A 115343-nucleotide genomic window follows, 5' to 3' on the forward strand; every position below is an offset into this window, starting at 1 on the left:
CTGCTCCAGGAGGTCACGCGACTGGCGCGCGAAGGACGCTTCGATCACCTGCTGATCGAGTCCACTGGCATCTCCGAGCCAATGCCGGTCGCTGCGACGTTCGCTGTGCGTGACGCAGAAGGTTTTTCCCTGGCCGACCTCACCCGCATCAATTCCATGGTGACGGTGGTTGATGCCGCCAACCTCTTGGGCGACTACTCGTCGACCGATTATTTGCGCGATCGGGGCCAATCGCTTGGTGATGGCGATGAACGCAACGTCGTCGATCTCCTTGTGGACCAGATCGAGTTTGCCGACACCATAGTCGTCAACAAGATCTCTGAGGTAGACAACGCCAAGCGCCAGGATGTGCTCGCGGTGGTCAAAGCTCTGAACCCCGGAGCGCATGTAGTCCTGTCGGATTTCGGGCGTGTTTCCGCGGTGGAACTGCTGGAAGGATTTCGCTTCGATCCGGGCCAAGCCGAGCGTAATCCAGGGTGGGCCAAGGAGCTGCGAGGCGAGCACACGCCGGAGTCCGAACAGTACGGCATCACCAGCTTCGTCTACCGCGAGCGTCGGCCGTTTCATCCTCAGCGCTTACACGAGCTTGTTCAATCGAGCTGGCCCGGTGTGATTCGCTCGAAGGGCTGGTTCTGGATCGCCAGCCGCCCGGACCTCGTGTGCCAGCTGTCGCAAGCCGGAAGCACCTTGTCGCTGGGCGCTGTGGGCCTGTGGTGGGCCAGTCCGCGCGCGAAGAAGGCGCCACCGGAAATGATGCAGCGCCTGCGCCCGGTCTGGGACACCACCTACGGCGATCGCCGTCAGGAGCTCGTCTTCATTGGAATCGAACTGGACGAGGCCGCCCTGCGCGCGCGTCTGGATGAGTGCCTGCTTTGCCCCTTGGAGATCGCGCGGGGCGTCGAGACGTGGCGTGACCTGCCGGATCCATTTCCGGCGTGGGCGTCGACTGGAGGTGTTGCGGTATGAGCGGAACCGCCGGTGGGGTGGGCGAACCGGTCGCCTTCGATGCGGAGCACGCGGCGCGCTACGACGAGCGCTTCGCAGCGCTTGCGCCGATCACACAGGCATTGCACCTCCTGATTCGCAGTTTGCTCGCGGACCTGCCGGCGCGAGCCCGGATCCTGTGCGTGGGGGCGGGCACCGGTGCGGAGATGATGGCGCTCGCGCCGCTGTTCCCCAGCTGGCACTTCACCGCGGTCGACCCCTCGGCGCCAATGCTGGCCGTATGCCGCCGCAAGGCAGAGGATGCTGGGTTCGCGTCCCGATGCACCTTCCACGAAGGCTATCTCGATAGCTTGTCCACCCCAGCGGATTTCGACGCCGCGACCTGTGTGCTGGTGTCGCAGTTTCTGCTGGAACGCAACGCGCGCGTCGGCCTGTTCCGCCAAATCGCGTCGCGTCTGCGGCCGGGTGGCTGGCTGATCAATGCCGACCTGTCTGCCGACCTCGATGCCGAGCGGGGGGTGGCTCTAATCGAGCAGTGGATCGGTCTGATGCGCGCGTCGGGCCTCGGTGACGCCGAACTTCAACGGCTGCGTACGGCATATCGACGTGATGTCGCGGTCGTCGCGCCGGCCCAGATCGAGTCGATGCTGGCTGAAGCCGGCTTTCGCCACACGATTCCGATCCACCAAGCGCTGCTGATCCACGCCTGGGCGAGCCGGACGCTCGTTTCCCCCTAGGAAAAATCTGATGTCGAACATTCACCCGCGGCACCACGGCGGCTCTGTTGCTGTCTTCGATGCGCAGCGAACTGTGCTGGGCCTGGCGCTCGCGCTGCCCTGGTGCGCGCAGGCGCAGACCCTACCCGTACCGCCAGAACCCGCAGTGACGCTCGAGGAGGTGGTGGTCGAGGCGCATCCGCTCGGCCGCACGGCCGAGGAACTGGTCCGGCCGGTGGACGTCCTCTCCGGCGAGGAACTCGAACGGAGCCGCAACGGCACCATCGGTGACGTGCTGGCACATCGTCCCGGCGTCTCGAACGCCAGCTTCGGACCCGGCGTGGGACGGCCGGTAATACGCGGGCAGGGCACGCCACGCGTGCAGGTGCTCGACAACGGCATTGCAACGATGGACGCCTCGTCGATCAGCGCGGACCACGCCGTGGGCGTGGACCCGCTGGGAGCCGACCGCGTGGAGATCATCAAGGGCCCGGCGACGCTTCTCTACGGAGGGGCCGCGTCCGCCGGTGTGGTCAACCTGGTCGACGATCGCCTGCCCGACAAGGTTACTCCGGGTCTCAACCTGCGCGGTCTGACCAGCTATGGCAGCAACGCCGACGAGAAGAACGCTGCGCTGCGAGCGCACTACGGCACCGGCCCGCTGCAACTGGGTGCGCAGTACGGTACGCGCCGGGCCGGCGACTTCTCGGTGCCGGGCTACGCTGCTCGCCAGTCCGAAGGCGGACATGTGCACGAGGGCGAGGAAGAAGAGACCCCACGCCGCAACGTACTCGACAACAGCCGTCTGCGCAGTGACAGCATCGGTGCCTCTACCGCCTATGTCGGCGCGCGCGGCATGTTCGGCGTCGCGATGAGCGATCTCGAATCCGAGTACGGCATTCCCTCGGGCGGTCACCATCATCACGACCACGAGGGCGAAGAGGATGAAGCGGGCCACAGTCACGACGGGGTGCGCATCGAACTCGAGCAGACGCGCTACGACCTGCGTGGACTTCTGCTGGCACCGATGGCCGGCATCGAAGATGTCGAGGCGCGCGTCGGCATCAACGACTACCAGCACCGTGAGGTCGAGCCAAGCGGCACGATTGGAACAGTCTTCGACGTCGAAGAGATCGAAGCACGCCTACAGGCCACACACTTGCCCGCGGGTCTGTGGCAGGGCGTGCTTGGTCTGCAGTATGGACATCGCGATTTCGTCGCCGTCGGCGCAGAGGCCTTCGTGCCACGCACCAAAACCGAGTCGCTAGGACTGTTCGTCGTCGAAGACCGCCCGTTTGGAGAGCACCGACTCGAGCTCGGTGCGCGCGTCGATCACTTGAAGCACGCGCCTGAAGCTGAGCGTGCGCGCAATATGGATTTCACCACTTGGAGCTTGTCGGCAGGGATCTCGTTCCTATTGGTCGAGCATCTCCACCTGCGCCTCAACGCGCAGCAAGCCGAGCGCGCACCCTCTGCCGAGGAGCTGTACGCGAACGGCCCTCACTTGGCGACGTCAAGCTTTGAACGCGGAAGTCAGGCTTTGGATCCGGAGGCGACAAGCAGCTTCGAGGTCGCATTCCTGCGCGACCATGGCCGACTTCAGTGGGAAGTCGGGGCCTTCTATAGCCATATTGCCGACTACGTTTACCTGAGCGAAGTCGACGTTGGCCTCGACGCCGACGGCGGAGGCACTGCCGACTCCGACGGCGAAGCTGATCGTGTGGACGAGGATGGCAGTTTCGACGCCGATGGCGAGCTGCTACTTGTCGACCAGCGCCAGGAAGATGCGCGCTTCTATGGTGGCGAGGTCAGCGTTTCCTATGCGGTGCTGGACAGAGGCCCAGCGCGTCTGAGCCTGCAGGCATTCGGCGATGTCGTACGCGGTGAGCGCGACGGCGGCCGCGATCTGCCGCGGATACCACCGTTGCGCGGCGGCGTGGGCTTCGAGGCCAGCTACTCGGCATTCAGCGGCGGAGTGCGCTACCTCCGTGCAGACAAACAAGACCGCAAGGCCACGCTGGAAACCAACACGCCGGGTTACGACTTGGTCACGGCCGACTTCGACTATCGCTTCCGGCTGGCTGGCGTGACGGCCACGCTGTTCGTTCAGGGTCGCAATTTGCTCGACGAGAAGGTGCGTCTATCCACGTCCTTCCTCAAGGACGTGGCGCCACTACCCGGCCGGTCGATCTTCACCGGTATCCGCTTCGATTTCAGGCCGCCCGCCTGAGGTTCCCTTTCCACCTTTGATAAACCCTAGGGCGTCTTTATGTCCATCTCCCTTCCCGCTTTCCGCTCCCTGCGCCCGTGCGCGTTCCTCGCCGTCGCGGCACTCGCTGCTTGTAGTGACAACGACAACCTGCCGGCCGACGCACACGATCACGATCATGTCGAAACGTCAGGTCGCTTAGTGATCGCCGAGGCCGGCGCGCCTACCGTCCATGTCTACGATCTGGACACTGAGGCGCTGCTCGATTCGTTCACCCTGGATTTCCCGTCCAGCGCCGTCCAGCCGAGCCCGAATCGCCGCTACGCGGTAGTGGCCCAGCGCGCGGACAACCGCACGCAGTTCATCGATGGCGGCATCTGGCAGGAGGATCACGGTGATCACTTGCACGACTACCTGGAGGATCCTCTCCTCATGGCTTTCAAGCTCGATGGTGTGCGCCCGACCCATTACGAGTTGCACGATGAGTTAGCAGCGCTGTTTTTCGATGGCAACGCGACCACCGGCGACAACGCCGGCGTCGCCCTGCTGACCGACGAGAGCATCACTAATGGAGAGACAGAGGCCACGCTCGATCTGCCGGCAGCAATGCACGGCACCGCGGAGCCGCGCGGCGACTACCTCCTGGCCACTTACCGCGACGGTGCCGCGGCGGGCACGCTGCCCTCTGCAGTGGAGCTCTACCAGCGCAACGCCAGCAGTTATAGCTTCGTGCAACGCTTCACCGAACCCTGCCCGGATCTGCACGGCAGCTACTCCAACGATTCTCACTCCGCCTTCGGGTGCAGCGACGGCGTGTTGGTCGTTACCCAGTCCGGCACTACGTTCACAGCTACCAAGGTGCCGAATCCAGCCGGCATGGCCGCAGGCGCGCGGGTCGGTACGGTGGTGGGGCACCATGGACTGCAGGGCTTCGGCGGCATCGCCGGCAGCGCGCTGTACGCGATTAACGCAGTGGCGGGCAGCATGACCGAGGTCGACTGGAACGGTGCCACTGCGGTGACGCGCGTAGCCCACGCCATGGATGCGCACGCCGAGACCTTCTTGATCCTGGACAGCGCCGGCATGCTGCATTTCCTCGATCCGGCCAGCGGCTGGAGCACGCGGGGCACGGTCAAGGTGCTCGACAGCATTGCGGCGAGCCCCGCACCGCAGCCGTCCATCTCGGTAAGCCACGCCGGCGACATCGCGTTCGTGTCGGATCCCGGCGATCAGAGCATTGCGGTGATCGATCTGGTGAAGCGCACCGTGGCTGAACGAATCGACCTTGGCTTCACGCCCGCGGGGTTCACCTGGCTGGGTCTGCCCGAGCACGCGCATTGAAGCGAATCAGGCTTGCGGGAAGCGGCGCCGATATCTCGGTCGCCGCTCCTGCGCCGAACGATCCGAATCCCAAAGCATGACCATGACGCACTCTCATCCTGATCGTCCCGCGGGCGACCGTGCCGCCATCCTGCTGGCAGGTCTCTGTGCCGTGCATTGCCTGCTGTTACCCCTGGTCGTTCCGATGTTGCCGTGGTTGGCACTGCTGACGGAGAACGACACGACGGTGCATCGCTGGCTGCTGCTGGCCATCGTGCCGGTCAGCGTTTTTGCCCTGGCGCGCGGATGTGCGAGACATCGCCGGTTATCGGTTTTCAGTATCGGCGTCTGTGCTGTCGCATTGTTGTTAGTAGCGCCTTTTGCGGAGTTTCTGCCGCCACGATGGGAGCAAGGCCTGACCTTGATCGGCAGCGCTGCACTTTCGATCAGTCATCTGCTCAATCTTCAGGCGATCCGGCGCGCGCAACCCCGCCTACTTGGGTTGACCTGAGTGGCACTCGAGATCAGACAGCTGGGGCCCGAGTCTCCCGATCATCGATTGCCGGTTTGCCTGCTCACCGGTTTTCTCGGCGCCGGGAAGAGCTCGTTGCTGAACTTCGTACTGCGCCATCCCTGGATGGAGGGCACAGCGGTGGTGATCAATGAGTACGGCGCGGTTGGCGTGGATCATCACTTGGTCGAGTCGGCACCGGAGGACACTGCGTTGGTCGCGGATGGCTGCATCTGTTGCACGGCCAGCGGGCAACTCGCCGACGCGCTGATGAGCTTGTTCCTGCGAGCGCAACGACGGCAGTTCACGTTGCGCCGCGTCATCCTGGAGACGACCGGCCTGGCCGAACCTGCGCCCATCCTGCGGCAGTTCGTTTCGCATCATCAACTGAAAGAACGTTTCGTGATCGACAGCGTGGTGACGCTGGTAGATGCGGCCAACGCCGCGTCGACGCTTGATGCGAGCGACATCGCCGTGCTGCAGGTCACAGGCGCCGACCGGTTGATGGTGACGAAGATCGATCTAGTAAACGAAGCTGACGCGTGCAGGCTGGAACGGCGCCTTGCCGAAATGAACCCCGACGCGGTGATCGAGCGCGTGCTCCAAGGCGTCGCGCCACCGCAAGCCTTGTTCAGCGGCGTGCATCGGCGTGCGGCTAGCGGCGCCGACCTGGGCGTGATGTTCGGCAACGTCGATCTTCTGCGCTTCACCCCTGACGTAGCATCGCGGGGCCCGCTGCTGGCGCCGCGCGATCGCACACCGGCCGATCATGCGATTCAGACCTTCAGCCTGATCTTGGATGAACCGATAGCGCCGTCCACTTTCTTCGGCTGGACGGATTTTCTGCGCAGCTTGTGCGGGCCGACGCTCTTGCGCATGAAGGGCCTGGTGAACCTGAAGGGGCAAACATTGCCGACGGTGGTGCACGGGGTCCAGAACGTCTTCCATCCCACACGGCAACTGCCGGCTTGGCCCAGCGAAGATCAGCGCACGAGGCTGGTCTTCATCACGCGCGGCTGGGGTCAGGACGTGGTGGGAAGCACGCTGGATTGGCTGCAGGCACGCCCTGTTCTTGCATCCGCTGGAGACCCCGAATGCACGGCGCCGCGTTGATGCGGGTGATTCCCGCCCTGTTGTATGCCGCTACTGCGCGTTCCGGATCGTCACAACGGGCCCTATCGCAGGAAACGGCTCCGCAGAAACCTCTGACGGCCCAGCGGCACCAGCCGCCGCGGTTTGACGAAATCGAAACAGGCTCGCTGCCCCCGTTGCATCGACCTCCGCTGGGCGGCAGAACATGGGGCGCTCGCGAGACGGGAGGTTGTTGTCACGAGACCCCAGACGGCGATATTTACTGCCACGGGGCTTTTCATTGAACGCTGCACTCGCGCTTCATGGCCTGTCTTTCAACTATGGTGACCGCACCGTGTTGCGCCTCGATGCGCTGACTCTGCAGCCGGCCGAGACTTGCGCGGTCATCGGCCCTTCCGGGTGCGGAAAGACCACATTGCTGCACTTGGTCGCCGGCCTGCTGCGTCCGACGCTAGGCACAGTCAGCGTGTGTGGTCAGCGGCTGGACGAACTCTCGGTCAGCGCCTGTGACCGGTTTCGCGGGCGAAACATGGGCATCGTCTTCCAACGCCTTCACCTGTTGCCGGCGTTGAGTGTGCTGGAGAACCTGCTGTTGGCCCAGCACCTGGCACGCGTGTCGCGCGACGGCGCCGCCGCGAATGCGCTGCTGGATGCGCTGGGGATCGGAGAGCTGGCGCGGGCACGGCCGGCACAGTTGAGCCAGGGGCAGTCACAGCGCGTGGCGATCGCGCGTGCGCTGGTTCACCGGCCTTCGTTGCTCCTGGCGGACGAGCCAACCTCCAGTCTGGACGATGGCAATGCCGTGCGCGCGATTGAACTGCTGCGCACGCAGGCGCAGTCGATCGGCGCCGCGTTGCTTGTGGTCACGCACGACCGGCGCATCCGCGGCCAGCTGGATCGCGAGGTCGTGCTCGGAGGCGCGGCATGAACTGGCCGCGCCTTGCCCTCGCCAACTTGCGCGCGTCGCCATTGACCTCGCTGGTCAACGTGGTGCTGCTGGGCCTGGGAACCGCGAGCATCGTGCTGCTGCTGTTGATCGGCGAGCAGCTGTCTTCGACGCTGACGCGCGATGCACGCGGTATCGACCTGGTGATCGGTGCCAAGGGCAGCCCCGTACAGCTGGTGCTCTCCAGCGTCTACCACGCTGACCTTCCGACCGGGAACATTCCCAAGGCCGAGGCCGACCGTTGGGCGTCCGATCCTCGCGTTGCGCGCGCTGTTCCGCTGTCACTGGGCGACAGCTACCGCGGCTTCCGTATCGTAGGCACCACGCCCGGCTACGCTGCACTGTATGACGGACAGCTGGCCGCTGGTCGTTTCTGGAAAGCGCCCATGGAAGCCGTGGCCGGTGCTGCCGCTGCGCGCGAGGCGCGACTGCAGGAAGGCAGCCACCTGGTCGGCGCGCATGGGCTCGTCGGTGGAGGGCACGCGCATGCCGGCCATCCCTATCGTGTGGTCGGCGTGCTGGCACCTACCGGGACAATCCTCGACCGCCTGATCCTTACCTCGCTCGACAGCGTCTGGGAACTGCATGAGGCCGGACATCCTGAAGACGACCACGACGCGGATCACGATCACGGACACGCTCACGGACACGCTCACAAGTCCGATCCCCTGCCTGAAGCCGAGGCGAGTCACGACCAGGAAGCGGATCACGCGCACGATGATGCGGCTACCGGCGATTCGGAGGGGCGCGAGATAACAGCGCTGCTGGTGCGATATCACTCGCCGCTGGCCGCCACCACGCTGCCGCGGCAGATCAATGCGGAATCCAGCTTGCAGGCGGCGGCACCCGCATCCGAAATCACTCGGTTGCTGCAGCTCGTCGGGCTGGGGCTGGATGGATTGCGTGCCTTTGCCGGCGTGCTGATCCTCACCGCTGCCTTCAGCGTGTTCGCTGCCTTGTACGGCGCTCTGAAGGCTCGCCGCTACGATCTTGCGATGCTGCGCTGCCTTGGAGCGACGCGCGCCGAAGTGTTGCTAAGTTTGTTGCTCGAAGGTCTGCTTCTCGTTGCCGCGGGCGCACTGCTCGGCTTCGCTCTCGGCCACGGCACGATGGAGGTGCTGGGGCGATGGATGGCGGCGAGCCGCGGTGTGTCGGCTACGGGGTGGACTTGGCTGCCAGCCGAAATGGTACTGATCATCGGACTGGTCACAATCGGGCTTCTCGCGACGTTGCTGCCGGCCTGGCAGGCGTACCGCACCGACGTTGCGCGAATTCTCGCAGGCTGAACCTATGCGATCTGGATGGCCGATTCTGTTCGCCGCATGCCTTGTCGTCGTTGCCTGCGGGTCCGGCGAGCCCGCCGCCGAAAAGACCCACAAGGAGCTGAGCGTGGACGAACTGAACGCGGAGCCTGCCGAGCCGTCGCTCGATGCCGGCGCCTTGCCGCCGGCCAGGTCCACGAACGACGGCGATTTTCCCGCCGTGGCGATGACCGGCTCTCCGGTCGACATCGCCCAGGCGAAGTCCCTGCGGCTGCGACTGGTAGCCGAGACCGCCTATCTCGACGAGCGTCAGCGCTACGTCGTGGACCTGTTGGAACGCGATCTGGCCTACCTGACGCTTGTCGTCGAAACCGCGGATGGGCGACCGGTTCGTGGTGCCATTCCGCAGTTCAGCGTCACCGGAAGTTCGCGCATGGTGCCGATGACCGAACACCCGACCACCGACGATTCGGGCTGGCTCGATTTCGGCGTGGTGGGTGGCAAGATGGGCAGCGATCGCGTGGACGTGACCGTGGCGGACCAGAAGATCGAAGTGCTGCTCAATGTCATCAGTCTGAAAGCGATGGGGTTCGCCAAGCTCGACGAGATCGAAGGCGGGCTGCGTTGGGAGACCCTGATGCAGGCGCGCCTTCGCTTCGAAGGAGAGAAGGTCAGCGCCGACTTTCCGGCCGAGATCGCGATGAAGCACGGCAAGACCGTCAAACTGATCGGCTTCATGATGCCGCTGGAAGCCGAGGAGAACCAGAAGCATTTCCTGCTGACTTCCAACCCTCCCAGTTGCTTCTTCCACATTCCGGGCGGACCAGCTGGTGCCGTCGAGGTGTTCGCCGACACGGGCGTCAAGGCGTCGTGGGACCCGATCGTCCTGGAAGGCCGGTTCGAGACGGTGCAGGGTGGGCAACTGGGGGTGATCTACCGGCTGCGGCAAGCCCGGGTGATGTCGAAGTGATTTGCACCGTGGTCTGTGCTGCCATACTCCACGAGTCTATGATTTGCCCATGAACTCGAAGAAGACGCCGGTCCGCGCGATCCGCTCCCGCGAGCTTCCAGCCGCGGCGCGACGGGTGGCTGAAGAGGCCTGCGCCAAGGCAGGTGAGCGCCTGACCGCCGCGCGCACTCAAGCGTACGCCGAGCTGCTGGCGCAGACTCGACCGATTTCCGCTTACGAACTGCTCGCACTCATGGAGCAGAAGGAAGGCCGTAAGCTCGCGCCGCTCACCGCCTACCGACAACTGGACTTCCTTGTGCGCGTAGGGTTGGTGCACAAGCTGCCGTCGGCTCAAGCGTACGTGGCGTGCAAGCATCTGGACCACCCGCACGACAGCCTTTACTTGGTCTGCTCGTCTTGTGGGAAGGCCGACGAGCTGGAATCCGATAGCTTGGCTGATCTCCTCAGCAAGGCAGCGCGGAGCCGAGGCTTCAAGCCGGAGAAGCCCATCGTTGAGATTCCGGGGCTTTGCCAGACCTGCAAGCACTAGTGACGAACTAGTCAGGCGCTCCCGATGGTCGCAGCCCTCGGCCGCGAAAAGAAAGTCCACAACGTGTCTCTTTCTTCATCGCAAACGCTGAGGAATGACCGCTTGGGGCACGGATCCAATCGGTCGTTGCTCGCACCGTGAACTAGGCGTTCAAAGCGCCTGCTGGCTTCGCGAGATCCTCGGTTCCGATCGTCATGGTTTCGGTGGCGACGTGACGCGCGCGGGACGGTAGCGGCTCAGCTTCCCGCTTGCGAGCCAAGGCGCACGATCCCGTCGATCGAACGGTTGTAGGTCGCGATCAGTACCTGGCGGGCCTGTTCGTCGGAGACGCCTCGCGCGATCCAGTTGGCTCCCCAGCGGATTCTGCAACCGTCCTGTGCATCGTCCAGGTAAACGACCGCGTGGTAATGATCGACCGGCAGTGGCGACTCATTGATGATCGAATAGGACACCAGTCGATTCTCGACGAGCGCTTCGAGGCGCTCCTCGATCGTGCCCGGCTTCCCGGCGAGCCGGATCGTTCGGACGCTGCCGATTCCCGAGCCGCGCATCTCGACGGATTCGATGACGTCGGGCAGTCGGCGTTTGATGCCCCCGAAGTCCGCGAGTAGCGCGTAGACGCGACTCGGTGAGAGGGCGACGATTCTCTCGACGAGGACGTCGTAGGCCATCTGATACTCCTTCATCGCGATGAGCTTTGGTGGAAAAGGCTAATGCGCGCGATTCTAGGATCGTGGACGCTGTGCCTTCCATACTTCAGTCCCAACGTTCAGTCACCTCGGGGCTGTCGGAGTGCAGTGAAAAGGCGCCTGCATATCTACTACCGCGCCTTGCCCCGAGGGTCCGTCACGCATCGACCGGACCGCCCGGCCACCCAGGCGCCGCGGATCCAAGTCAGATCCGGCATCGCCGACGCTCTTTACGACGTGTGGATCGCGATGAAGACCGTGCCGAGCTTCAGGTCGGCGAGGCCGTCCAGGCTGGGACCGTTCGGATCGGGAAGGTCGCAGTTGTTCTTGATGGTGCAGGTGCGGAGCGAGGGCGCATCCGTCTGGACCGGGGCGAAACCGTCGAGGCTCGGCCCATTCTGATCCGGAAAGTCGCAGTTGCCCTTGCTGGGGCAGGTCCTGATCGATGGCGCCTTGCTGTCGTGGCCGACGCTGGTGTCGGCGAAGCCATCGAGACTCGGACCGTTCATGTCGTGCTGGCCGTGCTGTTTGACGCCAGCCGGGACCGGGACCACGAAGCCATCAAGGCTCGGGCCGTTCGGATCAGGGGGCTCGCAGTTGCCCTTGACGGTGCAGGTCCTGAGCGACAGCGGGCCGTCCGCAGTCGCAGCGAACGACGAGGTCGACACGAACGACAGCGCGATGGCAGAGACGGCGACGGCTGCCTGGAGTGCTTTGGTGAGGTTCATCGTGAATCTCCGGTGAGGTGTTTGGCCGAAGAGATCGTCCCTTCGATGGACGCTACTTTGCTCGCCTGAGCGCCGGACATCCTTCCCACGGATAAACAAGATTCAAACTTCGTTTACACCTTGAGATCCGAAGCGTCCGGGTCAGCAGCGTCGATTCGATCGGCGCTGCCCCTTGAGCTTCGGCCTCCACTGTGCGGGCCCGAGAGTCGGGGCGACTTCCGCGAGACGGGTGAGCACGCGTTGCAGTCCCTCTTCGTCCTTCGCTACGTCGGACCTCGGACGAAAGGCAATGCCGGCCGAGCGAACCAAGCTGCGAAAGCTATTTCGAGACCGGCTACTTGCATTGCCTGAATCACTGGCGCAGAACGTCTGACCACTGAAGCGAACGTTTGGGGCGGGACGCGCTGGCGACTCAAAGCACCCAGCGGCGCATGCCGCTGGGTAAGTCTTTCAGGAGCAGCGCGAACACTGCTCTTCGATTGCAAAAATGATGACGTTCAACAGGCTATATCGAGCTACTTGTCATCATCATCATCATCATCATCGTCGGCTTTAGCGACTTCGTCATCATCATCGAAAGTCGCGTCAGTATTAATCTTCGCTTGGCTATGGAAGTCGAAGGTCCATTTGATGGTTCGGCCGGGAAGATCTTCAGCGGATCGAAGATTATTCGTTGCGGCAAAGACCATGGACATCGCTCGCGTATTGGTCCCTGATTTCGCTCCTGATCGCGCGAAGCTTCTGTTGCAAGTCCATGGTCACTTAAGTTCGGACGCCGATAATTTTCAGACACTGCAACGCGCTCGACATCCCGCTGACCTTCGCCTCAAGTCTGCAAGCCTAAGTCTGTGGGCCGGACATCGGGAGTCGCGGATGCTGCCGGGGCATGAAGCGCCTCACGCTGCCGCGGTGATATTGACTGACGAAATCCTGGTCAGCGCCGGAGCGGGGCAGGCATCTCCATTGGATAGGCCAGGCGTCATCAGTGTCGTTTTTTGAAGCCGGGAAACGTCCCCTCCACTCGGTGGATTCTCGGCTTCCTGAAGGCACGACAGTATAGGAAGTTGCGTCATATGCAGCTATCGCACATCGATGAGGGTTTTGATATCAGGATCGGTCGCCCAAGCTGAATGACCGGCCCGTCACATATCGTCGAACGACATCTGGTCTCGGGTGCTCTCGAGAAATCTCGTGTAGCGACAGCTGATACTCGCGCATCTCCTCGAGGTCTCTCCTTGCCTTTGTCAGGGGTGAGCGCCCCAGCGAGTCTGCCGCGCCGTTGACTTGGCAAACGTAGCCCTCCTGGAGACAAAATTCATCTTGCTGTTGAGAGGGCATGAAGGAGAAAGAAGTGCCGCAGATTGTGCTGCCAGATGATGCTCGGCAGTTGTGCCGCTTCATCCGTCCGGCTGAACTCTAAACTCCCCGGTTGGGCAATGCCTGGGGCAAAGCTACGAGGTAGCCGAAGCGAACCGACCGATCGACTAGTGGAGAGACATGCCGAAAAAGCAGGTGCTGTAACTCAGCGCCCAGGTGCGACGGTTCGGTTGAGCGCTTTAAAGCCGCTATTTTTTAGGCCTTTGCAGCGAGGGCACTGTGATCTGCACGCTGGCCTAGAAAAAGTGGCGGAGAGGGAGGGATTCGAACCCCCGGTACGTTTGCACGTACGCCTGATTTCGAGTCAGGTACATTCAACCACTCTGCCACCTCTCCGCGGCCCGAGGTCTGTCGACTCGGCGGCTGTGCTAGCGTCCGCCAGCCCATGAACCGGACCGCATTCTAGAGGATGAGGGAGCTTGTCGCGAGGATTCCGTGGTGGCGGGTGGCGGGGCTGACCCTGGCGGCCACCGTCCTGCTGCTACTGTCCACCTGCTCGCCGCGCGTCACCACCATCGAACAGGTGCAGCAGCTCGGTGCCCTGCGCGTGGCGACGATCAACAGTCCCACGACGTACTACGAAGGCCCGGCCGGCCCCACCGGTTTCGAATATGAACTGGCCCTCGGGCTGGCGCAGAACCTGGGCGTCGAATTGGAGCTGGTGATCGTCGACAGTCCCGCGGCGGCGCTTCAGGCGGTTCAGACCGGGCGGGCCCAGATCGCGGCCGCAGGCATCTCGGTGACGCCGCTGCGCAGCCAGGCCCTGCGCTTCTCGCGGCCGGTGCTCACCGTCGTGCCCCAGCTGATCTATCGAAGGGGCAGTCCCCGGCCCTCGAAGCCGGCGGACATCACGGAAGGCCTGGTCGTGGCGCAGCAGAGCGCGGCCGCGGAGCATCTGGCCAAGCTCAAGGAGACGGCTCCGGAACTCACGTGGACGGAGACCGCCGACGCCGAGACAGAAGAGCTGCTGCTCCAGGTGGCCAACGGCGAGATTTCGTACACCGTGGCGCCGTCGGACGTCGTGGCCATCAACCAGCGCTACTACCCGCAGCTGCGCGTCGCCTTCGACGTCGCCGAGCGCCAGGACGTCGCCTGGGCGTTTGCGAATGGCGCTGACAACAGCCTGTACAACCTCGCCCAGCATTACCTCAGCGGCAAGAGCGAGGCGGACCTGGCGCGCCTGCGGGATCGGTATTTCGGGCACGTCGAGCAGGTGGACTACCTGGGCGCGGTCGCGCTGGCCACCCACGTGACGACGCGACTGCCCAAGTACCGCGCGATGTTCGAGCGCGCGGGCGAGAAGTTCGGCATGGACTGGCGGCTGATCGCGGCCATCGGCTACCAGGAGTCGCACTGGGATCCTTCTGCGGTCAGCCCCACCGGCGTGCGCGGCATCATGCAGCTCACCAGCGAGACGGCAAGATTCCTCGACGTCGCCAATCGGGAAGATCCGGCCCAGAGCATCAACGGGGGTGCGCGCTACATCCGCCGTCTCATCGACCTGATCCCGCCCGACGTCACGGACCCCGATCGCACCTGGCTGGCGCTGGCGGCGTACAACATGGGCTATGGACACCTGATCGACGTGCGTGAACTCGCGCGACAGCGCGGTGGCGATCCGACGCGCTGGGTCGACGTGCGCAACAACCTTCCGCTGCTGACGCAGGCGCGCTGGTATCAGAAGACCAAGCACGGCTATGCGCGCGGGCACGAGGCCAGGACTTACGTCGGCAACGTGCGCACCTACTACGACATGCTGGTGTACCTGTTCGGGGATCCGCCGCAGGCGCCGGTGCCAATCGAAACGCCGCCCGAGCACGCGCCGCCGCGGGAAGATCCGCTGAACATCCGCACGCCGGTGTTGTAGGGCGGGTTACGGCGCCGCGCGCCTGACCCATCCTGCGACGGCTGCGAGACCCTTCTGCAGTGCTTCAGTCGTCCCGGTCCGGTACCCCGGGAAACAGCACGTCCTGGAAGCCGAAACGGCTGAAGTCGCGTATGCGCATCGGATACAGGATGCCGTCGAGATGATCGCACTCGTGCTGCACGACGCGTGCATGAAAGCCGTCGACGGTTCGATCGATCGGCTGTCCTTTCGCATCCACGCCGGTGTAGCGCAGCCTGCGAAAGCGCGGCACGACGCCGCGCAGGCCGGGCACCGACAGGCAACCTTCCCAACCGTCCTCCAGTTCGTCGGACAGCGGCGTGAGCACCGGATTGATCAGTACCGTCTCGGGCACCGACGGCGCATCCGGATAGCGGGGGCTGGATCCGAAGCCGAAGATCACGACGCGAAGATCCACGCCGATCTGCGGGGCCGCCAGGCCCGCGCCATCGAGCGAGCGCATCGTCTCGAACATGTCGGCGATCAGCGTGTGCAGCTCGCGCGTGTCGAAGCGGTCCACCTCGCGCGAACGGCGCAGCAGGCGCTCGTCGCCCATCCGCAGCACGTCGCGGATCATGGCTTGGGCGGCGGTGCGTCCGGCAGGCGCAAGCGCTCCACGATCTGTCCGCCGACGACATGGCGGTCGATGATCTCGTCGATGTCAGCCTTGTCGCGAAAGGTGTACCAGACACCCTGCGGATAGATCGCGAGGCAGGGGCCTTCCTCGCAGCGCTCCATGCAGCCGGCCTGGTTCACGCGAACCTTGCCCGGTGCGTTGAGCCGCAGCTGCGCGATGCGCGCCTTGGCATGGTCGCGCGCCTGCGTGGCGCCCTTGTCGTTGCAACAGGTCCGCGCGCCGGGAGGGCGCTGGTTGTTGCAGAAGAAGAGGTGGTGTTCGTAGTAGCTCATGCGCCTATTCTGGGGCGCTGTCGCCGGACCGCAAGTGACCGTAGCCCGGGCGAAGCCCGGGGTTGCGCTCCGTATGCGAGGGGAGTCCCGGGCTTCGCCCGGCTACGAGCTACTTCTGCCCGAACGCGTACGACAGGTTCACGGCCGTGAACGTGTCGGTCTTCTTGGTCTCCGGCGGCACGTTCGAATTGTTGCGTGCGGTGAACGAGATCGACGCGAACAGGTTGCCCACCACCGACATCTTCAGCTCGCTGACGGCCTCGGAGAAGGTATTGCTGTTGCCGTACTCGACCTTCAGCGACTGGGCGAAGGCACTGGTGTCCGAAATCTTCCAGAGGTATTTGCCGCCGGCGCGGCCGATGGCCTCGCGCTCCTTGTCGCCGGTTTCCTGCTCCTCGGTCTGGCGCCAGCCGGCGCCGATTTCGGCATCCAGCGTATGGATCGGGCCGGTGAGCAGATGGCGGCCATAGCCGACCGTCTCGGCCGTGCGTTCACGAAATCCGCCGAACAGATCCTTTTCCCAGTCCACCGCGCCGAACATGTAGTCGCGCTCGGTGAAGTGATAGTCGAGCTTGTCGCCCACGGTGTAGCGCTCGGCGGAGCGTCCGTCCTCGTCGCCGTTGTTGATGGCTGTTGCGCTGAAGCTGTTCTTCCACGTCTCGGACTTCCAGTCCAGACGGAATTTGCCGTTGAAGGACTCGGTTTCCGAATTGCCGCTCGTGGTCAGGAGTCCTGCGCCTGCCTCGCCTTTCCATTCGCTGTGAGCCATCGCGGGCACGCTCATCAGCGCGGCAAAAGCGGTACGTCGAAGCATCATCGGTCTCCTTGGGTGCCGCTCCGGGAGCGGAGAGGCGGTGGGCGTGGCCGGTCGAGCGTCATGGATATTCGACGTTGCTGTACGAAACCTGACCGACGCCGCCGCGAGCGGCACGCAGGCGCTGCCGGCGTGCGGCAGGGTGCCTCGCAATCGGCCGTCGATACGAGCGTCCCCCGCGAGGGAATCCGCGATGATAGGCGCCATGTCCGCGCCCGCATTCGCCTTGCATGACGCCCGGCTGCTCGCCGACGCCGACCTGTGCGTGAAGTGCGGGCTGTGCCTGCCGCACTGCCCGACGTATCGCGATTCGCAGCACGAGGGCGATTCGCCACGCGGGCGGATCATGCTGGTGCAAGGCCTCGTCACCGGCCTGATCGAGGCGAGTCCGCGCATGGAGTCGCATCTCGACGGCTGCCTTTCCTGCGGGCGATGCGAGGACGTCTGTCCGGCACGCGTGCCGTATTCGCACATCCTCGATGCGGGCCGGGCGCGGCTCGCCGAGCGTCGTCCGGCGCGAACGCGCCTCACGCGCCTGCTCGGTGCGATGCTGGTGTCGGGTGGCGGTCGCGCCGTGCTGCGCGTTGCGTGGGCGCTGTACCGCGTGTCGGGTCTGCAGGCGCTGATGCGTCGCGCCGGGGTGCTCGGTCGCGGCCGGCTCGCGCGCCTGGAATCGATGGTGCCGGCCTCGTCAGTCTTGGCCCGCCTGCCGACGAGTTCGCCGCCGTCGGTGCGGGTGGCGTCGGACCTGCGCGAATCGATCAGCGTGTTTCGTGGATGCGCGTCGGACCTGTTCGAACGCGACGCGATTGGAGCCGTCGAGCGCCTGCTGGCGGCCGCCGGCTACGCGGTGCAGCCGGCGGCCGGCCAGGGCTGCTGTGGCGCGCTGCATCAGCACGCGGGTCTGCCGGTGCAGGCCAGCACCTGCGCGCAAAAGAACATCGCTGCCTTCGCGTGCAGTGAGCGCGTCGCGAGCCTGACGACGGGGTGCGCTGCGACCCTGAAGGACTACGCGCATCTCGCACCGCAGGGCGGCGCCGCATTCGCCGCGCGCGTGAAGGAATATTCAGACTGGCTGCTGCCCCGCGCCGACCGCCTGCAGTTCGCGCCGCTGCACAAGCGCGCTGCGCTGCACACGCCGTGCACGGCCGCGAGTGCGATGAAATCCGATGCGGGACTGCGCGCGCTGCTCGCGCGCATTCCGGGTCTCGAAGTGGTGGAACTGGATCGGGGATTCGGTTGCTGCGGCGCCGCCGGTAGTCACTTCGTGACGCATCCGGACGAGTCGGATCGGCTGCTGACGCCCAAGCTGGCGTCGATCGCCCGGGTGGCGCCGGACTTCATCATCAGCGGCAACGTGGGTTGCTCGCTGCACATCGCCGGCGGACTTACTCGGCAGGCGTCGTCGGTGCCGCATCCGGAGCAGCGGTCGTCGAGTCCAGTGTCTGCGGAGCAGGCGTCGGCCCCTCCGGCGTCGATGACGTCGCGGGTGCCACCGGTGCTGCATCCGGCGCAACTGCTGGCGCAGCAGCTTCTGGTTCTTCCACCGCACGCGCCGTCGCCGCCTCGATCCTGAGCAGCAGCATCTCGGCCATCTCGTCTTCGAGGAATTCGCGCAGCCGCTCGGCTTCCTGTTCCTTGGGCAACACCTGCTGTGCGTTGAAGCTGTAGTCGCGCCGCGCCTCCATCTGCGACGGCGGAATCCAGACGTGCTGTCCGGTCCGGACCTCGTAGCGCACGCGCAGGATCAGCTCGTATTCCAGCGCCTTGCCGTCGGAGCCCACCGACAGCACTTCGCGCGACTCCCGCAGATCGGACAGGCGGATCACGGTGACGCTGTCGTCACCCTTGATCTTCTTGACTACCTGGGCGCCGCGCTGCGTCAGACGGTCACGCAGCGAGGTCTCGACCGGCGGTTCCGACACGCGATACGGCGCGACCAGGTCGATGCGCACGCGCTTGAGCGGGTCGGGCAGCGGCCGCGTGCCGGCCGCGTGGAAACCGCAGGCGGCCAGCAGCGCACCCAGGCCGAGCAGCGTGAACGCTCGCAGGGTCCGCTTCATACGACGATGTTCACGAGCTTGCCGGGAACGACGATCTTCTTCTTCGGAGCGGCATCGCCGATGAACTTGCGTACGTTCTCGTCGGCCAGCGCGATGGCGATGATCTCGTCCTGCGTCGCGATGCGCGCAACCTCGATGTGTCCGCGCAGTTTTCCGTTGACCTGCACGACCAGCGCGATCACGTCCTTCACGCGCGCCGTGTCGTCGGCCACCGGGAAGCGGGCATCGAGTGCATCGGACCGGCCGGTGAGCGCCTGCCACAGCGCATGCGTGGCATGCGGGACGATCGGGTTGAGCACCAGCACGATGCTCTCCCAGATTTCCTGGAGCACGGCGCGCCCCTGCGGCGAGCCATCCTCGAATTTCGCGACCGTGTTCATCAGTTCCATCACCGCGGCGATGGCGGTGTTGTACTGCTTGCGGCGGCCATAGTCGTCGCCGATCTTGGCCAGCGTGTCGTGCAGGGCCGCGCGCATCGTCTTCTGCGCGGGCGTCAGCACGCCGATATCGAGCGCAGTGGCAGGGCCCTGCGCAACGTGCGTGTGAACGCCGCGCCAGAGACGACGCATGAAGCGTGCGGCGCCCTCCACACCCGAATCGTTCCATTCGAGCGACGCGTCGGGCGGCGACGCGAACATCGCGAACAGTCGCACGGTGTCGGCGCCGTAGCGGTCGATCAGCACCTGCGGATCGATGCCGTTGTTCTTCGACTTCGACATCTTCTCGACGCCGCCGATCTGCACCGGCGAGCCGTCGGTGGCGAGTTTCGCGGACAGCGGATGACCCTTGGCATCGTGCTCGATGAGCACGTCGGCGGGATTGATCCAGGTCTTCTTGCCGTCTTTCTCGGTGAAGTAGGTCTCTTTCACGACCATGCCCTGCGTCAGCAGGTTGGTCGCGGGCTCGTCGCCCTTCACGAAGCCCTCGTCGCGCATCAGCTTGTGGAAGAAGCGGAAGTACAGCAGGTGCAGGATCGCGTGCTCGATGCCGCCGATGTACTGGTCCACCGGCAGCCAGTAGTTCGCGCGCTCGTCGACCAGTTCCTGCGCACCCGGCGACGTGAAGCGCGCCGAGTACCAGCTGGATTCGAAGAAGGTGTCGAAGGTGTCGGTCTCGCGCTCCGCCGGGCCGCCGCAGTTGGGGCACGTCGTCTTGCGCCAATTCGGGTCGGCCTTGATCGGCGACTTCACCCCGGTGAACTCGACGTCTTCGGGCAGCACCACCGGCAACTGATCCTCGGGCACCGGCTGCGCATCGCACTTGGCGCAGTAGATCACCGGGATCGGGCAGCCCCAGTAGCGCTGGCGCGAGACGCCCCAGTCGCGCAGGCGGAAATTCACGCGGCGCTTGCCGGTGCCGTCCTTCTCGAAGCGCTGCACGAGCGCATCGAACGCCTGCTTGTAGTTCAGGCCGTCGAGCGCGCCCGAATTCACGATCCGCATCTGCGGATGCAGCTTGTCGGCGTACCAGTCCTGCCAGCGCGTGAGGTCGTAGGTCTCGCCCTCGATGGCGACGACCTGCTGGATCGGCAGGCCGTACTTGAGCGCGAACGCGAAGTCGCGCTCGTCGTGACCGGGGACGGCCATGACCGCGCCGCTGCCGTAGCCCATCAGTACGAAGTTCGCCGCCCAGACCGGCACCTTGGCGCCGGTGATCGGATGGATCGCGTCGATGCCCAGCGGCATCCCGCGCTTCTCCATCGTCTCCATCTCGGCTTCGGCGACGCCGCTGCGTCCGGCGTCCTTGAGGAAGGCGGCGAGTTCGGGATTGTTCGCCGCCGCGGCCAGCGCGAGCGGATGCTCGGCCGCGACCGCCGCGTACGTGACGCCCATGATGGTGTCGGGACGCGTCGTGTAGACGATCAGCGGATCGTGTCCTTCGATGGCGAACTGGAACTCGAGGCCTTCCGAGCGGCCGATCCAGTTGCGCTGCATCGTCTTGACCGAATCCGGCCAGCCCGGAAGCTGGTCGAGTCCGTCGAGCAGTTCCTGTGCGTAGGCGGTGATCTTCAGGAACCACTGCGGGATCTCGCGGCGCTCGACGACGGCGCCGGAGCGCCAGCCGCGGCCTTCGACGACCTGCTCGTTGGCCAGCACGGTCTGATCGATCGGGTCCCAGTTCACGACCGCGTTCTTGCGGTAGACCAGGCCCTTCTTCATCAGCCGCGTGAACAGCAGCTGTTCCCAGCGGTAGTAGTCCGGGCGGCAGGTCTGCACCTCGCGCGTCCAGTCGTAACCGAAGCCCAGCGCATCGAGCTGCTGCTTCATGTACTCGATGTTGGCGTACGTCCACTTGGCCGGCGCCGTGTTGTTGGCGATGGCCGCGTTCTCGGCCGGCAGGCCGAAGGCGTCGAAGCCCATCGGCTGCAGCACGTTCTTGCCCAGCATGCGCTGGTAGCGGCTCATCACGTCGCCGATCGTGTAGTTGCGCACGTGCCCCATGTGCAGCTTGCCGCTGGGGTACGGGAACATCGACAGGCAGTAGTACTTCTCGCGCGACGGGTCTTCCGTGACCTCGAAGGCGCGGGCGGAATGCCAGAAATCCTGGGCGGCGCGCTCGACGGCGCGCGGTTCGTAGTCTTGGTTCACGGGTGCGGAAACGAGTGTCGAGGTGCGAACGCGGTGCGCACGCAGCGCGCAAGTCTACCCTGCGAGGGAGGGGCCTTCCCGTCGTACGGTCCACCCCGGGCGGCCGGGTGGTCCATCGGGACCGCGCCGAACTATGTCAGGCTCCTCCGGGAGCGGGTACCCGAAGGGACGTCTCGAATATCGGGCCGCGGGTTACCTTGCCTTCGTCCGTTGGATTGCCGGGACACACAGGGATGAAATTCGATCTCGCCGCCTGGGGCGCCGAGCTGACGCCGGATCGGCATGCCGTCTGGTTCAACGGGCGCTGGTACACCTATCGCGACCTCAACGAGCGTGCCACGCGGCTGGCCAATACGCTGGCGGCGACCGGCATCGGGTTCGGGGCCCGGGTGGGCATCCTGTCGGCCAACGATCTGGCCCATTTCGACCTGCTGTTCGCGGCGCCCAAGCTGGGTTTCATCTTCGTGCCGTTCAACGTGCACGAGACCGCCTCCGGGCTGCGCGAGCAGGCCCTGACGGTGCGCCCGGACCTCGTCTTCTGCGAGGCGCGCTATGCCGAACTGGCGGCGCAGGCCTTCGACTGCCCGCGGATCGCCCTGGCGCAGTACCGCGCCTGGCTCGGCAATTCGAGCCGCCAGCACATCCCGATGCCCGAGCTGTCGCCGGAAAGCATCCAGATGATCCTTTTCACGAGCGGCAATACCGGCCGTCCGAAGGCCGTGATGCTGCCCTACCGGCAGACGCTGGCGAACGCGCAGTGCACCGCGATGAGCTGGGGCCTGGGCCCCGAGGACTGCACGGTCCACGCCGTTCCCTGCTTCCACGCCGGGGTCAACGTGCTGGCGACGCCGCTGCTGACGCTGGGCGGCAGCGTCGTGCTGATGAGCGCCTTCGATCCGGGCGAGTTCCTGCGGCTGACGGAGCGGCTCGAGGCCACCGTGATGTCCCTGACGCCGACGATGTACCAGCGCCTGATCGAAAGCCCGGCGTTCGCCACGACCGACCTCGGGCGCGTGCGCTGGGCGATGTCGAGCGGCGGCCCCTGTCCGCCCCCGATCGCCCGCGCGATGCTCGAACGCGGCGTCGTGTTCATGCAGGGCTACGGCATGACCGAGGCAGGCCCGAACTGCTTCAGCATCCCGCCGGAAGACGCGGCGCGGCATCCCGATTCGATCGGCAGTCCGATGCCACACGTGGACGTCCGGATCCGTCGGCAGGACGGTGAGATCTGCGCGGCCAACGAAGTGGGCGAATTGACGATCACCGGCGAAGGCCTGTGTTCCGGGTACCTGGGGCGCGACGACGACTGGAGCGCAGTCTGCCGTGAGGGCTGGTTCTGGACCGGCGATCTCGCCGAGCAGGACGCCGAAGGCCTGTATTTCATCCGTGGACGTCGCCGTGACGCCTACGTATCCGGCGGGCAGAACGTCTATCCGGCCGAAGTGGAAGCCGCCCTCGTCCAGTGCGCGGGGGTGGCGGAGTGCGCGGTCCTGAGCATTCCGGACACGCGCTGGGGTGAGACGGGTCTGGCTGCGATCGTCATGGACGCGGGCGTGATCGGCAAACCGGATCAGCTACGCGCCGAACTGCGAAATCTGCTCGCCGCCCACAAGATCCCCTCGGTCATGCTGTTCGTGGACATGCTGCCGCGAACGGGCTCGGGCAAGGTCGATCGGGTCGCGTTGCGCAGCATGCTCGAGGAAGAGAGCACTTAGCGAGCGCTGCTGGCTCTGGTTTTTGGCGAGGTTTCCTCGCTCTCTGGAGATGTCTCACCACGAGAAGCCGTGGTGAGACATCTCACGGGGCCGGCATCCGCCCTCGTCGCGTACTACGCCGATCGGCTAGTCGCGACGCCCGTACCGGCGGTCGTGATCATCGCGCCATCGGCGGTCGTGGCCACGGGGGCCGTGATCATGGTGGTGGTCATGGTCGTGACCGCGGTAGTGCCGGTGACGGCCGTTGTCGCGGTAGTAGTAATAGTTGTTGTAGACCGGCCTGCGGTCGTAGTGCCGGTAGTCCGGCCGGCGATCGTAGTAGTGGTACACCGGTCGCGGCGCGCTGTAGTAGCGATCGCGATAGTACGGTCGCCCCGCGTCGTAATAGACGACGTCCGGAGCGCCCACGCCGACATACACGTCGACACCCGCCGCAGCCGAACCGGCGAAGCCGGCCAGTCCCAGCGCAACCGCGCCGGCCCACATGAATCTGTTGATCGTGTTCATCGCATCGTCCTCCTCCTGAGAGTGGATGCGATGCTGGAGTTCGGCCCATGAATCGGCCGTTAACTGAACTGAACGGATCGAAGGCGCTGCACGCCGTCCGCTACATCCGTAGCCCGGGTGAAACCCGGGGTTCCCCTCGAACATGGAGCGCAGGCCCGGGTTTCACCCGGGCTGCTCCAATGTCAGTCAGCGCGATCGGCGCGCTTGCGATCGCTTTCCTTCAGGAACTTCTTGCGCACGCGGATCGCGGCGGGCGTCAGCTCGACGAGCTCGTCGTCGTTGATGAATTCCAGCGCCTGCTCGAGCGAGAACTTCACCGGCGGGATCAGCAGCACGTTCTCGTCCGAACCCGAAGCACGCATGTTCGTCAGCTTCTTGCCACGCAGCGCGTTGACGACGAGGTCGTTGTCGCGCGAGTGGATGCCCACGATCTGGCCCTCGTAGATGGCCTGGCCGGGGTCGAGCATCATCTTGCCGCGTTCCTGCAGGTTGAAGATCGCGTACGCCGGGGCTTCGCCCTGGTCGTTCGAGATCATCACGCCGTTGTGGCGCTGGCCGATCTCGGTGTTCTCCGCCTTCGGACCGAAGTGGTCGAAGTTGTGGAACAGCAGGCCGGTGCCCGAGGTCATCGACATGAACTCGGTCTGGAAGCCGATCAGGCCGCGCGACGGGATCATGTAGGAGAGGCGCACGCGGCCACGGCCGTCGGGAACCATGTCGAGCATCTTGCCGCCACGACCGGCGAGGCCCTGGATCGTGCCGCCCTGGTGCTTGTCCTCGACGTCGGCGACCAGCGATTCGTACGGCTCGCAGACGACGCCGTCGATCTCCTTGAGGATGACCTGCGGACGCGCCACCGCGATCTCGTAACCCTCGCGGCGCATGTTCTCGAGCAGGATGCCCAGGTGCAGCAGGCCACGACCGGACACGCGCAGCTGGTCGGGCGCCTCGCCCGGTTCCACGCGCAGCGCCACGTTGGTCTTGAGCTCGCGCTGCAGGCGTTCGGCGATCTGGCGGCTGGTGACGAACTTGCCTTCCTTGCCGGCGAACGGTGACTTGTTGACCTCGAACATCATGCTCATGGTCGGCTCGTCGACCTGGAGCGTGGCCAGCTGTTCGGGATTCTTCGGATCGCAGATGGTCTCGGAGATGCCGAGCTCGTCGATACCGGTGACCGCGACGATATCGCCGGCCATCGCCTCGGTGACCTCGACCTTGTCCAGGCCCATGAAGCCCAGCACCTGCAGCACCTTGCCCATGCGGACCTTGCCGTCACGATTGACGACCGAGACCTGCGAGTTCGGCTTGATGCTGCCGCGCTTGATGCGGCCGGTGCCGATGACGCCCACATAGCTGGAGTAGGCCAGCGAGGTGACCTGCATCTGGAACGGACCGTCCACTTCGACGCCCGGCGCCGGCACCTTGTCGACGATGGCCCGGAACAGCGGGTCCATGTTGCCTTCGCGGATGTCGGGGCTATCGCCGGCGTAGCCCATCAGGCCGCTGGCGTAGATGAACGGGAAGTCGAGCTGCTTGTCGTTGGCGCCGAGCTTGTCGAACAGGTCGAACACCTGGTCCACGACCCAGTCGGCACGCGCTCCGTGACGGTCGATCTTGTTCAGCACGACGATGGGGTTCAGGCCCATCGCGAAGGCCTTCTGCGTCACGAAACGGGTCTGCGGCATCGGGCCGTCGACCGAGTCGACCAGCAGCAGCACCGAGTCGACCATCGAGAGCACGCGCTCGACTTCGCCACCGAAGTCGGCGTGGCCGGGGGTGTCGACGATGTTGATGCGGTAGGTGATGTCGGTGCGCTTGTCGAGCCAGCGCAGCGCGGTGTTCTTCGCGAGGATCGTAATGCCACGCTCACGTTCCAGGTCGTTGGAATCCATGATGCGTTCGCCCAGTTCCTCACGCTTGTCGAGCGTGCCGGATTGGCGGAGAAGCTTGTCGACGAGGGTCGTTTTGCCGTGGTCGACGTGGGCGATGATGGCGATATTGCGAAGGTTTTGGATCATAAAAAGTACGGGGCAGCCCGTGGGCTGCCCCGGTTGAAGGTATTCAAACGGTCGCGGAGTCTACGCGGCTTCGGGTGAAAATTCAGCGTCCGGCGCTGCAAATCGGCGGTTTAGCCCGTCCGCGACCTCCTTGGGGAAGCCTGCCACTGCTGTCGCTGGCCGGGCCCTTGTCGCCCATCGTGCCGCCGATATTCGCGTTGGCGTCCGCCTCGGCCGGCAGCTCGGTGCAGTCGAGAAAACCGTCCTTTCCACGCGCTCGGGGCGCTCCAGGGTTTAGGGATGCCCGCGGTGCCGTCGATGAAAGCCGAGGGGGGAGGGGCGCCTGTGACGCGCAGGTGATCGGGCCGTTTTCGCTGGAAATGTGGGACGAATCGTCCGATGCACCGGGTGGCGCGGCAGGCTACAGCCAGGTTCGCGATGCGCCATCCCCGCACCTGCCGATCCGGGCCGCGCTCGTTTAGGCTGATGGCCCCGCTGCCTCACAGGAACAGGGCGATGGACCAGGCGATGGACCAAGGGACGTTGAACGAGCGTGCACGCGTCCTGGTGGTGGACGACCAGCCGGTGAACCTGTTCCTCGCCAAGTCGATCCTCGAATCCGACTACGAGGTCGATACGGCGGTCAGCGGCGAGCGGGCGCTCGAACTCGCGATGGGGCCCACGCCGCCGGACCTGATCCTGCTCGACGTCACGATGCCCGGCATGCACGGTCACGAGGTATGCCGACGGCTCAAGGCCGCACCCCAGACCGAACGGATCCCGGTCATCTTCCTGACCGCGCGGCATGAGGTGGAGGACGAGATCCAGGGCTTCGAGCTGGGCTGCTCGGACTACATCATCAAGCCCTTCCACGAGACGCTGGTGCGCGCGCGGGTCGACATGCACGTGCGGCGCTACCGGCAGGAGAAGCTGCTGCTCGCGATGCTCGCGGAGCTGGCACCGGACGTGGAACAGCGTTTCGCCGAGCGGGTGCGAGGCCTGACGGGCCGCATGCCCTGAAGCTTTTGCGTCGCGGTGCCGTTCTTCAGTCCGCGACGGTCCGCTCGATCTGATCCTCGGTCAGCAAGATCGCGTGCACGCCGTAGGGCACGCGCGCAGGCGGCGGAATCAGAATTCGGGCGACCGGTCCCTCGGACAGGCGCCGCGCATCGAGGATGGCGAGTTCCGATTGCTGCGCGCGCTCGTCGTGCACGTAGCCCATGACCCAGCCGTCGTCTTCCGCCAGGGCGCCGGGCCTGGGGACGAACACCATCACGCCGCCGAAACGCTGCGGCCCATGCTCGACGATCTCGCGCCCTCCGCCTTCGAGGTCGTACTTGACCAGGGCGTCCGCGCAATAGCCGCGGCCTGCCAGCCGCACCGCGTAGCCGTACCGGTAGGGCAGGCCCACCCGCTCGAGGTTGTGGAACGGGAACTCGATGCCGGCGTCGTCGAGCTGCGCGTGCTGCACCTGTCCCGTGGCCATGTTGAAGCGCCACATCCACAGCACCGGCGGCTCGCCGCCGTAGAACGCGCCGCCGTCCATCTGCTCGGGGCCGATCGACACCGTGCCCACGCGCACGCCGACCAGGCAGATCTCGTCGCCCTCTTCATGCGCGTTGAGCGCGTGCGGCACGAAGCAGGACGGCACTTCGAACCAGCGCACGTCGGTGGCTGCGCCGTGGCGCGGGATCACGCCGAAGCGGCAGCCGGCATCGGTACGGAAACGGTACGGCGTGCCGCGCTCCGCCTGCGCCGAGATGTCGAACGCGAACGGCGTGTCGATCAGGATCGTGTAATGCGCGGTGATCGCGAAGTCGTGCGTGTACATCGGAAAGCGCACCGGCACCTCGGCCTTGTGCACCAGCTTTCCCTCCGGTGACACGACGCCATACGACAGCGCCGCGCCGGGCCGCACGCTGCCGCCGAAGATCATCATCTGCTGCGTCACCGGATCGATGCGCGGGTGCGAGGCCATCGGGAAATCCAGCGTGCCGCCGAGATCGTAGGGACCCAGCGTCTGCAGGTCGGTGGCCGAGATGCGGTAGGGCTCGCCGGTATCCCACACCGCCAGCAGGCGCCCGGCGTGCCAGACCAGCGCGGTGTTGGCGGCGTTCTTCTTGAAGCGGATGAAGCTGCTCTGTCGCGGCAGGTCGCGCTGCGGTGTTTCCAAGGCGCCGGTCCACAGGGCCTTGCCGGCTTCGTGTTCGAGTTGCCAGCCGCGCGTGCGAACGTAGCGGTTGAGATAGCGGGCGCGGCCGTTGCCGATGCGCACGCCGTGCAGCATGCCGTCGCCGTCGAACCAGTGGTACTTGCCCACCGGCTCGAACTGCGGGTTGGGTCCGTTGCGCACGAACATGCCGGACAGGCCTTCGGGGAGTTCCCCGATGATCGGCAGATCATCGATACTCGATTCGGTCCGCACGGGCCCCCAGTTGCCTTGCAGGTAAGCGTTGGCGCTGGACATCGAGACTGAAAACCCCTGGTCGCATGGCGCCTGAGGGAGGCGCTGAGGATCCGATGCTGCCGCAACCCCACGCGCCGGACAACGCGCACCGATGAATCAACCCGAACTCGAAGCGCTCGACCCCTGGATCGAGCAGGCGCTCAAGAACTGCGAACTCTTCCAGGGCCTGGCCGAAGCGGACCTGCGAGCCCTGGTCGGTCACGCGCCCGTCGCGAATTTCGCTGCCGGTGACGCGCTGCTGCATCCGGGCCAGCTGAATCTGCACGTCTACGTGATCCTCGATGGCGTCGTCGAGGCACGGCGTTCGACCGGGCCCGACACCAGCGAGACGGCGGCGCGACAGGGTGTCGGCAGCGTGCAGGGCGCCCTGTCCGCGCTGAGCGGTCGACCCGTCAATCTGCAGGTACGCGCGCTGGTTCCGGTGCGTGCGCTGGTGCTCGACAAGGAAACGGTCCTGGCGGCGCTGGACCGCGTTCCGCGTCTGGGCGCCAACCTCGCCACGATGATGATGGACCGCCTCAACGGCCTGCTCGGCAAGGGCGCCGCGCACGTGGTTCTGCTGGTGGCCGATCCCTCGGCCGAGGGCGACGTCGTGCTCGCACGCCAGCTGCTCGCGTGCGTGGGCCGCTACGCACGGCGCGTCGTCGTGGCGGACCTGACGGACCGGCTGATGATGAGCCGCGCCCGCGGTTTGCCCTCGCTGTCGGATCTGCTGGCCACGCCCGCGCGGTCCGGCGACATCCTGCGCGACATGGGCAGCGGCCACGGCTTCCTGTGGACCGTGCGGCCGGGCGGCTCACTTCCCGAGCCGCGCCAGCTCGCCGGCCTGCTCGGTTTCTTCGATCCGTATTGCGACGTGCTCGTCGTCGCCGCCGATCCCTACCTCGCCGCGCAGCTGGCCGAGGCGCTGCCGGATCGTTTCGAGGATGTGGTCGTCGTCAATTCGGCGGCACAGCGGCGCGACCTGGCGCGGTTCGCACGGGCCTTGCGCGAACCGGGCCAGCTTCCGCGAATGCTGGTGACCAGTCCGACGTGCCCGGCGAACGTCGGCGAGTCGCAGGCGCTGGACGCCCAGTTCGGTGCCCGCACGTTCACGACGGCGGGCAGCGCCACCGATCCATTCGGGCTCGATGGACTGGCGCGCGCGATGGCGCGGCAACGGCTGGGGCTCGCGCTGGGCGCCGGCGCCGCGAAGGGTTTTGCCCATATCGGCGTGCTGGAGCGCCTGTCCGAGCGCGGCGTGCCGATGGACGTCATCGTCGGCTGCAGCGCTGGCGCCGGCGTCGGCGCGATGTGGTCGGTCGGCTTCGATTCCAAGCGCATCCTCGACCTGTTCGCGCAGCTCGAGAAGCACGCGGTGCGCTGGACCTTCCCGTCGCGTTCGATCCTGAGCGGGCGCGCGCTGGCGACGTTCATGCGGCGCTCGACGGTGGGCGCGGCGTTCGACAAGTCGCGCCAGCCGATGGGCATCGTCGTGGTCGACCTGTACGGCGCCAAAGAGATGCTGATGACCGATGGCGACATGGTGAGCTGCGTGCTCGCCAGCAGCGCGATCCCGGGCGTCTATCCGCCGATCCAGATCGGCGACCAGTGGTTCCTCGACGGCGGCGTGCTGAATCCGGTGCCCACTGCCTTTGTCCGGCCCCTGGGCGGCGATCGCGTGATCTCGGTGGACCTGTCCGCGATTCCTGATCAGGTGACGGTGCCGCCGCCGGGAGGCCCGCGACTGCTCGGCGTGCTGCGCCACTCCGCCAACCTGATGCACGCGCGGATCACCGAGCACAGCCGCAGCGGCGCGCACCTGCTGCTGCGTCCGGATTCGGGCGACGAGGCGCCGCCGGGCTTCCGCGACTACAACAAGGCCAGCGCGTGGTATCGCTACGGTCGCGAGTCGGTGGATCGGCAGTGGCCGGCGATCGCCGAGCTGCTTCCCTGGCTCGAGCGGCGCGAGACGGCGTGAACACGAGGATGTGAATCGATGGGCGACGAACTGCGGGTCAGCGAACACGACGGCATCCTGGAATTGGTCATCGACAGGCCGCACAAGGCCAACGCGATGACCGATGCGATGTTCGACACGCTGCGCGATTCGCTGACGCGTTTCGAGGACGAGCCGTCGCTGCGCGTGATGCTGATCCGCTCGATCGGCAAACTGTTTTCGGCGGGCGCGGACATCGGACCGCACCTGGCGCCCGATGCCTATCGCGGCGGTCAGGACACGCGCCTGCGCTACAAGCGGCGCTTCCACGATCTGTTCGATCGCCTCGAGAACGTGGAGAAGCCGGTGGTCGTCGCGCACCAGGGCGCGTGCATCGGCGGCGCGCTGGAGATGTCGTTGTCCTGCGATTTCCGGCTCGCCGCCGCCAGCGCGCGTTACCTGTTGCCCGAGCACGAATTCGCGTTGCTGCCCGGCGCGGGCGGCATCAGTCGCCTGACACGCCTGTGCGGACCGCATTGGGCGCGCTGGATGATCATGGCCGGCGAACCGGTGGACACCGAGCAGGCGCTGCGCATCGGCCTCGTGCACACGGTGTATCCCGACGAGACCTTCGCCGTGCAGGTCGACGCCTTCTGCGAGAAGCTCGCGCGCGGGCCGATGGAGATGATGGCGATGGCCAAGCAGGTCATCGAGATGTCCGTGGATCTCGATCGCACGCAGGCGCGCAACGCCGAACGCATCGCGCAGAGCGTGCTGTTCACCGGGCCGGAGCATCCGCAGGCCGTCGAGGCCTGGCACCAGCGCAAGGCGTCGAAGAAGCGGCCAGCGGAGTGAGCGATCCGCGCCCCACCGTAGCCCGGACGAAGTCCGGGGATCTTTTCGCGCACCCGATGGCGATCCCGGACTTCGTCCGGGCTACGGGTTTCGGTCACACGTCGTCGATCGACTTCGGCCAGCTGTCGTGCAGCAGGCGCGACAGCGCGCGATCGGCGAGCAGCCGTCCGCCGGTCTGGCAGCGCGCGCAGTAGTTCGCCTCGTTGTCCGCGTAGACGATGCGTTGCACCGGTGAGCCGCAGACCGGGCAGGGGAGGCCGTAACGACCGTGGACGGCCATCCCGGCGTGGAACGCGGTGACCTTCTTCGGCCAGGCATCGGCCTGTGCTTCGTGCCGCAGATGCGTGGTCCACTCGGCCAGTACGCTGCGCACCGCGTCGAACAGCTTCGCGACGCTCGCGTCGTCGATCGACTGCGATTTGAGGAACGGTGACAGCCGGGCGCGATGCAGGATCTCGTCGGAGTACGCGTTGCCGATCGCCGCGAAGATCGTCGGATCCGTGAGCGCACGCTTGAGGGTGTGGTTCTCGCGTCGAAGGCGTTCCGCGAAACCGGCCGCGTCGATCTGCAGCGGCTCCAGCCCGCCGCGATCGAATGCAGCGAGCGCCTCCTCGCTTTCAACCAGGTGCAGCGACGCGCGACGCTTGCTGCCGGACTCCGTCAGCAGCAGCGTGCCGCTCTCGAAGTCCAAGGCGCACAAGCCCGAGCCCTTCGGAATCGCAGCGCCCGGCTTCTTCCAGTGCAGCCGCCCCAGGATCATCAGGTGCACGATCGCGCAGCGGTCGCCTTCGAATCGCAGCACCAGCCGTTTGCCGATGCGCGAGGTACCCACCAGTCGCCGGCCGGCGAATTCCGCGGGGCGCGGTGCAACGCTGCGCAACACGAAGGGATTGCCGATGCGCAGCCCTTTCAGTGTCTGGCCGAGCGCCTTGTTCTCGAGGCACTCGAGGTAGACCGTCAGGTCGGGCAGTTCCGGCATGCCGGGCCCGTGCCGTTCACATCACCGTGATCTTCGACGCGGCGCGTCGCGCCTTGGCGCGCGCCGTGTCGATGCTCTCGTCGAGCGCCAGTGCCACGCCCATGCGGCGCTTGCCGACGATCTCCGGCTTGCCGAACAGGCGCAGCATCGTGTCGGGTTCTTCCAGCGCTTCGGCCGCGCCGAGGAACGAGGGCCCGACGGTGTCGCCTTCGCACAGGATCGCGCAGGAGGCCGCGAAGCCGCGGGCGCGGATGTTCGGAATGGGCAGTCCGAGAATCGCGCGCGCGTGCAGCGCGAACTCGCTCAGGTCCTGCGAGATCAGCGTGACCAGCCCGGTGTCGTGCGGTCGCGGTGAGACTTCGCTGAAGATCACCTCGTCGCCCTTGACGAACAGTTCCACGCCGAACAGGCCGCGGCCGCCGAGCGCCTTGGTCACTTTCTCGGCGATCTGCTGCGACTTCTTCAGCGCGACCGCCGACATCGGATGCGGCTGCCAGGATTCGCGGTAGTCGCCGTCGATCTGCAGATGGCCGATCGGTGCGCAGAAACTGGTCTGGCCCTCGTCGCCTTCATCGAGCTTGGTGCCCGGAGGCCCCGGCCAATGCCGGATCGTCAGCATCGTGATCTCGTAATCGAAATCCACGAAGCCCTCGACGATGACCTTGCCCTGGCCGGCGCGGCCGCCGGCCTGCGCGTAATCCCAGGCCTTCTGCACGTCCGCCGCCGTCTTGACCGTGCTCTGGCCCTTGCCCGAACTCGACATGACCGGCTTGACCACGCAGGGCATGCCCACGGCCTGGATCGCGGCGCGGTACTCGGCCTCGGTTTCGGCGAAGCGATAGGGCGAGGTCGGCAGTCCGAGTTCCTCGGCGGCGAGCCGACGAATGCCTTCGCGATCCATCGTCAGGCGCGCCGCGCGCGCGGTCGGCACCACCGGATATCCCTCGGACTCGAGCTCCAGCAGCGTCGGGGTATGGATCGCCTCGATCTCGGGGACGATCAGGTGCGGCCCCTCCTCCTCGATCACGCGGCGCAGCGCGGCGCCGTCCAGCATCTTGATGACGTGGCTGCGGTGCGCCACCTGCATGGCCGGTGCGTTGGCGTAACGGTCCACGGCGACGCATTCGATGCCCAGGCGCTGCAGTTCGATCACGACCTCTTTCCCCAACTCGCCCGAACCGAGCATCAGGACGCAAATAGCCGAGGGAGTGAGCGGGGTGCCGATCGTGGTCATGACGTTTTTTTCTCGGGACCCGCTCGTGCGCGGGTCCTGGACGTGAATGCAGGGATGCGGAATGTCGCATCGCGGACGGAAGCATTCAACGCATCGGGCCCGGGAGAGGTTCGCGGCCGAGGTATTCCCGGCGATCGCGAACCCTCAGGCGTAGAAATTCTTCGGGATCCCGGTATCGCGCGTGGCCAGCGAAACATAGTTGGGCGGCGAAAGAGCATTAATCACTCGTTCGTTGGCCGTCTTGCAGAGGTCGTTGTAGAACGGGCCCACGGGCTTGTTCAGCAGACTGCTCAGCGTCGGGTCGGGAGGCGCGCCTTTGACGACGTTGGAGATGTCGAATCGGCCATTGGCCATTTTTCCGGTACAGATCGACCCCAGCCAGGAGAATTTGGCGTCGTAGATCAGGTGCCACGTGAAATGCGCGAGGGGATGAATCTTGTTATCGGGATCTCTGCCCACGAACACGGTCGTCAATCCGAGATCGAGACGCTGGTTGTAGAGGAAGTTCGGGGCGTTGGTTTTCGGATTCTGTACGACCAACGGCATCTGGGAATTGGGGTGATCGCCCATCGTGCGCGTCAACGTGCGCCGTACCCGGTTTCCTTCCTTGACCTCGCTCTGCGGAGAGCCGAGGAGATTCACGAATGGCGCGAGTTCCGAAGTGCTGTCCAGTGAAGGATTCTTTCCCATTGCCGGGGGAACCGCGTAATTGATGCGAACACTCCCCTCGTTTTCTACGCGTCCTCCATAGATGACCTCCCGCACCAGGAGATTGGCGAACTGGAGGAAGCTGAAAGACCACTCCTTCGTGTCGTTCGGATCCACCACCACATCGACCGATGCCGTGACGACAATCGCGGGATCGAACCGGGCCCCCGACAAGGACAAGCGCGCGCCTGACGTCAGATGACAGCGGGCCACACCTTTTCCTGCCTTGGTTTCGTCGGGGGCGACCGCTACGTCCGGGACGGCCCCGGCGGCATTCACCGTTAATTTGATGGAGGCGAGATCGATCTGGTCCTTGGTCATGGCGGATTCGCGAGTGCGTTTTCGAGTTGTCAGCGCAAGGTGCGGTGCATCGACGCCTGCTGCGGTGAGAAATTCTGGGTCGCGGCACCGGCGGCCGTCTGCGCAAGACTCAACGCGATCGTCCGCTCCTCGAGCTTTTGCAAGGTCTGTTTGCCGACATGGCCATCAACCCCGATCAGGGCTTGCGCCTGGAAGAGGCGCACCGCTTTTTCGGTCTCGGCCCCATAGATTCCGTCCGGCAACTTGCGGCCATTGTTGGTGGTGACGGGAAGCGGATACCCGAGGTCGAGCAACGCCAGTTGAATCGCGACCACCGCTTCTCCGGTGGCTCCGCGCTTCAGGGACGGGTTGTTCTCGGACGCCTTCTGCAAGCGCTGGTCACGAGAGAACCGCAATGACTTCAAGGCCATGAGAATTCCATCTCCGAGACGGTCATGCATTGGTCGGTACGACGGCCTGGCGGTGCCGCTGCAGGACGAGCCCGATCGGCACGCAACGAAGTTCTCCATGGTGTCGACCGTGGAATCACCATAACGGGCGGCCAATAAGGAACGAAAGCCGTTTCGCGTTCCGAACTGTCGACTGGCGCACAGAGCGATGCGGGTCGAACAGCTCGTCCTGCTCGTGGCAGGATCTCGTGGACGGAGTTGCCGCTCGCCTTCGGGGGCTAATCCGGGCGCGTCATCCCGCTGCGTCCATGGAGCGGGTACGCAGATCGAGGATGCATCGGCAGGGAATTCCCTAGCGGTGATACCCGCGCGCGAAACTCCAGATGGCGCCGGTGGCGCTCATGTCGCGGCTGGTGACACCGGCGTAGGACGTATCGCCGCCCGGCCAGGCGTGGCCGCCGTTCGCCACCGAGTAGAGGCGCAGTCCCTTGTCGTCGGTGCAGCCGGTGCGCTCGTCGAGCTGCACCGTGGTGCCGTCGTCCGCGATGTCGGGTAGTGCGGTGCTGGTGGCGCCGCCGCAGCCCTGCTTCTGGGCCCAGTAGTCCATCAGGCTCGCAGCGGAACCCAGGCCGCTGATGCCGTAGTACGGCGCGATCGGGTCGGCCGTCCCCAGCACGTAGACCTTGGGCCGCGACTGGGCCGGCGCGCACGACAGCCACAGGCTCAACGGCAAGGTCGCGGCGACGACGCCGACGGCCGCGATCCGGTCCGACATTTCGCAGGCCATCCGTTCGGCCATGACGCCACCGCTGGAATAGCCGGCGACGCTCACGCGCTCGGCGTCTGCGCCCTCCGCGACGATCGCGTCGATCAGCGCGGCCATGAAATCCTTGTCGGCGGTGCCGTCGAGCGGCTCCGCCTTCCAGACGCCGCCCAGCGCTTCGGGCATGACGGCCCAGAAGTTCTGCGTCGCGACGAAGTCGCTGACGTACGTGAAGTTCGCCGTCAGTTCCGGCGCCGTGTCGCGCGGGTGCAGCAGCAGCAGCACCGGGGCGTTCAGCGGCTTCGGATCGGGACGCGTGACGACGTAACGACGCGCCTGCCCATTCACCGTCAACGTGGCCTCGTAGGAGCGCGTGCCCGCCGGGGTGCGCACCGGAATCCCGTTGATCCGCGGATACGTGTAGCTCAGCGGAGCGCTCAGGCTGAGGATGCCGCTGAGCGGATCGATCGGATTGAGCGTTGGCGTTGGTGTTGGCGTTGGCGTTGGCGTTGGCGTGGGTGTCGGCGTAGGCGTAGGCGTAGGCGTAGGAGTCGGTGTGGGTGTGGGTGTAGGAGTCGGTGTCGGACTCGGTGTAGGCGTGGGGGTCGGACTGGGTGTAGGGGTGGGTGCCGGCGTCGGCGTCGGTGTCGCGCTATCGGAGTCGCCGCCTCCCGAGCCACCGCCTCCACAGGCGGCCACCGTGCAGCAGAGGCTGATCGTGATCAGGAGTCGCGACGTCGTCAGCTTGAGTTTCACGCCTGTCCTTGGGCTTTGCGTCCAGAACCCCGACGCACCGATGGCTCGTGGGTCATGACGCGTGAATCGTCTTGTGCGGTTTCCGCGGCTTTCGAATTGCGCGACGGGTACCGATGGAGCCGCGTCCGGTGAGCTCGCCGAATTTGGCGCTCGCCCGTGTCGCGACGGGGCCAGTCTGCGCGGATCCCCTTCGCGTCGATCGCATGACCCGTCCGACGGTAGGGGGCAGACGCCGGACGCCGCCCCGGGCTCGACGCGCCGCGCGCTGTTGCGCACGGCGACTCGCCCTGAACAGGAAGGGAGGGAGGCCGACGAATACGGAGGGCCGTCCAACCCGCCCGCCCGATGCCTACGCCCGTGCCCTGCGCGCCCGGTGCATGCGCGCCGCCGCGCGGTATTCGGTCAGCAGGTATCCGACCAGCGCCGACAGCGCGCCGCGCTGCAGATCCGGACCGCGGCTGTCGGCGAGCCGGAACAGGTTCAGGTAGTACCAGCCGATCTCGCCGAAGGCGTTGAGCTGGCGAAACAGCGCGAAGCGCGACGTCGGTGAGAACATGCCTTTGTCCGCGAGCACCAGGCCACGTTCGAACGCGGGCAGCTCGCGGGTCTCGCCGCGCAGCAGCGCGCCGGCCACGTCGGTGTGCGTGCACAGCGGACGCCCGAGTCCGATCATGTCGCAGGCGTTCTCGGACACCGCGGCTTCCATCGTCTCGCGCAGGCGGAATCCGCCGGTCACCATCAGCGGCATCTTCGCCACCGCGCGGATGCGCTCCGCGTAATCGAGGAAATAGGCTTCGCGCTTGCGTGTGCTCTCGCGCTGCGGCGCGGCGGTGGAGGCGTCGCCCAGGTGCCCGACCAGCGCGGGCTGCTCGTACGAGCCGCCGGAGATCTCCAGCAGATCCACGGGCTCGGCGTTGAGCCATTGCACGACCTGCAGGCACTCGTCGTTGGAGAAGCCGCCCTTGCGGAAGTCGTCCGAGTTCAGCTTGATGCTGATCGGAAAGTCGGCGCCCACGGCCCCGCGCGTGGCACGCAGGGTCTCGATCAGCATGCGCGCGCGATTCTCCAGCGCGCCGCCCCAGGCATCGATGCGCCGGTTGGTGACCGGCGACAGGAAGGAGCTGAGCAGGTAGCCGTGTGCCGCATGGATCTGCACGCCGGTGAAGCCGGTCTCGCGCGCAACCGTCGCGACCCTGGCGAAGCGCTGGATCAGGTCCAGGATTTCTTCTTCGGTCAGCGCCCGCGGCTTGCCGAAATTCCCGAGCATGCCGAGCTGCTGCGGCGAGGGCGCGAGCGGCTGCATCGTCACGTAGCGGGGCGACTGGCGGCCCGCATGATTGATCTGCATCCACAGGTGATTGCCGCCGACGGTGCCGGCCTTGGCCCAGCGCGCCAGCCGGCTTCGCGCCTCCGCGTCGTGCGTGATGGCATCGCTCATGTCGATGGTCACGTTCGCCGGCCTTTCGAGCACGCGGCGATCCACCTGCACGTTGCCGGTCAGCAGCAGCCCGGCGCCGCCTTCGCTCCAGCGGCGATACAAGGTGTCGTGCCGCGGCGTCGCGCGAAGATGCTCGTCGGCCAGGCCCTCGGTCATCGCCGCCTTGCACAGTCGGTTGGGCAGCACCGCGCCGCAGGGCAGGCGCAGCGGTTCGGACAGGATCGATGAAGTCGAAGTCACGGTTGATCTCTGGCGCGACGACAGGAAGGACGGTTTGCCACGGATTTCGCGGAATAGCACGGATGAGGGATCTGGTTCTCCGTGTTCATCCGTGAAATCCGTGGCAACAAGGCTTGTTCATGTCCACATCGGCGCGATGTCAGCGCTGGCAGCGCGTGCAGTAGAAGCTCGATCGCTGGCCGATGACCTTGCGGCGGATCCCGGTGCCGCAACGCCGGCAGGGCTCGCCCTCGCGTCCGTAGACGTAGAGCTCCTGCTGGAAGTAGCCCAGCTCGCCGGTCGCACCGGCGAAATCGCGCAAGGTCGTTCCGCCACGCACGATCGCCTCGTTCAGCACTTCGCGGATGCGCGACGCGAGCTCGACGTATTCGGCGCGCGTGACTTTTCCGGCCGCGCGGGTAGGCCGGATGGCGGCCCGGAACAGCGACTCGGCGGCATAGATGTTCCCGGCGCCGACCACGACGTTTCCGTCCATGACGAAATTCTTCACCGCTGCGCTGCGGCCGCGCGACAGCTCGAACAGGTAGTCGCCGTGGAATGCCGGATCGAAGGGTTCGGGTCCGAGATGGCGCAGCAATTCGTGGTGCGGTTCGCCGGCGCTCCACAGCAGCACGGCGCCGAAGCGTCGCGGATCGTGGAAGCGCAGCAGTTGCCCGCTGTCGAGTTCGATGTCGACGTGGTCGTGCTTGATCGGTGCCACCGTCGGGTCGAGCACCCAGATGCGGCCCGACATGCCCAGGTGGATCAGCAGGCGATCGCCGTTGTCCAGATGCAGCACGAGGTACTTCGCACGGCGCGCGGCCTGCTCGATGCGCCGCCCGGCGAGCCGCGCCGGCAGGTCGGGCTGCACCGGCCAGCGCAGCCGTGGATCCCGCACCACCACGCGGCCGATGCGCCGGCCGAGCACGTGCGGCTCGATACCGCGGCGGATCGTTTCGACTTCGGGAAGTTCGGGCATGGGAAGATGCTGGCGAAACCACGACGATAGCGCCACCCGTAGCCCGGACGAAGTCCGGGATGCGCCGCTTCGTCGGGCCTTGTGCGTCCCGGACTTCGTCCGGGCTACGGGATCGTCAGAACGCCCAGCGCGCCAGTTCCCACGCGATCGCCGCGATGAACGCCGACGCCGGGATCGTGAACACCCAGGCCCAGACGATGTTGCCCGCCACGCCCCAGCGCACCGCGGAGAAGCGCCGCGCCGCGCCGACGCCGACGATCGCGCCGGTGATGGTGTGGGTGGTGGAGACCGGGATGCCCAGGCTCGTGGCGACGAACAAGGCCGTCGCACCGCTGGCCGACGCGCAGAACCCGCTCACGGGCCGCAGCTTGGTGATGCGCATGCCCATCGTCTTGACGATGCGCCAGCCGCCGAACAGCGTGCCCAGGCCCATCGCGGTCTGGCAGGCCAGCACCACCCAGAACGGCAGGTCGGCGTCCTTGCCGATGGCGCCCGAGACGATCAGCAGCAGCCAGATGATGCCCATCGTCTTCTGCGCATCGTTGCTGCCGTGGCCCAGGCTGTAGAGGCCGGCCGAGATGAACTGCAGGCGGTTGAACGTACGCTCGGCCTTCTTGGCCGGCGAGCGGAAGGCCAGCCAGGCGCAGGCGACCATCAGCAGGGCGCCGAGCGCGAAGCCCACCAGCGGCGACAGCACGATGGCGACCGTCACCTTGGTGAAGCCGGCGGTCAGCAGGGTGTCGGTGCCGCCTTTGGCGATCGCCGCACCCGCCAGGCCGCCGATCAGCGCGTGCGAGGAGCTCGACGGAATGCCGAAGTACCAGGTGATGATGTTCCAGGAGATCGCGCCCACGAGCGCGCCGAACACCACGTAGGTGTCGATGACGTTGGGATCGACGATGCCTTTCCCGACCGTCGCGGCCACGTGCAGGCCGAAGAACAGGAACGCGATGAAGTTGAAGAACGCGGCCCAGACGATGGCCACCTGCGGCGACAACGCGCCGGTCGAGACGATCGTGGCGATCGAGTTGGCCGCGTCGTGGAAGCCGTTCATGAAGTCGAACAGCAGCGCCACGGCGATCAGCAGGACCAGGACCTCCATTCCGATCGTCACGGGCGCACCCGGAAGGCCGACAGCAGCCGAAACGATGCCGCGACCTTGCTCATCTCCCGCACTCCGTTGCGGCCGCTGTGGCGGCCGCTACCCCCGTGTCGATCGACCGTCATCAGGCGTTCTCGATGACGATGCCTTCGATGATGTTCGCCACGTCCTGGCAGCGATCGGTGACCGATTCGAGGAGCTGGTAGATCTCCTTCATCTTCAGCACCTGCATGGCATCGGTCTCCTCGCGGAACAGCTTGGCCATGGCGCTGCGCATCACCCGGTCCGAATCCCCTTCGAGCCGGTCGATCTCGCTGCACAGTTCGAGGATGTGCTTCGAATTCTTGAGATTGTTCAGCTCCGACACCGCGGCCTTCACCTTCTGCGCGCTGGTCAGGCACAGGTCCGCCAGTTCCACCGCGGCATCGGTGACCTCGCGGATGTCGTACAGGAACATGCACTGCGAGACGTCTTCCATCAGATCCAGGATGTCGTCCATCCGCGTGATCAGCTGATGAATGTCATCGCGGTCCATCGGCGTGATGAACGTGTGATGCAGCAGCTGCATCGTCTGCTGCGTCACCTTGTCCGCGCGGTGCTCGATGTTTTCGATGTTGCGCTTTCGCTCCTCGAGCTCGCCCACCGAGCGCATCAGCGCCGTCAGTTGCTCGGCGCCGAGCACGATCTGCTCGGCATGTTCGTCGAAGTAGCTAAAAAAGCGGCCCTCGCGGGGCATCAGCCGCTGGAACATGGCGTACCTGCCTTATCTTCTGAGGCGCTCTACGGCGCTGGTCAAACCTTCTGAGGCGCGCAGCTTAAGCCCCAGGGGTGCTCGCCGTGCAGACTTGAGGCGTCGGAGAAAGTGTGAGCGGGGCGCAACCGTGGCCGGGGCGAAGCCCGGGGTTCCGTTCGCAATGCGGGGAAAGCCCCGGACTTTGTCCGGGCTACGGGCGTGCTCCTCACCTCATGCAAAACGACGCAGGAGGCGAGGGAGCAGCACCACGCTCAATACGGCGTGGAGAGCCGCCGCATCCTCGTCGAATTCACTAGGAAATCCCCTCCGCGCTCGCCACACTGCCGGGCAGATCGCGCAGCCGTGCGGCCGGGGAGGAGGCCCGCAACGGACTTCGCGCGCACAAAAAAACGAGAGGAGAAGACGGCAATGAACCGATCTGGATGCGTGGCGGGCGTGTTCGCGTTTGCGCTGGTGCTGGCGGCCTGCGGAGGCACGAATTCGCCCTACAGCGGGAATGTGGGCGGCGTGGGGACTTCCGGAGGCGTGCCGCCCGCCGACGACCTGCTGGAAACCGGCCTGCAGGGCCAGGTGCCCCTCGCGGACCAGATGAGCGGCCGCGCGGCTCAGGGCTATCGCAAGGGCCTGCGGCTGGTGGGCCAGAACACGATCCTGGACCGCGGCGCGAACTTCTCGATGGCCTGGCTCGACGACTGCGCCTACGTCACGACGACCTCGCCCGGCCAGATCTTCGGGCCGCTGTCGTCGCCGTACCTCGATCCGCAGTTCAACCCGCTGAACGGCATGGCGGTGATCGACGCCTCCGACCCGCGCAATCCCGAACTCGTGCGCATCCTGCAGAGCCCGGCGATGCTGGCGCCGCACGAGTCGCTGCAGGCCAACCAGGCGCGCCACATCATCGTGGCCACGCGCGGCGGCGGCACCGCGTTCGACGTCTACGAGGCCACCGATTGCCGCAACCCGGTGCTGCGAGCCTCGATCAACATCGGCATCGGCGTGACCTTGCCGCCGCTGCCGCCGCTGCCCGGCGGCGTCGGCACGATCGACCAGGGCGTGGGCTTCGGCGGCCACGCGCTGTGCATCACCGACGACGGCCGCACCGCCTACGCGACCAGCTCGATCCAGACCAACGCCGTGCTGGATCTGGCGGACCTGTCCAATCCGCGCGTGCTGCAGATCTTCGCGCCCGCCGCGCACGACTGCGGGCTGAGTCCGGACGGCAATCGGCTCTACCTCGCCCAGTTCGGCTTCGTCTCGCTCGGGCTCGGGATTCCGAACGGCCCGGCGGTGGGGCAGAACGGAATGGGCATCTACGACGTGAGCACCATCCAGAACCGCACGGCCCCGGTGGCGCCGCTGCTGCTCGGGCCGGCCCCGCCGCTGGTGGGCTTCCTCGGATGGACCAACGTGCTCGACGGCGAGGCTCCGAGTGCCGGGTCGCACACGGCGCGCTGGTTTCGCAACAACGGACGGACCTACCTGTACTCCAGCGACGAGTGGCCCACCGCCGGCATCTGCCCCTGGTCGCACAGCCGCATCATCGACATCACCGACGACGCGCACCCGGTGCTGGTCTCCAACATCGTGCTCGAGGTCAACCAGCTCGCGAACTGCGGCACGACCGAGATCGACGTCGCCAACTACTCGGCGCACTACGTCGGGTTCGACGACGTCAACAACGCCACCACGCTGTTCACGACCAACTACACCGCCGGCATGCGCGTGCTCGACATCCGCGATCCGCGCAACCCGCGCGAGATCGCGTACTGGCACCCGGTGCCGAATCCGAACACGCCGGCGGTGGCGGCCGCCGAATTCTTCGGCAGCTCCGGGGATCGCTGGGACGCCGTGCCCACCTACGTGCGCTACCGGCCCGAGACCGGCCACATCTGGCTGGCGAGCTACAGCGCCGGATTCCAGATCCTGGAGTTCACGCAGTCGGCGGGGCCGACGGCGCCGCGACCGCGCTGACCTGCACTTGGGGTGATCCGTAACCGTAGCCCGGGTGAAACCCGGGGTTCCGTTCGCAATTCGAGGGAAAGCCCCGGGTTTCACCCGGGCTACGCAACGTGATGACCTTCCGATGATCCGGAACACGAGCGCGACCTTGTGCATGGTGCTGGCGACGCTGGCCTTCACCAGCGCCGCGCACGCACACCCCTTCGCGCCCTCCTACAACCTGCCGGTGCCGTTCTGGATGTACGCCGGCGGCAGCCTCGCGGCGCTGCTGCTGTCGTTCTTCGCCGTCGCCTGGTTCGCCCGGGCGCGCAACCCCGAACCCCGCGTCGTCGATCTGACGCACACCCGCTTCGCGCGCGTGCTCGTCGGCCGCACGACGATCGCGATGCTCGGCGTGATCAGCCTGCTCGGCCTGCTGCTGTGCATCGCCACCGGCCTGCTCGGCACGCGCAGCGCGGCCTTCAACTTCAACATGACGTTCTTCTGGATCGTCTTCGTGATCGGCTTCACGTACGTCTCGGCGCTGATCGGCCCTCTGTATGCGCAGATCAATCCCTGGAAGCTGATCGTCACGGCGCTGGCGAATACCGGGCTCTCGACGTTCGAAGGGCGATTCGCCTATCCCGCGCGACTCGGATGCTGGCCGGCGCTGGTGCTCTACGCGGCGTTCATCGCGATGGAACTGTTCGGCCGCGTCGACCCGCGCGCGCTGGGCGTGATGCTGCTCGGCTACACGGTGCTGAACATCGTCGGTGCGTGGCTGTTCGGAATGAGTGCCTGGTTCGAGCGCTGCGAATTCTTCGGCCTGTTCTTCTCGCTGGTGTCGCGGATGGCGCCGTTGCAGGTCGTCGCGCCGTCGCCGCAAGCCCCGCGGGGAGGGCTGAAACTGCAGATGCCCTTCGCCGGCCTGCTGCAGGCGCGCGCCGTCTCGCTGGGCGAAGTGCTGTTCGTGCTGTTCATGCTCTCGTCGACGGCCTTCGACGGCTTGCAGGCGACGCAGGTGTGGGCGCGACTGTTCTGGGAGGATTTCGCCGCGCTGCTGGCGCCGTGGATCGGCGACAACATCGTGCAGACCTATCCGCTGCTGAAGCCGATGTTCCTGGGCTACCAGGTCGCGAGCCTGCTGCTGTCGCCCTTCGTCTATCTGCTCGCGTACCTGGCCACGCTGGCGTGGATGAAGCGCATCGCGCGCAGCGAGTTCTCGGTGCGCGAACTGGCCTGTCGCTTTGCGTACTCGTTGCTGCCGATCGCGCTGGTCTACCACGCGACGCACTACTGGACGTTGATCCTCACGCAGGGACTGATGGTGCTGCGCCTGGCCTCGGATCCGTTCGGCATCGGCTGGAACCTGTTCGGCACCGCGCTGTGGCTGCACCGGCCGGTGATCCCCGGCATGGATTGGGTCTGGCACACGCAGGTGGGCCTGATCCTGATCGGACACGTGGCCAGCGTCGTGGTGGCGCATCGCGAGGCGCTGCGCGTGTTCGATACGCCGCGCACGGCGGCGCTCAGCCAGTTGCCGATGCTGGCGTTGATGCTGGCGTTCACGGTATTCGGGTTGTGGATCCTGGCGCAGCCGATCACCAGCAACGGACCGTAGCCCGGACGAAGTCCGGGGTTGCGCTCTTTATTCGAGGGGAATCCCGGGTTTCACCCGGGCTACGGAGGCGCGGGCTTCTAGAGACCTGCGCAGCGCAATCGCACCATGCGTTCATGGTGTTCGGGTTGTGGTTCCTGGCGCAGCCGATCTGGGCACCGAACCCGTAGCCCGGACGGAGTCCGGGATTCCCCTCGAATAAAGAGCGCAACCCCGGACTTCGTCCGGGCTACGCAAGCGCAGGACCCGCGCCGTCAGTCCAGCGTCACCACCGGCGTCGCACCGAGCACTTCCTCGATGTCCGTCTGCCCCGCGGCGATCTTCATCGCACCCGCGACGCGCAACGGCACCATGCCTTCGCGCAGCGCCTGGCGCCGCAGGTCGGCGATGTCGGTCTGGCGATCGATGAGGCGCTTGACGCCGGTGGACAGCGGCATGATCTCGTAGAGCCCGAGGCGTCCGAGGTGACCCGTCTCGCGGCATTCCAGGCATCCCACCGGCTGACGCACTTCGGCCGGGATCGGCACGCGCTTGTCGCTTCCGACCAGCTCGCTCCAGGCTTCCGGGTCGGGCACCGAGGGCAGCTTGCAGTGCGGGCACAGGCGGCGCACCAGACGCTGCGCGACGACGCCGAGCAGCGTCGCCTTGATCAGGTACGGCGGCACGCCCAGATCGAGCAGGCGCGTGATCGCGCTCGGCGCATCGTTGGTGTGCAAGGTCGACAGCACGAGGTGACCCGTGAGCGCGGCCTGGATCGCGATCTCCGCGGTCTCGAGGTCGCGGATCTCACCGATCATGATGATGTCGGGGTCCTGGCGCAGCAGCGCGCGCACGCCGCTGGCGAACGTCAGGTCGATGCCGGCCTGCACCTGCATCTGGTTGAACGAGGGCTCGACCAGTTCGATCGGGTCCTCGATCGTGCAGACGTTGACCTCCGAGGTCGCGAGCTGCTTGAGGCTGGTGTACAGCGTCGTCGTCTTGCCCGAGCCGGTCGGGCCGGTGACCAGGATGATCCCGTGCGGCGCACGGATCATGTCGTTCCAGTGGTCCGCATCGGCGTCCGAGAAGCCCAGCGCTGAGAAATCGCGCACCAGCACTTCGGGGTCGAAGATGCGCATGACCAGCTTCTCGCCGAAGGCCGTCGGCAGGCTGGACGCACGCAACTCCACTTCCTTGCCGTTGGGCGAGCGCGTCTTGATGCGGCCGTCCTGTGGCTTGCGCTTCTCGGCGACGTCCATGCGCGACAGGATCTTGAAGCGGCTGGTCACGGCGATCATGACCGGCGTCGGCATCTGATAGACCTCGTGCAGCACGCCGTCGATGCGAAAACGCACGTGACTGGAGTCGCGCCGCGGCTCGAGGTGGATGTCCGAGGCGCGCGAGTCGAAGGCGTAGCTCAGCAGCCAGTCCACGATCGCCACCACGTGCTGATCGTCGGCGGTGAGCTTGCCCTTGCGGCCCAGCTCCATGAGCTGCTCGAGATTCTGCGAGCCCGCGGGCAGCATGCGCCGCTCTTCGTTGCTCGCCTTGACCGAACGCGCGAGCGCGTAGAACTCCACGAGGTAGCGCTCGATGTCGCCCGGGTTGGCGACGACGCGCTTGATCGCCTGCGGGATGATCCGCGCGAGTTCGTTCTCCCACTCGCGCTCCAGCGGCTCGGCCGTGGCCACCGTGATCTCGGTGGGCGTGACCTTCACCGGCAGCACGCGCACGCGCGCGGCGTAGGCGTAGGGCATCACCGACGTGACCTTGGCCACGTCGATCGACAGGGGGTCGATGCGCATCCAGCCCATGTTGTGACGCGCGGCGAGCCACTGCGTCAGCACGTCCATCGTCAGCTTGCCGCCGGCCTTGCGGGGGTCGGGCCAGTCCGCGCCGGCGAGGATGTCGAGCGGGTGACGCTTGTCGCGCGTCACGTCGACCTTGATCGTGATCTCCTTGCGCTGCGCGCCTGAAATCAGGCCGTCGGCGAGCAGGGCATCGAGCAATTCCGGCACCGCCAGACGACGGTCGGGGCCTCGGGCTGCGGGTACGGTGGTCATGTTCCTAGGCTAGCGCAGGTGGGCCGGTTCGCGGTTGAGGTCCGTCGGCGGGTGGGCACCCGTCGTATGGCAGTGGATAATGGAACATGCCGCCCCTGCTGGCCCGGCGACCCCAGACCCCCAAGCAGACTCCGATGCGACCGCTCCTTCCGCTCCTCCTCGCCGTAATGCTGTCGGCCTGCGCCAAGCCGGCCTGGATGCGTTCCGCGCCGCCGGACTTCTCGGACTGGTTCGACAGCCAGAACTCGATCGTGGTCCAGGAAGCGGCCCGCGCCAACACCTGCGGCACGCCGGGCGGCGAATCGGTGGTGAGCCTGATGCGGGACCTGCCCTCGATGCAGGCGTGGTCGGCGAATCGCGGCATCGCGCTGGTCAGCCTCAACGGAAAGCCGTTCCCGGAGGGCCCTTACGCCATCGTCGAATTCGGGCAGCGCCCGAACAGCGGCTACGGCATTGCCGTCAGCCGGATGGCAGGCGCCAAGGACGGGGACCTGATGCTCAAGGCCACGTTCTTCGAGCCGATTCCGGGCCGCTGGTCGGAGGCCGAGGTGAGCAGCCCCTGCGTGATCGTGGCGCTGCCGGCGGCCGAGTACAGCCGCGTCCGGCTCATCGACCAGACCGGCCTGGTTCGGGCGGACACCGAGGGCGCCCCGTGATCCGGTTGCACTGAATCCGATGCGGCGCCTGTGAAGGCTCCGGCGGAGGGTCGGCGGAACAGCGCGAGCGAACAGAAGAAAAAGAAGCCTTGAGCGGGCCGCGGGTGCGGACCGGTCCAGGGCCTGAGGTTCCACTTTTAGAAGAAGCGATCGATCCCGAGGGAGATCACACCAGATGCTGCATGTACTGCCGGGCCCGATTCAGGGCGTCATCATGGGCTTGCTGCTCGCCATCAACACCGTGTTCTGGGCGACGCCGCTGTACGTGCTGGTGCTGATCAAGCTGATCACACCGTGGCGTGGCGGACGCGACGCGCTGTCGCACATGGCCGCCTCGCTGGCGCAGAACTGGGCGTCGTGCAACACGATCTTCTCCCGCAAGCTGCACCGCATCGAATGGGACGTGCGCATCGGCGTGCCGCTGAGCCCGGACAAGCAGTACCTGGTCTGCGCCAATCACCAGACCTGGAACGACATCTTCGTGCTGATGCACGCGTTCGGCCGTCGCGCGCCGTTCTTCAAGTTCTTCCTGAAGCAGGAACTGATCTGGGTGCCGGTGCTGGGCCTGGCGTGGTGGGGTCTCGACTATCCGTTCATGAAGCGCTCCACGCCCGACCAGATCAAGAAGAATCCTTCGCTCAAGGGCAAGGATCTTGAGACCACGCGCAAGGCCTGCGAGAAGTTCCGCAACCAGCCGGTGCTGATCCTGAATTTCCTCGAAGGCACGCGTTTCACGAAGACCAAGCAGGTCAACCAGAAGGCGCCGTACAAGCACCTGCTGCGCCCGAAGGCCGGCGGCTTCGCGTTCGCGATGGAAGCCATGGGCGACAAGCTGCACGACCTGATCGACGTGACGATCGCCTACCCGGGCGGCGCGATGGGCTTCTGGGATTTCCTGTGCGGCCGGGTGCGTCGCGTCATCGTCGACGTGCGTCCGCTCAAGCTCCCCGACGGCATGCTCGACGGCCTGATCCGCGGCGACTACGAAACCAGCAACGATTTCCGCAAGCAGTTCCAGTTCTGGATCGGGGATCTGTGGAAGGAGAAGGATCGCCGCATCGCGGAGATGCTCGGGTTGCCGCCGCCGGTGTATGCGAACAACAACGGAGGCGGTGCGTCGGGCTGAGCCCGCGTAGCCCGGACGAAGTCCGGGGTCTTGTTCGCAATTCGAGCGCATCCCCGGACTTCGTCCGGGCTACGGGTTCGGTGGAAGGAAAGGGATCGCCGCCACCAGGCCGTGCCAACACAACGCAGGCAGCGAGTGCGTCCGTCCGAATCCACGACGTCCGCGTAGCCCGGGTGAAACCCGGGATCCCCGCCCGCAATTCGAGACTGCCCCGGACTTCGCCCGGGCTACCGGTTCCGTGGAAGGAAAGGGATCGCCGCCGCCGGTCCGTGCCAACAACAACGCAGGCAGCGAGTGCGCCCGTCCGAATCCACGACGTCCGCGTAGCCCGGGTGAAGTCCGGGGGCCTGCTCGCAATTCGAGACCATCCCTGGGTTTCACCCGGGCTACGCCTCTCGCGTATTCATCACGGCGACGAGCGCATCGAGCAGCTCGCGCAACTGCGGCATCAATATCTGCGAAGCCTCCATCCATCCACGCCCCGCATCGACCAGCCCCTGCGGATCGCGCAGCCGCGTCGACGTGCGACGGATCGCGCGCTCGATGCCGTAGTCCGTGCCGTAGGACTGCAACAGCTCGGCGAATCCCGCCGCCGAAGGCCGCCGTCCGCCGCCCCGCTCGAACCACTCGCCATCGTCGGCCAGCGACACGCCACAGCGTGTCGCGAAATCCGACAGCGGCCGGTCGTGGAAATCGCCCCAGGCATTCGCCAGCGCATGATCCGCCGCAAGGTCGAGCACGATGCCCGCATACCGACGTTCGCCCTGCGCGAACCCACCGCGCGCCGCCTGCATGATCGGATGACGATCCGTCGCCGCGTCCACGCGCCGGTGCAAGCGGATGCCGAGCGCGACGTCGTCCGGATACGCCGACAGATCCGCACCGCGCACGACGTCGCCGAGCACGCTGCCGGATAGCGAAGTGCCCGTGCGATCGGCGAGCCAGAGGTGAGCGAGGAAATTCATCGTGATCGGGGCGGGGCGGCCGTGAAGGATAGTCCGGACCGGTGTCCCTTCCGTTCGCGGCAAGCGGCGGCGTTCGACAGCACGCCGCGTATCGATCCATCAAAGCCGGCGTCAGACGCGAGGACGCCCGTCACTTGAAGAAGTACGACCCGTACCAGTAATCCCGCATCACGTTGCGCAGATGCTCGACGACCCCCGCCAGCTCCACGCCTTCCGAGCTGACGACAGCGATCGCGTACGGAGAATCCGGCGCCGCCGCCAAGGCCGTGCAGATCAGCCAGCACGGCCGTCCGTACAGCGTCACCGGCGTGCACAGTTCCCGAGGCGTTTGCGCCGCGACGAGCTGCGTCGCGAGCGTTTCCACTGGCTCCCAGTACAAGGCGTTTCGCGCCGAGCGCTCGAAGCGCGCATCGCGGGAAGGTGCTGTCGCGCGCAGACGCAACAACGCCACCTTGATCTGCGGAAGGTCGCGGAGCCGCTCGAGATGCGTGGGTGATTCGCTATCCATGCTGGTACGCAGTCAGCGGATCCAGTCTCCACGGTAGCCCGCGTGCGGCGCCCGATCCACTTCCGCGGGTTGGCGCGACGCCTCGATGCGTCGCAGCCCCGTGAACGAATGCGCGCCACCGCACCGACGACCGGTTGCGGCTCGCCTACCTTGGATGTTCACAGGATTCACCTGCGCCCCCTGGAAGCGACGAGCGTTCATTCGCTCATCGGCACGCGGCGGCGCAACGAAGAGCGACGTGAAGTTTTCGCTGCCTTATCCGGCGACGAGCGCTGCGCGACGCACTTCGAGGGAACGGTCATCTGACTGCGCCCATCGGTGGTCCCGGTTCAGTGGAGAAGAACATGAAAACACGATCCAACCCGATGCTCCTGGTTTCCGCCCTCGTGCTGGGCTCGTTCATCGGCGGCAGCGCAATGGCGGCAACGGTGAACGCCCCGGTGACTGCCCCGATCACACCGTCGACCGCGACCTCGATTGCGCCCGCCGTCCCGATCGCCCCCAACGTTGCGCCGACCGTCGCACCGACGACGACGGTATCGCCGACCATTGCAGTGCCGGTCGCGCCGGTCGTGGTCGTCCCGGAAGTTCTGCCGAAGAAGGCCAAGTAAGGCCTGCGGATTCGAAGGCGTCGCCTCGCCGTTGAAGGCGAGCGTCGCGTGAAGATCCGTTGAATCGTCCTCCTCCTGCGGATCACGCGGGAGGAGGCGCGATGCTGACCGGACGCAGGACTTCGGTTTCGGGCCCTGTCCCGCCGTCCGCCGCGCAGGCGTGGCCCATCTTCGCGTGTTCCAGATAGCGCATGACGCTGCCCGACGTCAGCTTCAGCGAAGGATCGAGTCGAAGCCCGCGCTCTGCAGCGCCTTGGCCGTCCACTTGTTGCAGGTGTTGGCCGCCGAATAGCGGCCGGCCGCGTCGAAGAACTGGCTATCGCCGTAGATGCCTTTCGACAGCGGCACCAGATGCCCGCCGTCGTCGTGCGAAAAACTGCCCGACAGGAACTGGCCCAGCGCATCGATCTCTTCCTGCGAAACGCAGAACGAGGCGAGCTGGCTCTCGGGAAACGAATCCTGTGGCGCGACCGGCACCGCCGACACGTGCATCACCGTCCCCGGTGACCGGAACAGCGCGCGCAGCGCCAGGCCGGCCGTGATGTCCTGTGCCTGGTAGAAACCCTTGTCGCCCCAGCCGATCTCGTAGAACGCCGGCGCGCCGAAGCGCGTCCCCAGATCCGGAAGCACCGCGTTCAACGCGCGCGCGGGAATCACCAGCCCGGTGTGCCACCCGTGGTTGACGATGTGGACCGGAATCGTTCGCGGCGAAGCAACGCTCGCTTCGCCTGGACGCGGCTGCACGGCGCGAGGTTCGCCCGAGCAGGCCGACAGCAGCACGAAGGCAGCGGCGACGACAACGACGGCCGCATGCCGCGTCATCGAAGCCGTGAGACTTCGGTGCAAGGTCTCAGCCGTCCGACGAAGGCTGGACGACGGGCGCCGTGCGCCCCATCGCGGCAAGCCGGCGCGAAAGCCGGAACGCGTAGGTGTCGATGACGCGCCAGTCCCAATCCGCCACCGCCCCGAGTTCGGGATAGCGCTCCTCGCGGGCCTTCGCCCGGGCCTCGGAATTGACGACGATCCGGCACTGGAAGGTCTTGGGCGGCGTGAAATACAGATGCAGGTGGATCAGGCCCCAACCGCTCACCGAATGGCGAAACGAATGGCCGTCGCGCGGCGGGTCGAACTCGACGCGCCGTTCCAGCGGGCTGCCCTTCATCGACGGATACCAGAGCGCAAACGAATAGTGGGGAATGCCCTCCCGCCCGCACTGCGATGCCTTGGCCTGGATCTCCGCCGGCGTCGCGAAGCGCTCCAGCGGCTTGCCGAGGTCGGATTCGGAGGAGGACACGGTGGGCGTCTCCGCCTGGAACGCGCTTTCGACCAGGTCGCCGAAGTCGGAAATGCTGAGGAGAGTGGCAAGTGTCACGGAACGTCCTTTGCTCGAGAGGCCGCTGCGATCCAGCGCCCGGACGCCATGTTGCCACTCACGCGTCGGTGACCTCGCCGATTCGCCACAGGACCCCGCAGGATCGTTCGGCCTTGCGGGTCGGACAGGATCGCCGACGCCCGCGGCTCAGCGACCCTGACTCTGCTCGTCTTCTCTACGTCGCTTCTCGACGTCCGCAAACGAAACCCGCGCGTGTTCCAGGCATTCGTCGCGTTCGTTGCCGGTCAGCGTCCCGCAACTGTCCGTGCGCTGCGACTCGAAACTGCTGTACGACTCGCTGGCGGTGATGCAGCCGGTCAGCGCCGTCGCGCCGAGGAGCAGGGCTGCGGTCGTTCCGATCGTTCTGCGAATCACGTTCGTCTCCAGGGGGTCTCACGATAGGGGCTGCGCGGGTCAGCGGTTCTGTTCATGCGCATCGAAAATCACAGGCAACCCACATCGACTGCACGAGCCGGTTACGTGTCGACCGGCCTTGGAGCGACTGGTTACGCGCCTGGAGCACGATGTGTCTCGATGAGCTGGTGAATGTCTTCAACGTCACTAGCCCGGGAAAGTGCCGCGGACGAAATCAAGTGTTCCTTGCTCCCGGCCTTGATATGAAGAATCTTTTGGCTCCCGATATTTTGAATCCACGTCCGTGTAATGGTACTCACGGGTATACGAAGCATTACCTTGGACACGCCGTTTTTTGGCATGACAAGTAGTGTGTCCGTGATGATGATTTTCGTTGGTCCACCAAAGGATGCAACCAACATCCTGAGTCCAAGGGCGGCAAGCAAGAAGCAGAAGCCAGCCATGGAAAAGAACAATAGTGCCGAAGCGTCGGGGCCGAGATTCTCGATAAGACGGGTCACACGTACCCCGTGATGATTCCGATAGGGCATCCGAACAAAGCTGACGCCTGCCATGGATGGGAAGATCAGCAGTATCAGGGCCGGCAGCTTTCGAACTCTGCAAGTAAATTCGTCGTACGCTTTCATGATGTTCTTGCGGAACCGATAGCGCGATGGAGAATTCCAGCGCCAACTCCGAGGTAGGAAGACCCTACGCCCGACCTGCGTTCTGGGCCGGTACTGAGCTAGAGGGATAGTTCGGATTGAACCGTTGGTGGGAACTCATTGCTAGAGAGGCGAACTCAGCGTGAAAAGCGGGAAGTAGAGAACAGAAATCAAGCCGATAGCGATGCCGATATTGGCTATGACGCATAGCCATCCGAAAAAAACCAGCATTAGGGCGGCCAGGAGTAGCGCGACCGCCAGCAGAGTTTTCACGAGCACGCGCATTGGGCCTAACGCCTAAGTTAAGCCGCGTTCTTGCCCGGCGACGCTTGCCGGACAAACAAATGCCCGGAGGCAAGAACGTCGGCTTCAACGACCTGTTGGGCCTGTGCTGTCTCTACACGGCCACTGCTCGACGCAGGCACCACGAAATATTGAAGCCACGCGGCTGCCTCAACCCGCGAGACCGTTACCACGATTGGATTGAGACGGATGCTTTGCATGCAGAAGCCTCTCTCGATGCGATCTCAGACTGACGCAGCTCTGCTAGACGACTTCTACGCAGACCGAAGCCATTTGCAGATTAGCTCAGCTCGACGACTAAAACTCTACGCCGAAGAGATGTGCAATAGCCGCACCGCGCCGGCCACAAATAGCTTCTTTCCCCTCTCCGTGCCCAACGCCTTATTAGGTAACCAACTCTGCGCCCTAACGCGTCTGCGTGCGCGCTAATACGCCGCCGGCCGAGGCAAGTGCTTGAAGAGCCTGCCGGTGCCGTCCCCGCCTCCGGGTTATCACGCAATGAACGGATCATTTCAGCACCATCGTCGTTCAGTTGAAGAAGCAGACTCCTAGGTTATTCGGCTGTCCATGGCTCGCGTCGCGCTCGCGGGCGCCGGTCCAACCTCTACGTGTCCAGACCGTATCACCCGCCCCAGCCCCAATCCATCGCGCCCACGCTTTGCCCGGCAGCGGCTTTGAATTACCAAAGAACCCTACTTCTTCGGACTCACCCACATCGTAATCACCGCCCGAAACACCACTTGGTCCTGCTTGTCCTTCACATTCACCGTCACCGGCCAATCGAAACCCTCGGCACCGAACGCCGGCAGCGGACTGCAATCACAAACACCACGCAAGTCGGTACCGGCCTTCTTCAAGTATTCGACCGTCATGCCTTTCGGAATCCAGCGATGCGTCGCACTCGGAACGCTGACTTCGGTGACCAGACCACCGGCGAACTCGGCGAGGTTGCACATCGCGATCGCGTGGACGGTGCCCAGGTGGTTGGTGACGCCCCAGCGTTTCTTGAGCGCGGCCTCGGCATAGCCCGGGCGCAGTTCGAGCATCTGTGGGGAGATGCTGCGGAAGTAGGGGGCGCGTGCGGCGATCATCTTCGACCAGGCCGACTTGCCGAGCGGGAGCTTCGACATGCGGTTCCAGGTTTCGAGCGCGAGATTCTTCTTCGGTGTGCGGGCCATCGGACGTTTCCTTGAAATAGGGAAGCAGATGGCTCGACGCTAGCACCGCGCTTCGGCGGACTCCTTGACCCTCAGGCGCTGCGTCGCGGCCACACGGTCGCGAGGCGCTGCGGGCCGTGTCCGTGGTCGAGCAGGCGCACCAGCGCAAGACATCCCAGGCCCGAGATGAGGACCGACAGGCCGAATACGCCGGCATAGCCGATCGCATCGCCGATGAACCCGGCACAGACGCCGGCCAGTCCGCTGCCGAGCACGACCGCGCAGGCGAGCAGCGTGTAGTCGGTGCCGGCGTGATGGGGATCGGAGGCGTCCATCATCAGCGTGAACAGCGCGACCGTGGCCATGCCGCCGAGCAGGTGTTCGCAGGTGGTGGCGGCGTAGATCAGCGACTTGTTCGACGGGTCGAGCGCGCAGGCCACGTACATCAGCAGGCTCAAGGTCTGCAGCACGCCGCAGCTGATCAACGCAATGCGCCGTCCGTAGCGCCACGCGAGCCAGCCGCCAGCGGCGGCGCCGGCCAGGCCCATGATCGAACCGATGGTGCCTTTGACGATGGCGATCTCCTCCTTGCTCAGGCCGGCGTCGTGCATGAACGGGCCGACGAGGCTGGAGGCCATCGCGTCGCCGAACTTGTAGGCGCAGATCAGCAGGATGAAGGTCGGCAAGCCGGGATGGCGCAGGCGATGGCCCCAGCCCAGCCGCAATGCGGCGCCTGCAGGAGGGGTGTCAGCCCCGATACTTCCTGTCGGGGCTGACACCCCTCCTGCAATGGGAACAGAGAGTTTTCCTGGCAGGAACAGCGCAGGCACGCAGGTCAGCAGCAGGATCGCCGCCATGCCGAAGAACATCGCGGACCAGCCGGCCTTGGCGAAGATCCACAGCAGCGCGCCGCCGCCCAGGATCATGCCGATGCGATACGCGCCCACCTGGATGCCGTTGCCCAGGCCGCGCTCGGCGGGCGACAGCAGGCGCACCGCGAGGCCGTCGGTGGCCACGTCCTGCGTGGCGGCCAGCAGGTTGAACAGCACCAGCGCCGCGAAGATCGGCACGAGGCTGCTTTCGAGATCCACGAACGCCAGCCCGAGCGCGCCGACGAGCGTCAGGAATTGCAGCGACAGGATCCAGGTCTTGCGCGAGCCGGTGTGATCCACCAGCGGCGCCCACAGGAACTTCAGCGCCCAGGGCAGGAACAGCAGGCCGCTGGCGCCGATCGCCGCCAGCGACAGGCCACGCTCGCGCAGCAGCACCGGCAGCGCCTGCGTGAAGAACCCGAACGGCAATCCCTGGGCGAGATACAGACTCGCGAGCAGCGCGAGCTTGTACGGGCGGTTCACGGTGCTTCGGGTTTGGCGGGGGTGACGTTGTGCTCCGGCGAGCGCGACATGCCGGCGGTGATCAGGAAACGCATCGCCTCTTCCATGCCCATGTCGACCGGGGTCAGGTAGCTGCGCGGCAGCAGCACGGTATAGCCGCCGATCTGGTAGCTCATCGGCAGGTACACGGCCACCGTCTCCTCGCCCGACGCTGCCTCCAGTCCCACGCTCTTGAGATCTTCGAGCGTCACGAACCCGAGCATGCGGATCGGCAGGCCCGGCATCTGCACCTGCACCACCTGTCCGAAGCGTTTCTGGTTGCTGCCGGCGCGCGAGAAGAATCCGGTGAGGTCCTTCACGGCGCTGTACACGGTCTTGATCAGCGGAATGCGCTCGAGCTGTTCTTCGAGCCAGCCGATCAGCTCGCGGAAGAAGATCGCCTGCATCAGCACGCCGACCAGGAAGATCACCAGCAGCGACACCACCAGGCCCATGCCGGGCAGGTAGAAGTTGCTCGGCAGCAGCACGCGGATGAATCCGCCGAGCACGGTCTCGGCCACGCCGATGATCCACATCACGATGGCCAGCGTGACCATGATCGGCAGCAGCACGAACAGGCCGGTCAGGAAGGTGCGGGCGAGGCGGCGCCAGTCGAGCAGGCGGGGCAGCGGTTTGATCTTCATGCAGCAGCGATCAGTGGAGTTCGGAGGCGTCGGCCCAGCAGGCGTGCGTGCCGGAGGGAATGCGCAGCGGCATGCGGACTTTGGCGATGGGCCCGACGGCAAGATTCTGCGCCGCGTAGATCCAGCATTCCGACACGTTGCGATTCATGTCGCTCACGTAGGTGACGAGCCAGCCGTCATCCTCGGTCTGCGTGCCCGCACGCTGGATGAACGGCGTTTCGCTGCCGAACACGCCGGGACCAAAGGGAACCGTCTCGCGCTTGCCGGTGAGCAGGTCGTGCTTGACCAGGCCATCGGACAGGAACCAGCCCGGTTCGCCGGTGGTGCTGTAGACGTAGCGGTTCGCGCGGTTGTGGGCGCGCGGATTGATCGTGCCGAACTCGCACACGGTGTCGTCGAGACATTCTTCGTGCGTCTGGCCGGTGCGCAGGTTGAAGCGCCAGCGCCAGAGCTGCGGCTTGAGCGACTGCAGATCCACGTAGGCCATCAGCTGCGCGTACTTCTTCGGCGCACCGTGCAGCGGCGGGGGCATCGGATGCTGCTGGCGGTAGCCGTCCAGGATCACCTCGTCGCCTTCCTCGCGTGCATTGGTCCAGTGCAGCACGTAGGTGGGACTGGCCTCGAACCAGCGGATGCCGCCGGCGCGGCCGCGGCGCGGTACCAGCGCAAAGCGCGACGGCAGATCGTGCAGGCGCGCGGCGAAGATGTTGCGCGTCATCAGCTCGGCGTCCCAGAACAGCGGGAAGTCGTTGAGGATGTAGAAGCGCTCGGTGAATTCCATCGCATGCGGCAGGCGCGGGCCGGGCAGCGCAACGTCGACGGCCTCCAGCGGATCGCCGGACCGGGACACCGCGCCGCAGCGCATGAACGGTGCTTCGCGCGAGTAGTTGAACCACAGCAGCTCGCCGGTGGCCGCGTCGGGCATGCAGTGCGCGGAGACGCCTTCGCGCGGAAACTCGCCGCCCCAGCCGACCGCGCCGTACTGGTCGAGCGTGACGGGATCGGTGGCGTACAGCTCGCCGCATTGGTAGAAGCTGGTCAGCGCGCGGCCACCGTGCACGCAGACGTCGGTGCTCGACGAATCCTTGAGCGAGCCCTGCGCGCCCCAGCCCGGACGCTCTGACTTCGGGGGCACTTCGGCGATGCCGGACCACAGCGCGCGACCGGCTTCCTGCTCGCTGATGAAGCCGCGCGTGCGGATGAAGCGGTTGCGGAACGAGGCGCGTCCGCTGCGAAAGCGCATCGCGCACAACATGCCGTCGCCATCGAAGGGGTGGTACTTGCCCAGCGGCTCGTGCACCGGGTTTTCGGTGTTGCGCAGGTAGACGCCGTCGAGGTCGCGCGGAATCTCGCCGACCACCGGGCAGTCGTCGTCGGTCCATTCCTCGAACACCGGCGACCAGGCGCCATTGAGGTACGGATGATCAGTCGGCTGGAGCGTGGAGCGAACGCGATTGAACAGGCGTGCGGTCATGCCGATTCGGTCGAGGGAGTTCGGGCAGCGAACGTCGGGTGGATTGTACGCGCGCGCCCCGCTTCGACGGCGCGGGCCCGTTTGTTACCCTCGCGACCCATTTCGAAACCCGAGATCCCGCATGCGCGCCGCCGCCTACGATCGCACCGGACCCGCGAAGGACGTCCTGACCCTGATCGAGCTGCCGACACCGGAACCGGGTCCCGGCGAGGTGCGCGTCAGGCTCGCGACCTCCGGCATCAATCCTTCGGACGTGAAGACCCGCGGCGGTACGCGCACCAAGGTGCTGGCCTTCCCGCAGATCGTGCCGCACAGCGACGGCGCCGGCGTCATCGATGCCGTGGGCGCCGGCGTGGACAGCGGCCGGATCGGCGAGCGCGTGTGGACCTGGAACGCAGCCTGGGGACGGCCTCACGGCACCGCGGCGCAGTACATCGTGCTGCCCTCTGCGCAGGCCGTGCAGCTCCCGGAGCGCGTGGACTTCGCGGCCGGCGCCTGCCTCGGCATTCCGGCGCTGACCGCGTATCACGCGGTCGTCATGGACGGCGGCGTGAAGGACAAGACGGTGCTCGTGGCCGGCGGCGCGGGCGCGGTCGGGCATTACGCCATCCAGTTCGCGCGCCTGCGCGGCGCCCGGCAGATCATCACGACCGTCAGCAGCCAGGCCAAGGCGCAGATCGCGCTGGCGGCCGGTGCCGATGTGACGATCGACTACCGCAAGGAAGACGTCGCGGCGCGGGTGCTGGAACTCACGAACGGTGCCGGTGTGAACCGCGTGATCGAGGTGGATCTTCACGCCAACGTGAAGCTGGACTTCGCCGTGACCGCGGCCAACGGCGACATCGTCATCTATGGCAGCAACGTGCCCGAGGTCCCGGTGAACTTCGTGCAGGGAATCACGAAGAACCTGCAGCTGCGCTTCTTCATCGTCTACAACCTGACGGCGGCGGATCGCGCGCGGGAGCTCGCGGAGTTCGGCGAGCTGCTCGCGTCCGGGCGCCTGCAGCACAACGTAACGGATCGTTTCCCGCTGGATCGCATCGCCGAGGCGCATGAGCGCGTGGAGAGCGGGCAGGCGGGTGGGAACGTGGTGCTCGATATCTCGTAGCCCGGGTGAAACCCGGGGTGTTTGTCCGATTTGCGAGAGGAGCCCCGGGTTTCACCCGGGCTACGGGTCATGGGTCTGCTGTTCGTTTGCGTTAGCTGTTGACCTGGATCCGTCTCGCCACCGTAGCCCGGACGAAGTCCGGGGTATTGGTCCGATTTGCGAGAGGAATCCCGGACTGCGTCCGGGCTACGGCCGGTTACGGATCGATCAATCCCGCCCGCAGCGCCGCGATCGCGATCTCCGCCTGGTTCGACGCGCCGAGCTTCTGCTTGATGTTGTACAGGTGCGTGCCGACGGTGCGCGGTGACAGGTGCAGGACCTCGGCGATGTCGTTCACCGAACGTCCCTTGGCGAGCGCGATGAACACCTCGAACTCGCGTGCCGACAACACGTCGACCGGATTCTGATCGGCGGAGTACTGCTGCACGGCCATCTGCTGCGCGAGGCTGGCCTCGACGTACATCTTGCCGGCGGCGACCTGGCGGATCGCCTGGATGAGTTCGTCGGCGGCGCTGCGCTTGGTCAGATACCCGACCGCACCGGCCTTGAGCGCGCGGCGCGGATGGCTGGTGTCCTCGTGCGCCGAGAGGATCAGGATGCGTAGCGCCGGATGCCGTGCGATCAGCCGCGAGATTGCTTCCAGCCCGCCCATGCCCGGCATCGAAAGATCCATCACCACCACGTCCGCCTGGGCTTCGGCACAGCGTCGCAGCGCGTCTTCACCGTTCTCGGCCTCGGCGACGACTTCCAGATCCGGCGTGCCGGACAGCAGCAGGCGAAAGCCCATGCGCACGACGGCGTGATCGTCGACGAGCATCACGCGCGTCTTGCCGCCGACGGGATTCGTGTTGCCGTTCTTCATGACGACGGATGCCCGGACGACGGTAGAGGGAGCTGGACGACGATGCGCGTGCCGCCTTCCGCGGGATGGGTGATCGCCAGCGTACCGCCGACACCCTGCACCCGCTCGCGCATGCCGAGCAGGCCGAAGCGATCCGGGCTGTGCAGTTGCTGCGCCGTGATGCCGACGCCGTCGTCGGTGACCGCGAGCGAGACCTGCGTCGACGTGGCGCTGACTTCGATGGCCACTGAACTCGCCTTCGCGTGCCGCGCCGCGTTGGTGACGCTCTCCTGCGCGATGCGGAACAGCGCGATCTCCGCCTCGTCGCCCAATCGCGGCAGGGCTTCCGGCAGATGCAGTTCGAACGCGAGCTGCAGATGCAGCGCACGCCACTCGTTGACCGCGTCGCCGAGCGTGTCGGCCAGCCCCATGCCCTCGAGCGCGATCGGCCGCAGCCGGCGGATGATGCGATGCATCGCGTCGTAGATCGCCGCGGCCGACGCGCCGATGGCCTTGCTCGACTCGTGCGTCTGCGGATCGCTGTTCTCGCTGCGATTGGCCGTGGCTTTCGCGATGGTCTGGATCGCCGTCAGGTACTGCCCGACCTCGTCGTGCAGTTCACGCGCGAGCACGCGACGCTCGTCCTCGAGATGACGCTGGATGAGCTGCGTGAGCTGGCGGTTCTCGGCGAGGTCGCGCTCGGCGGTCACGCCGCGCTGCAGTTCCGCGATCATGCGATTGAAGCCGACGCCGATCGCGTGCAGTTCCGGCAGTCTGTAGTCCGGCAGGCGCACCGACAGGTCGCCACGCTCGGCGCGCGCGAGGCCCTGGACGACGGTTCGCACCGGCTGCACGGCGCGGCTGATGACGAAGTGCAGCAGCGCGTTGACCAGCACGAAGAAGCCCAAGGTCAGCCACGTGAGGCGCAACAGGTCGTCCCAGGCGTCGAGCACGCTGCGCGAGGGATCCGGCGTGATCACCAGGCGGAAGCTGTCGGCCTCCAGCGTCACCGGCGGAAGACGCGGGCCGACCAGGTCCTCGAACCACTCGGGTGCATCGCGGCCGGCCTTGTACTTGGACGGCGGCGACTGGAAGACGCGCTCGCCGAGGCGATCGAACAGATCGATGTCGTTGGCGCGCACGCGGCCCAGGCGGGTCAGGAAGTCCTGCACGACGCCCTGCTGCGCCGCGCCGCTGGAAAACATGCCGCTGCTGAACAGCACCGCCGTCATCAACTGCGCCGTGACGCGATTGGAGGCCTCGATCTCTTCGCGGATCTGGCGGCGGATCTCGCCGAGCGTCAGGTACGTGCCGGCCGCGACGAACAACAGGCTCAGCGCCGTGACCAGCAGCGTGATGCGGGCGCGCAGGCTCATCGCAAGCCCGTAGCCCGGGTGAACCCCGGGGTGTTTGCCCGATTTGCGAGAGCAATCCCGGACTTCGTCCGGGCTACGGGGGGCGCTCTCACGATGCGAATCGCGACCGCAGCTCGTCCATGATCACCACCAGCGCCCGGCTCAGCGCCGGCTCGAACACGCCGTGGCCGGTGAGCGGGAAGGTTCGGAAGCGCGCGTGCGGAATCTTCTGCGCCAGCTCCCAGGCGCTGATCGGCGGACACACTGGGTCGAGCGCGCCCTGGACGATCTCCACCGGAATGTCGCGCAGCACCTCCAGGCCTTCCAGCAGCTCGCCGTCACGCAGGAAGAAGCGGTGCTCGAGGTAATGCATGTAGACCCGCGTGCGCGCGCACAGCGGATCGCCGACAGGGCCGCTGGCGACGCCGTTGACGGTCATCGCCATCGCCTCGGATTCGAGCCTGAGCCAGGCGGTGGCGATCGCGCGCGCCGCCTCGGGTGCACCGCGCAGCACGGTGCGGGCGGCCTGCGTGGCGAGGTCGAAGTCGCGGGCCGCCTGCTCGTCGGCGATTCCGAACGGCGAGGCCAGCGCGTGCCAGGCCTCGGGCAGGAACGTACGCAGGTTGTAGGCGAAGGACTCGACTTCGCGCACGCGCGCGAGGAACACACCGCGCAGCACCAGCGCCTGCACGCGGGCCGGGTAGCGCCGCGCGTAGGCCAGGGCCAGGGTCGAGCCCCAGGAGCCGCCGAAGACGATCCAGCGCGCGATGCCCAGGTGCTCGCGCAGCTTCTCGAGGTCCTCGACCAGGTGCGCGGTGGTGTTCGCCTCGAGCAGCCCGGCGGGGCGGCTCTTGCCGCAGCCGCGCTGGTCGTAGAGCACGGCGCGGTAGTGCGCAGGATCGAAGAAACCGCGCTGGGCCGGCACGCAGCCGCTACCGGGTCCGCCGTGCAGGTAGACCACCGGCTGGCCGTCCGGCCGGCCGGATTCCTCGAAATAGAGTTCATGGCCGTCACCGACCGCGAGCCACTCGGCCCGGTGTGCGGCCGGAGCGGGGTACAGGACGTTCTTCGCGTCGCTCAAGATGGATTCTCCTCGTCGCGCAAACCTTAACGGGGTCGGCCGATCGGCGCACGGCTCATGATTTTCATGAGGACCGATCACGCGCGCTGACGGTAGGCACCCCCGCGGTCGAGGCGAACAATGAGGCGAGGTCGTTCCGGTCGGGCGACTTGGTCGCCGCGAGGCGGCCCTTATCCACGACAACAGCTGAGGAGATCATCATGGCCTGGACGAAACCCGCCGCCGTCGACATGCGGTACGGCTTCGAGATCAATCTGTACATCGCGGCTCGCTGAGCGCGATTCCGGTTCGCCCGCCTTCGCGGTACGTGAGGGCGACGCAGGATCGGTGAGGAATGCGGCGGTGAGCTTCTCACCGCCGCATTTTTTTGGTTCTTCGCTGATGGGCGGGGATTCGGAATCTGGCCGGCTGGCAGAAGCGTTTGGCGCAAAGGGCGCAAAGGAAAAGAAAGGACGCAAAGGAATGCGGGTAACAGCGCAGGGGCAGAAGCCGTTCAATCATCCTTTTTTCTTTTTCCCTTTTTTCTTTTCTTAGCGTCCTTTCTTTTCCTTTGCGACCTTTGCGTCAAAAGCCTTTCTTCCGCAGGTTCGAAATTCGCCGCGAACGGTAGCGACGGTCTTTCGCGCGCTGCCGGATTGAAGAAGGACCATTTTCTTGAGCGGCACCACGGATGCGCAGGACGCATCCGGGAGAACACGACATGAGCGACGATTCCGCGCCGTGGAGCGCGTCCGTCTTCGAGGAGAAGCTGCGCGCCAAGGGCAGCGGCTATCACGTCCATCATCCGTTCCACGTGATGATGGCCGAAGGTCGGCTGAACGCGCGCCAGCTGCAGGGCTGGGTCGCCAACCGTTTCTACTACCAGATCAGCATCCCGCGGAAGGACGCCGCGATTCTCGCGAACTGTCCGGATCGCGAGGTGCGGCGCGAGTGGGTGCAGCGCATCCTCGATCACGACGGCTACGGCGACGACGAGGGCGGCATCGAGGCCTGGATCGGATTGGGCGAGGCCGTGGGGCTGTCGCGCGACGACGTCGTGTCGCTGCGCCACGTCGTGCCGGCGGCGCGCTTCGCGGTGGACGCGTACGTGAACTTCGCGCGGCAGGCGAGCTGGCAGGAAGCCGTCGCGTCCAGCCTCACCGAACTCTTCGCCGGACACATCCATCAGCAGCGCCTCGACACCTGGCCGCAGCACTATCCCTGGGTCGATGCCGAAGGCCTGCGCTACTTCAAGGGCCGGCTGACGCAGGCGCGGCGCGATGTGCAGCATGGGCTGCACCTGACGCTCGCGTACTTCAGCCAGTCGCGTGCGCTGCAGGAACGCGCGCTCGAGATCCTGCAGTTCAAGCTCGACGTGCTGTGGTCGCTGGCCGACGCGATCATGCTCAGCCAGTGCGAGATGAAGATCGTCGGGGCACGCGCATGAGCGACGAACCGGTCGTGACGGTCGAGCAGGTCTACGCGGTGGCCAAGCTGTTCCGCCTGCAGTGGGAGCCCGCGCAGAAGGCCCACGTGCTGCTCTATCCCGAGGGCATGGTGCGGCTCAACCAGAGCGCGGGCGAGATCCTGAAACGGCTCGACGGCAAGCAGACGATCGCGCAGGTCGTCGCCGACTGCGAGGCCGCGTTCAACGCGCAGGGCCTGGAGCAGGACGTCCTCGATTTCATGGCGGGCGCCATCCGCCAGGGCTGGGTGCTGCGTGTCTGAGGAAATGCAGATGCCGTCGCGCGACGGCGTCGGCATGCCGATGTGGCTGCTCGCGGAGGTCACGTATCGCTGTCCGCTGCACTGCGTCTTTTGCTACAACCCGGTGGACTACGCCAAGCAGCACCAGGAACTGACGACCGAGGAATGGAAGCGCGTGCTGCGCGAATCGCGCGAACTCGGCGCGGCGCAGCTCGGGCTGTCCGGCGGTGAGCCGCTGCTGCGCGACGATCTCGAGGAGATCGTGCGCGAGGCACGCAGCCTCGGCTACTACACCAACCTGCTGACTTCGGGCATCGGCATGACCGAGGCGCGCATCGCGGCGCTGAAGGGCGCCGGGCTGGATCACATCCAGCTCTCGTTCCAGGACTCGACGAAGCAGATGAACGACTTCCTGTCGAGCACGCGCACCTTCGATCTGAAGATGAAGGTCGCGGCGCTGATCAAGCAGTACGACTATCCGATGGTGCTCAACTGCGTGCTGCACCGCTACAACATCGATCACGTCCAGCAGATCCTGGAGATGGCCGAGGCGATGGGCGCGGAGTACGTGGAGCTCGCCAACACGCAGTTCTATTCCTGGGCCTATCTCAACAAGGACCAGCTGCTGCCGACGCGCGAGCAGGTCGAACACGCCGAACTGGTCACCGACGCGTTCCGGGAGAAGGTGAAGGGCCGCATGCGGCTGTTCTTCGTGATGCCGGACTACCACGCGACGCGGCCGAAGAAATGCACCAACGGCTGGGGCAACCTCTTCATCACGGTGCAGGCCGACGGCACCGTGCTGCCCTGCCACGTCGCCGGCATGCTGCCGGGCATGACGTTTCCGAACGTGCGCGAGCACTCGATGGAATGGGCCTGGTACGACTCGCCGGGCTTCAATCGTTTTCGCGGCGATGGCTGGATGAAGGATCCGTGCCGGACCTGCCCCGAGAAGGAGAAGGATCTCGGGGGCTGCCGCTGCCAGGCCTACATGCTCACCGGCGACGCCGAGAACGCGGACCCGGTGTGCGACAAGTCGCCGCACCACGAGCGGATCCGCGAAGTCGTGGAGCGCACGAAGCTCGCGGTCAACGAGCAGCCGATCGTGTTTCGCACTGATCGGGATTCGCGGGACCTGATGAAGCAGTGCGGGGAAGGCGGGTTGAAGGTGGACGAGCGGCGGTTGTTCGAGCCGGGGGCGACCGCCACCGAAGCGAACACGCGCATCGGAAGAACCCCCGCATAGCCCGGGTGCAACCCGGGCTATGAGCAAGAAAAAGCCGGCGCTAGGCCGGCTTTTTCACGTCGAGATATTCAGCAAACGTAGCCCGGACGAAGTCCGGGATTGCCCTCTCCCCTCGCGGGGAAGCCCCGGACTTCGTCCGGGCTACGGTGGCGACTTCTCAGATCCGCTCTTCGATGCCGAAGCTCGAGAAACCCTTCTTCTTGAAGTTCTCGCGGAACGCATCGCGCAGCGTCGTCGCGGTCGCGTCGTACTCGTCCTTGTTCGCCCAGGTGTTGCGCGGATTCAGGATCGCGCTCTCGACGCCAGGGCAGGACTTCGGAATCGTCAGATTCAGGATCGGCAGCTTCTCGGTCTCGACGTTGTCGAGCTTGCCATCGAGCGCCGCGTTCAGCAGGGCGCGCGTGACCTTGATCGACATCCGCTTGCCGACGCCGTACTTGCCGCCGCTCCAGCCCGTGTTGAGCAGGATGCAGCGCGCCTTGTGCTTCTTCATCTTCTCGGAAAGCAGCTTGGCGTAGACGTTGGGCTTCTGCGCCATGAACGGGCCGCCGAAGCAGGCGCTGAACGTGGGCTGCGGTTCGGTCACGCCGACTTCCGTGCCGGCGACGCGCGCCGTGAAGCCGGAGACGAAGTGGTACATCACGTCTTCGGAATCCAGGATCGACACCGGCGGCAGCACGCCGTAGGCGTCGGCCGTGAGCAGCACGATGGTCTGCGGGTGCGGGCCCTGGGCGTTGGGCATCACGTTGGGCACGACTTCCAGCGGGTAGCTGAAGCGCGTGTTCTCGGCGATCGATCCGTCGTTCAGATCCAGCTCGTCCGGGTGGCACTCTTCCATCTTCTTGCCCGGCAGCGGCGGCACGTTCTCGATGATCGTGCCCGGCTGCGACAGCGCGGCGGCGATCACCGGCTCGGCCTGCTTGTCGAGATTGATCAGCTTGGCGTAGCAGCCGTCCTCGAGATTGCACAGGCCGTTGTCCGACCAGATGGTCTCGTCGTCGCCGATCAGCTTGCGGCTGGTGTCGGCCGACAAGGTGGTCTTGCCGGTGCCGGACAGGCCGAACAGGATCGCGGCGTCGTTGTTCTTGCCGACGTTGGCGGAGCAGTGCATCGAAAGTCGGCCCTGCTTGGGCAGCAGGTAGTTGCCGACGGTGAAGATGGTCTTCTTGTTCACGCCGCAGTAGTCGGCGCGGCCGGCGACCAGGCAGATGCGGTTCTTGGCGTCGATGACGACGGTGGCTTCGGAACGGCAGCCGTCACGCTCGGGCACGCAGACGAAGCTGGGCACGTTGAGCATGGTCCAGCGGCGCGCCTCGACGTCCTTCACGCCGGGCAGGTTCTTCGGAAACATGTTGTGCACGAACATCGCGTGCGCGGCGTACTCGCCGACGAAGCGGTAGGGCACGGCGAAGTCGGGATCCGAACCCATGAAGACGTCCTTGACGTACAGGCTCGCCTTCTTGTCGTTCAGGTGCTGGATGACGCGCTTGAGCAGGCCTTCGTAGGCGGTCGGGTCGTAGGGCGACAGGTCGGCCTTGAACCAGATCTCGTCGGCCACTTCCGGCCACTTCACCGCGTAGGTGTCCTTCGTGCGGCGACCGGTGCAGTCCGGGTCGGTGTAATAGACGAGGGGGCCCTTGACGCCGAGCTTGGTCGGGAACGCCTTCTGGGCATCCGAAGGACCGCCGCGCTTCACGCGACCCCGGTCATTCGCGATGGCCTCGTGAAAAAGCGCTTCCTTGCCCAGTTCGTACTTGTAGCTGACGGTCTTGAGCCCAAAGAGCTTTTCGAGATCGGCCTGAAAGGTCATTTATCGCGGTCCTGGGGGGAGGCGGGACGCCGGGGGGGCGCAAGGATAGTGTTCGCCCCATGGGCGCGGCAAGCAGGGCGGGGACGGCGCGAATCCAGTCCGGGGGGCGTCCCCCGGCTCCCTCAAACGAACGGTCCGCCTGATGCGTTCGGGTTCGTGAAGGCCATCATCGCCCCCGTTTCGAGGGCGACGTCGGGCGGCAGCTTGAAGCCGGCAACCGACTCCCGCAGCTTGGTGGACAAGGAATTCAGCTCGCCGACCGCGGCCGCGGTCTGCTGTGCGGAGCCGGCGGTGGCAATCGCGATTTCCCGGATCGACTGCACCTGGCCGGTGATGCGCGTGGCCTGGGCGGCTTCGGAGCGGGCCTCGCTCGAGATCTCCTGGATCAGGCGGGCCAGATCAGTGGACGTCGCCTCGATGCGGGTCAGCGACTGGCCGGCCTCTTCGGCGCTGCGGGCACCGGCGATCACGTTGCTGGTCGAGCGCTCCATCGACACGATGGCCTCGTTGGTGTCGGCCTGGATGGTCTTGACCAGGGTTTCGATCTGGCGCGTCGCCGCGGCGGCACGTTCGGCCAGTCGCTGCACTTCGTCGGCCACTACGGCGAAACCGCGGCCCGACTCGCCGGCCATGGCCGCCTGGATCGATGCGTTGAGCGCCAAGGTATTGGTCTGCTCGGCGATGTCGTTGATGAACTCGATGATGTTGCCGATCTCCTGCGACGACTCGCCGAGGCGCTTGATGCGCTTGGCGGTGTCCTGGATCTGCTCGCGCAGGGCGGCCATGCCCTGGATCGTGCGGCCCACCGTCGAGGCACCGTTGTGCGCGATCTGCACCGAGTTGCCCGCCTGCTGCGAGAGCTGCTCGGCGCGCGCGGCCACGGCGTTGAGCGACTCCGCGCTCTGCGTCATGCGGCCCGAGATGTCGACCACTTCCTGCGCCTGGCTTTCGGAGCCGGACAACATCAGGCTCGCGGTCTCCTGCGTGGACGTCGCCGCGGCGCTGATCTCGCCGACGGTTTCGTTGATGGTGCCGACCAGGCTGAGCAGGTTGTCGATGGTCTGGTTGATCGAGTCGGCGATGGCGCCGGTGAAATCGCCGGTGACGTTGGCGCGCACCGTCAGGTCGCCGTCGGCCAGCGAGCCGATCTCGTCGAGCAGCGACAGGATCGCCGCCTGCTGCCGGCGGTCATTCTCTTCCGCCCGCGCGATGCGGCGGCGCACCGACACGATGTTGATCAGCACATAGAGGATCAGCGCGAGCGAGGCGACGCCCAGCGCCGGCAGGATCGCGACGCGCAGGAAGTTGCCCGACCCGGCCAGCGGCCCGAGCCCGTCTTCGAGCTCGATGGCCGTCGAATACAGGTTGCGGCCGTCGCCCGGAAGGACGCCGGCGGCGACCTGCATCTCGTTCAGCGCCGGGCCGTCCGTGGCCAGTGCCGCGGCCGCCGCCGAGAGACGGTCGACCAGTTCGGTCTTTTCGCGCAGCACGGTTCCCACCGGCCCGTCGCCCACCAGCGCGGTGTGCGTGGCCTGGAGCGCCGCGCCTTCCTTGCCCAGTTCCTCGGCGATGGCGCCGGCGTTGCGGCCGTCGCCGAGCAGCCGGCGGGCGAGGACCTGCAGGCGTTCGGCTCGCGCCATCTGCTCGGCGGCCAGGGTCAGACGCTCGTACGAGCCGGCAGCACTCAGGCGCTGCAGCACGTCGCGATAGAGAACCGCCAGTTCATCGCTCGAGCTTTCGATCTCGCGGATGTGCGCCGAGGCGCTGCCCACCGGCTCTTCGGCCTTCGAGAGCTTGTCCAGCGCCTGCTTCATCGTCGCCCAGGCCTGGTCGACGTTGTTGACCTGGTCGCGCACGGCGGCCGGCATCTTCTCGATGCCCGAATCGGCGTCGCCTTCGCGCAGGATGCGGATCGAATCCGCGAAATTCTCCGACTGGCCGGTGAGGGCAGCGAAGTCGGGCGAGATGCCGCGGCCGACGTCCTCGGCGATCCGGTTCACGGCCAGGGAGTCGTTCTGGAGCTGGCGCGTCATCGCGATCCAGGATTCGTGGCGGCGCGCGAGCGTGTCGTTGTAGTACAGACCGCCGCCGCCGATCCCGATGCCGAGCACCGCGATCACGAGCAACAGGACGTCGAACCGGAATCCGACCTTCCCCTTCGCCATCGACCACTCCTCCCGTGATTCGTGACGGCGCGGTTAGGCGCCGATCACCGTTCTGATCTTCGACAGCAGATCATTGTCTTTGACAGGTTTGACGAGGTATTCCCGTGCGCCCTGACGCAGCGCCCAGACCCGGTCCGTCTCCTGACTCTTGCTGCTGCACACGATGATCGGGATCGACGCGGTTTCCGGGTCACGCGACAAGGTGCGCGTGGCCTGGAAGCCGTTGATTCCCGGCATCACCACATCCATGACGACGCAGTCCGGCCGCTCCGACTTGATGCGCGGAATGGCGTCCGACCCGCTGCTCGCCTCGATGACCGTATGACCGGCCTTCTGCAGGATGTTCTTCAGATTCAGTGCATCTGTCGGCGAATCGTCGACGACCATGACCCGTGCCATCGCTACGTCTCCATTGCCCCCACGCGAGTGTTGCGGACTTCTGTCCGCGCCCCCGCGCGAACGTCTGAACTATACACGGTGGGAAGTGGGCTTCAGCGAGGCGCCTGGATGCGATGAACGATGGTCCCCGCATGCACCGTGAGGCTGGCGCGACCGGGCAGCTTGCGGCCCAGAAACGGCGTGTTGCGGCCGGCGCTGAGCATCTGGTCACCGCGCAATTCGAAGGGCTGTGCGGGGTCGACGAGCACGAGATTGGCGCGCTGACCCACCGCCATCGATCCCGCTGCGACGCCCAGCACGCGAGCCGGTCCGAGCGAGAGACGTTCGGCCAGTTGCAGCGGCGTCAGGATCCGGTCCTCGACCAGCACAAGGCCCAGCGGCAGCAGCGTCTCGAGGCCGGAGATGCCCGGCTCGGTCAGCGGAAACGGGTTGATCTTGGCGTCGGGCTCGTGCGGCTGGTGATCCGAGCAGATCGTGCCGATCAGTCCGTGCATGACGCCGGCACGCAGGGCATCGCGATCCTCGGCCGAGCGCAGCGGCGGCAGCACGTGGCACATCGCATTGAAGCTGCCGATGTCGTCGGTGGTCAGGAACAACTGGTGCGCGGCCACGTCGGCGCTCACCGGCAGTCCGATCTTCTGCGCCGCGCCGACCATCTCCACGCCGCGGGCCGTCGACAGGCGCCCGAAGTGCACGGCGGCGCCGGTGTCCTCGACCAGCGAGATCCAGAAGCGGATCGCCGAGACCTCGGCAGCCACCGGGATCGGTGCCAGGCCCAGGCGCGTGGCGATCGGTCCTTCGTGTGCGCAGCCGCGATTGGCCAGCGCCGGGTTCTGCGCGAAGACATGGACCGTCAGGCCCAGGCCGTGGGCGTAATCCAGTGCGCGGCGTCCCACCAGCGAATCCCGCAGGCCGGAGGCGGCGTTGCTGACGCCCACACAGCCGGCCTGTCGCAGCGCGCTCATCTCGGCCAGCGATTCACCGGCGAGATCCTGCGTCAGCGCGCCCAGCAGATGGACGTCCAGCCCGCCGACGCGGTCGGCGATGCCGTGGATGCGATCGACCATCGCCGGCGTCGCGATCGGCGGCCGGGTGTCCGGCGGAATCGTCACGGCGGTGATGCCGGCGGACTGCGCGGCGCGCGTCTCGCTGGCGAACGTGGCCTTGTGGGACGCGCCGGGCTCGCGGAAACGGGCTGCGATGTCGACGATGCCCGGCATCAGCCACTGACCGCGTGCGTCGATCGTTTGGTCGAACGACCCTGCGGGTCGCGTCGCCGCAACCGCCTCGATCCGACCGTCACGGACGGCGACGAAGGCGCTGCCGTCGAAGCCGCTGGCGGGGTCGAGGACGCGCGCGCCTTCGAACAGCAGCGACGGGGCGGGGCGGCGATCGCTCATTTCGAGGCCCCGCGATCGCCCAGGATCATGTCCATCACCGCCATGCGCACCGAGATGCCGTTGGCGACCTGTTCGAGGATCAGCGAGCGCTCCGAGTAGGCGAGTTCGCCGGCGATCTCGACACCGCGATTGATCGGTCCCGGATGCATCACGACGGCGTCCGGCTTGAGCTTGGCCAGGCGCTCGCGCGTCAGGCCGAAGTCGCGATGGAATTCACCGAGCGAGGGCAGGAAGGCGCCCAGCATGCGTTCGGTCTGCAGGCGCAGCAGGATGACGACGTCGACACCATCGAGGCCGGGCTCGAGCTGGTGGAACACGCGGGCGCCCATCTGTTCGATGCCGGCCGGGATCAGCGTCGGCGGTGCGACCACGCGGATGTCCTTGCAGCCCAGGATGCGCAGGCCGTGGATGTCCGATCGGGCCACGCGCGAGTGCAGCACGTCGCCGACGATGGCCACGCTGAGGTTTTCCGGCGGGCCCTTGTGGGCGCGGATCGTATAGAGATCCAGCAGACCCTGCGTCGGATGCGCGTGGCGGCCGTCGCCGGCGTTGAGGATCGCCACGCCCGGCGCCGCGTGTTCGGCGAAGAAATGCGCCGCGCCGCTGGCGTCGTGACGGATCACGAACAGGTCGGCCTGCATCGCCTCCATCGTCTTGAGCGTGTCGAGCAGGGTTTCGCCCTTCGACGTGCTCGACGACGAGACCTGCAGGTTGATGACGTCGGCGGAAAGACGCTTGGCCGCCACTTCGAACGTCGAGCGCGTGCGCGTCGAGGCCTCGAAGAACAGGTTCACGATCGTGCGGCCGCGCAGGTTGGGGAGCTTCTTGTCCGCGCCCGAAGTCGCTTCGGCCAGGTGCGCCGCGCGATCGAGGATCTCCGTGAGGAGCTGTCGCGGCAATCCGTCCATCGTCAGCAGATGGCGCAGGCGGCCGTGCTGATCGAGTTGGAGGGACGAGGTCATTTCAGGGCGGCATTCTAGACAACCTCGCGCCGGAACTGGTCGGAAGCCGTCGAAAAAATTGTCCGCGCACGAAATGGGCGGCCGTCGATGCGGGTGCGATCAACGTATCGAGCGGCACATGCCGTGCCGCGCGCGTTGCTCGAACGCTTCTGTTCCGCGCCGCTATTCCGGGGCCGACGCCATCCACTGCTCGAGGATCACGCGCGCCGCCTCGCCATCGCGATCGCCCTTGCGCACGCGTCGCGTCATGCGGCCGCTGGAACGCGCGTCGCGCAGGGCATCGTCGGCTGCGCGCGACGAGAAGCGTTCGTCGGCCAGGTGCACCGCCAGCTTGCTGCGACGGGCCAGTTCCGCGGCGAAGCGCCGCGCGGCGGTGGTGATCTCCTGCTCCGAGCCGTCGTCGTCCAGCGGCAGGCCCACGACGAGGGCCTGCGGCCGCCATTCGCCGATCACGCGCAGCAGCGCATTCCAGTCCGGCTGGTTTGCGGTGGGAACGGTCGGCAGCGGGCGCGCGGTCCCGGTGATGCGATCACCCACGGCCACGCCGATGCGCTTGTGGCCGAAATCGAAGGCGAGATAGGTGGCCACGGCCGGGGAGCTTGCCGCCCCTCAGGCGTGACCCGCCCCGCTGCTCAGTTGCGTGACGTCCAGCCCCAGCAGGCGCGTGGCGGACTGCCAGCGGCTGCGGGCGGGTGTGGAGAACAGCACGCCCGCGTCCACCGGCGTGTTGAGCCAGGAGTTGGCGAGGATCTCGTTCTCGAGCTGGCCCGCGCTCCAGCCGGCGTAGCCGAGCGTGACCAGGAATTCCTTCGGCCCGCGGCCTTCGCCGATCGCGGCGAGCACGTCGCGCGAGGTCGTGATGAACAGATCGCGGCTGATCGGCATGCAGGATTCCCAGCCGCCCGGCGCCTTGTGCACGACGAAGCCGCGCTCGGGCTGTACCGGGCCGCCCCAGAACACGACGTGCTCGTTCACGTCGGCTGACTCGTGCTTGACGCCCATCTGGTCGAGCATCGCGCTCAGCGTCAGATCGGTCGGACGATTGATGATCAGTCCGATCGCGCCGTTGTCGTTGTGCTCGCACAGCAGCGACACGGTGTGGCTGAAGTTGTCGTCCTCGAGGCCGGGCATCGCGACGAGGAACTGGTTCTTCAGCGACGTCGCGTCGCCATCGAGCGCCGTGTCCGTGCGCAGCTGCGCCTCGGCCTTGTCCTCGTTGCCCTCGTGCGCCTGCAGTGCGCGCCTGCACGCGGCCAGCGTCGCGCCGGTGCGATCGCGCAGGCGGCGGACGGTTGCAACAGGAATGCGGATGGCCATGGGACGAGTATCCGACCGCCCCGCCGATCAGGCAATAAGGGTCTGGCCGGAGTTCGACAAGCGACGATCAATGGCGTCCATCAGCATGCCGCCGATGTCGGTCCCGTACGTGGCGTCGATCTCGCGCGCGCAGGTCGGGCTGGTCACGTTGATCTCGGTCAGGTGCTCGCCGATGACGTCGAGGCCCACGAACATCAGACCGCGGCGCTTGAGTTCCGGGCCGACCTGCGCGGCGATGCGCCGATCCGCGTCGGACAGCGGCTGCGGGCGGCCGCTGCCGCCGGCCGCGAGATTGCCGCGCGTCTCGCCGGCCATCGGCACGCGCGCCAGGCAGTACGGAACGGGCTCGCCGTCGACCATCAGGATGCGCTTGTCGCCGTCGACGATCGCCGGCAGGTATTTCTGCGCCACGATCATCCGGCGGCCGCGGTCGGTGAGTTCCTCGATGACCGCGCCCAGGTTCAGGCCATCGCGTCCGACGCGGAAGATGCCGCTGCCGCCCATGCCGTCGACCGGCTTGTAGATGACGTCGCCGTGCTCGACGTGGAAGGCGCGCAGCGTCGCGTCATCCCGCGCGAACAGCGTCGGCGGCGACAACTCCGGGAACCAGGCCGTGTAGAGCTTCTCGTTGCAGTCGCGCAGGCTCTGCGGGCGGTTGACCACCAGCGATCCCTGCACCGCGGCGCGGTCCAGGATGTACGTGCTCATGATGTAGTCGAGGTCGAACGGCGGATCCTTGCGCATCAGGATCACGTCGAGGCTCCCCAGCGGCGTGACCTGCGATTCGCCGGTGAAGTCGTACCAATGCTTCTTGTCGTCGTGGACCACGACGGCGCGGACGCGGCCGAAGGCCACGCCGTCGCGCACGTACAGGTCGCCCTGCTCGAGATAGCGCAGCGACCAGCCGCGCTTCTGCGCCGCCAGCATCAACGCCAGCGTGGTGTCCTTGTAAGGCTTGATCGACCCGATCGGGTCCATGACGACGCCGAGCGTGCGGCTGGGGGTGCTGTTCATCTTCGGGATCCAGAGACTGGCCCGCATCGTACTGCCAGACCGGGCGCCGGCGGAGTCGAGGACAGGGCTCGTGCCGGCGTGTTCAAATTCCGCCCGGCGCCATCCGCGCGTCGCCGCACTATTCGCGGAATCCCTTGATGAGCCCTGGGTCGCGATGTTCGCGCCCGGCTCGGAGTGCGATGTGAACCCGATGAGCACCCCGAAATTCCCGATCCGCTGGCTCGCCGCGATGACATGCGCTGCGTTGCTGGGCGCCTGCAGCGGCGGCGGATCCGGGGAGCGGCTGAATGTCCCGCCGCCCGATCCCGAAGTCCTGCCGGCATCGGCTGTCGGCAAATGGGGGCCGCTGGTGGGCTGGCCGCTGATCCCGATCCACGCGGCGCTGCTGCCGGACGGCCGGATCCTGAGCTACGGCACGCAGACGCCGGGCGACAACGGCCCGCCGATTTCGGGCGCGTTCACCTACGACTTGTGGACGCCGGCGGATGGCACCGGCCAGGACGCTCACCTGGTGCTGCCCAACCTGACGATCACGGACCTGTTCTGCAGCGCGCAGCTCCTGCTCCCCGAGCCGGATGCCGGCGTCCTGATCGTGGGCGGCGACACGTTCCCGCGATTCGTCGACCCGGATCCGACCGACGAGGTGGTCCCGGAAGACAACAGCGACGGCAATTCGGATTCGAACATCTTCGACTACGCCGGCGGCGACACGCTCGATGCCGGCCCCGGCATGAATCGCGGACGCTGGTATGGCTCGGTCACGACCTTGCTGGATGGCCGGATCTACATCCAGGGCGGCAAGAGCGAGACGCGCATCAGCGGCGCGGACCGGCCGGAGGTTCGCGAACTCGACGGCACGTTCAGGCTGTTGCCGGGCGCCGACACCAGCGCCTTGCGCTACTACTACCCGCGCGGGTTCGTGCTCCCGGATGGACGGCTGTTCGGATTCGATACCCGCGGCACCATGTATTACGTCGATCCGACCGGCCCGGGGTCGCTGACGACCGTCGGCGAATTTCCGGAGCTCTACCAGGGCGACGACTCGACGGTTGCGATGTTCCGCCCGGGCCGCCTGCTGCAATTCGGCGGCAACCGGGTTCCGAACTCCAGCGCCCGGGGTTCGCTGGTCATCGACGCCCGCGGCCCGGCGCCGGTGCTGACGCCGTCCGGTGACCTGTCGTCGATCCGTCGCCTGTCGACGGCCACGATCCTTGCCGACGGCAAGGTGCTGGCAACGGGCGGCAGTGTCTTCTACAACACCACGCGCGGGGCCAATCTCAAGGCCGAGATCTGGGACCCGGTCACCGGCGCGTGGACCTTGGGCGCGCCCGAGCAGGTGGCGCGCCTGTACCACTCGACCGCCTTGCTGTTGCCGGACGCCACCGTTCTGGTCGGCGGCGGCGGCGCGCCGGGCCCGCCGGATCTGCCGGGCAATCTCAACGCGGAGATCTACTCGCCGCCCTACCTTTTCACCGCCAGCGGCGCGCTCGCGCCGCGGCCCTCCATCGGGTCGGCGCCTGCGGAGCTGGTCGTCGGCCGCAATTTCCAGCTCGGTTATGGCGCGGTGGGTGGCTCCGATACGGCGGCGCGCGTGGTGCTGATCAAGACCTCGGCGGTGACGCACAACCTCAACATGGAACAGCGCTTCGTCGAGTTGCCGTTCTCGATCCTCAATTCGACCCGTCTGAACGTGTACATGACGTCACGGGCGGGTGATGTGACGCCGGGTTACTACCTGCTGTTCGTGTTCAACAAGGACGGGGTGCCGTCGAAGGCCAGGACCGTGTTCGTCGGCGTGGCGCCCGCGAAGGACGCGGCGGCCGATCCCGTCGTCGTCGCGTCGGCGGATCGTACCGATGCCGTCGGCGCCGTGGTCACGTTCAATGTGGCGGGAACCGATCCTGCCGCGCTGCCGCTCAGCTATGCGGCTGCGGGTCTGCCGCCGGGCGTGAGCCTGTCCGCGGGCGCGGGTTCCAGCGCGCGCATCAGCGGCACGCCGACCGCCGCCGGCAGCTACGACGTCGTGGTGACGGCGAGCAACGGCACGCGCACCGCCACGAACGCTTTCGTCTGGCAGGTGCAGGCGCCGGTGACGCAGTAAGCGGGGCGCCGGCCGGGCGTCCAGTCCGGCCAGCCGTCCGGCTTTGGCTTTCGGCTAGCCGGCGATGCCGCTGCTGGTCGTCACCTGTCCGTCGGAACCCGACAGGCGAACCTTGCCGTTGCGACGCTCCAGCGTGTCCGTCGACGTGCCGCGCAGGTTGATCAAGGCGCCGCCGATATCGAACGTGAAGCGTGTCTTGACCGTCGCGCTGCGGCGATCGGCGGCGAGTTCGAGCTTCGTGATGCGCTGGTCGTACTCCAGGACGACCATGCCGCCCATCTTCTCGCCGAGCGCCTCCGCGGCGTCGTAGAACTCGTGGTACGCGCTGCAGGCCTCCCCGCGGTTCTGTTCGATCTTCTTGCGCCCGCCCAGCGAGATGCTGACGGCGGTGCCGTGAAAGTCGCTCGCGAGCATGTCGCACAGCGCTTCGGGATTGCGATTGAGTGTGGCGCGGGTCTGCTCGGCGTAGAACGCCTTGACGTGGTCTTCAGTGAGCGTGCGGCCGCCCACGAAGTACCACCATGCGCCGCCGCCGGCGAGCATGACGAACAGAACGAATTTCCCCACGCGGACTTCCCCCTGGCTTCTCTTTTGAATCCGATGCCGGTGCTCGTCACCTTCTGCAACCGATGCAGTGCGCTCTCATCGGCGCGGGGTGTCGGCGGCCGGCGCCTCCGTAGCCCGGACGAAGTCCGGGATGGCGCTCCTCAGATGAAACAACCCCGATCTTCGTCGGGGTTACGCGATTCGTGGCAAACGCTTCAGGTCGTGACCGGCCGTGAGAGTGCTGCGATCTCCCGGGCTGCCGCCACCAGCGCCAGGCGCGCGACCACACCGTAGGCGTAGAAGCGGTTGGGCTTCGCATCGGGCTGCTGCGACAGGTCCGGATGGTTGCAGCAGGACTCGAAGGCCAGCGGCTTGAAGCTCATGCCCGGCGCATTGAGATTTTCCTGATTGCCGCGCTTTTCGTTGACGCGGTAGAAACCGCCGACGACGAAGCGGTCGATCATGTAGACCACCGGCTCGGCCGTGTGATTGTCCGGACCCCAGGTCTCGAAGGTGTGCACGCCTTCCTGAAGGATGGCGCCGGTGACTTCCCGGCCTTCCTTGGCGCTGCTCATGTGGGTGCGCGCCTTGCGGTTCATCTCGCGCACGTCATTGGCGCTGCGTACCGTCATCACGCCCATGCCATAGGTGCCCGCGTCGGCCTTGACGATGACGAAGGGCTCCTCGGCGATGCCGTACTCGGCGTACTTCTCGCGAATGTCCTCGAGCAGCAGTTCCACGTTGCTGACCAGGCATTCCTCGCCTTCGCGCTTCATGAAGTTGATCTCGCCGCAGTTGCGGAACAGCGGATCCACCCACCAGGAATCGATGCCCGCGATCTTGCCGAACTCGGCAGTGACGTCGCGGTAGTAACCGAAGTGCTGGGTCTTGAGGCGCGCATGCCAGCCGGCGCCGAGCGGCGGCACGATGGTCTGCTTGATGCCTTCGAGGATCGGCGGGATGCCCGCCGACAGATCGTTGTTCAGCAGCACCAGGCAGGGAGAGAAATCGCCGACCTTCACGCGATCGCCGTCGCGCACCAGGGGTTCGAGCACCAGTTCGCGTCCGCTGATCTCCAGCTTGAGCGTGGTCGGCTCCTTGATCTCCGGCAGCAGGGTCCCGATGCGCACGTGGAAGCCGGCCTCGCGGATCAGCTCGAACAGCGTGGCGACGTTTTCCAGGTAGAACTTGTTGCGCGTGTGATTTTCCGGCACCAGCAGCACGCCGGTACAGGTCGGGCAGCTCCGCTCGACGGCGGACTGGATCGCCTGCACGCACAGCGACGAGAAATTCTCGTCGAGATTGTTGAAGCCACCCGGAAACAGGTTGGTGTCGACGGGGGCCAGCTTGAAGCCGGCGTTGCGCAGATCCACCGAGCAATAGAACGGCGGCGGGGTCTTCAGCCACTGGCTGCGGAACCAGGCTTCGATATCGGCGCTGCGCGCGATGAGCTGCTCTTCGAACTTGAGCAGAGGGGACGTATTGGCGGTGGAAAGCTGCGGGATGGTGCCGAGCATGTTCGGTCCGGATTGGCGGTCTGCGCCTAGCGTAACGGAGGCCCGGCGCGGACGTAGGCGCATCGCGGCGGTTGTGCTAAATATCAGTCATTACAAAGGGAGATCGACCGGGGCGCCTTCGCCGCGGCACTCGCCTGCGGCGCCAGTGAGCGAGGGATTGACTGTGGCGACAGCGGAAGCGGCGAAGATCATGGTCATCGACGATAGCCAGACCATTCGCCGGACAGCGGAAACGCTGCTGGCGAAGGAAGGCTTCACGGTTGTGACGGCGCAGGACGGGTACGAAGCGCTGGCCAAGATCGCAGATCACCATCCGGCGCTGATCTTCGTGGACATCATGATGCCCAGGCTCGACGGGTATCAGGCCTGCGCGCTGATCAAGGCCAACCCGCGTTACGCATCGACGCCGGTGATCATGCTGTCGTCCAAGGACGGACTGTTCGATCGCGCGCGCGGCCGTATCGTCGGCTCCGACGAATACCTCACCAAGCCCTTCACGCGCGACGAGCTGATCGGCGCGGTGCGGACGCACCTTCGCAAATGAGTGCGAACCTTCGCGGACTGCGAGATGACCCCTATCGCCTGCTCGCGGAACTGGACAGCCGCCTGCGCGCGATGCGCTCGGATGCGGCCGCCGGAACCGGGCCGGTCTGGCAGGGTCTGGCCTTCCGCCAGGGTGAGCGCTGGCTGGTAACGCCCAAGGACGACGTGCGGGAAGTCATTCCGCCGCCCCGTGTCACGCGCGTGCCCAATGCCAAGCCCTGGCTGGCCGGCGTTGCGAACGTACGCGGCAGCCTGCTGACCCTGGTGGACCTGGGCTTGCTGGGTGGCGGTGACGGTAGTGCCGGTGGCCGTACGGCGCGCGTTCTGGTGCTCAACTCCGATCAGATGCCGGCGGGCTTTCTGGTCGACGAGGTCGCGGGCTACCGGCAGTTCACGGCCGCCGAACAGGCGCCTGCCGATCTGGCCCCCGGTGACGTGATGGCGCCGTATGTCCTGGGCGGTTTCGTGCGCGAGGGTCGCTCCTGGCAGGTGTTGAGCCTGCACAAGCTGGCCCAGTCCGAAACCCTGCGGCGCGCGGGCTGGTGATGTCGGCATGAGCAAGCAACCGTCACATCTCGAAATCCATAACGCCACGCGTGGCGTCGCTGCGGGCCTGCACTGGGTCCGCAACGAACTCAACGAGAACCTCCAGCACGCGAGCCAGCTGGTCGAGCTGCACTCCGAGAACCGCAAGGATCCGGGGTCGCTCAACAAGGCGCTGCACCATCTTCACGAGGTCCGCGGCGCGGCGGTGCTGATCCAGGCCTACGGCCTGGCGCTGCTCGCCGAGGAAATGAAGCAGACGGTGCAGGACCTGGGCAGCGGCATGCTCCAGGAAGCCGATCCGGCGTACTCCGCCGTCGTCGGCGCCTGCGTGCAGGCGACCGACTATCTCGACGTCCTGCAGAGCGGCCACAGCGACAGCGCGCTGGTTCTGCAGCCGATCGTCAACGAATTGCGGCTCGCGCGCGGCAAGAGCCTGCTGACCGAGGACGATCTGTTCGTCGCGCAGTTCCGCGTGCTCGGCCTGCACCTGGACCGCACGTCAGGCGGCCGCAGTGATGCGGATTCGCAGACCGAAGCCGGGCGCCTGCATCCGGTATTCGCGGCGTCGCTGCTGTCGTGGTTCAAGGACCAGGACAGCGTGCAGGCTTTGTCGCGGATCGGACGCATCGCCGAAATCCTGGCCGACGCGTCACGCGAACGCGCGCTGCACCAGTTGTGGCGCACCGCTGCGGCCTGTGTCGAGGCGCTGCTGTCGCGAGCGCTGGACGACACGCTGGAGCTCAAGCGCCAGTTCGGTCGTGCCGGCCAGTTGATGAAGATCCTCGCCGAGATCGGTGAGGCCGGAGCCGTGAAGCAGATGAGCGACGTGTCGCTCCGGCTGCTGTTCTACGCGGGCCGCTCGAGCTGCACCGGGCCGCGCGTCTCCGCGCTGCGCCGCGCCCTCCAGCTGGACACATGGCTGCCCAGCCTCGAAGTCGTGCAGGCTTGCCGTGCGCGGCTGCGCGGCGCCAGCACCGGCCTGCTCGTGCGCGTCGCCGAAGAGCTGCGCTCGGACCTCGCCGAGGTTCGCGACAGCATCGACGTCGCCTTGCGTGCGGGCGCATCGCGCCAGGAATTCGAAAGCACCGCGCAGCTGCTCAAGCGGGTGGCCGACACGCTGCTCGTGCTGGGCCTGTCCGCCGAAAGCCAGGCTCTGGCGCAGCCGGTCGAAACCTTGCACGACGCGGGTGAGTCCGATCCGGCGGCGTGGATGGAGTTCGCCACCGCCGTACTGCAGGTGGATCTGTCGCTCGAGGCGGCGTTGTATCGACAGCTGCAGCCCACTCCCATCCTCGCGGATGCGCAGGACAAGCCTCCTGTCCTGGATCTGCGCGAAGGCACCGCTGCGCTGTTGCGCGAATCCCTGGTCAACCTGGCGCGGGTCAAGGCCTATGTCGAGGCCTACATCAAGACCGATGATGTCTTCGGTCTGCCGGACGCGGCGCGGATGCTCGACGAGATCGCGGCGGGTTTCCGGATGCTCTCGATGGAGCGGGCCGAGGAGCTGGTCCTCGACGTCCTGAAGTTCGTGCAGTCCACCGATTTCCCGCAGGTCCGGGAAAGCAACACCTCGGCCGGGCGCTTCGCCGACGCGATCGCCGCCGTCGAGTACTACATCGAGATGCGGCGCGACGGATTGCCCGGGTCCGATGGCGTGCTCGAGAAACTCGGCAAGACCATCGCTCAGCTGCGCACGCCGCCGATCCTGCTCAAGGCAGTACAAGCGGTCGAGGCTCCGCCGGAGTCCGAAGTAGCGGATGAGAGCGCGACTGCGGCGCCGTCCGTCGCGGATGACGCCGTGCCGTTCGAGCTGGCCATCGTCGAGTACAAGGCGCTGGCCCAGGGCAGCGCGCCGGCGCCCGAACCGCCAGCGCCGATCGTCACCCCCGAATTCCATCTGATCGGCGAGCCGCTGCCGGAACCCCAGGAAGCCGCGCCGGTGCAGACTGCCGAGCCGGTCCCCGCGGACGCCGCGCAATCGCCGGCCGTGGCCGCACAGGCACCAGTGGCGAAGCTCGCGCTGGCCGACGTCGACCCCGAGATCCGCGAGGTCTTCATCGAGGAGGCCGAGGAAGTCCTGCAGACCCTTCAGCGCGCGTTGCCGCGCTGGCTGCGTCATCCGGACGAGCGAGACGTTCTGGGCACGATCCGGCGAGCGTTCCACACCCTCAAGGGCAGTGGACGCATGGTCGGTGCGGTGGATATCGGCGAGCTGTCGTGGGCAATCGAGAGCATGCTCAATCGCTGCCTCGACCGAACGATCGTGCAGTCGCAAGCGGTGCGGGACGTGGTGCGCGAGACCGTGGTTCTGGTGCCCGCGATGATCGCTGCGTTCCGCGACAACATGTCGCCACCGCAGCAGGCCACCCGGCTTGCGGAGCAGGCGCGTCGGCTCGCGGCTGGAAATGAGGCGGAACAGGAAACCGATCTGATCTCGGTTTTCCGCAGCGACGCCACGGTGCGGCTGCAGATGATTTCGCGCTGGCTCGAGGATCAGGATCGCAGCATCGGTGAATACGGAATTCCCGAGCCCGTCGTGCGCGCGTTCCATACCTTGCGGGGCGCGGCGATGGCCATCGGCGCCAAGCCGATCGGGGAGCTCTCCGGCAGCCTCGAGGCCTATCTCGACGTGCTGCATCGCTCGCACATGCCGCTCAACGCGGTCGGCTTCGCGCTGATCGGCGACTGCTGCAACGTGCTGGGTCAGTGGATCAAGCGTCTGGGCGACGACAACGCGAGCAGCATCGACGCCAGACCCTGGCTCGACCGGGTGGAGGCGATCCGTGCGGGCGCCGATAGCGAGTCGGGCGAAACCGACGAAGACCATCAGCTCGCCGAGGTGTTCGCCTTCGAGGCGCTGGATCTGGTTCAGCGGTTCGAGTCCGACCTGCGGGCCTGGGCCAAATCGCCGCAGTCTCCGGGCTACGTGCATTCGCTGAAGACCACGATCCACACGCTCAAGGGCGCTGCCGGCATGGCGCACTGCGCGCCGATCGCCGCGGTTGCCCAGGCGCTGAATCTGCGGCTGGCCTCGATGAGCGACATGCCGGCGCCGAGCGAATCGTTCTTCGCCGTGATGGGGCAGATCGTCGAAGGGCTCTACACGCAGCTCGACCAGTATCGCGACGGCAAACTGGGCGGCGATGGCTCCGAGTGGCTGTCGATCATGTCGTCGCTCGACGGTGCCACGCCGATGCCCGAGGGCGGACCGGCCGGTCCGGGGCCGTCTGGCTTCGCGCCGGCGCCCACCAGCGCCGAGCCCGATCGCGAACTCGTCGAGATCTTCCTGCAGGAAGGCGAGGAACTGGTCGACGAGATCGAGCGCGCGTCCGACGCGATCGCGGCCAGACCCGACGATCCCGTCCTGCTGGGCGCCTGGCTGCGCGCGTTGCACACGCTCAAGGGCAGTGCACGTGTCGCCGGCATGGACAGCATCGGCGAAGTCGCTCACCGGCTGGAGACCGCGACCGAACTGGCGCGTGACTCGGACGAGGCAGGTCGCGAACGTTTCCGTGCGCGGCTGCGCGTCGCCGTCGATGGCTTGCAGGAACTGGTCGACGAAGCGCGGCGCGGAGAGAGCGGCGCGGCCGCCCGCATCCTGGCGCGTTTCGAGGAAGTGGGTGCGACGCCCGCGGTTGTGCAGCAGCCTTCCGGTGATGGCTTCGAGCTCATCGAGCTGTCCGAAGCCGACCTGCCGGCGGTCGACACGCCGGTCAACGTACCTGCCGCAGGATCACTCGAGGAATTCGAGGCTGCCTGGGAGGCGGCGTCGGGATCGGATGTGCCGCTACCGGTCACCGAACCCGAAGAGTTCATCGCCGGGCCGATCGATCAGGAACTCGTCGCGATCTTCCTGCCCGAGGCGGGAGAGCTGCTGGAGTCCCTCGGAAACCTGCTGGGCCAGTGGCGCGATCAGCCCCACGACCTGCAGTTCCCGCGCGCGATGCAGCGCGACCTGCACACGTTCAAGGGCGGCGCGCGCATGGCCGGTCTCACGGCCCTGGGCGATGCCGCGCACGATCTCGAGAGCCGTCTGGATCAACTCGAGCGTGAAGGCCTGCAGGTCCAGTCGTGGGCGCTGGACGACATCGCGACCGGCATCGACAAGCTGTACCGGCTGCGCGACATGTCCGCGAGAACCGAAGAGCCCGTTCGCGAGATGCCGGGCGAGTTCCACAATGCGTTCGTCGCGGAGAATTTTCCCGAGCCCGTGCAGGAGCGGTTCGCGCCGATCCAGCCCGAGCCCTTCGTGTCGCAGGTCGTCGACGCTGGTTTCCCGTTCGAGCCGGTCCTGGCACCGCTCGAGCCGGTCGCCGAAATCGAGCTGCAGCCCATGGCTGCTGCCGAGCCGGTCGAGCCCGCACAGGTCGAGGAGGTCCCGGCGGCGGTCGATACGCACAGTGACTGGAATCCGGAACTCTTCTGGAAGCCCGAGGAGGCGGCCGCGGCATCCGAGGCACGCCGCGAAGCGGTCCGCGTTCCGGTGGAACGTCTGGACACCATGCTCAACCAGGCGGGCGAGATCTCGATCTATCGCTCGCGCCTGGAAGAAAACCACGCGACGCTCGGCAGCTCGCTGGCCGAAATGGCGCAGACGATCACGCGCGTTCGCGAGCAGCTTCGCCTGATGGAAGTGGAGACCGAGGCGCAGATCGCCGCGCGCGGCTTCTCGCGCGGAGACGACGACCACCGCTACGACTCCTCGCAGTTCGACGCGCTGGAGATGGACCGCTACTCGCGCATGCAGGAGCTGTCGCGCGCACTGGCGGAATCGGTGTCGGACATGAGTTCGCTGCATGCCTCGCTCGATACCTCGAGCACCGAGGCCGAAGGCCTGCTGATCCAGCAGGGCCGCATCAACACCGAGGTCCAGCAGGCGCTGATGGGCACGCTGATGGTGCCTTTCTCGCGCCAGGTTCAGCGCCTGTCGCGCGTCGTGCGCCAGACCGCCGAGCAGAACGGCAAGCGCGCCCGCACCGAGTTCGACGGCGCCGAAAGCGAGCTGGACCGCAACGTCCTCGAGCGCATGACCGCGCCGCTGGAACACCTGCTGCGCAACTGCGTCGTCCACGGCATCGAAGATGCGGACGCCCGCCAGGCGGTGGGCAAGGACCCCGAGGGCGTCGTGCGGGTCTCGCTCAAGCGCGAGGGTTCGCAGCTTCTGATCGAGGTCCGGGACGACGGTCGTGGCCTGGATTTCGAGGCCATCCGCGCGCAGGCGGTCAAGCGCGGTCTGATGCGCACCGACGCCCAGGTTTCCAACGACGACCTGGCGCGCTTCGTCTTCGCGGCCGGCTTTTCGACTGCGCGCACGCTCACGCAGGACGCCGGTCGCGGCATCGGAATGGATGTCGTCGCCGCGGAAGTCAAACAGCTCGGCGGCACCGTCGACATCGCATCGGAAACCGGCAGGGGCGTGCGCTTCCGCATCCGCTTGCCGCTGATGCTGGCGGTGTCGCAGGCCCTGGTCGTGCAGGTGGGCGACGAGTTGTTCGCGATCCCGCTGGGCGCGGTCGAGGGCATCGCGCGTACGCCGCGCGAGGGGTTGGCCGACATGATGAAGGAGGGTGGAAAGTCCCTCGAGTACGGCGGCAACCAGTACCAGGTGCGCCGGCTCGGCGAACTGGTGGGCCTGCCCGCCCCGACACGCATCGATTCACGCACCGTTCCGGCCATCCTGATGCGCCTGGGCGATGGCCTGGGCGGAGTCGAACGCCGCGTCGCCGTCGTGGCGGAACGCCTGATCGGCAACCGCGAGATCGTGACCAAGCCGGCCGGGCCGATGCTCGGCTCGGTCGCCGGTGTCTCCGGCGCGACGATCCTGGCCGACGGTCGCGTGATGCTGATCGTCGACATCCCGGCGCTGATCGGTGAAGCCACCCGTCGACGGCTCGGCGACGAGGCGGCCTCGGCTCCGATCGCGGCGCCGGAAGCGCATCGCCTGATCATGGTGGTGGATGACTCCATCACGATCCGTCGCGTCACCGAGCGGCTGCTCACGCGCAAGGGTTATCGCGTGATCACCATCAAGGACGGCCTCGACGCGATGGCGTCCCTGCAGACGGAAACGCCCGACGCGGTGCTGCTGGACATCGAGATGCCGCGCGCCGACGGATTCGAGGTCGCCGCATTCATTCGCAATACGCCCCGCATCGCGCGCCTGCCGATCATCATGATCACGTCGCGATCCGGCGATAAGCACCGCGAACACGCGCGCAGCCTGGGCGTGAACCGGTACCTGATCAAGCCTTACCAGGAGGACCAGCTGCTCGCCGAACTGCGCGCGCTGCTGGCTGCCGAAGAGGCGGAGACCGCATGAACCCGCGCGCAGCGATATCCGTCTTTGCACCTCGCGTGGGCGCATGCGCGCTCCCCCGTTCATGCGTCTTGCCCGCTGACGAAACCAGGCGGGGTGACGCATGAACGAAGCGCTCTATGCGGTGATGATCCAGATCACCGGGGATTTCCTGCTGCTGCCCAACGCAGCCGTGTCCGAAGTGACCGCGCTCGATCGCTTCGAGCCGGCCGCCGCGGACGCGCCGGCCTGGCTGGCGGGCTGGCACGCGACGGCCGAACGGCGCATCCCGGTGCTCTCGTTCGAAGCCCTGAGCGGCCATCCTCGACCGGAGGTGGTGAAGCGTTCGCGCATCGTCATCGTCAATCCGATCGGGCGGCGTGTCGGCGGCGGCGGTTTTGCGCTGCTGGCCCAGGGCCACCCGCACCTGATCTCGATCAACCGCGGAACCATCAATCCGGTCAATCTTTTGCCGACCGATCACGACGATCTCGTGCTGTCGCGTGTGCGCATGGCCGGGCAGGAGTCGGTGATTCCGGACCTCGAGCAGATCGAGGCGAGATTGGCGGGTCTGGCCTGAGGATCCCGACCGGCCGGGCCCGGCGCCAGGCGGGCCAATCGCGGACGCGACCGGCTGGCACTACAATCTGCGCCCCCCGGCCGTCGCTTCACTATTCACCATGACCTTCGTCGTCACCGAAAACTGCATCAAGTGCAAGTACACCGACTGCGTTGAAGTGTGCCCGGTGGATTGTTTCCACGAAGGCCCGAATTTCCTGGTGATCGACCCCGAGGAGTGCATCGACTGCACGTTGTGCGAACCGGAGTGCCCGGCCAACGCGATCGTCGCAGAAGACGACTTGAAGGCCGAACATGCGCACTTCAAGCCGCTGAACGCGGAATTGGCGAAGGCTTGGCCGGTCATCACCGAGCGCAAGGACGCCCCGGAAGGCGCCAAGGATTGGGACGGCAAGCCGGACAAGCTGAAGCTGCTGGAACGCTGACCCGCGGCCATGCGGATCCCGGACAGCGGAATTCGCAATGAACGAAGCGGACCCGCCTGACGCCGCGTTTCGAAGTCCGCATTCCGAAGTCGTCCTGACGTCAACCGACCGTCTCGCGCGCCAGCGCCGCGAAGACGCGAATCTCGCCCGCTCCCGCGCGGGCGCACAGGTCTGGGAAGCCCCGCAGATCGCCAGCTTCTCGCGCTGGCTCACCGAATCCTGGACCGCCAGCTGGCCTGACGCGCAGCTCCTGAGCAGCACGCAGGAACTGGTTCTGTGGCGCGAGGCCGTGGAACGCGACGAGGCCGGTGCCCAGTTGCTGGCGCCTCTGGCCGCCGCGCGCGAGGCGCGCCGCGCCGACCAGATCGTGCGGCGGCACGCGATCGATCTCGATACCGCGCCAGCCTGGCAGGACGAGCATCACGCCTTCCGGCGCTGGCGGCAGCACGTGTTGCGGCGCATGCGCCAGAACCAGTGGCTGACCGGTGGCGATCTGGCGGCCCAGGTCGCGGGACTGATCACCAGAGGGGACATCGCGGTGCCCGATGCGATCCGGCTCGCGGGTTTCGTCAATGCGCTGCCGCCCTCCGAACAGCGTGTGCTCGATGTGCTGGCCGCCCGCGGCACGCGGATCGAATTCGAGGCGCCGCCGGCGTTGTCGCCGCAGGTGATCCGGCAGTCGCTGCCGGACCAGGAAACCCAGTGGCGGCACGTCGTTCACGACATCCGCGAGCGCCTGCGCCGTGTCGGCGACGCGATGCCGCCACGCATCCTCATCGCGTTGCCGGACCCGGAATCTCAGCGGGAACTCGGCGAGTCGACGTTGCGTGACCTGCTCGCGCCCTGGGCGGCCGGCGGCGAAGGAGCCTTGCCCTGGCGCTGGGAGCGCGGGCGCAGGCTCGCGCAGACGCCGCAGCTCGACATCCTGCTGGCCTTGCTGCAGCTCAAGGTCGACGACAACACGCCCGAACTGATCAGCCGCGTGCTGCTCTCGACCAGCCTGTGGACCGAGAGCGAACGTGCGCAGACCGCGCGCGCCGACCTGCAGCTGAGGCACAAGGGCTGGCCGCGCATTCGTCTTGCACGCGTGATCGCGCTGCTGCCACCGACGCTCGCGCTGCGCTTCACGGCGCTGGCGGAGCGCCTGTCGGCGCTGCCGTCGCGCGCGCTGCCCAGCGAATGGGCCCAGGGCTTTCGCGAACTCGTCGAGACGCTCGGCTGGCCTGGCGCGGATGCGCTGGACTCGCAGACCTACCAGGCCGTGCGCGCCGGGCGCGGACTGTTCGACCGTCTGGGCACGCTCGACGCGCAGCTCGGCCGCGTGCCGCTGTCGAGCGCGCGAGACTGGCTGTCGGAGCTGGCGCGCGGCAGCACGTTCGCACCGCGCGTCGAATACGCGCAGCCGGTGCTGATCACGTCGCTTGACGAGGCCGCGGCGCTGGCCTGCGACGTGCTGTACGTGCTCGACGCAACCGCCGCGCAGGTGCCTTCGCTGGCCCGGCCCACGCCGTTCCTGCCGCTGGAGGTGCAGCGCCTCGCGGGTGTCGCCGAGGCGTCTCCGGAGACCTGGCTGGCGCGTACGCAGGCGCAGGCCGCGCGACTGCTCCAGGGCTGCGCGAGCGAGGTGATCGTGTGCATGCCGGGCGTCGATTCGCGCGGCGCGATGCTGCAGCCCTCGAGCCTGTTTGGCGCGCCGCAGGATTGGGTGCGCGCGACGCCCGAGCGCAGCGTCAGTGCGCTCGAACGTTCGCTGCCCGAAGACCGGCCCGCGCTCGAATGGCCGGAGGCCGACGAGGTGCCGCCCGTCGATGCCGCCGAACAGGCCGCGCTGCGCCCGGCGAGCGCCTTGTTCCGCGCCTGGTTCGAATCCCCGTTCTTCGCGTTCTGCTGCTACCGGCTCGGCATCGAGTCCTTGCCGCAGCCCGGGCACGGCCTCGATGCGCGGGTGCAGGGCATGCTCGTGCACGCGGCATTGGACGAGCTGTGGGGCACGCTGCGCGACAGCGCGGGTCTTGCCGCCATCGACGACGCGGCGCTGTCGGTGCGTATTGCGCGGGCGCTGGATGCGAGCCTGCCGCGGCTGCTGCCCGCCACCGAGTACGGCGCGGTGACGCGCGAACTCGAACGCGCGCGAGCGCACGACGTGATCCAGCAGTGGCTGCGTCACGAGCGCGAGCGCATCGATCCTTTCCACGTGGAGATGCGCGAGGTCGGCGCCGAGCCCACGGTCGCAGGCCTGAAGCTGCGCCTGCGGCTGGATCGCGTGGATCGCGTGGAAACGCCGCTCGGCGAGCGCTGGCTGGTGATCGACTACAAGACCGGTCGCGACGCCGATCCGAAGGGCTGGCGCGCCGAGCGCCCGCTGGAGCCGCAGCTGCCGCTGTATGCGAGTCACGCGGCGACCGCTGCCGCCGGCATCCCGCAGGTCGACGGCATCTGCTTCGCGCACGTGAAGGACGGTCATCCGGCGCTGGTGGCGCAGACGAGCTGGCGCAAGAAGCTGCGCGAGGAGCCAGCCGCCGATCTGCAGGGAGAATGGAGCGGCCGGCTCGATCAGTGGCGCTACGCGATGGAGATGGCCGCGCTTGGTTTTCTGTCCGGCGAAGCCTGGATCGATCCGAAGACCAACGAGCGATCCGCGTACGCCGACCTGCTCGTGCTGTCGGGCCTGAGTCCTGACGAGGCGGACGGCGCATGAGCGTAGGAGTGCTGCCCGATGCCGACGATCGCGCCGCCGCGCTCGATCTGTCCGTCCACGCGCTGGTGATGGCCCCCGCGGGCTCGGGCAAGACCGGCCTGCTGGTGCATCGCCTGCTGTGCGCGCTCGCGGTCGTCGAGGCGCCCGAGCAGGTCGTCGCGATCACGTTCACGAACAAGGCGGCCGCCGAGATCCGCGCACGCGTTCTCGAAGTCCTGCGTGCTGCGGCGCGCGAGCAGGCCACCGACGATCCGCACGAGCGGGCGCTGCACGAGACCGCGCGCGCCGTGCTGGCACGCGACGCCGAGTTGAACTGGCAATTGCTGGCACAGCCGGCACGGCTGAACGCGCTGACGATCGATGCGTTCTGCGCGCAGATCGGTGCACAACTGCCGCTGCTGTCCGGCCTGGGTGGCGGCATCGGCATCGCGGAGGACGCGCGCAGCCTCTATCTCGACGCGATCTCGCGGCTGTTCGAGGAGATCGAGGATGCCTCGGTGCCGGTGGAGGATCGCGACGCGCTGGCGCGCATCCTGCGCCTGAGCGGCAATCGCATCGACCGGCTGATCGAGCCGCTGTCGTCGCTGCTCGCGCGACGCGAACAATGGATGCACGCCGCCGCCGCGCGCGACCACGATTGGGAAGCGCAGGACGCGCTGGCACTGGCCGCGCTGATCGAACCCGCGGTACGCGACTTCGAGGATAGTCTCGATGCCGTCCAGCGCACGGCGCTCGTCGATCTGCTGCGCGAAGGCGCCGGCCAGAGTCCGCTGCTGGCCTGGGCCGCGGAGCTGCAGGGATGGCCGGGTATCGAGGGGGCGGAATTCGCGCTGCTGCGGCGCCTCGCCGACGTGCTGCTGACCAAGAGCGGCGAGCGCGACCTGCGCAAGCCCAAGGGCGTGAACGTCAGCGGCGGCTTCGTCGCCAAGCAGCCCTACACGTTGGCCTTCAAGGCGCTGCTCGAATCGCAGGAAGGCAACGAGGCGCTGGTGCGCGCCGCGCGTGCGGTCTGCGTGCTGCCCGACACCGAGCTGCCGGCCGAACTGCGGGAGCTGCGTGCTGCCTGGTTGCGCGTGCTGCGACGACTGGCGGCGCATCTGCGGCTGAGTTTCGCCGAGGCGCAGCAGGCGGATTTCCCGCAGCTCGCGCAGTCGGCGCTGCAGGCCCTGCGCCCCGCGGGTGGCATCGGCGACGCCTTGCTGTCGGCCGACCGTCGCATCCGGCACCTGCTCGTCGACGAGATGCAGGACACCAGCGATACGCAGTTACGCCTGCTCGAAAGCCTCACCGCGGCATGGACCCAAGGTGACGGGCGCTCGCTGTTCCTCGTCGGCGATCCGCAGCAGTCGATCTACGCGTTCCGCAAGGCCGAGGTGCGTCTGTTCCTGCGGCTGTGGGAAGAGCGGCGGCTTGGAACGCTGCCGCTTCGGCGCCTGCGGCTGAGTGCGAACTTCCGCTCGCAGCCGGCCGTCGTCGAGTGGTTCAACGATGCCTTCACGCGCATCTTCCCGCGTGCGTCCGACCTGCTGCGCGGTGCGGTGCCGTTCGCTTCCAGCGTCGCGCTGCGACGTGCCGAGGGCGAGGGCGGCGTGCACGTCGAGGTCTGCGACAGCGCCGAGCGCGAAGCCGAGGCCGCGGCCGGCGAAGCCGCGCGGCGCATCGCGCCGGATCGCAGCGTGGTCGTGCTCGCGCGCACGCGGCGGCATCTGGAGCCGGTGATCCGCGCGCTGCGCGCACGGGGCCTGACGCCGGCCTGCCAGGACATCGACCCGCTCGGCGCCTTGCCCGAGGTGCGCGACCTGTTCGCGCTGGCCCGCGCGCTGTGGCATCCGGAAGACCGGCTCGCCTGGGCCGTGCTGCTGCGCGCGCCCTTCGTGGGCCTGAGCTGGGCCCAGCTCGTCGATCTTTCGCGCGGCCGCAACGAGCTGTCGTGGCCACAGCGGATCGAGGCGGCGCTGGAGCATTCGACGCTCGACGACGATGGCCTGCGGCGGCTGCAGGCACTCCAGCAGGCGCTCGATGCGAGTGCCGCCAACCGCTCGTTGCGCGCCGAACTGGCGGATCGTGTCGAGGCGGTGTGGACGGCGCTGGGTGGACCGGCGTGCTGCACGCGTTCGGCGCTCGACGACGTGCGGCAGGCGCTGCGTGCGCTGCGCGAAGAGACGCGCGGCGGCGGCATCCGCGATCTGGATCGCCTCGAACGCCGCCTGGGCGAGCTCTACGCCGCGCCGCGCGAAGGCCAGGTCCAGTTGATGACGGTGCACAAGGCCAAGGGGCTGGAGTTCGATCACGTACTGCTCGTCGGCGTGAACCGCGGCGCGCGCGGCGAGGATCAGCCGGCGCTGCACCTGCTCGAACTGGCGGACACCGCGCTGCTGGTGCCCAGGCCCGACGAGGCCTGGCCCGAGGATCACGCGGCGCATCGCGCCTTCGACCTGCTGCACGATCTGCACACGCAGTCGCGCCGCAACGAGGCACTGCGCCTGCTCTACGTCGCCGTCACGCGCGCGCGCCGCACGGCCACGCTCTACGTTTCCGCGGAGCGCGATGGGCTGACCGGCGCGGCAAAGCTGAAGTCGAATTCGTTCGCGGGCGCGCTGGAGCCAGTGATCCGCGAGCTGGTCGATCGGGCGGCGACGCAGCCAGCGCCCGTATCTCCTGCGCCGAGCGGGCAAGCGCCCACGTTGCTGCCGCCGCGCGCGCCGCGGCTTCCAGTCGGCGCGCGTCTTGTGTTCGACGAGGACCTGTACCGGCCCGCGGAGATCCGCACGTTGCGGCCGAGCGAGGCCGTGCTCACCGCGCAGGAAGAACCGGAGGCGCGGCGCGACGAGGGCGACCTGTACGCGCAGCTCGTCGGCACGCTGTACCACGAGGCGATGCAACGGATCGCAGGCGAGGGACTCGATGCCTGGGCCGATGCCGGCGCGTCGCGTCGCGCCTCGATGGCGGCCGGCCTGCGTCGTCGCGGCATGCCCGAGCCGCTGGTCGAACCGGCCGTGTCAAGAGTCAGCGATCTGCTCGCGCGCACGCTGGCCTCGGAGCGGGGACGCTGGCTGGTCTCGCCAAAATCCTGGGCCCGCTCCGAATTTCCGCTCGCCGGCCTGCGTGACGGTCGCTGGATTTCCGCGGTGATCGATCGCTGCTTCGAGGACGAGGACGGCGGTCTGTGGGTGATCGACTACAAGACCAGCGCGCAGTCGATCGCGGTCGATCAACGCGAGGCCTACATCGCGGCCGGCACCGAGCATTACCGCGGCCAGATCGAACAGTACGTCGGCCTGCTCGGGACGCTGCGGGCGGGCCGGAAAGTGCGCGGCGCGCTGTATTTTGTCGAAGCCGACCGGCTGGTCGAGATCCCGGCGTAGCCCGGGTGAAACCCGGGATCATTCTGCTTCGTCGCGCGAAGACTCCCGGGTTTCACCCGCGCTACGACGTCCTCAGCCCGGCGGTTTCGCGCCGGGCCCCGCGATCTCCATCGCCTTGCGATAGGCCGGACGCGCGTTGAGTCGCTCGACGTAGGCGCGCACGTTCGGCAGGTCATCCACCGCACGGCCGCCGAACAGCGGCAGCGACGTGAACGTGAACGCGGCCATGACGTCCGCGCAGGTGAACTCCGGGCCGGCGAGGTAGGGCGAGTTGGCGAGGCGCTGGTCGGCGAAGTGGTAGCTGCGATCCTCGCGCCGGTTCAGCAGCGTGTCCCACAGCGCGCTGTCGCCTTCGGTGCGACCACCCAGCGCCCGCTTGGCGAAGAACAGTCCCATGATGTTGTTGTTGAAGTGCATCCAGTACAGGTAGTCCGTGTAGTTCGGCTGGTCCGGACTCACCGTGAAGCGGCCGCCGCCGTAGCGATGGCAGAGGTATTCCACGATCACCGCCGACTCCGTCAGCGTCTTGTCGCCGTCCTGGATCACCGGTGCCGTCGCGGTGGGATGCAGCGCCAGCAGTTCGGGCGGAGCGAGGCGATTGGGCATGCGGTGATGCCACTTGAGCTCGTAGGGAAGGCCGAGCTCTTCCATCAGCCACACGATGCGGTCGGACTGGGATACGCCCAGGTGGTGAATGACGATCATGTGCAGCTCCTCGTGGGTGGTCGTGCGGGCACGCCGCAATCTACCGATCCTGGCGCGCAGCCGCCAAAGAGGGCGCTCCCTAGGGTTTGTGCGGCGTCGCCAAGTATTCCTGCGTCTGCATTTCGGTCAGCCGCGAACGCGTGCGCCGGAATTCGAACTGCAGCTTGTTGCCGGTGTAGAGATCTTCCGGCGCCACGTCGGCCGCCAGCAGCAGCTTCACGCCGCGATCGTAGAACTCGTCCACCAGGTTGATGAAGCGGCGCGCCGGATCTTCGCGCTCGTAGGTGAGCTGTGGAATGCGCGAGATCAGGATGGTGTGATGTTCGCGCGCCAGCTCGATGTAGTCGGCGGCGGCGCGCGGGCCTTCGCACAGCTCGGCGAAATCGAACCAGGCGACGCCATCGGCGAGACGCCGCACCTTCAGCTTGCGGCCGTGGATTTCCAGCTCGACGTTCGGCTGGCCGGGTTCGGGTGCAATGTCCTTGAACGCGATCTCGAACTTCTCGTCGGCCCGCGCGCCGTTCGGCCAGTGGTAGAGCTCGGCGCGCGTCAGCGCACGCAGGCGGTAATCGACGCCGCCGTCCACGTTCAGGACGTCGACGTTGGACTTGAGCATCTCGATGGCGGGCAGGAAGTTCGCGCGCTGCAGGCCGTTGCGATACAGCTCGTCGGGCGCGCAGTTGCTGGTCGCCACCAGGGTCACGCCCTGCGCGAACAGGTGCTGGAACAGGCGGCCGAGGATCATCGCGTCGGCAATGTCGGAGACGTAGAACTCGTCGAAGCAGACGACGCGCACCTTCTCGGCGAGTTCCGCCGCGACCAGCTTCAGCGGGTCCTGCTCGTCGGGGAATTTCCGGCGGCGCTCGTGCACGTCGAGCATGAAGCGATGGAAGTGCGTGCGCAGCTTGTACTCGAACGGCAGCGCCTCGAAGAAGGCGTCCATCAGGTGGGTCTTGCCGCGGCCGACGCCGCCCCACAGGTACAGGCCGTCGACGTCGGGCCAGCGCAGGCGGCGCCCCAGGAAGCGCTTCTTCGGCGGATTGGCGAGCAGCTTTTCGTAGACGCGCTGCAGCGCATCCACGGCGGCGGCCTGCGCCGCATCCGGCACGAAGCCGGGCTCGGCCAGGTCGGCAAGATAGCGATCGCGCGGCGACATCGGGCTCTCGCTCATGCCTCGGCCTCGGCCAGCACGGCGGTTCTCGCTGCGACGTCCGGCTCGCCGCAGACCCGCAGCACGGCGTCCCGGGCGGCGTCCCGCAACTGCAGCGCGTCAGGCGACGCCGGGATCGGCGGGAGGATGTCGATGTCGACGCGGCTCCAGTGCGGAAGGCGGCTGTGGCCACCGTACAGGCGGCGCGTTCCCCGGATCCCGACCGGCAGCACCGGGACGCCGGCGCGCGCGGCGATCAGGAACGCGCCTTTCTTGAACGACAGCAGGCCGGGATCGGGTTCGAAGGTGCCCTCGGCGAAGATCGCCAGCGACGCTCCTTCCTCGACCCGCCGGATCAGCGCACGCGTCTGCGCGGCGCCCTCGCGCGCGGAGTTGCGGTTCACGAACGTCACGCCCATGCGCCGCAGCACGTAGCCGACGTAGGGCCACTCGGCGGCGCCGTCCTGGACGACGAACGTGAAATTTGCGGGCAGCGCCGAGGTCAGCACGATGCCGTCGATGTAGCTGGCGTGGTTGGCGACGGCGATGCACGGCGTGGCGGGCACCCGGTCGCGCCCGCTGACCTGCAGCGGCACGCCGATGCACAGCAGCGACAGGCGAACCCCGTGGCGGCCGAACCAGCGGCGGATCGGGAGCGTCGGACCGAGGATCACGAGCGGGCTGACGACGCCCAGGATCGCCACGGCGAATATCAACGAGGCCACGGCGCCGTAGAGCCGGTCGAGCAGGCGAACGAGGATCAAAAGGGGAGCGTGAGCGAGAATTTCAGCGCCTATTATGGAAGACATGATCGAAGAACCCAGCACTGGCGGCCTGCTGTTTGCGCCGCAGCCCACCGCCGAGGACCTGGCCGGCATCGACCGCGTGCTGGATGCGCTCTGGATCGAGCGCGGGGCGTCGAAGAACACGATCGACGGCTATCGCTCGGACCTGTCGCTGCTGGCGCGTTGGCTGGCCCCTCGCGGCATCGAGCTGGCTCTAGCGCGCGAGGACGATCTGAAGGACTACCTCGTGGCGCGCGGCAGGGCGCATGCGCTGGCCATGGCGGCGACGGGGCCGAAGCGGGGCCGGCTCGCCGGGCCGCGCTTTTCGGCGGGCTCCCAGGCGCGGCTGCTGTCCGCGTTGCGGCGCTATTACCGGTTCCTGGTCCGCGACGGCGCCCGTCCGGACGACCCGACGGCGCGCATGCACTCGCCCAAGCTGCCGCGCGCCCTGCCCAAGTACCTGGAGATGAAGCAGGTCGACCAGCTGCTGGAGGCGCCGGACCTGGGGACTGCGCTGGGTCTGCGTGACCGCGCGATGCTGGAGGTGATGTACGCCAGCGGCCTGCGGGTCAGCGAACTGGTGGGACTACGGCATCACCAGGTGCAGATCGAGCGCGGCTTGGTGCAGGTGGTCGGCAAGGGCGGCAAGGAGCGCGTGGTGCCGATGGGCGAGCCTGCCTGCGACTGGATCCGCGAATACCTGCGCCGTGCGCGCCCCGAACTGGCCGACAAGCACCGCAGCGACGATGTCTTCATCACGGCGCGCGGGGCGGCGATGACGCGCAACAACTTCTGGCAGATCATCAAGCGCTATGCGGGCATGGCCGGGATCACGACGGCGCTGTCGCCGCACACGCTGCGCCACGCCTTCGCCACCCATCTGCTCGAGCACGGCGCCGACCTGCGCGTCGTTCAGACCCTGCTGGGGCACAGCGACCTGTCGACGACGCAGATCTACACCCACGTGACGCGGACCCGACTGCGCGACCTGCACGCCAGGCACCATCCGCGCGGGTGAGCGGCCGGGCAGGTGGAGTCAGGACCCGGATGCGGCGCCGGGGGACGCGCGTCAGGCGTTGGGAATGCCCAGGTACGCCAGGACCACGATCAGCAATACCCCCACCAGCATGCGGCCACAGACGACGAAGAGGGAGCGCTTGGCCATGCGGGCTGTCCGGGTGAGGCCTGGGCGGTCGGCTCGACCCGGATACGGGACGTTTGCGGCTGCCTGGGTCGACGGCAGGATTCTGGGTGGCGATGAAGGAACGAACAAGGCGATCCGATGGTCCCCTTGTGCACGGCGTCACAGCCCGTAGCGGGTTTCCTTCCCCTTACAATGACCGCTGATCAACAGGTCCTCTTCCATGCAGAAGCTACTGATTCCGATGCTCCTCGCCGTCATGGCGCTCGCGGGCTGCGCTCCGCCGCTGGAAGAGGGAGCCAAGACGTCCGCCTCGACGGGCACGGGCGCCACGCCCACGTCGGTGCAGCCGGCCGATCCGAACGACATGGAAGCGCTGCGCCAGCTCGTCTCGGCGCGCCTGAAGGGCACACCGGTGGATGCCGTGCGTCCCACGCCGCTGCCGGGCATCTACGAGGTGCAGTCCGGCCTGAATTTCGGCTACGTGACGCTCGACGGGCGTTACCTGATCGAGGGTGACCTGAACGACATGACGACCGGTCGCAGCCTGACGGAAGACACGCGTCGCACGGCCCGCATGGCACTGGTCAACCAGTTCTCCGACGACCAGTCGATCGTCTACGCGCCCGAAGGCGTCCCGGCGAAGTACACGGTGACGGTCTTCACCGACATCGACTGCGGGTACTGCCGCAAGCTGCATCAGCACATCGCCGAGTACAACGCGGACGGCATCGCGGTGCGCTACCTGTTCTTCCCGCGCTCGGGTCCCGATACGCCGTCGTACTTCAAGGCCGAGAAGGTGTGGTGCGCGGCGGATCGCAAGGCGGCGCTCACGCAGGCCAAGCTGGGTAGCGGCTACGAGGGCGACGCCGGCTGCCAGAACCCGGTGATGGATCATCTGAAGCTGGCGAGCCAGCTCGGTCTGCGCGGCACGCCGGCGATCGTCCTGCCGGATGGCCAGCTCATCCCCGGCTACCAGACGCCGGACGAACTGCTGAAGGCGCTCGCGCGACAAGACGCCTCACGCCCGAGCTGATCCGCCCGGCAACGTAGCCCGGACGCAGTCCGGGATCGTTGCTCGCAGGAGGTTGTGCGCGTCGAAGAGTTTCCCCGGACCTCGTCCGGGCTACGCGTCGCCGTCTCGTCGATCCTTCAGCGCGTCGCGGTGCGCAGCGTGACGAATTCCTCGGCGGCCGTCGGATGCACGCCGATGGTCTCGTCGAACACGCGCTTGGTGGCACCGGCTTTCAGGGCCACGGCGAGGCCCTGAACGATCTCGCCGGCTTCGGGACCGACCATGTGCACGCCGAGCACGCGATCGCTGTCGGCATCCACGACCAGCTTCATCAGCGTGCGTTCCTGCACGTCGGTGAGCGTCAGTTTCATCGGCCGGAAACGGCTCTCGAAGATCTTCACCTTGTGACCGGCTTTCTTCGCGGCGTCTTCGCTGAGTCCGACGGTGCCGATGTTGGGCAGGCTGAACACCGCGGTCGGGATCATCGTGTAATCGAGCGGCCGGTATTCCGCGGGACGGAACAGCCGCCGCGCCACCGCCATGCCCTCGGCCAGCGCCACCGGCGTGAGCTGCACGCGGCCAATCACGTCGCCCAGCGCCAGGATCGACGGCTCGCTGGTTTCGAACTCGGCATTCACCTTCACGTGGCCGCGCTCGTCGAGCTCGACCTTCGTGTTCTCGAGGCCGAGGTTGTCCAGCATCGGACGCCGGCCGGTGGCGAAGAACACGCAGTCGGTCTCGATGCTGCCGCCGTCCTTCAGCTTCGCCACCAGCGTGCCGTCGGCGCGCTTCTCGATGGCCGTGATGTCGGTGTTGAAGCGCAGGTCGAGCTTCTTGCGCAGCAGTTCGTCACGCAGATGCTCGCGCACGCCGATGTCGAACTCGCGCAGGAACAGATCGCCGCGATAGAGCTGCGTGGTCTTCGCGCCCAGCCCGTGGAAGATCGAGGCGAATTCCACCGCGATGTAGCCGCCGCCGACGACGATGACGCGCCGCGGCAATTCCTTGAGGAAGAAGGCCTCGTTCGAGCTGATCGCGTGCTCCTTGCCGGGGATCTCCGGGATCTGCGGCCAGCCGCCGGTGCAGATCAGGATGTGCTTGGCGGAGAACGTCTCGGCGCCGACCTGCACGGTCTTGGCATCGAGCAGGCGCGCATGGCCATCGAGCACTTTCACGCCGGCATCCACGAGCAGCTTGCGGTAGATGCCGTTGAGCCGCGCGATCTCGCGGTTCTTGTTCTGGATCAGCGTCGACCAGTCGAACACCGGTTTTTCGCCCAGGCTCCAGCCGTAGCCGGCGGCCTGCTCGAAGTCCTCGTGGAAATGCGCGCCGTAGACCAGCATCTTCTTCGGAACGCAGCCGACATTGACGCAGGTGCCGCCGAGATAGCGGCTCTCGGCGACGGCTACCTTGGCCCCGAAGTTCGCGGCGAAGCGCGCGGCGCGGACGCCGGCCGAGCCACCGCCGATCACGAACAGGTCGAATGCATCGGACATCGCGCGGACTCCAGCGTGGGAAAGAAGCCAGCTTAAGGCGCACAGCGCCCGTGACCTAGCCGGGAATACCCGTAGCCCGGGTGCAACCTGGGGTGTCGCTCGCATACGGAGCGCAATCCCGGGTTGCACCCGGGCTACTTGGGCGCGGCTTGCAACTCCGCCAGACGCTCTTGCCGCGCCTGCGCGCCCGATTCGCCGAGTGCCTTCGCAGCCGCATGGAATCGCGCCCAGTCATTCCCGCATTCTTCGAACAGCGTGCGAAACGCCGGCACCCACTCGTCGTACAGCCCCACCGGCAGCAGGCTGGCGTTGTTGAGATCGCGCGCGAACCAGCCTTCGTAATCGCGCGAGCCGTTCCACTCGGCGTCCCGCATCCGCGCGTAGTCGAGCTTGAGTTGCGCGAAGATCCCGGCCTTCTGCGTGCGCATGGCCTCGGGCGACAAGGGCAGCGAGTACAGGTCTGCCAGCTTGCGGCGCGCGTCAATCACCAGCGCGACGAACTGCGCCTCGTGCGCGCGCTGCGTCTCCGATTCCGCCGGATCGACCTGGCCGCCGGTGAAGTATTCGAGCAGGCCCTGCTGCTCGATGAAGCTCGCGTAGGACTCGTTGAACGTCGTGTCGTTCTTGACGTAGAGGCGCTGGTGGCCGAGTTCGTGGAACACCGTGCCGACCAGCACCGCGTCGCTCCAGCGCATCATCGTGCTCAGCACCGGATCGTCGAACCAGCCCAGCGTGGAGTAGGCCGGAACGCCGCCGATGTCCACGTCGTAGCCCTTTGCCTTCATCTTCTCGACCTGTTCCTGCGCGAGTTCCTTGCGGTAGTGGCCGCGGTACGCCAGGCACCCCGTCAGCGGGAAACAGGATTCGATCGGCTGCAGCGAGAACTCCGGCGTCGCGAACACGTTCCAGACGACGTAGGGGCGACCCAGGTCCGCGTAGAGCGTGTAGCTGGCGTTGTCCGGCAGGCCCAGCTTGGCGACGGCGAACCGGCGCGCATCGAGCACCAGCGCGAGGCGGCGGCGCAGCTCGGCATCACGTTGCGGATCCTCGACGATCTTCTCGATGGGTTCGCGCTTGGAGAGCAGCTCCATCTGCCCGCGCGCGAGGTGCGCGTAGTAACCCAGCGACGCGCACCCGCACAGCGAGGCGCCGAGCAGCGCGACGACGAGCGCCCTCAGTCCTGCGTCCACTTGAACAGCAGCGAACCGAAGCTCATGCACACCACGGTGGTGCCGACCAGAACCAGCAGTGGGTAGCCCAGATCGATCAGGCGGGTGCCGTCGAGCATGATGCTGCGGGCGGCGGAGAGCATGTGCGTCAGCGGGAAGATCTCGGCCAGCGCCTGCACCCAGCGCGGCGAGCCGTCGAGCGAGAAGAACGCGCCCGAGAGAATCATCATCGGCGAGCTGATGACGTTGAGCAGGCCGCCGGAGATCTCCTCGCTGCCGACGCGCGCGGCCACCAGCAGGCCCATCGAGGTCAGCGACAGGCTGCCGATCAGCGTCAGGATGAAGAGGTCGATGTACGAGCCTTCCATCGGGAAATGCATGAACAGGTTGCAGCCCACGAACATCATCGTCGTCGTGGTCATCACCAGTGCGAGGCGCGAGACGATCTGCGCGGAGACGAATTCCAGCGCGCGCAGTGGCGTGGCGTTGAGGCGCTTCAGATGCCCGCTCTTGCGGTAGCGCACGATCACGTAACCCACGCCCCACAGGCAGGAGAACATCAGATTCACGCCGAGGATGCCGGGCACGGCCCAGTCGACGTAGCGGATCGGCTTGCCGGTGGCCTGCTGCTTCTCGGGTGCGACGCCGCCGCTGCCGAGCAGCAGCTTCTCGACGAGTTCACCCTTTGGCGATTCGGGGTTGGTCCAGTAGCGCGGCTTCTCGCCGCTGAAGTCCAGCAGCAAGTCCACGCGATGGCGCGCGACCTTGCGCTTGGCGGCTTCGAGTTCGGGCTCGCGGTAGAACTGGACGTGCGGCGTTCCCAGAAAGGGATGCATCGCGGGCGAAGGTTCCGCCGACGCGACGACGGCGACCTTGAACACCGGCTGCCCCGGTCCCGAGAAGATGGCGGCGAAGCCGACGACCATCAGCACCGGGAACATCAGGTTCCAGGCCAGCGCGGAACGGTCGCGCAGGAATTCGATGCTGCGCGCGATGGTGGCGGCGCGGAATCGCTGGAACGAGAATCCCATCACGAGCGTTCGTCCTTGCCGGTGAGTTCCAGGAACAGGTCGTCCAGCGACGGCGGGCGCTGGTGCAGCTGCGTGAGATCCACGCCCGCGCCGAGCAGTTCGCCCAGCACAGAATTCACCGAACGCGTACGGATCTCGGCGCCGGCTTCGCTGTGATGAACCGGAAAGCTCCACTCGCGTCCCGCGAGCAGGCTCGATGGCAGTTCCAGCACCTTCTCATCGAAGTGCTGCGCCAGCAGCGCCTTGGGCGTACCGCGCGCGATCAGGTGACCGTGATCCATGATCCCGATCTCGTCGCACAGCGCGTAGGCCTCTTCCATGTAGTGCGTCGTCAGCAGCAGCGTCTTGCCCGCGCGCTTGATGTCGCCGATCAGCTCCCAGAAATTGCGCCGCGCCTGCGGGTCCAGTCCGGTGGTGGGCTCGTCGAGGAACAGCAGTTCGGGGTCGTTGATCAACGCGATGCCCAGCAGCGCGCGCTGGCGTTGCCCGCCCGAGAGCTTGCGCGTGTCGCGGTCCAGGAAATCCCCCAGGTTGCAGCGCTCGATGATCTCGTCCATCGACCGGTGCGAGGGGTACAGGGCGCCGAAGAAGTTCAGGTTCTCGCGCACGGTCAGGAAGTCCTGCAGCGCGGTGGTCTGGAACTGGATGCCGATGTGATCGCGGTAGTCCGCGCCCAGCGGCGCACCGCGAAACAGCACCTGCCCGCCGGTGGGCTTGCTCAGGCCTTCGAGCATTTCGATGGTCGTGCTCTTCCCGGCGCCGTTGGGACCGAGCAGTCCGAAGCAGATCCCCTGCGCGACGTCGAAGCTCACGCCGTCGACGGCCTTCACCTTCGGGTAGTGCTTGACGAGGTCGCGGGCTTCGAGGAGGACGGGCATGGAGACAGGATTCGGGAGCCCGGGCAGTTTCGCATTCCCGCTCACGCGAAGCACCGGGCCGGAATTACCATCGTGCGATGCCGAGCCGTCTCAAGTCCGCCGATGCACCGCTCGAGCGGCTCGTCACCGAGATTCGCGCCTGCACGCTGTGCAGCGAGCACCTGCCGCTCGGGCCCCGCCCAGTCGTGCGCCTCGGCTCGAGCGCGAAGCTGCTGATCATCGGACAGGCGCCCGGCACCAAGGTCCACGCCAGCGGCGTGCCCTGGGACGACGCCAGCGGCGAGCGGCTGCGCGCGTGGATGAACCTCGAGAAGGAGATCTTCTACGACACCGCGCGCATCGCGATCATGCCGATGGGCTTCTGCTACCCGGGACGCGGCAAGGGCGGCGATCTGCCGCCGCGGCCGGAATGCGCGCCGCGCTGGCACGACCGCGTGCGTGCGCTGCTGCCCGAGGTGCGGCTGACCTTGTTGATCGGCCAGTACGCGCAGGCGCGCTACCTGGACACGCGAGGACAGACGCTGGAGCAGACGGTGCAGAACTGGCGGCAGCACCTTGCGCTCGGATTCCTGCCGCTGCCGCATCCGAGTCCGCGCAACACGCTGTGGCTCAGGAAGCGGCCGTGGTTCGAGGAAGAGGTGGTGCCAGTGCTGCAGGCCGAACTTCGCAGGCTCCTCGCGTAGCCCGGGTGCAACCCGGGTTTCACCGGGGCTACGACGGCTGAGTAAACCGTAGCCCGGACGAAGGCCGGGGTTGGCACATCACATCGAGCGGGAATCCCGGCTCTTTGCTCTTCGCAAAATTCACGTCCGGCTACGGCAGGCTGCCTTCCACTGCGACGGCATGGTGGGACGCGGAACCGCCATTGCCGTTCGACGTCGAGCGCGGCACCTTGAACCAGGCCGCGTACAGCGCTGGCAGGAACAGCAAGGTCAGCACGGTCGCCGCGAACAGGCCGCCCATGATGGCCACCGCCATCGGGCCGAAGAACACGCTGCGCGACAGCGGAATCATCGCGAGCACGGCCGCCAGCGCGGTCAGCACGATGGGACGCAGGCGGCGCACGGTGGCTTCCACGACGGCGTCGAACGGCGAGCGCCCGTGCTCCAGGTCCTGCCGGATCTGGTCGATCAGGATCACGCTGTTGCGCATGATCATGCCCAGCAGCGCGATCGTGCCGAGCATCGCGACGAAGCCGAATGGCTGGCCGAACAGCAGCAGGAAGCTGGCCACGCCGATGATGCCCAGCGGCGCCGTGAGCATCACCATGATGCTCTGCGAGAAACTGCGCAGCTGGATCATCAGCACGGTGAACACCGCGAGCAGGAACAGCGGCATGCCGACGTTCACGCTGCCCTGGCCCTTGGCGGCGTCCTCGACGGTGCCGCCGACCTCGATGCGATAACCGGTCGGCAGGCCCGCTTCGATCTTCGCGATCTCGGGTGCGAGCTGTGCGACGACTTCGGGCGGCTGGATGTCGTCGTAGATGTCGGCGCGCACGGTGATCGTCGGCGCGCGGTTGCGGCGCCACAGGATGCCGGGCTCGAAGCTGTATTCGAGCCGCGCGATCTGCGCGAGCGGGATGTTCGCGCCACTGGCCGTCGGCACCGCGAGGCTGCTCAGCAGTTCGAGATGCTCACGCTCGCGCGGCGGACCGCGCATGACCACCGAGATCAGCTTGTTGTCCTCGCGGAACTGCGTGACGGTGGCGCCGTTGATCGCGGTCTCCAGCAGCTGCGACACGCTGGACGTGGTCACGCCCAGGCTGCGCGCACGCGACTGGTCGATCGTCACGTGGATGACCTTCGAGGGCTCCGCCGTGTCCAGGTGGATGCCGCGCGGATACGGATTCGCGCGCATGGCCGCGGCGATCTTCTCGGCGTGGATCGTGGCGATATCGCGGTCAGGGCCGGACACGCGGTACTGCAACACGTAGCCGACCGGCGGGCCGTTCTCGAGGCGGTTGACGCGCCAGCGCGCCTCCGAGAATTCCTGCGGCAGGATCTCGATCAGATGCGCGCGGATCGCCTCGCGCGCCTTGTAGTCGCGCGTGTTGAGCACGAACTGCGTGAAGCTCGCGGCCGGCAGCTGCTGATCGAGCGGCAGGATGAAGCGCGGTGCGCCGCTGCCGATGTACGCAACGAAACTCTCCAGGCCGTCCACGTCCGTGAGCAGGCCCTCGAGCCGCTTCGCGGCCTTCTCGGTCTGATCGATCGAGGCGCCTTCCGGCAGCTTCAGATCCACCAGCAATTCCAGGCGCGTCGACGCCGGGAAGAACTGCTGCGGCACCGTGCTGAACAGCACGAGGCTGCCGACGAAAAGGCCCACCGTGATGCCGATCGTGCTCCAGCGGCGGTTCACGCAGAGCTGCACGAGCTTGCGGAAACGGTTGTAGAACTTGGTGTGATAGACGGCGTGCTCGTCGTGCGCCTTGCCGTCGTCGGACAGGCCCTTCTCGGGCAGCAGCTTGTAGCCGAGCAGTGGCACGAAGATCACCGCCGCGATCCACGACAGCAGCAGCGCCAGCGTGACCACCTGGAAGATCGAGACCGTGTACTCGCCGGTGCTGCTCTTGGCCAGCGCGATCGGCAGGAAGCCGGCCGCGGTGATCAGCGTGCCGCTGAGCATCGGAAAAGCCGTGGAGGTATAGGCGAAGGCCGCGGCCTTGACGCGGTCGTACCCCTGCTCGAGCTTCACCGCCATCATCTCGACGGCGATGATCGCGTCGTCCACCAGCAACCCCAGCGCGATCACCAGCGAGCCCAGCGAAATCTTGTGCAGGCCGATGCCGAAGTAATGCATGGCCGCGAACGTCATGCCCAGCACCAGCGGGATCGAGGCCATGACCACCAGCCCCACGCGCGTGCCCAGCGACACGAAGCACACGATCAGCACGATGATGACGGCCTCGCCCAGCGCGCGGACGAAGACGTTGGTGGCGCGCGTCACCGCGCGCGGCTGGTCGGCCACGCGTGACAGCTGCATGCCCATCGGCACGACCTGGTTGAGCGTCTCGAACTCGGCGTCCAGCGCCTTGCCCAGCCGGATAATGTCGCCGCCCTTTTCCATCGACACGGCGATGCCGATCGCATTCTCGCCGTTGAACCGCATGCGCGGACCGGGAGGGTCCTGGTAGCCGCGCGAGATCTCGGCGACATCGCCGAGACGGAACGTGCGGCCGTTGAATTCGATCGGGAGCTGCTTGAGCTGATCGACGCGCGACAGGCCGCCGCTGACGCGCAGGTAGATCTTGTCGGTGGAGGTATCGAAGTCGCCGGCGGGGGAAACATCGTTCTGCTGTGCGAGAACCCGGGCGATCAGGTCAGGCGGAATGCCGAGCTGCGCGCGCCGCGTGTTCGCCATGTCGACGAAGATGCGTTCTTCCTGCAGACCGATGAACTCGACCTTGGCCACGTCGCGCACGCGCAGCAGGCGATCGCGGACACGGTCGGCGTAGTCCTTGAGCTCCTCGTAGCTAAAGTCCTTGCCCTGCAATGCGTAGATGTTGCCGAAGGTGTCTCCGAACTCGTCGTTGAACGACGGACCGATCACGCCGGGCGGCAGCAGATGCCGGATGTCGTTGACCTTCTTCCGCGTCTGGTACCAGCTGTCGGGGATCGTGCTGCGGGCCACGTCTTCGCGGTAGAGCACGAAGACCTGCGACTCGCCCGGTCGCGAATACGAGCGCAGGAAATCCAGCGAATCGAGTTCCTGCAGTTTCTCCTCGATGCGGTCGGTGACCAGGCGGTCGACCTCGTCGGCGGTCGCGCCCGGCCAAATCGTGCGCACGACCATGATGCGGAACGTGAACGGCGGATCCTCGGATTGCCCGAGATGGAAGTAGCCCCAGACGCCGAGCACGCCCAGCAGCACCATGAAATACGTCACCAGCGACCGGTTCGCCAGCGCCCACTCGCTCAGGTTGATGCGGGTCATGAGCGGCGTCGCCTCAGAGTGCGGCCTTGGCGGCGCGATCGATGGGTTGCACCGCCATGCCCTCGACCAGGCGGTGCACGCCGGCGGTGACGAGGCGGTCCTTCGTCGTGATCGGGCCTGCCACGATCACGACGCCGTCCAGGTACTGCAGCACCTGCACCGGCACCGGCTTCACGGTGTTCGCGCCGTTCTCGCCGGCAACGACGGTCCAGACCGTCGCGTGATGCTTGTCGACGCTGCCCAGCGCCGTTGCCGGAAGCCGGAAGGTCTTGCCGTCGGCGGTATCCGCGGTCATCACGGTGGCGGTGACGCCGAGCTGCACCGCGGCGTCGGCATCGACGATCGTGACGCGGGCGTCGTGCGTGCGCGTGGCCGGGTCGGCCTGCGGATTGATCTCGCGAATCCGGCCCTCGTAGCGTTTGCCGGGCTGGCTGTAGATCTCCACCGCGACCGTGGGCGACTTGGCGAGCGCATCGATGCGGCCTTCGGGCACGTCGATGTGCACTTCGCGTTCGCCGTCTGCGGCGAAACGGACCACCGGTTGCCCGGCGTTGACGACGTTGCCCGGTTCGGCCAGGACCTGCGTGACCACGCCGGCGCTGTCGGCCGTGAGCTTGGTGTAGCTCGACTGGTTCTGCGCCAGGTTGAGCTGCGAGCGCGCCTGCGACAGGCGGGCCTGCGCGAGCTTGGACGTGTTGGTGCGCGAATCGACCGCGGACTGGCCGACGTGGCCGCGTGCCTTGAGGTCGGTGTAGCGGCGTTCTTCTTCCTGCGCGAGCCAGGCGTCGGCTTCGGCGGCCTTGAGGGCGGCGCGCGCGGCGTCGAGATTGAGCTGGGCGTCCTCTGGATCGAGCACGGCGAGGACCGTGCCGCGCACCACGCGTGCGCCCATGTCGACCTTGCGCTCGGCGATCTTGCCCGGGACGCGGAACGACAGGTCGGCTTCGGTGCGGGCGTGGACCGAACCCGGGAACAGCTCCACGCCGGTGGCGCCGCCGAGCGGCTGCGGCGATTCGACGACGACGGGGCGGGCCGCGTTGACGGGGGCTGCGTCGCGGGAGCAGCCTGCAACCAGGCCCGCCACCAGCAGAGCCGCGTAGCACCCGCAAGGATGGATCTTCATCATGGTTCCTACGCTCCCCGTGGCCGCCGTTACGGTGACCGTCCCGATATACTGAACCGAATAGTACATTTAATCGGTCGCGGCGTTGAAGCCCCCGGCCGGAGCAAAAAATCGCGCACCCCATGGCAGCTCCACCCCCCACAGCAGGTCGCAAGAACATCGGCCGAGGACGGCCCAAGGACCCGGACAAACGTGCGGCGATCCTGCTGGCGGCCAAGAAGATGTTCACCGCGCAGGGGCTGCCGGGGACCAGCATGGAGGGCATCGCGGCCGAGGCCGGCGTCTCCAAGCTCACGGTCTACAGCCACTTCCGCAGCAAGGAGGAACTGTTTCGCGAGACGGTCTGCTCGAAGTGCAACGAGCACTGGCCGGAAGTCCTGTTCGATGTGCAGGCACGCTCGCCGTTGCGGGAGCGGCTGCGCCTGATCGGCCGGGGATTTCTCGACCTCGTGAACAGTGACGACGTGATCAGCATGTACCGCCTGATGTCGGCCGAGGGGGCAGGACCGACGGACTTCGGGCGCCTCTTCTGGGAGTTCGGGCCGGAACGGACGCTGGAGCGGTTTTCCCAGGTCCTCGAGGCCGCTCACCGTGCCGGCGAGCTGCAGATACCCCACTTTCGACGAGCGGCCTCGCACTTCTTCGTGCTGCTGAAGGGGGAACACCACATCAAGTCGCTGGTCGGCGCCGCGCTCCCGCCGGATTCCGCGGAGCGCCAGCGTCACGTCGAGGAGGTCATCGACCTGTTCCTGCGTGCCTACGCGCCGCCCGTGCGGCGCTGACACCGCGGAACGAGGCCGGTTTCGAGGGCCCGGACGGGACTCGGCCGTCCGGAGGAGGTGCCCTGAAACCGGCGACGGGATCATTGCGCCGGCCGGATTCGCCCCGATGTCGGGCTAAAATCGCCGATTCACTGACAGGCTACGACCGCTAATGGACACACCCGCGAAGACCGAACGGTCCTCGTCGCCGACGATGCTCACGCACCTGCAACGACTCGAGGCCGAGTCGATCCACATCATGCGCGAGGTCGTCTCGGAGTCCGAGAAGCCGGTGATGCTGTATTCGGTGGGCAAGGACAGCGCGGTGATGCTGCACCTGGCGCGCAAGGCCTTCTACCCGTCGCCGCCGCCGTTCCCGCTGCTGCACGTCGACACGACGTGGAAATTCCGCGCCATGTACGAGCTGCGCGACCAGATGGCGCGCGAGTCGGGCATGGAGCTGCTGGTCTACCAGAACCCCGAAGCCAAGGCCAAGGGCATCAATCCGTTCGATCACGGCTCGCTGCATACCGACCTGTGGAAGACCGAGGGACTCAAGCAGGCGCTGGATCTCCACGGATTCGACGTCGCCTTCGGCGGCGCCCGCCGCGACGAGGAGAAGTCGCGCGCCAAGGAGCGCATCTTCTCGTTCCGTACCTCGAGCCACCGCTGGGACGGCAAGAGCCAGCGTCCCGAACTGTGGAATCTCTACAACGCGAAGAAGGCCAAGGGCGAGAGCATCCGCGTGTTCCCGATCTCGAACTGGACAGAGCTGGATATCTGGCAGTACATCCACCTCGAGAACATTCCCATCGTGCCGCTGTACATGGCGGCGCCACGTCCTACGGTGGAGCGCGACGGCCTGCTGCTGATGGTCGACGACGATCGTTTCCGCCTGAAGCCCGGTGAAAAGCCGGTGACGCGCTCGATCCGCTTCCGCACGCTGGGCTGCTATCCGCTCACCGGCGCGGTCGAGAGCACCGCTGCCACCTTGCCCGCCGTGATCCAGGAAATGCTGTTGACGACGACCTCGGAGCGGCAGGGCCGCATCATCGACAAGGACGCCGGATCCGCGAGCATGGAGAAGAAGAAGCAGGAGGGGTATTTCTGATGAGCACGCCCTCCACCACGCAAGACAGCGTGTACCAGACCGATGCGCTGATCGCGGCGGACATCGACGCCTACCTCGTCCGCCACCAGCACAAGAGCCTGCTGCGCTTCATCACCTGCGGCAGCGTCGACGACGGCAAGTCCACGCTGATCGGCCGCCTGCTGTACGACTCGAAGATGATCTTCGAGGACCAGCTCGCCGCGCTGGAAGCGGATTCGAAGAAGGTCGGCACGCAGGGTCAGGAGATCGACTTCGCGCTGCTGGTCGATGGCCTGGCCGCCGAGCGCGAGCAGGGCATCACGATCGATGTCGCGTACCGGTTCTTCGCCACCGAGAAGCGCAAGTTCATCGTCGCCGACACCCCGGGACACGAGCAGTACACGCGCAACATGGTCACCGGCGCGTCGACCGCCGATCTGGCGGTGATCCTGATCGATGCGCGCAAGGGCGTACTGACGCAGACGCGGCGGCACGGTTACCTCGCGCACCTGATCGGCATCCGCAACCTGGTGCTGGCCGTCAACAAGATGGACCTGATCGGCTACGACCAGGCCCGGTATGACGCGATCGTCGACGACTACCGCGCGTTCGCCAAGAGCATCGGCATCACGCACTTCGTGCCGATGCCGATCTCGGGTTTCAAGGGCGACAACATCACGGCGCCGTCGCCGAACACGCCCTGGTACACCGGTCCGACGCTGATGGCGCACCTGGAAACCGTCGAGCTGGACACGATGGCCGACCAGGCCAAGCCGTTCCGGCTGCCGGTGCAGTGGGTCAATCGTCCGAATCTCGATTTCCGCGGTTTCGCGGGCCTGATCGCCAGCGGCGTCGTGAAGCCCGGTGACGCGGTGCGCGTGCTGCCCTCGGGCAAGACCAGCACCGTGACCCGCGTCGTGACCTTCGATGGTGATCTGCCACAGGCGGTCGCGGGGCAGTCGGTGACGCTGTGCTTCGCCGACGAGATCGACTGCTCGCGCGGCGACGTCATCACCAAGGCCGAGGAACCGACCCAGGTCGCCGACCAGTTCGAAGCCACGATCGTCTGGATGAACGACGAGGCGCTGGTGCCGGGTCGTCCGTACTGGCTCAAGATCGGCACGCAGACGGTGACGGCGCGCCTGCAGGCGCCGGAGTACCAGATCAACGTCAACACGCTCGAGCATCTGGCGGTCAAGACGCTGGAGCTCAACGCCATCGGCGTCGCCAAGCTGACGTTGGAGCGTGCGATTCCGTTCGAGCCCTACGCGGACAACCGCGCGCTCGGCGGCTTCATCCTGATCGACAAGTTCAGCAATGCGACCGTCGCGGCCGGCATGCTGCAGTTCTCGCTGCGCCGTGCGCAGAACGTGCACTGGCAGGCGCTGGACGTCACGCGCGAAGTCCGCGCGGGTCTCAAGGGTCAGCAGCCGTCGGTGCTGTGGTTCACCGGCTTGTCGGGTTCCGGCAAGTCGACGATCGCCAATCTCGTCGAGAAGAAGCTCGCGCACCTGGGCAAGCACACGTTCCTGCTCGACGGCGACAACATCCGTCACGGCCTGAACAAGGACCTGGGCTTCACGCAGGCGGATCGCATCGAGAACATCCGCCGTATCGGCGAAGTCGCCCGGCTGATGACGGATGCGGGGCTGATCGTGCTGACCGCGTTCATCTCGCCGTTCCGCGCCGAGCGCGAACTGGTGCGATCGATGCTGCCGGCCGGCGAGTTCATCGAGATCTTCATCGACACGCCGCTGGCCATCGCGGAGAAGCGCGACGTGAAGGGCCTCTACAAGAAGGCGCGCAGCGGCGAACTGCCGAACTTCACCGGCATCGATTCGCCGTACGAGGCTCCGGAGTCGCCGCAGATCCGCATCGACACCACGTCGATGAGCGCCGAAGCGGCCGCAGACCTGATCGTGAGCCGGCTGCTCGATCGTTGACGTAGCCCGGGGGTGCAACCCGGGGTTTTTTGCATCTAGTCGGACGGAACCCCGGGTTGCACCCGGGCTACGGTCTGCGCCGCGACTGCATGGAAAAACAGGAGAGAGCGATGAGCGAGGACGTACAGGTATCCGTTGCCGACGGCATCATGACCGTCACGATCAATCGCCCGGCGGCACGCAACGCGGTGAACCGCGCGGTCGCGGTCGGCATCGCCGAAGCGATGAAGGAGCTGGACGCCAACGACGCGATCCACGCCGCGATCATCACCGGCGCCGGCGGCACGTTCTGCTCGGGCATGGACCTCAAGGCCTTCGTCAGCGGCGAGCTGCCGATCGTGCCGGGCCGTGGTTTCGCCGGCATCGCCGAGGCGCCGCCGGCCAAGCCGCTGATCGCCGCGGTGGAAGGTTTCGCGCTCGCGGGCGGCTTCGAGATCGCGATCACCTGCGATCTCATCGTGGCGGCCAACACGGCACAGTTCGGTATTCCCGAGGTCAAGCGCGGTCTTGCGGCGGGTGCCGGCGGTCTGGTGCGCCTGCCGCGGCAGATTCCGCGGCGCGTGGCGATGGAACTGGCGATCACCGGTGAATTCATTTCAGCGCAGCGCGCCTACGAACTGGGCCTGATCAATCGCGTCGTGCCCGCGGGTACGACGCTGGAAGCGGCGACGGCACTGGCGCGCACGATCGCCGCCAATGGCCCGATCGCGGTCAAGGCCAGCAAGCAGGTCGTGCAGCAGTCGCAGGACTGGTCGCTGACCGAGACGTTCGCGCGTCAGCAGCCGTTTCTCGACACCGTCTTCAAGAGTTCGGATGCGATCGAAGGCGCGAAGGCTTTCGCGGAGAAGCGCGCCCCGGTCTGGAAGGGGAAGTAGGCGGCGCGGTTTCACCCTCGGGCTGACGCAGCGCAGCGATCACCTGATCGCGCACGCTGTCGAGCAGCGTCTTGCGGGCGCGGCCCGCCGGCAGCGCCCGGGCCAGGGTCACTGCTCCGACGGCCTGCGCCACCATCGGCCAGGCCTTCTCCTCGCTGCCCGCGCGCTGCGCGAGTTGCTGCACGACCTCGGCCAGGCCGCGCGCATAGGTGCTGCGCACGGTGTCGTCCGCGCGCGCGACTTCCGAGCTGAGCGTCGGTAGCGGACATCCCTTGCGCGGCCGCTCGACGTGCTGCGGGCTCAGGTAGGCGCCGATCGCGGCTTCCAGGGCCGCGTCCGAATCCACGGCGAACATCCGCTGCGATCGCTTCAGCTCTCGCTCGACCAGCGCGCTCAGCAATTCGGACTTGGACGCAAAGTGCGCGTAGAACGCGCCGGCGGTCAGGCCCGCGGCCGCCATCAATGCGTCGACGCCGGTCGTCGCGAAGCCGCGCTCCTTCGCCAGCTGGCCCGCCTCGTCGAGGATCCGCTCCCGTGTCGTCGTCTTGTGGCTGGCTGGATAGCGCATGGTCGTGGGTGCCGCGGTCAATGGCGGGGTTCGTGTTCATAGAATAACGTCCGTCATACCAAGCTGCCGGCCCGAGGACATCCGCCATGGCGACCGAGAAGACCGCGTGCATCCTGTGCTCGCGCAACTGCGGACTCACGGTGGAGATCGAGGACGGTCACTTCCGGCGCGTGCGCGGCGACGAGGAGCACCCGATCTCCAAGGGCTACCTGTGCCAGAAGGCCGCGCGGCTCGAGCATTACCAGAACCATCACGACCGCCTGACGCATCCGCTCAAGCGTCAGCCCGACGGCTCGTTCGCGCGCGTGAGCTGGGACGAGGCATTGAGCGACATCGCGACGCGACTCAAGGCGATCCGCTCGGAACACGGCGGCGATGCCTTCGCCTTTGCCGGTGGCGGCGGGCAGGGCAACCACCTCGGTGGCGCCTACAGCCGGCAGCTGATGGCAGCCATGAAGAGCCGCTACGCCTACAACTCGCTGGGCCAGGAGAAGACCGGCGACTTCTGGGTCAACGGCCGACTGTTCGGCAGCCAGACCTGCCACACGACCGAGGATGTCGAGCACGCCGACTACGTGCTGTTCATCGGCTGCAATCCGTTCCAGGCGCACGGCATCCCGAACGCGCGCGACGTGCTGCGCGACCTCAAGCGCGACCCCGCACGCACGATGGTGGTGATCGATCCGCGCCGTTCGGAGACGGCCAAGCAGGCCGACATCCACCTGCAGCTGAAGCCGGGCACCGATGCGTTCCTGATGGCGGCGATGCTCGCGATCATCGTGCGTGAAGGTCTGGTCGACCGCGCGTTCCTGGCCGCGCATTGCCGCGATTTCGAAGCCGTGGAGACGGCGCTGCGCGCGGTGCCGATCGAGGACTACGTGGCACGCGCCGACGTACCGCTGGCCGACGTCGAACGCGTCGCGCGCGGATTCGCGCAGGCCAAGGCCGGCTGCGTGCGCATCGACCTGGGCATCCAGCACACGCTGCACACCACGCTCAACGGCTATCTGGAGAAGCTGCTCTACCTGCTGACGGGAAACTTCGGCCGGCGCGGCGGCAACAACCTGCACAGCTTCCTGCTGCCGATCCTGGGCAACACCGACGAGCGCAAGACCGTGCGCGGAAAATCGCTCAAGCGCACGGCGTTCCACGGTGTGCAGCCGATCGCCGGCATCTATCCGCCGAACATCCTGCCCGACGAGATCGAGAAGGCCGGCGACAAGCGCATCCGCGCCGTGTTCGTCGACAGCGCCAATCCGGTGTTGACGTGGACCGACACCGCCGGCTTCGAGCGCGCATTCGCAAAGCTGGACCTGCTGGTGGTCGTCGACGTGGCGCTGACCGAGACGGCGCGGCTGGCGCACTACGTGTTGCCGGCGGCGTCGCAGTTCGAGAAATGCGAGGCGACCGGATTCAACCTGGAGTTCCCGGAGAACTTCTTCCACCTGCGCCACCCGCTGCTTGCGCCGCTCGGCGAGTCGCTGCCCGAGCCGGAGATCTACACGCGCCTGCTGGAGAAGATGGGCGAGATTCCGTCGCGCTTTCCGATGCTCGAACGGATCGCGCGCCTGCAGCCGCGGCGCGCAGCCTACCTGCCGTTCCTGGCGGCGCTGGGCGCGGCGCTGGCGCGCAATCGCAAATGGATTCCGCATGCGGCGTCGATCGTCTATCGCACCTTGGGACAGACGCTGCCCGGTGGGACGGCCGCCGCCGCGCCCATCCTGGCGCTGACGATGGCCTACGCGCAGCAGCACCGCGCGGCGGTGCTACGCGCCGGACATCGTGGCAACCGGCTCACCTTGGGCGCGGCGCTGTTCGACGCCATCACCTCGCGACGATCGGGCACCTTGCTGAGTCGCCACGAGTACGAGGACACCTGGTCGCTGGTGGCGAATGCGGATCGCCGCGTGCACCTGGCGATACCCGAGATGCTCGAGGAACTGCGCGCACTGCGCGAAGAGAAGCCGGTGGGAGCGCAGTTCCCGTTCATCCTCGCGGCCGGCGAGCGGCGCAGCTACAACGCCAACCAGATCTATCGGGATCCGGCCTGGCGCAAAGTCGATCCGCACGGCGCGATGCGCATCCATCCGCTGGACGCCGATGGGCTGGGCCTGGGTGATGGCGATCGCGCGCGCTGCTGTTCGGAGCACGGCGAGATCGAAGTGGTCGTCGAACGCGACGAGGATCTGCGCCGCGGCACCGTCTCGCTGCCCCATGGTTATGGCATGCGTTACCGCGACGGCGCGCCCGCGGGTCCGCAGCTCAACCGGCTGACGGGCGCTGCGCACTGCGATCCGCTGTCGCGAACGCCATACCACAAGTACGTGCCGGTCCGGATCCTGCCGGTTCCCGTTGCTGCCTGAGAGCCCCATGTCCGAGCTTCTGATCAACCAGCCGTTGCCGCTCGCGCGGGGCCCCGCGCTGAAGAACCGCCTCGCCAAGTCGGCGCTCAGCGAGGCGCTCGGCTCGGCCGACAACCGCGTGACGCCGCAACTGGTGCGGCTGTACCGCCGCTGGGCGACGTCCGGTGCGGGCCTGCTGATGACGGGCAACGTGATGATCGATCGGCGTGCGGTCGGCGAGCCCGGCAACGTCGTGCTCGAGGATGATCGCGACATGGCGCGCCTGCGCGAATGGGCCGCGGCCGGATCCGCCGGCGGCAGCGCGCTGTGGATGCAGATCAATCATCCCGGCAAGCAGGCGCCGCGCGGACTCAACCGCGAAAACGTCTCGCCGTCCGCGGTGCCGTTCGGGCCCAAGCTCGCGCCGTTCTTCCCGGTGCCGCGCGCGCTGACGCAAACCGAGATCGAAGAGATCGTGCGCCGCTACGGCAACACGGCCGCGCTGGCCAAGGAGGCCGGCTTCGGCGGCGTGCAGTTGCACGGCGCGCACGGATACCTGATCAGCCAGTTCCTGTCGCCGCACCACAACCGGCGCGAGGACGACTGGGGCGGTACCGCGGTCAAGCGTCGCCGCTTCGTCATCGAGGTGTACCGCGAGGTGCGTCGCCGCGTGGGCAAGGATTTTCCGGTTGGCATCAAGCTCAACTCGGCCGACTTCCAGCGCGGCGGATTCACCGAAGCCGAATCGCTTGGCGTCATCAAGGCGCTGGCCAAGGCCGGCATCGACCTGATCGAGATTTCCGGCGGCACCTACGAGGAGCCGGCGATGCAGGGGCTGCGCAAGGCGTCCAGCGCGGCGCGAGAAGCCTACTTCCT

Annotated in this window: 99 protein-coding genes, 1 tRNA gene and 1 pseudogene (2 of these 101 cut by a window edge); 45 read left to right on the forward strand and 56 right to left on the reverse strand. The window is 66.8% G+C overall.

What is annotated here, in order from left to right:
* The 10 genes from DFR24_RS20065 to DFR24_RS20110 all read left to right on the forward strand — a co-directional run.
* Positions 1–966: the 3' portion of a GTP-binding protein gene (locus DFR24_RS20065; protein WP_133883234.1), read on the forward strand. It extends 234 nt beyond the left edge of the window; only the last 966 of its 1200 coding nucleotides appear in the window; its start codon lies beyond the left edge, outside the window; the stop codon is at positions 964–966.
* Entirely contained in the window at positions 963–1682 is a 720-nt protein-coding gene (locus tag DFR24_RS20070; protein WP_133883235.1) for a class I SAM-dependent methyltransferase, read from the forward strand. The genes DFR24_RS20065 and DFR24_RS20070 overlap by 4 nt, the downstream gene beginning before the upstream one ends.
* A gap of 10 nt (positions 1683–1692) precedes the next feature.
* Positions 1693–3891 (forward strand): TonB-dependent receptor, encoded by a 2199-nt coding sequence (locus DFR24_RS20075; RefSeq protein WP_133883236.1) that lies wholly within the window; start codon positions 1693–1695, stop codon positions 3889–3891.
* Positions 3892–3930: 39 nt separating this feature from the next.
* Positions 3931–5211 carry a hypothetical protein gene (locus DFR24_RS20080; protein WP_133883237.1) on the forward strand — a complete coding sequence of 427 codons (1281 nt, stop codon included), beginning with the start codon at positions 3931–3933 and terminating at the stop codon, positions 5209–5211.
* Between the two features lie 76 nt (positions 5212–5287).
* A complete protein-coding gene (locus DFR24_RS20085) occupies positions 5288–5701 on the forward strand; it encodes a MerC domain-containing protein (RefSeq protein WP_133883238.1) in 414 nt (137 codons plus the stop codon).
* Positions 5702–6814 (forward strand): CobW family GTP-binding protein, encoded by a 1113-nt coding sequence (locus DFR24_RS20090; RefSeq protein ID WP_133883239.1) that lies wholly within the window; start codon positions 5702–5704, stop codon positions 6812–6814.
* A gap of 259 nt (positions 6815–7073) precedes the next feature.
* Positions 7074–7721, forward strand: coding sequence for an ABC transporter ATP-binding protein (locus DFR24_RS20095; protein WP_210772399.1), 648 nt, complete (start codon positions 7074–7076; stop codon positions 7719–7721).
* A complete protein-coding gene (locus DFR24_RS20100; protein WP_133883241.1) occupies positions 7718–9025 on the forward strand; it encodes an ABC transporter permease in 1308 nt (435 codons plus the stop codon). Before DFR24_RS20095 ends, DFR24_RS20100 begins: the two co-directional genes overlap by 4 nt.
* The gene (locus DFR24_RS20105; RefSeq protein ID WP_133883242.1) at positions 9003–9971 is read left to right on the forward strand and encodes a DUF3299 domain-containing protein; all 969 of its coding nucleotides are present in this window, start codon (positions 9003–9005) and stop codon (positions 9969–9971) included. The genes DFR24_RS20100 and DFR24_RS20105 overlap by 23 nt, the downstream gene beginning before the upstream one ends.
* A gap of 49 nt (positions 9972–10020) precedes the next feature.
* Complete coding sequence (locus DFR24_RS20110) at positions 10021–10500, forward strand: Fur family transcriptional regulator (protein WP_133883243.1); 480 nt, start codon at positions 10021–10023, stop codon at positions 10498–10500.
* Between the two features lie 236 nt (positions 10501–10736).
* On the opposite strand, the gene DFR24_RS20115 is transcribed toward DFR24_RS20110, so the two are convergent.
* From DFR24_RS20115 to DFR24_RS20130, 4 genes are all read right to left on the reverse strand, one after another.
* Positions 10737–11171 (reverse strand): SRPBCC family protein, encoded by a 435-nt coding sequence (locus DFR24_RS20115; protein WP_162851338.1) that lies wholly within the window; start codon positions 11169–11171, stop codon positions 10737–10739.
* A gap of 248 nt (positions 11172–11419) precedes the next feature.
* Complete coding sequence (locus DFR24_RS20120; protein ID WP_133883245.1) at positions 11420–11917, reverse strand: hypothetical protein; 498 nt, start codon at positions 11915–11917, stop codon at positions 11420–11422.
* A 515-nt stretch (positions 11918–12432) separates the two neighbouring features.
* Positions 12433–12612, reverse strand: a complete 180-nt coding sequence (locus DFR24_RS20125; protein ID WP_133883246.1) for a hypothetical protein — start codon at positions 12610–12612, stop codon at positions 12433–12435.
* A gap of 928 nt (positions 12613–13540) precedes the next feature.
* Positions 13541–13630, reverse strand: a tRNA-Ser gene (locus tag DFR24_RS20130).
* 73 nt (positions 13631–13703) lie between these two features.
* Here DFR24_RS20130 and mltF point away from each other — a divergent pair.
* Positions 13704–15161, forward strand: coding sequence for a membrane-bound lytic murein transglycosylase MltF (mltF, locus tag DFR24_RS20135; protein WP_133883247.1), 1458 nt, complete (start codon positions 13704–13706; stop codon positions 15159–15161).
* Positions 15162–15225: 64 nt separating this feature from the next.
* On the opposite strand, the gene def is transcribed toward mltF, so the two are convergent.
* The 3 genes from def to DFR24_RS20150 form a co-directional block, all read right to left on the reverse strand.
* Positions 15226–15756: a peptide deformylase gene (gene def, locus DFR24_RS20140; RefSeq protein ID WP_133883248.1), complete on the reverse strand. Its 531-nt coding sequence runs from the start codon at positions 15754–15756 to the stop codon at positions 15226–15228.
* Complete coding sequence (locus DFR24_RS20145; RefSeq protein WP_133883249.1) at positions 15753–16088, reverse strand: (2Fe-2S) ferredoxin domain-containing protein; 336 nt, start codon at positions 16086–16088, stop codon at positions 15753–15755. The genes def and DFR24_RS20145 overlap by 4 nt, the downstream gene beginning before the upstream one ends.
* A gap of 109 nt (positions 16089–16197) precedes the next feature.
* Positions 16198–16902, reverse strand: coding sequence for a DUF481 domain-containing protein (locus DFR24_RS20150; RefSeq protein ID WP_246051731.1), 705 nt, complete (start codon positions 16900–16902; stop codon positions 16198–16200).
* Between the two features lie 205 nt (positions 16903–17107).
* Here DFR24_RS20150 and DFR24_RS20155 point away from each other — a divergent pair, with 205 nt between their 5' ends.
* The gene (locus DFR24_RS20155; RefSeq protein WP_162851339.1) at positions 17108–18478 is read left to right on the forward strand and encodes a (Fe-S)-binding protein; all 1371 of its coding nucleotides are present in this window, start codon (positions 17108–17110) and stop codon (positions 18476–18478) included.
* Between the two features lie 52 nt (positions 18479–18530).
* On the opposite strand, the pseudogene DFR24_RS25025 reads toward DFR24_RS20155, so the two are convergent.
* Together DFR24_RS25025 and leuS are read right to left on the reverse strand one after the other, a co-directional pair.
* A pseudogene (locus DFR24_RS25025) lies at positions 18531–18965 on the reverse strand (LPS-assembly lipoprotein LptE); the annotation flags it as partial.
* Positions 18962–21553 (reverse strand): leucine--tRNA ligase, encoded by a 2592-nt coding sequence (gene leuS / locus DFR24_RS20165; protein ID WP_133883253.1) that lies wholly within the window; start codon positions 21551–21553, stop codon positions 18962–18964. The gene leuS and the pseudogene DFR24_RS25025, both read right to left, overlap by 4 nt.
* A gap of 233 nt (positions 21554–21786) precedes the next feature.
* Here leuS and DFR24_RS20170 point away from each other — a divergent pair, with 233 nt between their 5' ends.
* Positions 21787–23268 carry a class I adenylate-forming enzyme family protein gene (locus DFR24_RS20170; RefSeq protein ID WP_133883254.1) on the forward strand — a complete coding sequence of 494 codons (1482 nt, stop codon included), beginning with the start codon at positions 21787–21789 and terminating at the stop codon, positions 23266–23268.
* Between the two features lie 126 nt (positions 23269–23394).
* On the opposite strand, the gene DFR24_RS24535 is transcribed toward DFR24_RS20170, so the two are convergent.
* The gene (locus DFR24_RS24535; RefSeq protein WP_162851340.1) at positions 23395–23775 is read right to left on the reverse strand and encodes a hypothetical protein; all 381 of its coding nucleotides are present in this window, start codon (positions 23773–23775) and stop codon (positions 23395–23397) included.
* A gap of 182 nt (positions 23776–23957) precedes the next feature.
* Complete coding sequence (gene typA / locus DFR24_RS20180) at positions 23958–25793, reverse strand: translational GTPase TypA (RefSeq protein WP_133883256.1); 1836 nt, start codon at positions 25791–25793, stop codon at positions 23958–23960.
* A 495-nt stretch (positions 25794–26288) separates the two neighbouring features.
* On the opposite strand from typA, the gene DFR24_RS20185 reads away from it, so the two are divergent.
* Positions 26289–26792, forward strand: a complete 504-nt coding sequence (locus DFR24_RS20185; protein ID WP_210772398.1) for a response regulator — start codon at positions 26289–26291, stop codon at positions 26790–26792.
* A 25-nt stretch (positions 26793–26817) separates the two neighbouring features.
* Here DFR24_RS20185 and DFR24_RS20190 read toward each other — a convergent pair whose 3' ends face one another.
* Positions 26818–28239 (reverse strand): carotenoid oxygenase family protein, encoded by a 1422-nt coding sequence (locus tag DFR24_RS20190; protein ID WP_133883257.1) that lies wholly within the window; start codon positions 28237–28239, stop codon positions 26818–26820.
* 91 nt (positions 28240–28330) lie between these two features.
* Between DFR24_RS20190 and DFR24_RS20195 the strand changes: the two genes are divergently transcribed.
* Together DFR24_RS20195 and DFR24_RS20200 are read left to right on the forward strand one after the other, a co-directional pair.
* Complete coding sequence (locus DFR24_RS20195) at positions 28331–30199, forward strand: patatin-like phospholipase family protein (protein WP_133883258.1); 1869 nt, start codon at positions 28331–28333, stop codon at positions 30197–30199.
* 18 nt (positions 30200–30217) lie between these two features.
* The gene (locus DFR24_RS20200) at positions 30218–31012 is read left to right on the forward strand and encodes an enoyl-CoA hydratase/isomerase family protein (RefSeq protein WP_133883259.1); all 795 of its coding nucleotides are present in this window, start codon (positions 30218–30220) and stop codon (positions 31010–31012) included.
* Positions 31013–31106: 94 nt separating this feature from the next.
* Here the strand turns inward: DFR24_RS20200 and DFR24_RS20205 are convergent, their stop codons facing one another.
* The 9 genes from DFR24_RS20205 to DFR24_RS20245 form a co-directional block, all read right to left on the reverse strand.
* Positions 31107–31991: an Fpg/Nei family DNA glycosylase gene (locus DFR24_RS20205; RefSeq protein ID WP_162851341.1), complete on the reverse strand. Its 885-nt coding sequence runs from the start codon at positions 31989–31991 to the stop codon at positions 31107–31109.
* Positions 31992–32007: 16 nt separating this feature from the next.
* Positions 32008–33225 carry a formate-dependent phosphoribosylglycinamide formyltransferase gene (purT, locus tag DFR24_RS20210; protein WP_133883260.1) on the reverse strand — a complete coding sequence of 406 codons (1218 nt, stop codon included), beginning with the start codon at positions 33223–33225 and terminating at the stop codon, positions 32008–32010.
* A 144-nt stretch (positions 33226–33369) separates the two neighbouring features.
* Complete coding sequence (locus tag DFR24_RS20215; protein WP_133883261.1) at positions 33370–34254, reverse strand: hypothetical protein; 885 nt, start codon at positions 34252–34254, stop codon at positions 33370–33372.
* Between the two features lie 29 nt (positions 34255–34283).
* The gene (locus DFR24_RS20220; protein WP_162851342.1) at positions 34284–34664 is read right to left on the reverse strand and encodes a peptidoglycan-binding domain-containing protein; all 381 of its coding nucleotides are present in this window, start codon (positions 34662–34664) and stop codon (positions 34284–34286) included.
* Between the two features lie 331 nt (positions 34665–34995).
* The gene (locus DFR24_RS20225; protein WP_162851343.1) at positions 34996–35799 is read right to left on the reverse strand and encodes an alpha/beta hydrolase family esterase; all 804 of its coding nucleotides are present in this window, start codon (positions 35797–35799) and stop codon (positions 34996–34998) included.
* 712 nt (positions 35800–36511) lie between these two features.
* A complete protein-coding gene (locus DFR24_RS20230) occupies positions 36512–37840 on the reverse strand; it encodes an NADH:flavin oxidoreductase/NADH oxidase family protein (protein ID WP_246051732.1) in 1329 nt (442 codons plus the stop codon).
* A 139-nt stretch (positions 37841–37979) separates the two neighbouring features.
* Positions 37980–38798: a bifunctional DNA-formamidopyrimidine glycosylase/DNA-(apurinic or apyrimidinic site) lyase gene (gene mutM, locus DFR24_RS20235; protein ID WP_133883264.1), complete on the reverse strand. Its 819-nt coding sequence runs from the start codon at positions 38796–38798 to the stop codon at positions 37980–37982.
* Positions 38799–38913: 115 nt separating this feature from the next.
* Complete coding sequence (locus DFR24_RS20240; protein ID WP_133883518.1) at positions 38914–39900, reverse strand: inorganic phosphate transporter; 987 nt, start codon at positions 39898–39900, stop codon at positions 38914–38916.
* Between the two features lie 124 nt (positions 39901–40024).
* Positions 40025–40651 (reverse strand): DUF47 domain-containing protein, encoded by a 627-nt coding sequence (locus tag DFR24_RS20245; protein ID WP_133883265.1) that lies wholly within the window; start codon positions 40649–40651, stop codon positions 40025–40027.
* Positions 40652–41062: 411 nt separating this feature from the next.
* On the opposite strand from DFR24_RS20245, the gene DFR24_RS20250 reads away from it, so the two are divergent.
* Together DFR24_RS20250 and DFR24_RS20255 are read left to right on the forward strand one after the other, a co-directional pair.
* Complete coding sequence (locus tag DFR24_RS20250) at positions 41063–42625, forward strand: LVIVD repeat-containing protein (protein WP_133883266.1); 1563 nt, start codon at positions 41063–41065, stop codon at positions 42623–42625.
* A 112-nt stretch (positions 42626–42737) separates the two neighbouring features.
* Positions 42738–44213, forward strand: a complete 1476-nt coding sequence (locus DFR24_RS20255) for a hypothetical protein (protein WP_133883267.1) — start codon at positions 42738–42740, stop codon at positions 44211–44213.
* Between the two features lie 251 nt (positions 44214–44464).
* On the opposite strand, the gene DFR24_RS20260 is transcribed toward DFR24_RS20255, so the two are convergent.
* On the reverse strand, positions 44465–46252 hold the full coding sequence (locus DFR24_RS20260; RefSeq protein ID WP_133883268.1) for a GspE/PulE family protein: 1788 nt from the start codon (positions 46250–46252) through the stop codon (positions 44465–44467).
* Between the two features lie 134 nt (positions 46253–46386).
* Between DFR24_RS20260 and DFR24_RS20265 the strand changes: the two genes are divergently transcribed.
* Positions 46387–46908: a protease complex subunit PrcB family protein gene (locus tag DFR24_RS20265; RefSeq protein ID WP_162851344.1), complete on the forward strand. Its 522-nt coding sequence runs from the start codon at positions 46387–46389 to the stop codon at positions 46906–46908.
* A 175-nt stretch (positions 46909–47083) separates the two neighbouring features.
* Positions 47084–48034: an acyltransferase gene (locus tag DFR24_RS20270; RefSeq protein ID WP_133883270.1), complete on the forward strand. Its 951-nt coding sequence runs from the start codon at positions 47084–47086 to the stop codon at positions 48032–48034.
* Between the two features lie 386 nt (positions 48035–48420).
* On the opposite strand, the gene DFR24_RS20275 is transcribed toward DFR24_RS20270, so the two are convergent.
* Positions 48421–48999, reverse strand: a complete 579-nt coding sequence (locus DFR24_RS20275; protein ID WP_133883271.1) for an ACP phosphodiesterase — start codon at positions 48997–48999, stop codon at positions 48421–48423.
* A 130-nt stretch (positions 49000–49129) separates the two neighbouring features.
* Positions 49130–49507, reverse strand: coding sequence for a hypothetical protein (locus tag DFR24_RS20280; protein WP_133883272.1), 378 nt, complete (start codon positions 49505–49507; stop codon positions 49130–49132).
* Between the two features lie 108 nt (positions 49508–49615).
* On the opposite strand from DFR24_RS20280, the gene DFR24_RS20285 reads away from it, so the two are divergent.
* Together DFR24_RS20285 and DFR24_RS20290 are read left to right on the forward strand one after the other, a co-directional pair.
* Positions 49616–49813 carry a hypothetical protein gene (locus DFR24_RS20285; protein ID WP_133883273.1) on the forward strand — a complete coding sequence of 66 codons (198 nt, stop codon included), beginning with the start codon at positions 49616–49618 and terminating at the stop codon, positions 49811–49813.
* Positions 49814–49872: 59 nt separating this feature from the next.
* Positions 49873–50118, forward strand: a complete 246-nt coding sequence (locus tag DFR24_RS20290) for a hypothetical protein (protein ID WP_136249419.1) — start codon at positions 49873–49875, stop codon at positions 50116–50118.
* Positions 50119–50331: 213 nt separating this feature from the next.
* Here DFR24_RS20290 and DFR24_RS20295 read toward each other — a convergent pair whose 3' ends face one another.
* The 9 genes from DFR24_RS20295 to DFR24_RS20330 all read right to left on the reverse strand — a co-directional run bounded on the left by DFR24_RS20295 (position 50332) and on the right by DFR24_RS20330 (position 57460).
* The gene (locus tag DFR24_RS20295) at positions 50332–50940 is read right to left on the reverse strand and encodes a TIGR02117 family protein (RefSeq protein WP_210772648.1); all 609 of its coding nucleotides are present in this window, start codon (positions 50938–50940) and stop codon (positions 50332–50334) included.
* Between the two features lie 28 nt (positions 50941–50968).
* The gene (locus DFR24_RS20300) at positions 50969–51490 is read right to left on the reverse strand and encodes a hypothetical protein (protein ID WP_133883275.1); all 522 of its coding nucleotides are present in this window, start codon (positions 51488–51490) and stop codon (positions 50969–50971) included.
* A 147-nt stretch (positions 51491–51637) separates the two neighbouring features.
* A complete protein-coding gene (locus DFR24_RS20305; RefSeq protein ID WP_133883276.1) occupies positions 51638–51865 on the reverse strand; it encodes a hypothetical protein in 228 nt (75 codons plus the stop codon).
* 131 nt (positions 51866–51996) lie between these two features.
* Positions 51997–52491, reverse strand: a complete 495-nt coding sequence (locus tag DFR24_RS20310; protein ID WP_133883277.1) for a hypothetical protein — start codon at positions 52489–52491, stop codon at positions 51997–51999.
* 141 nt (positions 52492–52632) lie between these two features.
* Positions 52633–52794, reverse strand: a complete 162-nt coding sequence (locus DFR24_RS24540) for a hypothetical protein (RefSeq protein ID WP_162851345.1) — start codon at positions 52792–52794, stop codon at positions 52633–52635.
* Positions 52795–53504: 710 nt separating this feature from the next.
* Positions 53505–53990: a hotdog fold domain-containing protein gene (locus DFR24_RS20315; RefSeq protein ID WP_133883278.1), complete on the reverse strand. Its 486-nt coding sequence runs from the start codon at positions 53988–53990 to the stop codon at positions 53505–53507.
* Positions 53991–54061: 71 nt separating this feature from the next.
* On the reverse strand, positions 54062–55324 hold the full coding sequence (locus DFR24_RS20320) for an MFS transporter (protein ID WP_133883279.1): 1263 nt from the start codon (positions 55322–55324) through the stop codon (positions 54062–54064).
* The gene (locus DFR24_RS20325; protein WP_133883280.1) at positions 55321–55986 is read right to left on the reverse strand and encodes a DUF502 domain-containing protein; all 666 of its coding nucleotides are present in this window, start codon (positions 55984–55986) and stop codon (positions 55321–55323) included. Before DFR24_RS20325 ends, DFR24_RS20320 begins: the two co-directional genes overlap by 4 nt.
* 10 nt (positions 55987–55996) lie before the next feature.
* Entirely contained in the window at positions 55997–57460 is a 1464-nt protein-coding gene (locus DFR24_RS20330) for a carotenoid oxygenase family protein (protein ID WP_133883281.1), read from the reverse strand.
* Between the two features lie 121 nt (positions 57461–57581).
* Here DFR24_RS20330 and DFR24_RS20335 point away from each other — a divergent pair, with 121 nt between their 5' ends.
* On the forward strand, positions 57582–58568 hold the full coding sequence (locus DFR24_RS20335; RefSeq protein ID WP_133883282.1) for an NADPH:quinone reductase: 987 nt from the start codon (positions 57582–57584) through the stop codon (positions 58566–58568).
* A gap of 196 nt (positions 58569–58764) precedes the next feature.
* Here the strand turns inward: DFR24_RS20335 and DFR24_RS20340 are convergent, their stop codons facing one another.
* The 3 genes from DFR24_RS20340 to pip all read right to left on the reverse strand — a co-directional run bounded on the left by DFR24_RS20340 (position 58765) and on the right by pip (position 61845).
* Positions 58765–59430 (reverse strand): response regulator, encoded by a 666-nt coding sequence (locus tag DFR24_RS20340; protein WP_210772647.1) that lies wholly within the window; start codon positions 59428–59430, stop codon positions 58765–58767.
* Complete coding sequence (locus tag DFR24_RS20345) at positions 59427–60785, reverse strand: sensor histidine kinase (protein WP_133883283.1); 1359 nt, start codon at positions 60783–60785, stop codon at positions 59427–59429. The genes DFR24_RS20340 and DFR24_RS20345 overlap by 4 nt, the downstream gene beginning before the upstream one ends.
* 88 nt (positions 60786–60873) lie before the next feature.
* Entirely contained in the window at positions 60874–61845 is a 972-nt protein-coding gene (gene pip / locus DFR24_RS20350; protein ID WP_133883284.1) for a prolyl aminopeptidase, read from the reverse strand.
* 200 nt (positions 61846–62045) lie between these two features.
* Between pip and pqqA the strand changes: the two genes are divergently transcribed.
* The 5 genes from pqqA to pqqE all read left to right on the forward strand — a co-directional run bounded on the left by pqqA (position 62046) and on the right by pqqE (position 64777).
* Positions 62046–62120, forward strand: coding sequence for a pyrroloquinoline quinone precursor peptide PqqA (gene pqqA / locus DFR24_RS25425; protein ID WP_168710482.1), 75 nt, complete (start codon positions 62046–62048; stop codon positions 62118–62120).
* A gap of 67 nt (positions 62121–62187) precedes the next feature.
* Positions 62188–62379, forward strand: coding sequence for a hypothetical protein (locus DFR24_RS20360; protein ID WP_133883286.1), 192 nt, complete (start codon positions 62188–62190; stop codon positions 62377–62379).
* Positions 62380–62545: 166 nt separating this feature from the next.
* Positions 62546–63271, forward strand: coding sequence for a pyrroloquinoline-quinone synthase PqqC (pqqC, locus tag DFR24_RS20365; protein WP_133883287.1), 726 nt, complete (start codon positions 62546–62548; stop codon positions 63269–63271).
* Complete coding sequence (gene pqqD, locus DFR24_RS20370) at positions 63268–63552, forward strand: pyrroloquinoline quinone biosynthesis peptide chaperone PqqD (protein ID WP_133883288.1); 285 nt, start codon at positions 63268–63270, stop codon at positions 63550–63552. Before pqqC ends, pqqD begins: the two co-directional genes overlap by 4 nt.
* Positions 63553–63562: 10 nt before the next feature.
* On the forward strand, positions 63563–64777 hold the full coding sequence (gene pqqE / locus DFR24_RS20375) for a pyrroloquinoline quinone biosynthesis protein PqqE (protein ID WP_246051733.1): 1215 nt from the start codon (positions 63563–63565) through the stop codon (positions 64775–64777).
* 157 nt (positions 64778–64934) lie between these two features.
* Here the strand turns inward: pqqE and DFR24_RS20380 are convergent, their stop codons facing one another.
* The 8 genes from DFR24_RS20380 to gshB all read right to left on the reverse strand — a co-directional run bounded on the left by DFR24_RS20380 (position 64935) and on the right by gshB (position 73844).
* Positions 64935–66587: a phosphoenolpyruvate carboxykinase (ATP) gene (locus DFR24_RS20380; protein WP_133883289.1), complete on the reverse strand. Its 1653-nt coding sequence runs from the start codon at positions 66585–66587 to the stop codon at positions 64935–64937.
* A 122-nt stretch (positions 66588–66709) separates the two neighbouring features.
* Positions 66710–68752, reverse strand: a complete 2043-nt coding sequence (locus DFR24_RS20385; RefSeq protein ID WP_133883290.1) for a methyl-accepting chemotaxis protein — start codon at positions 68750–68752, stop codon at positions 66710–66712.
* 33 nt (positions 68753–68785) lie between these two features.
* Positions 68786–69151, reverse strand: a complete 366-nt coding sequence (locus DFR24_RS20390; RefSeq protein ID WP_133883291.1) for a response regulator — start codon at positions 69149–69151, stop codon at positions 68786–68788.
* A gap of 92 nt (positions 69152–69243) precedes the next feature.
* Entirely contained in the window at positions 69244–70551 is a 1308-nt protein-coding gene (locus DFR24_RS20395) for a dihydroorotase (RefSeq protein ID WP_133883292.1), read from the reverse strand.
* Positions 70548–71513, reverse strand: a complete 966-nt coding sequence (locus tag DFR24_RS20400) for an aspartate carbamoyltransferase catalytic subunit (protein WP_133883293.1) — start codon at positions 71511–71513, stop codon at positions 70548–70550. The genes DFR24_RS20395 and DFR24_RS20400 overlap by 4 nt, the downstream gene beginning before the upstream one ends.
* 162 nt (positions 71514–71675) lie before the next feature.
* Positions 71676–72101, reverse strand: a complete 426-nt coding sequence (gene ruvX / locus DFR24_RS20405) for a Holliday junction resolvase RuvX (RefSeq protein ID WP_133883294.1) — start codon at positions 72099–72101, stop codon at positions 71676–71678.
* A gap of 21 nt (positions 72102–72122) precedes the next feature.
* A complete protein-coding gene (locus DFR24_RS20410; RefSeq protein WP_366518954.1) occupies positions 72123–72707 on the reverse strand; it encodes a YqgE/AlgH family protein in 585 nt (194 codons plus the stop codon).
* Positions 72708–72857: 150 nt separating this feature from the next.
* On the reverse strand, positions 72858–73844 hold the full coding sequence (gene gshB / locus DFR24_RS20415; RefSeq protein ID WP_246051734.1) for a glutathione synthase: 987 nt from the start codon (positions 73842–73844) through the stop codon (positions 72858–72860).
* A 190-nt stretch (positions 73845–74034) separates the two neighbouring features.
* On the opposite strand from gshB, the gene DFR24_RS20420 reads away from it, so the two are divergent.
* Positions 74035–75945: a galactose oxidase-like domain-containing protein gene (locus DFR24_RS20420; RefSeq protein ID WP_162851346.1), complete on the forward strand. Its 1911-nt coding sequence runs from the start codon at positions 74035–74037 to the stop codon at positions 75943–75945.
* Between the two features lie 54 nt (positions 75946–75999).
* Here DFR24_RS20420 and DFR24_RS20425 read toward each other — a convergent pair whose 3' ends face one another.
* Entirely contained in the window at positions 76000–76512 is a 513-nt protein-coding gene (locus DFR24_RS20425; RefSeq protein WP_133883297.1) for a hypothetical protein, read from the reverse strand.
* Between the two features lie 194 nt (positions 76513–76706).
* Entirely contained in the window at positions 76707–78008 is a 1302-nt protein-coding gene (gene gshA / locus DFR24_RS20430; RefSeq protein ID WP_133883298.1) for a glutamate--cysteine ligase, read from the reverse strand.
* A 190-nt stretch (positions 78009–78198) separates the two neighbouring features.
* On the opposite strand from gshA, the gene DFR24_RS20435 reads away from it, so the two are divergent.
* From DFR24_RS20435 to DFR24_RS20465, 7 genes are all read left to right on the forward strand, one after another.
* Positions 78199–78552: a response regulator gene (locus DFR24_RS20435; protein WP_133883299.1), complete on the forward strand. Its 354-nt coding sequence runs from the start codon at positions 78199–78201 to the stop codon at positions 78550–78552.
* Positions 78549–79097: a chemotaxis protein CheW gene (locus tag DFR24_RS20440; RefSeq protein WP_133883300.1), complete on the forward strand. Its 549-nt coding sequence runs from the start codon at positions 78549–78551 to the stop codon at positions 79095–79097. Before DFR24_RS20435 ends, DFR24_RS20440 begins: the two co-directional genes overlap by 4 nt.
* 7 nt (positions 79098–79104) lie before the next feature.
* Entirely contained in the window at positions 79105–85416 is a 6312-nt protein-coding gene (locus tag DFR24_RS20445; RefSeq protein WP_133883301.1) for a hybrid sensor histidine kinase/response regulator, read from the forward strand.
* Between the two features lie 100 nt (positions 85417–85516).
* Positions 85517–85972 carry a chemotaxis protein CheW gene (locus tag DFR24_RS20450; RefSeq protein WP_133883302.1) on the forward strand — a complete coding sequence of 152 codons (456 nt, stop codon included), beginning with the start codon at positions 85517–85519 and terminating at the stop codon, positions 85970–85972.
* 100 nt (positions 85973–86072) lie between these two features.
* The gene (fdxA, locus tag DFR24_RS20455) at positions 86073–86396 is read left to right on the forward strand and encodes a ferredoxin FdxA (protein WP_133883303.1); all 324 of its coding nucleotides are present in this window, start codon (positions 86073–86075) and stop codon (positions 86394–86396) included.
* A gap of 37 nt (positions 86397–86433) precedes the next feature.
* Positions 86434–89094 carry a PD-(D/E)XK nuclease family protein gene (locus DFR24_RS20460; RefSeq protein WP_133883304.1) on the forward strand — a complete coding sequence of 887 codons (2661 nt, stop codon included), beginning with the start codon at positions 86434–86436 and terminating at the stop codon, positions 89092–89094.
* Positions 89091–92459, forward strand: coding sequence for a UvrD-helicase domain-containing protein (locus DFR24_RS20465; RefSeq protein ID WP_133883305.1), 3369 nt, complete (start codon positions 89091–89093; stop codon positions 92457–92459). Before DFR24_RS20460 ends, DFR24_RS20465 begins: the two co-directional genes overlap by 4 nt.
* Positions 92460–92531: 72 nt before the next feature.
* On the opposite strand, the gene DFR24_RS20470 is transcribed toward DFR24_RS20465, so the two are convergent.
* The 3 genes from DFR24_RS20470 to DFR24_RS20480 all read right to left on the reverse strand — a co-directional run bounded on the left by DFR24_RS20470 (position 92532) and on the right by DFR24_RS20480 (position 95078).
* The gene (locus DFR24_RS20470) at positions 92532–93164 is read right to left on the reverse strand and encodes a glutathione S-transferase family protein (protein ID WP_133883306.1); all 633 of its coding nucleotides are present in this window, start codon (positions 93162–93164) and stop codon (positions 92532–92534) included.
* Between the two features lie 79 nt (positions 93165–93243).
* Positions 93244–94320 (reverse strand): cell division protein ZapE, encoded by a 1077-nt coding sequence (gene zapE / locus DFR24_RS20475; protein WP_162851369.1) that lies wholly within the window; start codon positions 94318–94320, stop codon positions 93244–93246.
* An 11-nt stretch (positions 94321–94331) separates the two neighbouring features.
* Positions 94332–95078: a lysophospholipid acyltransferase family protein gene (locus tag DFR24_RS20480; protein ID WP_162851347.1), complete on the reverse strand. Its 747-nt coding sequence runs from the start codon at positions 95076–95078 to the stop codon at positions 94332–94334.
* A gap of 43 nt (positions 95079–95121) precedes the next feature.
* Between DFR24_RS20480 and xerD the strand changes: the two genes are divergently transcribed.
* The gene (gene xerD / locus DFR24_RS20485) at positions 95122–96117 is read left to right on the forward strand and encodes a site-specific tyrosine recombinase XerD (RefSeq protein WP_133883309.1); all 996 of its coding nucleotides are present in this window, start codon (positions 95122–95124) and stop codon (positions 96115–96117) included.
* Between the two features lie 346 nt (positions 96118–96463).
* Positions 96464–97276, forward strand: coding sequence for a DsbC family protein (locus DFR24_RS20490; protein ID WP_133883310.1), 813 nt, complete (start codon positions 96464–96466; stop codon positions 97274–97276).
* A gap of 116 nt (positions 97277–97392) precedes the next feature.
* Here the strand turns inward: DFR24_RS20490 and gorA are convergent, their stop codons facing one another.
* The 4 genes from gorA to DFR24_RS20510 all read right to left on the reverse strand — a co-directional run bounded on the left by gorA (position 97393) and on the right by DFR24_RS20510 (position 101829).
* A complete protein-coding gene (gorA, locus tag DFR24_RS20495) occupies positions 97393–98751 on the reverse strand; it encodes a glutathione-disulfide reductase (protein ID WP_133883311.1) in 1359 nt (452 codons plus the stop codon).
* Positions 98752–98885: 134 nt separating this feature from the next.
* Entirely contained in the window at positions 98886–99941 is a 1056-nt protein-coding gene (locus tag DFR24_RS20500) for an aminopeptidase (protein WP_210772646.1), read from the reverse strand.
* The gene (locus tag DFR24_RS20505; RefSeq protein ID WP_133883312.1) at positions 99926–100951 is read right to left on the reverse strand and encodes an ABC transporter permease; all 1026 of its coding nucleotides are present in this window, start codon (positions 100949–100951) and stop codon (positions 99926–99928) included. Before DFR24_RS20505 ends, DFR24_RS20500 begins: the two co-directional genes overlap by 16 nt.
* A complete protein-coding gene (locus DFR24_RS20510) occupies positions 100951–101829 on the reverse strand; it encodes an ABC transporter ATP-binding protein (protein ID WP_133883313.1) in 879 nt (292 codons plus the stop codon). Before DFR24_RS20510 ends, DFR24_RS20505 begins: the two co-directional genes overlap by 1 nt.
* A 77-nt stretch (positions 101830–101906) precedes the next feature.
* On the opposite strand from DFR24_RS20510, the gene DFR24_RS20515 reads away from it, so the two are divergent.
* On the forward strand, positions 101907–102512 hold the full coding sequence (locus tag DFR24_RS20515) for a uracil-DNA glycosylase family protein (protein WP_133883314.1): 606 nt from the start codon (positions 101907–101909) through the stop codon (positions 102510–102512).
* Positions 102513–102642: 130 nt separating this feature from the next.
* Here DFR24_RS20515 and DFR24_RS20520 read toward each other — a convergent pair whose 3' ends face one another.
* Together DFR24_RS20520 and DFR24_RS20525 are read right to left on the reverse strand one after the other, a co-directional pair.
* Positions 102643–105765: an efflux RND transporter permease subunit gene (locus tag DFR24_RS20520; protein WP_133883315.1), complete on the reverse strand. Its 3123-nt coding sequence runs from the start codon at positions 105763–105765 to the stop codon at positions 102643–102645.
* 13 nt (positions 105766–105778) lie between these two features.
* Entirely contained in the window at positions 105779–106888 is a 1110-nt protein-coding gene (locus DFR24_RS20525; protein ID WP_162851348.1) for an efflux RND transporter periplasmic adaptor subunit, read from the reverse strand.
* A gap of 122 nt (positions 106889–107010) precedes the next feature.
* On the opposite strand from DFR24_RS20525, the gene DFR24_RS20530 reads away from it, so the two are divergent.
* The 4 genes from DFR24_RS20530 (at position 107011) to DFR24_RS20545 (ending at position 111557) form a co-directional block, all read left to right on the forward strand.
* Positions 107011–107670, forward strand: coding sequence for a TetR/AcrR family transcriptional regulator (locus DFR24_RS20530; RefSeq protein ID WP_133883317.1), 660 nt, complete (start codon positions 107011–107013; stop codon positions 107668–107670).
* A gap of 151 nt (positions 107671–107821) precedes the next feature.
* On the forward strand, positions 107822–108760 hold the full coding sequence (gene cysD / locus DFR24_RS20535) for a sulfate adenylyltransferase subunit CysD (RefSeq protein WP_133883318.1): 939 nt from the start codon (positions 107822–107824) through the stop codon (positions 108758–108760).
* Positions 108760–110682 (forward strand): sulfate adenylyltransferase subunit CysN, encoded by a 1923-nt coding sequence (cysN, locus tag DFR24_RS20540; RefSeq protein ID WP_133883319.1) that lies wholly within the window; start codon positions 108760–108762, stop codon positions 110680–110682. The genes cysD and cysN overlap by 1 nt, the downstream gene beginning before the upstream one ends.
* 110 nt (positions 110683–110792) lie before the next feature.
* Entirely contained in the window at positions 110793–111557 is a 765-nt protein-coding gene (locus DFR24_RS20545; protein ID WP_133883320.1) for a crotonase/enoyl-CoA hydratase family protein, read from the forward strand.
* On the opposite strand, the gene DFR24_RS20550 is transcribed toward DFR24_RS20545, so the two are convergent.
* On the reverse strand, positions 111484–112125 hold the full coding sequence (locus DFR24_RS20550) for a TetR/AcrR family transcriptional regulator (RefSeq protein ID WP_136249417.1): 642 nt from the start codon (positions 112123–112125) through the stop codon (positions 111484–111486). The two genes, DFR24_RS20545 and DFR24_RS20550, sit on opposite strands and share 74 nt — an antisense overlap.
* A gap of 86 nt (positions 112126–112211) precedes the next feature.
* Between DFR24_RS20550 and DFR24_RS20555 the strand changes: the two genes are divergently transcribed.
* Positions 112212–114488 carry a molybdopterin-dependent oxidoreductase gene (locus DFR24_RS20555; RefSeq protein ID WP_133883322.1) on the forward strand — a complete coding sequence of 759 codons (2277 nt, stop codon included), beginning with the start codon at positions 112212–112214 and terminating at the stop codon, positions 114486–114488.
* Between the two features lie 7 nt (positions 114489–114495).
* Positions 114496–115343, forward strand: partial view of an NADH:flavin oxidoreductase/NADH oxidase family protein gene (locus tag DFR24_RS20560; protein WP_211346638.1) — the 5' portion only. It continues 385 nt past the right edge of the window; 848 of the gene's 1233 nt are visible here — the first part of the coding sequence; the start codon lies at positions 114496–114498; its stop codon lies off the right edge, out of view.

Origin of the sequence: Panacagrimonas perspica (assembly GCF_004364935.1) — a bacterium.
Taxonomy (GTDB): Bacteria; Pseudomonadota; Gammaproteobacteria; order Nevskiales; family Nevskiaceae; genus Panacagrimonas; species Panacagrimonas perspica.

Bases quoted from the DNA above. Each gene is read 5' to 3' on its own strand.
- DFR24_RS20250 (WP_133883266.1), top strand. From the start codon at position 41,063: ATGAACCGATCTGGATGCGTGGCGGGCGTGTTCGCGTTTGCGCTGGTG.
- fdxA (WP_133883303.1), top strand. From the start codon at position 86,073: ATGACCTTCGTCGTCACCGAAAACTGCATCAAGTGCAAGTACACCGAC.
- DFR24_RS20515 (WP_133883314.1), top strand. From the start codon at position 101,907: ATGCCGAGCCGTCTCAAGTCCGCCGATGCACCGCTCGAGCGGCTCGTC.
- DFR24_RS20310 (WP_133883277.1), bottom strand. From the start codon at position 52,491: ATGAAAGCGTACGACGAATTTACTTGCAGAGTTCGAAAGCTGCCGGCC.
- DFR24_RS20525 (WP_162851348.1), bottom strand. From the start codon at position 106,888: ATGAAGATCCATCCTTGCGGGTGCTACGCGGCTCTGCTGGTGGCGGGC.
- DFR24_RS20380 (WP_133883289.1), bottom strand. From the start codon at position 66,587: ATGACCTTTCAGGCCGATCTCGAAAAGCTCTTTGGGCTCAAGACCGTC.
- xerD (WP_133883309.1), top strand. From the start codon at position 95,122: ATGATCGAAGAACCCAGCACTGGCGGCCTGCTGTTTGCGCCGCAGCCC.
- DFR24_RS20400 (WP_133883293.1), bottom strand. From the start codon at position 71,513: ATGACCTCGTCCCTCCAACTCGATCAGCACGGCCGCCTGCGCCATCTG.
- DFR24_RS20265 (WP_162851344.1), top strand. From the start codon at position 46,387: ATGCGACCGCTCCTTCCGCTCCTCCTCGCCGTAATGCTGTCGGCCTGC.
- DFR24_RS20460 (WP_133883304.1), top strand. From the start codon at position 86,434: ATGAACGAAGCGGACCCGCCTGACGCCGCGTTTCGAAGTCCGCATTCC.
- DFR24_RS20385 (WP_133883290.1), bottom strand. From the start codon at position 68,752: ATGGCGAAGGGGAAGGTCGGATTCCGGTTCGACGTCCTGTTGCTCGTG.
- DFR24_RS20155 (WP_162851339.1), top strand. From the start codon at position 17,108: ATGTCCGCGCCCGCATTCGCCTTGCATGACGCCCGGCTGCTCGCCGAC.
- DFR24_RS20420 (WP_162851346.1), top strand. From the start codon at position 74,035: ATGAGCACCCCGAAATTCCCGATCCGCTGGCTCGCCGCGATGACATGC.
- DFR24_RS24540 (WP_162851345.1), bottom strand. From the start codon at position 52,794: ATGCGCGTGCTCGTGAAAACTCTGCTGGCGGTCGCGCTACTCCTGGCC.
- DFR24_RS20325 (WP_133883280.1), bottom strand. From the start codon at position 55,986: ATGAAGATCAAACCGCTGCCCCGCCTGCTCGACTGGCGCCGCCTCGCC.
- DFR24_RS20100 (WP_133883241.1), top strand. From the start codon at position 7,718: ATGAACTGGCCGCGCCTTGCCCTCGCCAACTTGCGCGCGTCGCCATTG.
- DFR24_RS20070 (WP_133883235.1), top strand. From the start codon at position 963: ATGAGCGGAACCGCCGGTGGGGTGGGCGAACCGGTCGCCTTCGATGCG.
- DFR24_RS20115 (WP_162851338.1), bottom strand. From the start codon at position 11,171: ATGGCCTACGACGTCCTCGTCGAGAGAATCGTCGCCCTCTCACCGAGT.
- gshA (WP_133883298.1), bottom strand. From the start codon at position 78,008: ATGCTCGGCACCATCCCGCAGCTTTCCACCGCCAATACGTCCCCTCTG.
- DFR24_RS20120 (WP_133883245.1), bottom strand. From the start codon at position 11,917: ATGAACCTCACCAAAGCACTCCAGGCAGCCGTCGCCGTCTCTGCCATC.
- DFR24_RS20520 (WP_133883315.1), bottom strand. From the start codon at position 105,765: ATGACCCGCATCAACCTGAGCGAGTGGGCGCTGGCGAACCGGTCGCTG.
- DFR24_RS20200 (WP_133883259.1), top strand. From the start codon at position 30,218: ATGGGCGACGAACTGCGGGTCAGCGAACACGACGGCATCCTGGAATTG.
- DFR24_RS20450 (WP_133883302.1), top strand. From the start codon at position 85,517: ATGAACGAAGCGCTCTATGCGGTGATGATCCAGATCACCGGGGATTTC.
- DFR24_RS20505 (WP_133883312.1), bottom strand. From the start codon at position 100,951: ATGGGATTCTCGTTCCAGCGATTCCGCGCCGCCACCATCGCGCGCAGC.
- DFR24_RS20075 (WP_133883236.1), top strand. From the start codon at position 1,693: ATGTCGAACATTCACCCGCGGCACCACGGCGGCTCTGTTGCTGTCTTC.
- mltF (WP_133883247.1), top strand. From the start codon at position 13,704: ATGAGGGAGCTTGTCGCGAGGATTCCGTGGTGGCGGGTGGCGGGGCTG.
- DFR24_RS20270 (WP_133883270.1), top strand. From the start codon at position 47,084: ATGCTGCATGTACTGCCGGGCCCGATTCAGGGCGTCATCATGGGCTTG.
- DFR24_RS20170 (WP_133883254.1), top strand. From the start codon at position 21,787: ATGAAATTCGATCTCGCCGCCTGGGGCGCCGAGCTGACGCCGGATCGG.
- DFR24_RS20550 (WP_136249417.1), bottom strand. From the start codon at position 112,125: ATGCGCTATCCAGCCAGCCACAAGACGACGACACGGGAGCGGATCCTC.
- DFR24_RS20555 (WP_133883322.1), top strand. From the start codon at position 112,212: ATGGCGACCGAGAAGACCGCGTGCATCCTGTGCTCGCGCAACTGCGGA.
- pqqE (WP_246051733.1), top strand. From the start codon at position 63,563: ATGCCGTCGCGCGACGGCGTCGGCATGCCGATGTGGCTGCTCGCGGAG.
- gorA (WP_133883311.1), bottom strand. From the start codon at position 98,751: ATGTCCGATGCATTCGACCTGTTCGTGATCGGCGGTGGCTCGGCCGGC.
- pqqD (WP_133883288.1), top strand. From the start codon at position 63,268: ATGAGCGACGAACCGGTCGTGACGGTCGAGCAGGTCTACGCGGTGGCC.
- DFR24_RS20465 (WP_133883305.1), top strand. From the start codon at position 89,091: ATGAGCGTAGGAGTGCTGCCCGATGCCGACGATCGCGCCGCCGCGCTC.
- mutM (WP_133883264.1), bottom strand. From the start codon at position 38,798: ATGCCCGAACTTCCCGAAGTCGAAACGATCCGCCGCGGTATCGAGCCG.
- DFR24_RS24535 (WP_162851340.1), bottom strand. From the start codon at position 23,775: ATGAACACGATCAACAGATTCATGTGGGCCGGCGCGGTTGCGCTGGGA.
- DFR24_RS20545 (WP_133883320.1), top strand. From the start codon at position 110,793: ATGAGCGAGGACGTACAGGTATCCGTTGCCGACGGCATCATGACCGTC.
- cysN (WP_133883319.1), top strand. From the start codon at position 108,760: ATGAGCACGCCCTCCACCACGCAAGACAGCGTGTACCAGACCGATGCG.
- DFR24_RS20080 (WP_133883237.1), top strand. From the start codon at position 3,931: ATGTCCATCTCCCTTCCCGCTTTCCGCTCCCTGCGCCCGTGCGCGTTC.
- DFR24_RS20510 (WP_133883313.1), bottom strand. From the start codon at position 101,829: ATGCCCGTCCTCCTCGAAGCCCGCGACCTCGTCAAGCACTACCCGAAG.
- DFR24_RS20345 (WP_133883283.1), bottom strand. From the start codon at position 60,785: ATGAGCCTGCGCGCCCGCATCACGCTGCTGGTCACGGCGCTGAGCCTG.
- DFR24_RS20245 (WP_133883265.1), bottom strand. From the start codon at position 40,651: ATGTTCCAGCGGCTGATGCCCCGCGAGGGCCGCTTTTTTAGCTACTTC.
- purT (WP_133883260.1), bottom strand. From the start codon at position 33,225: ATGACCACGATCGGCACCCCGCTCACTCCCTCGGCTATTTGCGTCCTG.
- DFR24_RS20260 (WP_133883268.1), bottom strand. From the start codon at position 46,252: ATGACCACCGTACCCGCAGCCCGAGGCCCCGACCGTCGTCTGGCGGTG.
- DFR24_RS20295 (WP_210772648.1), bottom strand. From the start codon at position 50,940: ATGACGCGGCATGCGGCCGTCGTTGTCGTCGCCGCTGCCTTCGTGCTG.
- DFR24_RS20335 (WP_133883282.1), top strand. From the start codon at position 57,582: ATGCGCGCCGCCGCCTACGATCGCACCGGACCCGCGAAGGACGTCCTG.
- DFR24_RS20240 (WP_133883518.1), bottom strand. From the start codon at position 39,900: ATGGAGGTCCTGGTCCTGCTGATCGCCGTGGCGCTGCTGTTCGACTTC.
- DFR24_RS20195 (WP_133883258.1), top strand. From the start codon at position 28,331: ATGAATCAACCCGAACTCGAAGCGCTCGACCCCTGGATCGAGCAGGCG.
- DFR24_RS20275 (WP_133883271.1), bottom strand. From the start codon at position 48,999: ATGAATTTCCTCGCTCACCTCTGGCTCGCCGATCGCACGGGCACTTCG.
- DFR24_RS20255 (WP_133883267.1), top strand. From the start codon at position 42,738: ATGATCCGGAACACGAGCGCGACCTTGTGCATGGTGCTGGCGACGCTG.
- DFR24_RS20530 (WP_133883317.1), top strand. From the start codon at position 107,011: ATGGCAGCTCCACCCCCCACAGCAGGTCGCAAGAACATCGGCCGAGGA.
- DFR24_RS20445 (WP_133883301.1), top strand. From the start codon at position 79,105: ATGAGCAAGCAACCGTCACATCTCGAAATCCATAACGCCACGCGTGGC.
- DFR24_RS20280 (WP_133883272.1), bottom strand. From the start codon at position 49,507: ATGGATAGCGAATCACCCACGCATCTCGAGCGGCTCCGCGACCTTCCG.
- DFR24_RS20185 (WP_210772398.1), top strand. From the start codon at position 26,289: ATGGACCAGGCGATGGACCAAGGGACGTTGAACGAGCGTGCACGCGTC.
- DFR24_RS20290 (WP_136249419.1), top strand. From the start codon at position 49,873: ATGCTCCTGGTTTCCGCCCTCGTGCTGGGCTCGTTCATCGGCGGCAGC.
- DFR24_RS20470 (WP_133883306.1), bottom strand. From the start codon at position 93,164: ATGATCGTCATTCACCACCTGGGCGTATCCCAGTCCGACCGCATCGTG.
- zapE (WP_162851369.1), bottom strand. From the start codon at position 94,320: ATGTCGCCGCGCGATCGCTATCTTGCCGACCTGGCCGAGCCCGGCTTC.
- cysD (WP_133883318.1), top strand. From the start codon at position 107,822: ATGGACACACCCGCGAAGACCGAACGGTCCTCGTCGCCGACGATGCTC.
- DFR24_RS20125 (WP_133883246.1), bottom strand. From the start codon at position 12,612: ATGTCCATGGTCTTTGCCGCAACGAATAATCTTCGATCCGCTGAAGAT.
- DFR24_RS20285 (WP_133883273.1), top strand. From the start codon at position 49,616: ATGCGCGCCACCGCACCGACGACCGGTTGCGGCTCGCCTACCTTGGAT.
- DFR24_RS20395 (WP_133883292.1), bottom strand. From the start codon at position 70,551: ATGAGCGATCGCCGCCCCGCCCCGTCGCTGCTGTTCGAAGGCGCGCGC.
- DFR24_RS20110 (WP_133883243.1), top strand. From the start codon at position 10,021: ATGAACTCGAAGAAGACGCCGGTCCGCGCGATCCGCTCCCGCGAGCTT.
- DFR24_RS20145 (WP_133883249.1), bottom strand. From the start codon at position 16,088: ATGAGCTACTACGAACACCACCTCTTCTTCTGCAACAACCAGCGCCCT.
- DFR24_RS20205 (WP_162851341.1), bottom strand. From the start codon at position 31,991: ATGCCGGAACTGCCCGACCTGACGGTCTACCTCGAGTGCCTCGAGAAC.
- DFR24_RS20220 (WP_162851342.1), bottom strand. From the start codon at position 34,664: ATGGCCTTGAAGTCATTGCGGTTCTCTCGTGACCAGCGCTTGCAGAAG.
- DFR24_RS20315 (WP_133883278.1), bottom strand. From the start codon at position 53,990: ATGGCCCGCACACCGAAGAAGAATCTCGCGCTCGAAACCTGGAACCGC.
- DFR24_RS20215 (WP_133883261.1), bottom strand. From the start codon at position 34,254: ATGACCAAGGACCAGATCGATCTCGCCTCCATCAAATTAACGGTGAAT.
- typA (WP_133883256.1), bottom strand. From the start codon at position 25,793: ATGATCCAAAACCTTCGCAATATCGCCATCATCGCCCACGTCGACCAC.
- DFR24_RS20435 (WP_133883299.1), top strand. From the start codon at position 78,199: ATGGTCATCGACGATAGCCAGACCATTCGCCGGACAGCGGAAACGCTG.
- DFR24_RS20190 (WP_133883257.1), bottom strand. From the start codon at position 28,239: ATGTCCAGCGCCAACGCTTACCTGCAAGGCAACTGGGGGCCCGTGCGG.
- pqqC (WP_133883287.1), top strand. From the start codon at position 62,546: ATGAGCGACGATTCCGCGCCGTGGAGCGCGTCCGTCTTCGAGGAGAAG.
- def (WP_133883248.1), bottom strand. From the start codon at position 15,756: ATGATCCGCGACGTGCTGCGGATGGGCGACGAGCGCCTGCTGCGCCGT.
- DFR24_RS20085 (WP_133883238.1), top strand. From the start codon at position 5,288: ATGACCATGACGCACTCTCATCCTGATCGTCCCGCGGGCGACCGTGCC.
- DFR24_RS20490 (WP_133883310.1), top strand. From the start codon at position 96,464: ATGCAGAAGCTACTGATTCCGATGCTCCTCGCCGTCATGGCGCTCGCG.
- DFR24_RS20150 (WP_246051731.1), bottom strand. From the start codon at position 16,902: ATGCTTCGACGTACCGCTTTTGCCGCGCTGATGAGCGTGCCCGCGATG.
- DFR24_RS20340 (WP_210772647.1), bottom strand. From the start codon at position 59,430: ATGAAGAACGGCAACACGAATCCCGTCGGCGGCAAGACGCGCGTGATG.
- DFR24_RS20330 (WP_133883281.1), bottom strand. From the start codon at position 57,460: ATGACCGCACGCCTGTTCAATCGCGTTCGCTCCACGCTCCAGCCGACT.
- DFR24_RS20440 (WP_133883300.1), top strand. From the start codon at position 78,549: ATGAGTGCGAACCTTCGCGGACTGCGAGATGACCCCTATCGCCTGCTC.
- gshB (WP_246051734.1), bottom strand. From the start codon at position 73,844: ATGAACAGCACCCCCAGCCGCACGCTCGGCGTCGTCATGGACCCGATC.
- DFR24_RS20390 (WP_133883291.1), bottom strand. From the start codon at position 69,151: ATGGCACGGGTCATGGTCGTCGACGATTCGCCGACAGATGCACTGAAT.